This is a genomic window from Kribbella aluminosa (assembly GCF_017876295.1).
GTDB classification, from domain to species: Bacteria; Actinomycetota; Actinomycetes; order Propionibacteriales; family Kribbellaceae; genus Kribbella; species Kribbella aluminosa.
The window spans coordinates 4,160,548-4,274,487 of record NZ_JAGINT010000002.1; the positions used below are offsets into that span (position 1 = coordinate 4,160,548).

The 113,940-nt window shown below is 69.5% G+C and carries 105 protein-coding genes, 2 tRNA genes, 2 pseudogenes and 3 riboswitches (2 of these 112 cut by a window edge); of the genes and pseudogenes, 84 read left to right on the forward strand and 25 right to left on the reverse strand.

Annotation, left to right across the window (positions count from 1 at the left end):
- The 3 genes from JOF29_RS40860 to pyk all read left to right on the forward strand — a co-directional run.
- Nucleotides 1–734 carry the 3' portion of a glutamate synthase subunit beta gene (locus JOF29_RS40860; RefSeq protein WP_209699653.1) on the forward strand. Its footprint begins 733 nt before the window's first position, so 734 of the gene's 1,467 nt are visible here — the last part of the coding sequence; the start codon falls outside the window, past its left edge; it ends in the stop codon at nt 732–734.
- A gap of 91 nt (nt 735–825) precedes the next feature.
- Complete coding sequence (locus tag JOF29_RS40865; protein ID WP_307863956.1) at nt 826–2,373, forward strand: metallophosphoesterase family protein; 1,548 nt, start codon at nt 826–828, stop codon at nt 2,371–2,373.
- A gap of 99 nt (nt 2,374–2,472) precedes the next feature.
- Nucleotides 2,473–3,924 carry a pyruvate kinase gene (gene pyk, locus JOF29_RS40870; RefSeq protein WP_209699654.1) on the forward strand — a complete coding sequence of 484 codons (1,452 nt, stop codon included), beginning with the start codon at nt 2,473–2,475 and terminating at the stop codon, nt 3,922–3,924.
- Between the two features lie 532 nt (nt 3,925–4,456).
- On the opposite strand, the gene JOF29_RS40880 is transcribed toward pyk, so the two are convergent.
- Both JOF29_RS40880 and JOF29_RS40885 read right to left on the reverse strand, forming a co-directional pair.
- A complete protein-coding gene (locus tag JOF29_RS40880; RefSeq protein ID WP_209699655.1) occupies nt 4,457–4,600 on the reverse strand; it encodes a hypothetical protein in 144 nt (47 codons plus the stop codon).
- Nucleotides 4,601–4,634: 34 nt separating this feature from the next.
- Nucleotides 4,635–4,708 (reverse strand) — tRNA-Leu (locus JOF29_RS40885).
- A 291-nt stretch (nt 4,709–4,999) separates the two neighbouring features.
- Here JOF29_RS40885 and JOF29_RS40890 point away from each other — a divergent pair.
- The 8 genes and pseudogenes from JOF29_RS40890 to JOF29_RS46290 all read left to right on the forward strand — a co-directional run bounded on the left by JOF29_RS40890 (nt 5,000) and on the right by JOF29_RS46290 (nt 12,257).
- A complete protein-coding gene (locus JOF29_RS40890; RefSeq protein ID WP_209699656.1) occupies nt 5,000–5,290 on the forward strand; it encodes a hypothetical protein in 291 nt (96 codons plus the stop codon).
- Nucleotides 5,291–5,305: 15 nt separating this feature from the next.
- The gene (locus JOF29_RS40895) at nt 5,306–5,893 is read left to right on the forward strand and encodes an ANTAR domain-containing response regulator (RefSeq protein WP_141862072.1); all 588 of its coding nucleotides are present in this window, start codon (nt 5,306–5,308) and stop codon (nt 5,891–5,893) included.
- A 327-nt stretch (nt 5,894–6,220) separates the two neighbouring features.
- Nucleotides 6,221–7,450 carry a branched-chain amino acid ABC transporter substrate-binding protein gene (locus JOF29_RS40900; RefSeq protein WP_209699657.1) on the forward strand — a complete coding sequence of 410 codons (1,230 nt, stop codon included), beginning with the start codon at nt 6,221–6,223 and terminating at the stop codon, nt 7,448–7,450.
- Between the two features lie 84 nt (nt 7,451–7,534).
- Nucleotides 7,535–8,851, forward strand: coding sequence for a branched-chain amino acid ABC transporter permease (locus tag JOF29_RS40910; protein WP_307863957.1), 1,317 nt, complete (start codon nt 7,535–7,537; stop codon nt 8,849–8,851).
- Nucleotides 8,848–10,563 carry a branched-chain amino acid ABC transporter permease gene (locus JOF29_RS40915; RefSeq protein WP_209699658.1) on the forward strand — a complete coding sequence of 572 codons (1,716 nt, stop codon included), beginning with the start codon at nt 8,848–8,850 and terminating at the stop codon, nt 10,561–10,563. The genes JOF29_RS40910 and JOF29_RS40915 overlap by 4 nt, the downstream gene beginning before the upstream one ends.
- Nucleotides 10,560–11,543 carry an ABC transporter ATP-binding protein gene (locus JOF29_RS40920; protein WP_209699659.1) on the forward strand — a complete coding sequence of 328 codons (984 nt, stop codon included), beginning with the start codon at nt 10,560–10,562 and terminating at the stop codon, nt 11,541–11,543. The genes JOF29_RS40915 and JOF29_RS40920 overlap by 4 nt, the downstream gene beginning before the upstream one ends.
- A gap of 5 nt (nt 11,544–11,548) precedes the next feature.
- Nucleotides 11,549–11,695: pseudogene (locus JOF29_RS46285) on the forward strand (ATP-binding cassette domain-containing protein); the annotation flags it as partial.
- 112 nt (nt 11,696–11,807) lie between these two features.
- Nucleotides 11,808–12,257, forward strand: coding sequence for an ABC transporter ATP-binding protein (locus tag JOF29_RS46290; protein ID WP_443667607.1), 450 nt, complete (start codon nt 11,808–11,810; stop codon nt 12,255–12,257).
- A 16-nt stretch (nt 12,258–12,273) separates the two neighbouring features.
- Here JOF29_RS46290 and JOF29_RS40930 read toward each other — a convergent pair whose 3' ends face one another.
- On the reverse strand, nt 12,274–12,990 hold the full coding sequence (locus tag JOF29_RS40930; protein ID WP_307863958.1) for a DUF554 domain-containing protein: 717 nt from the start codon (nt 12,988–12,990) through the stop codon (nt 12,274–12,276).
- A 151-nt stretch (nt 12,991–13,141) separates the two neighbouring features.
- Between JOF29_RS40930 and JOF29_RS40935 the strand changes: the two genes are divergently transcribed.
- Nucleotides 13,142–13,732 (forward strand): GNAT family N-acetyltransferase, encoded by a 591-nt coding sequence (locus JOF29_RS40935; RefSeq protein WP_307863959.1) that lies wholly within the window; start codon nt 13,142–13,144, stop codon nt 13,730–13,732.
- Here the strand turns inward: JOF29_RS40935 and JOF29_RS40940 are convergent.
- Nucleotides 13,695–14,114 carry a hotdog fold thioesterase gene (locus JOF29_RS40940; RefSeq protein ID WP_307863960.1) on the reverse strand — a complete coding sequence of 140 codons (420 nt, stop codon included), beginning with the start codon at nt 14,112–14,114 and terminating at the stop codon, nt 13,695–13,697. The genes JOF29_RS40935 and JOF29_RS40940 overlap by 38 nt on opposite strands.
- Before the next feature lie 74 nt (nt 14,115–14,188).
- Here JOF29_RS40940 and polA point away from each other — a divergent pair, with 74 nt between their 5' ends.
- Complete coding sequence (gene polA, locus JOF29_RS40945; RefSeq protein ID WP_209700272.1) at nt 14,189–16,900, forward strand: DNA polymerase I; 2,712 nt, start codon at nt 14,189–14,191, stop codon at nt 16,898–16,900.
- 218 nt (nt 16,901–17,118) lie between these two features.
- On the opposite strand, the gene JOF29_RS40950 is transcribed toward polA, so the two are convergent.
- Nucleotides 17,119–17,922, reverse strand: a complete 804-nt coding sequence (locus tag JOF29_RS40950) for a nucleotidyltransferase domain-containing protein (protein WP_209699661.1) — start codon at nt 17,920–17,922, stop codon at nt 17,119–17,121.
- Nucleotides 17,903–18,397, reverse strand: a complete 495-nt coding sequence (locus JOF29_RS40955; RefSeq protein WP_209699662.1) for an NUDIX hydrolase — start codon at nt 18,395–18,397, stop codon at nt 17,903–17,905. The genes JOF29_RS40950 and JOF29_RS40955 overlap by 20 nt, the downstream gene beginning before the upstream one ends.
- Before the next feature lie 245 nt (nt 18,398–18,642).
- Between JOF29_RS40955 and JOF29_RS40960 the strand changes: the two genes are divergently transcribed.
- The 3 genes from JOF29_RS40960 to JOF29_RS40970 are packed head-to-tail and all read left to right on the forward strand — an operon-like array spanning nt 18,643 to nt 22,269.
- Complete coding sequence (locus JOF29_RS40960; RefSeq protein ID WP_209699663.1) at nt 18,643–20,394, forward strand: extracellular solute-binding protein; 1,752 nt, start codon at nt 18,643–18,645, stop codon at nt 20,392–20,394.
- Entirely contained in the window at nt 20,391–21,293 is a 903-nt protein-coding gene (locus JOF29_RS40965; protein ID WP_209699664.1) for a carbohydrate ABC transporter permease, read from the forward strand. Before JOF29_RS40960 ends, JOF29_RS40965 begins: the two co-directional genes overlap by 4 nt.
- Nucleotides 21,294–21,297: 4 nt before the next feature.
- Complete coding sequence (locus JOF29_RS40970) at nt 21,298–22,269, forward strand: ABC transporter permease (protein WP_209699665.1); 972 nt, start codon at nt 21,298–21,300, stop codon at nt 22,267–22,269.
- Between the two features lies 1 nt (nt 22,270).
- Here the strand turns inward: JOF29_RS40970 and JOF29_RS40975 are convergent, their stop codons facing one another.
- Nucleotides 22,271–23,527, reverse strand: coding sequence for an MATE family efflux transporter (locus tag JOF29_RS40975; protein WP_209699666.1), 1,257 nt, complete (start codon nt 23,525–23,527; stop codon nt 22,271–22,273).
- 115 nt (nt 23,528–23,642) lie between these two features.
- Here JOF29_RS40975 and JOF29_RS40980 point away from each other — a divergent pair, with 115 nt between their 5' ends.
- A complete protein-coding gene (locus JOF29_RS40980) occupies nt 23,643–26,324 on the forward strand; it encodes an alpha-(1->3)-arabinofuranosyltransferase domain-containing protein (RefSeq protein WP_209699667.1) in 2,682 nt (893 codons plus the stop codon).
- Here the strand turns inward: JOF29_RS40980 and JOF29_RS40985 are convergent.
- Both JOF29_RS40985 and JOF29_RS40990 read right to left on the reverse strand, forming a co-directional pair.
- Nucleotides 26,231–27,274 carry an acyltransferase family protein gene (locus JOF29_RS40985; RefSeq protein WP_209699668.1) on the reverse strand — a complete coding sequence of 348 codons (1,044 nt, stop codon included), beginning with the start codon at nt 27,272–27,274 and terminating at the stop codon, nt 26,231–26,233. The two genes, JOF29_RS40980 and JOF29_RS40985, sit on opposite strands and share 94 nt — an antisense overlap.
- Nucleotides 27,271–28,062, reverse strand: a complete 792-nt coding sequence (locus JOF29_RS40990) for a class I SAM-dependent methyltransferase (protein WP_307863961.1) — start codon at nt 28,060–28,062, stop codon at nt 27,271–27,273. The genes JOF29_RS40985 and JOF29_RS40990 overlap by 4 nt, the downstream gene beginning before the upstream one ends.
- A 43-nt stretch (nt 28,063–28,105) precedes the next feature.
- Here JOF29_RS40990 and JOF29_RS40995 point away from each other — a divergent pair, with 43 nt between their 5' ends.
- Nucleotides 28,106–28,978 (forward strand): phosphotransferase family protein, encoded by an 873-nt coding sequence (locus tag JOF29_RS40995; protein ID WP_209699670.1) that lies wholly within the window; start codon nt 28,106–28,108, stop codon nt 28,976–28,978.
- 251 nt (nt 28,979–29,229) lie between these two features.
- Nucleotides 29,230–30,708, forward strand: coding sequence for a 30S ribosomal protein S1 (gene rpsA, locus JOF29_RS41000; protein ID WP_209699671.1), 1,479 nt, complete (start codon nt 29,230–29,232; stop codon nt 30,706–30,708).
- Between the two features lie 55 nt (nt 30,709–30,763).
- On the opposite strand, the gene JOF29_RS41005 is transcribed toward rpsA, so the two are convergent.
- Nucleotides 30,764–31,408, reverse strand: coding sequence for a hypothetical protein (locus JOF29_RS41005; protein WP_209699672.1), 645 nt, complete (start codon nt 31,406–31,408; stop codon nt 30,764–30,766).
- Nucleotides 31,409–31,442: 34 nt separating this feature from the next.
- On the opposite strand from JOF29_RS41005, the gene coaE reads away from it, so the two are divergent.
- From coaE to JOF29_RS41050, 9 genes are all read left to right on the forward strand, one after another.
- Nucleotides 31,443–32,069, forward strand: coding sequence for a dephospho-CoA kinase (coaE, locus tag JOF29_RS41010; RefSeq protein ID WP_209699673.1), 627 nt, complete (start codon nt 31,443–31,445; stop codon nt 32,067–32,069).
- 201 nt (nt 32,070–32,270) lie between these two features.
- The gene (locus tag JOF29_RS41015) at nt 32,271–33,392 is read left to right on the forward strand and encodes a PrsW family glutamic-type intramembrane protease (RefSeq protein WP_245359912.1); all 1,122 of its coding nucleotides are present in this window, start codon (nt 32,271–32,273) and stop codon (nt 33,390–33,392) included.
- Nucleotides 33,389–34,498, forward strand: a complete 1,110-nt coding sequence (locus tag JOF29_RS41020; protein ID WP_209699675.1) for a hypothetical protein — start codon at nt 33,389–33,391, stop codon at nt 34,496–34,498. The genes JOF29_RS41015 and JOF29_RS41020 overlap by 4 nt, the downstream gene beginning before the upstream one ends.
- The gene (locus tag JOF29_RS41025; protein ID WP_209699676.1) at nt 34,495–35,436 is read left to right on the forward strand and encodes a hypothetical protein; all 942 of its coding nucleotides are present in this window, start codon (nt 34,495–34,497) and stop codon (nt 35,434–35,436) included. Before JOF29_RS41020 ends, JOF29_RS41025 begins: the two co-directional genes overlap by 4 nt.
- Before the next feature lie 43 nt (nt 35,437–35,479).
- Nucleotides 35,480–36,238, forward strand: coding sequence for a hypothetical protein (locus JOF29_RS41030; protein ID WP_209699677.1), 759 nt, complete (start codon nt 35,480–35,482; stop codon nt 36,236–36,238).
- Nucleotides 36,239–36,362: 124 nt separating this feature from the next.
- Nucleotides 36,363–38,468 carry an excinuclease ABC subunit UvrB gene (gene uvrB, locus JOF29_RS41035; RefSeq protein WP_209699678.1) on the forward strand — a complete coding sequence of 702 codons (2,106 nt, stop codon included), beginning with the start codon at nt 36,363–36,365 and terminating at the stop codon, nt 38,466–38,468.
- A 5-nt stretch (nt 38,469–38,473) separates the two neighbouring features.
- Complete coding sequence (locus JOF29_RS41040) at nt 38,474–38,842, forward strand: VOC family protein (RefSeq protein ID WP_209699679.1); 369 nt, start codon at nt 38,474–38,476, stop codon at nt 38,840–38,842.
- Entirely contained in the window at nt 38,835–39,194 is a 360-nt protein-coding gene (locus JOF29_RS41045) for an MmcQ/YjbR family DNA-binding protein (protein ID WP_209699680.1), read from the forward strand. The genes JOF29_RS41040 and JOF29_RS41045 overlap by 8 nt, the downstream gene beginning before the upstream one ends.
- A 256-nt stretch (nt 39,195–39,450) precedes the next feature.
- On the forward strand, nt 39,451–40,455 hold the full coding sequence (locus JOF29_RS41050) for a TerC family protein (protein WP_209699681.1): 1,005 nt from the start codon (nt 39,451–39,453) through the stop codon (nt 40,453–40,455).
- Nucleotides 40,456–40,662: 207 nt separating this feature from the next.
- On the opposite strand, the gene JOF29_RS41055 is transcribed toward JOF29_RS41050, so the two are convergent.
- From JOF29_RS41055 to JOF29_RS41065, 3 genes are read right to left on the reverse strand one after another with little or no spacing between them, the layout of a single operon-like run.
- Nucleotides 40,663–41,529, reverse strand: coding sequence for a C40 family peptidase (locus JOF29_RS41055; RefSeq protein WP_209699682.1), 867 nt, complete (start codon nt 41,527–41,529; stop codon nt 40,663–40,665).
- Nucleotides 41,526–42,605, reverse strand: a complete 1,080-nt coding sequence (locus tag JOF29_RS41060) for a mandelate racemase/muconate lactonizing enzyme family protein (protein ID WP_209699683.1) — start codon at nt 42,603–42,605, stop codon at nt 41,526–41,528. Before JOF29_RS41060 ends, JOF29_RS41055 begins: the two co-directional genes overlap by 4 nt.
- The gene (locus JOF29_RS41065) at nt 42,602–43,465 is read right to left on the reverse strand and encodes a serine hydrolase (RefSeq protein WP_209699684.1); all 864 of its coding nucleotides are present in this window, start codon (nt 43,463–43,465) and stop codon (nt 42,602–42,604) included. The genes JOF29_RS41060 and JOF29_RS41065 overlap by 4 nt, the downstream gene beginning before the upstream one ends.
- A gap of 43 nt (nt 43,466–43,508) precedes the next feature.
- Here JOF29_RS41065 and JOF29_RS41070 point away from each other — a divergent pair, with 43 nt between their 5' ends.
- The 14 genes and pseudogenes from JOF29_RS41070 to JOF29_RS41130 all read left to right on the forward strand — a co-directional run bounded on the left by JOF29_RS41070 (nt 43,509) and on the right by JOF29_RS41130 (nt 60,281).
- Nucleotides 43,509–44,441 carry a cobalamin biosynthesis protein gene (locus JOF29_RS41070; protein ID WP_307863962.1) on the forward strand — a complete coding sequence of 311 codons (933 nt, stop codon included), beginning with the start codon at nt 43,509–43,511 and terminating at the stop codon, nt 44,439–44,441.
- Nucleotides 44,432–45,112: a phosphoglycerate mutase family protein gene (locus JOF29_RS41075; protein ID WP_209699686.1), complete on the forward strand. Its 681-nt coding sequence runs from the start codon at nt 44,432–44,434 to the stop codon at nt 45,110–45,112. Before JOF29_RS41070 ends, JOF29_RS41075 begins: the two co-directional genes overlap by 10 nt.
- Entirely contained in the window at nt 45,103–46,071 is a 969-nt protein-coding gene (locus tag JOF29_RS41080; protein ID WP_209699687.1) for a DUF3500 domain-containing protein, read from the forward strand. Before JOF29_RS41075 ends, JOF29_RS41080 begins: the two co-directional genes overlap by 10 nt.
- A 2-nt stretch (nt 46,072–46,073) precedes the next feature.
- A riboswitch (cobalamin riboswitch) is annotated at nt 46,074–46,187 on the forward strand.
- A 33-nt stretch (nt 46,188–46,220) separates the two neighbouring features.
- Nucleotides 46,221–49,967, forward strand: coding sequence for a cobaltochelatase subunit CobN (gene cobN, locus JOF29_RS41085; RefSeq protein WP_307863963.1), 3,747 nt, complete (start codon nt 46,221–46,223; stop codon nt 49,965–49,967).
- Between the two features lie 12 nt (nt 49,968–49,979).
- Entirely contained in the window at nt 49,980–50,744 is a 765-nt protein-coding gene (gene surE / locus JOF29_RS41090) for a 5'/3'-nucleotidase SurE (protein ID WP_209699689.1), read from the forward strand.
- A 125-nt stretch (nt 50,745–50,869) separates the two neighbouring features.
- Nucleotides 50,870–50,993, forward strand: a riboswitch (cobalamin riboswitch).
- A 64-nt stretch (nt 50,994–51,057) separates the two neighbouring features.
- Nucleotides 51,058–52,032, forward strand: a pseudogene (locus JOF29_RS44215) (magnesium chelatase ATPase subunit I); the annotation flags it as partial.
- 370 nt (nt 52,033–52,402) lie between these two features.
- Nucleotides 52,403–53,059, forward strand: a complete 657-nt coding sequence (locus JOF29_RS44220; RefSeq protein WP_307863964.1) for a vWA domain-containing protein — start codon at nt 52,403–52,405, stop codon at nt 53,057–53,059.
- Between the two features lies 1 nt (nt 53,060).
- On the forward strand, nt 53,061–53,675 hold the full coding sequence (gene cobO / locus JOF29_RS41100; RefSeq protein ID WP_209699690.1) for a cob(I)yrinic acid a,c-diamide adenosyltransferase: 615 nt from the start codon (nt 53,061–53,063) through the stop codon (nt 53,673–53,675).
- Nucleotides 53,669–55,015 carry a cobyrinic acid a,c-diamide synthase CobB gene (locus tag JOF29_RS41105; RefSeq protein WP_307863965.1) on the forward strand — a complete coding sequence of 449 codons (1,347 nt, stop codon included), beginning with the start codon at nt 53,669–53,671 and terminating at the stop codon, nt 55,013–55,015. The genes cobO and JOF29_RS41105 overlap by 7 nt, the downstream gene beginning before the upstream one ends.
- The gene (gene bluB / locus JOF29_RS41110) at nt 55,012–56,367 is read left to right on the forward strand and encodes a 5,6-dimethylbenzimidazole synthase (protein WP_209699691.1); all 1,356 of its coding nucleotides are present in this window, start codon (nt 55,012–55,014) and stop codon (nt 56,365–56,367) included. The genes JOF29_RS41105 and bluB overlap by 4 nt, the downstream gene beginning before the upstream one ends.
- 168 nt (nt 56,368–56,535) lie before the next feature.
- Nucleotides 56,536–57,618: a LolA family protein gene (locus JOF29_RS41115; protein ID WP_307863966.1), complete on the forward strand. Its 1,083-nt coding sequence runs from the start codon at nt 56,536–56,538 to the stop codon at nt 57,616–57,618.
- A 23-nt stretch (nt 57,619–57,641) separates the two neighbouring features.
- A complete protein-coding gene (locus JOF29_RS41120) occupies nt 57,642–58,577 on the forward strand; it encodes an ABC transporter ATP-binding protein (RefSeq protein ID WP_209699692.1) in 936 nt (311 codons plus the stop codon).
- The gene (locus JOF29_RS41125) at nt 58,564–59,445 is read left to right on the forward strand and encodes an ABC transporter permease (RefSeq protein ID WP_209699693.1); all 882 of its coding nucleotides are present in this window, start codon (nt 58,564–58,566) and stop codon (nt 59,443–59,445) included. The genes JOF29_RS41120 and JOF29_RS41125 overlap by 14 nt, the downstream gene beginning before the upstream one ends.
- A gap of 5 nt (nt 59,446–59,450) precedes the next feature.
- Nucleotides 59,451–60,281: a putative RNA methyltransferase gene (locus tag JOF29_RS41130; protein WP_209699694.1), complete on the forward strand. Its 831-nt coding sequence runs from the start codon at nt 59,451–59,453 to the stop codon at nt 60,279–60,281.
- A 49-nt stretch (nt 60,282–60,330) separates the two neighbouring features.
- Here the strand turns inward: JOF29_RS41130 and JOF29_RS41135 are convergent, their stop codons facing one another.
- Nucleotides 60,331–60,999 (reverse strand): FMN-dependent NADH-azoreductase, encoded by a 669-nt coding sequence (locus JOF29_RS41135; protein WP_209699695.1) that lies wholly within the window; start codon nt 60,997–60,999, stop codon nt 60,331–60,333.
- Between the two features lie 123 nt (nt 61,000–61,122).
- Here JOF29_RS41135 and JOF29_RS41140 point away from each other — a divergent pair, with 123 nt between their 5' ends.
- The gene (locus JOF29_RS41140) at nt 61,123–61,671 is read left to right on the forward strand and encodes a MarR family winged helix-turn-helix transcriptional regulator (protein WP_209699696.1); all 549 of its coding nucleotides are present in this window, start codon (nt 61,123–61,125) and stop codon (nt 61,669–61,671) included.
- Between the two features lie 8 nt (nt 61,672–61,679).
- Here the strand turns inward: JOF29_RS41140 and JOF29_RS41145 are convergent, their stop codons facing one another.
- Both JOF29_RS41145 and JOF29_RS41150 read right to left on the reverse strand, forming a co-directional pair.
- Nucleotides 61,680–62,330, reverse strand: coding sequence for a response regulator (locus tag JOF29_RS41145; RefSeq protein ID WP_209699697.1), 651 nt, complete (start codon nt 62,328–62,330; stop codon nt 61,680–61,682).
- A 1-nt stretch (nt 62,331) separates the two neighbouring features.
- Nucleotides 62,332–63,624, reverse strand: coding sequence for a sensor histidine kinase (locus tag JOF29_RS41150; RefSeq protein ID WP_307863967.1), 1,293 nt, complete (start codon nt 63,622–63,624; stop codon nt 62,332–62,334).
- Nucleotides 63,625–63,995: 371 nt separating this feature from the next.
- Here JOF29_RS41150 and JOF29_RS41155 point away from each other — a divergent pair, with 371 nt between their 5' ends.
- The 13 genes from JOF29_RS41155 (at nt 63,996) to JOF29_RS41215 (ending at nt 75,377) form a co-directional block, all read left to right on the forward strand.
- Entirely contained in the window at nt 63,996–65,021 is a 1,026-nt protein-coding gene (locus tag JOF29_RS41155; RefSeq protein ID WP_209699698.1) for an ABC transporter substrate-binding protein, read from the forward strand.
- A gap of 32 nt (nt 65,022–65,053) precedes the next feature.
- Nucleotides 65,054–65,887, forward strand: a complete 834-nt coding sequence (locus JOF29_RS41160; RefSeq protein ID WP_209699699.1) for an ABC transporter ATP-binding protein — start codon at nt 65,054–65,056, stop codon at nt 65,885–65,887.
- Complete coding sequence (locus JOF29_RS41165) at nt 65,884–66,666, forward strand: ABC transporter permease (RefSeq protein ID WP_307863968.1); 783 nt, start codon at nt 65,884–65,886, stop codon at nt 66,664–66,666. The genes JOF29_RS41160 and JOF29_RS41165 overlap by 4 nt, the downstream gene beginning before the upstream one ends.
- 115 nt (nt 66,667–66,781) lie before the next feature.
- Nucleotides 66,782–67,870 (forward strand): Ldh family oxidoreductase, encoded by a 1,089-nt coding sequence (locus tag JOF29_RS41170; protein ID WP_209699700.1) that lies wholly within the window; start codon nt 66,782–66,784, stop codon nt 67,868–67,870.
- A complete protein-coding gene (locus tag JOF29_RS41175) occupies nt 67,870–68,265 on the forward strand; it encodes a RidA family protein (RefSeq protein WP_209699701.1) in 396 nt (131 codons plus the stop codon). Before JOF29_RS41170 ends, JOF29_RS41175 begins: the two co-directional genes overlap by 1 nt.
- A 39-nt stretch (nt 68,266–68,304) precedes the next feature.
- The gene (locus tag JOF29_RS41180; protein ID WP_209699702.1) at nt 68,305–69,138 is read left to right on the forward strand and encodes a fumarylacetoacetate hydrolase family protein; all 834 of its coding nucleotides are present in this window, start codon (nt 68,305–68,307) and stop codon (nt 69,136–69,138) included.
- On the forward strand, nt 69,135–69,860 hold the full coding sequence (locus tag JOF29_RS41185; protein ID WP_209699703.1) for a GntR family transcriptional regulator: 726 nt from the start codon (nt 69,135–69,137) through the stop codon (nt 69,858–69,860). Before JOF29_RS41180 ends, JOF29_RS41185 begins: the two co-directional genes overlap by 4 nt.
- Entirely contained in the window at nt 69,857–70,579 is a 723-nt protein-coding gene (locus JOF29_RS41190; RefSeq protein WP_209699704.1) for an SDR family NAD(P)-dependent oxidoreductase, read from the forward strand. Before JOF29_RS41185 ends, JOF29_RS41190 begins: the two co-directional genes overlap by 4 nt.
- A gap of 17 nt (nt 70,580–70,596) precedes the next feature.
- Nucleotides 70,597–72,156 (forward strand): FAD-dependent monooxygenase, encoded by a 1,560-nt coding sequence (locus tag JOF29_RS41195; RefSeq protein WP_209699705.1) that lies wholly within the window; start codon nt 70,597–70,599, stop codon nt 72,154–72,156.
- Between the two features lie 115 nt (nt 72,157–72,271).
- Nucleotides 72,272–72,661, forward strand: a complete 390-nt coding sequence (locus JOF29_RS41200; protein ID WP_209699706.1) for a cupin domain-containing protein — start codon at nt 72,272–72,274, stop codon at nt 72,659–72,661.
- A 1-nt stretch (nt 72,662) separates the two neighbouring features.
- The gene (locus JOF29_RS41205; RefSeq protein ID WP_209699707.1) at nt 72,663–73,574 is read left to right on the forward strand and encodes an amidohydrolase family protein; all 912 of its coding nucleotides are present in this window, start codon (nt 72,663–72,665) and stop codon (nt 73,572–73,574) included.
- Between the two features lie 64 nt (nt 73,575–73,638).
- The gene (locus JOF29_RS41210) at nt 73,639–74,583 is read left to right on the forward strand and encodes a zinc-binding dehydrogenase (RefSeq protein ID WP_307863969.1); all 945 of its coding nucleotides are present in this window, start codon (nt 73,639–73,641) and stop codon (nt 74,581–74,583) included.
- A 104-nt stretch (nt 74,584–74,687) separates the two neighbouring features.
- Nucleotides 74,688–75,377 carry a GntR family transcriptional regulator gene (locus JOF29_RS41215; RefSeq protein ID WP_209699708.1) on the forward strand — a complete coding sequence of 230 codons (690 nt, stop codon included), beginning with the start codon at nt 74,688–74,690 and terminating at the stop codon, nt 75,375–75,377.
- Here JOF29_RS41215 and JOF29_RS41220 read toward each other — a convergent pair.
- Genes JOF29_RS41220 through JOF29_RS41230 form a run of 3 tightly spaced genes read right to left on the reverse strand, consistent with a single transcriptional unit; the run spans nt 75,343 to nt 77,059 of the window.
- On the reverse strand, nt 75,343–76,068 hold the full coding sequence (locus tag JOF29_RS41220) for a PIG-L deacetylase family protein (RefSeq protein WP_209699709.1): 726 nt from the start codon (nt 76,066–76,068) through the stop codon (nt 75,343–75,345). The two genes, JOF29_RS41215 and JOF29_RS41220, sit on opposite strands and share 35 nt — an antisense overlap.
- On the reverse strand, nt 76,068–76,532 hold the full coding sequence (locus tag JOF29_RS41225; protein WP_209699710.1) for a PPOX class F420-dependent oxidoreductase: 465 nt from the start codon (nt 76,530–76,532) through the stop codon (nt 76,068–76,070). Before JOF29_RS41225 ends, JOF29_RS41220 begins: the two co-directional genes overlap by 1 nt.
- A gap of 5 nt (nt 76,533–76,537) precedes the next feature.
- Nucleotides 76,538–77,059 carry a hypothetical protein gene (locus JOF29_RS41230; protein WP_209699711.1) on the reverse strand — a complete coding sequence of 174 codons (522 nt, stop codon included), beginning with the start codon at nt 77,057–77,059 and terminating at the stop codon, nt 76,538–76,540.
- A 76-nt stretch (nt 77,060–77,135) separates the two neighbouring features.
- Here JOF29_RS41230 and imuA' point away from each other — a divergent pair, with 76 nt between their 5' ends.
- The 4 genes from imuA' (at nt 77,136) to JOF29_RS41250 (ending at nt 84,476) form a co-directional block, all read left to right on the forward strand.
- Nucleotides 77,136–78,374, forward strand: a complete 1,239-nt coding sequence (gene imuA' / locus JOF29_RS44225) for a DnaE2-dependent mutagenesis accessory factor ImuA' (protein ID WP_245359916.1) — start codon at nt 77,136–77,138, stop codon at nt 78,372–78,374.
- 43 nt (nt 78,375–78,417) lie between these two features.
- Nucleotides 78,418–80,157: a DNA polymerase Y family protein gene (locus JOF29_RS41240; RefSeq protein WP_245359918.1), complete on the forward strand. Its 1,740-nt coding sequence runs from the start codon at nt 78,418–78,420 to the stop codon at nt 80,155–80,157.
- Nucleotides 80,158–80,372: 215 nt separating this feature from the next.
- Nucleotides 80,373–81,520, forward strand: a protein-coding gene (locus JOF29_RS41245; RefSeq protein WP_209699712.1) for an IS3 family transposase whose coding sequence is annotated in 2 segments (ribosomal slippage) — nt 80,373–80,643 and nt 80,643–81,520 — 1,149 coding nt in all. Because the reading frame shifts where the segments join, the coding sequence is not laid out codon by codon here.
- 397 nt (nt 81,521–81,917) lie between these two features.
- On the forward strand, nt 81,918–84,476 hold the full coding sequence (locus tag JOF29_RS41250; RefSeq protein ID WP_209699713.1) for an HNH endonuclease signature motif containing protein: 2,559 nt from the start codon (nt 81,918–81,920) through the stop codon (nt 84,474–84,476).
- A 511-nt stretch (nt 84,477–84,987) separates the two neighbouring features.
- Here JOF29_RS41250 and JOF29_RS41255 read toward each other — a convergent pair.
- Nucleotides 84,988–85,437 (reverse strand): GNAT family N-acetyltransferase, encoded by a 450-nt coding sequence (locus JOF29_RS41255; protein ID WP_209699714.1) that lies wholly within the window; start codon nt 85,435–85,437, stop codon nt 84,988–84,990.
- Between the two features lie 229 nt (nt 85,438–85,666).
- On the opposite strand from JOF29_RS41255, the gene JOF29_RS41260 reads away from it, so the two are divergent.
- Nucleotides 85,667–86,053, forward strand: coding sequence for a VOC family protein (locus JOF29_RS41260; RefSeq protein WP_209699715.1), 387 nt, complete (start codon nt 85,667–85,669; stop codon nt 86,051–86,053).
- A gap of 10 nt (nt 86,054–86,063) precedes the next feature.
- Here the strand turns inward: JOF29_RS41260 and JOF29_RS41265 are convergent, their stop codons facing one another.
- Together JOF29_RS41265 and JOF29_RS41270 are read right to left on the reverse strand one after the other, a co-directional pair.
- A complete protein-coding gene (locus JOF29_RS41265) occupies nt 86,064–87,365 on the reverse strand; it encodes a glycosyltransferase (protein ID WP_209699716.1) in 1,302 nt (433 codons plus the stop codon).
- Nucleotides 87,362–89,581: a glycoside hydrolase domain-containing protein gene (locus JOF29_RS41270; RefSeq protein ID WP_209699717.1), complete on the reverse strand. Its 2,220-nt coding sequence runs from the start codon at nt 89,579–89,581 to the stop codon at nt 87,362–87,364. Before JOF29_RS41270 ends, JOF29_RS41265 begins: the two co-directional genes overlap by 4 nt.
- 147 nt (nt 89,582–89,728) lie before the next feature.
- On the opposite strand from JOF29_RS41270, the gene JOF29_RS41275 reads away from it, so the two are divergent.
- Both JOF29_RS41275 and JOF29_RS41280 read left to right on the forward strand, forming a co-directional pair.
- Nucleotides 89,729–90,175, forward strand: a complete 447-nt coding sequence (locus JOF29_RS41275; RefSeq protein WP_209699718.1) for a class I SAM-dependent methyltransferase — start codon at nt 89,729–89,731, stop codon at nt 90,173–90,175.
- The gene (locus JOF29_RS41280) at nt 90,168–90,503 is read left to right on the forward strand and encodes a hypothetical protein (RefSeq protein WP_209699719.1); all 336 of its coding nucleotides are present in this window, start codon (nt 90,168–90,170) and stop codon (nt 90,501–90,503) included. The genes JOF29_RS41275 and JOF29_RS41280 overlap by 8 nt, the downstream gene beginning before the upstream one ends.
- On the opposite strand, the gene JOF29_RS41285 is transcribed toward JOF29_RS41280, so the two are convergent.
- On the reverse strand, nt 90,469–91,701 hold the full coding sequence (locus JOF29_RS41285) for an RNA polymerase sigma factor (RefSeq protein ID WP_209699720.1): 1,233 nt from the start codon (nt 91,699–91,701) through the stop codon (nt 90,469–90,471). The genes JOF29_RS41280 and JOF29_RS41285 overlap by 35 nt on opposite strands.
- Nucleotides 91,701–92,069 carry a YciI family protein gene (locus tag JOF29_RS41290; protein WP_209699721.1) on the reverse strand — a complete coding sequence of 123 codons (369 nt, stop codon included), beginning with the start codon at nt 92,067–92,069 and terminating at the stop codon, nt 91,701–91,703. The genes JOF29_RS41285 and JOF29_RS41290 overlap by 1 nt, the downstream gene beginning before the upstream one ends.
- Before the next feature lie 150 nt (nt 92,070–92,219).
- On the opposite strand from JOF29_RS41290, the gene clsA reads away from it, so the two are divergent.
- From clsA to JOF29_RS41395, 21 genes are all read left to right on the forward strand, one after another.
- Nucleotides 92,220–92,816, forward strand: coding sequence for a cardiolipin synthase ClsA (clsA, locus tag JOF29_RS41295; RefSeq protein ID WP_209699722.1), 597 nt, complete (start codon nt 92,220–92,222; stop codon nt 92,814–92,816).
- Nucleotides 92,813–93,667: a DUF881 domain-containing protein gene (locus JOF29_RS41300; RefSeq protein ID WP_209699723.1), complete on the forward strand. Its 855-nt coding sequence runs from the start codon at nt 92,813–92,815 to the stop codon at nt 93,665–93,667. Before clsA ends, JOF29_RS41300 begins: the two co-directional genes overlap by 4 nt.
- Complete coding sequence (locus tag JOF29_RS41305; RefSeq protein WP_209699724.1) at nt 93,664–93,996, forward strand: small basic family protein; 333 nt, start codon at nt 93,664–93,666, stop codon at nt 93,994–93,996. Before JOF29_RS41300 ends, JOF29_RS41305 begins: the two co-directional genes overlap by 4 nt.
- A gap of 2 nt (nt 93,997–93,998) precedes the next feature.
- Complete coding sequence (locus JOF29_RS41310; protein WP_209699725.1) at nt 93,999–94,907, forward strand: DUF881 domain-containing protein; 909 nt, start codon at nt 93,999–94,001, stop codon at nt 94,905–94,907.
- Nucleotides 94,908–94,921: 14 nt separating this feature from the next.
- On the forward strand, nt 94,922–95,305 hold the full coding sequence (gene gcvH / locus JOF29_RS41315) for a glycine cleavage system protein GcvH (protein ID WP_209699726.1): 384 nt from the start codon (nt 94,922–94,924) through the stop codon (nt 95,303–95,305).
- Nucleotides 95,306–95,443: 138 nt separating this feature from the next.
- Entirely contained in the window at nt 95,444–95,980 is a 537-nt protein-coding gene (locus JOF29_RS41320; RefSeq protein WP_209699727.1) for a zinc-ribbon and FHA domain-containing protein, read from the forward strand.
- Nucleotides 95,967–96,653: a transcriptional regulator FtsR gene (gene ftsR / locus JOF29_RS41325; protein ID WP_209699728.1), complete on the forward strand. Its 687-nt coding sequence runs from the start codon at nt 95,967–95,969 to the stop codon at nt 96,651–96,653. The genes JOF29_RS41320 and ftsR overlap by 14 nt, the downstream gene beginning before the upstream one ends.
- A gap of 72 nt (nt 96,654–96,725) precedes the next feature.
- Entirely contained in the window at nt 96,726–97,220 is a 495-nt protein-coding gene (locus tag JOF29_RS41330) for a bifunctional nuclease family protein (protein ID WP_209699729.1), read from the forward strand.
- Between the two features lie 181 nt (nt 97,221–97,401).
- A complete protein-coding gene (locus JOF29_RS41335) occupies nt 97,402–98,019 on the forward strand; it encodes a MerR family transcriptional regulator (RefSeq protein WP_209699730.1) in 618 nt (205 codons plus the stop codon).
- Nucleotides 98,020–98,066: 47 nt separating this feature from the next.
- The gene (locus JOF29_RS41340; RefSeq protein WP_307863970.1) at nt 98,067–98,945 is read left to right on the forward strand and encodes a dihydrodipicolinate synthase family protein; all 879 of its coding nucleotides are present in this window, start codon (nt 98,067–98,069) and stop codon (nt 98,943–98,945) included.
- A 37-nt stretch (nt 98,946–98,982) separates the two neighbouring features.
- Nucleotides 98,983–99,072: riboswitch (glycine riboswitch) on the forward strand.
- Between the two features lie 86 nt (nt 99,073–99,158).
- Complete coding sequence (gene gcvP / locus JOF29_RS41345) at nt 99,159–101,999, forward strand: aminomethyl-transferring glycine dehydrogenase (RefSeq protein WP_209699732.1); 2,841 nt, start codon at nt 99,159–99,161, stop codon at nt 101,997–101,999.
- A gap of 416 nt (nt 102,000–102,415) precedes the next feature.
- The gene (locus JOF29_RS41350; RefSeq protein ID WP_209699733.1) at nt 102,416–103,717 is read left to right on the forward strand and encodes a serine hydrolase domain-containing protein; all 1,302 of its coding nucleotides are present in this window, start codon (nt 102,416–102,418) and stop codon (nt 103,715–103,717) included.
- Nucleotides 103,718–103,731: 14 nt separating this feature from the next.
- Nucleotides 103,732–103,803 (forward strand) — tRNA-OTHER (locus tag JOF29_RS41355).
- Between the two features lie 31 nt (nt 103,804–103,834).
- Nucleotides 103,835–105,814, forward strand: a complete 1,980-nt coding sequence (locus tag JOF29_RS41360; RefSeq protein ID WP_209699734.1) for a hypothetical protein — start codon at nt 103,835–103,837, stop codon at nt 105,812–105,814.
- A gap of 83 nt (nt 105,815–105,897) precedes the next feature.
- Entirely contained in the window at nt 105,898–107,391 is a 1,494-nt protein-coding gene (locus JOF29_RS41365; RefSeq protein WP_209699735.1) for a pyridoxal phosphate-dependent decarboxylase family protein, read from the forward strand.
- Nucleotides 107,388–109,004, forward strand: coding sequence for an IucA/IucC family protein (locus JOF29_RS41370; protein ID WP_209699736.1), 1,617 nt, complete (start codon nt 107,388–107,390; stop codon nt 109,002–109,004). The genes JOF29_RS41365 and JOF29_RS41370 overlap by 4 nt, the downstream gene beginning before the upstream one ends.
- The gene (locus JOF29_RS41375) at nt 109,001–109,516 is read left to right on the forward strand and encodes a GNAT family N-acetyltransferase (protein ID WP_209699737.1); all 516 of its coding nucleotides are present in this window, start codon (nt 109,001–109,003) and stop codon (nt 109,514–109,516) included. The genes JOF29_RS41370 and JOF29_RS41375 overlap by 4 nt, the downstream gene beginning before the upstream one ends.
- Before the next feature lies 1 nt (nt 109,517).
- Nucleotides 109,518–110,765, forward strand: a complete 1,248-nt coding sequence (locus JOF29_RS41380) for a lysine N(6)-hydroxylase/L-ornithine N(5)-oxygenase family protein (protein WP_209699738.1) — start codon at nt 109,518–109,520, stop codon at nt 110,763–110,765.
- Complete coding sequence (locus JOF29_RS41385) at nt 110,762–112,471, forward strand: IucA/IucC family protein (protein ID WP_209699739.1); 1,710 nt, start codon at nt 110,762–110,764, stop codon at nt 112,469–112,471. The genes JOF29_RS41380 and JOF29_RS41385 overlap by 4 nt, the downstream gene beginning before the upstream one ends.
- A gap of 73 nt (nt 112,472–112,544) precedes the next feature.
- The gene (locus JOF29_RS41390) at nt 112,545–113,231 is read left to right on the forward strand and encodes a class I SAM-dependent methyltransferase (protein WP_209699740.1); all 687 of its coding nucleotides are present in this window, start codon (nt 112,545–112,547) and stop codon (nt 113,229–113,231) included.
- A gap of 119 nt (nt 113,232–113,350) precedes the next feature.
- Nucleotides 113,351–113,773 (forward strand): DUF805 domain-containing protein, encoded by a 423-nt coding sequence (locus tag JOF29_RS41395; RefSeq protein WP_209699741.1) that lies wholly within the window; start codon nt 113,351–113,353, stop codon nt 113,771–113,773.
- Between the two features lie 88 nt (nt 113,774–113,861).
- Here the strand turns inward: JOF29_RS41395 and JOF29_RS41400 are convergent, their stop codons facing one another.
- Nucleotides 113,862–113,940 carry the final stretch of a metallopeptidase TldD-related protein gene (locus tag JOF29_RS41400; protein WP_209699742.1) on the reverse strand. Its footprint extends 1,322 nt past the window's final position, so the window shows 79 of its 1,401 coding nt (coding positions 1,323–1,401); its start codon lies off the right edge, out of view; its stop codon occupies nt 113,862–113,864.

Here is a 113,940-nt window from a genome sequence, read left to right on the forward strand (position 1 = left end):
CGCGCGACCTGCCGGTGCCGGGCCGCGAGTACGGCGGTATCCACCAGGCGATGGAGTACCTGCCGCAGTCCAACCGGGCCTCGCTCGGGCAGACCGTCGCGAACCAGATCGTTGCGACCGGCAAGGACGTGGTGATCATCGGCGGCGGCGACACCGGCGCCGACTGCCTGGGTACGGCGCACCGCCAGGGTGCCCGGTCGGTCACCCAGCTCGAGATCATGCCGCGGCCGTCGGACGAGCGCCCGGCGGGACAGCCCTGGCCGACGTACCCGATGACCTACCGGGTCGCGTCCGCGCACGAGGAGGGCGGCGACCGGGTGTACGCCGTCTCCACGGTGAACTTCGAGGCCGATGCCGACGGCAACGTGTCCGGGCTGAACCTGGTCGAGGTCGAGTTCAAGGACGGGAAGTTCACCCCGGTCGAGGGCTCCGAGCGGACCATCCCGGCGCAGCTGGTGCTGCTCGCGATGGGCTTCCTCGGGCCGGAGCGCGAGGGCTTCCTCGAGCAGCTGGGCGTCGAGCTCGACGAGCGCGGCAACGTCAAGCGGGACAAGCACTACCAGACCTCGGTCGAAGGCGTGTTCGCCTGCGGTGACGCCGGCCGCGGTCAGTCGCTGATCGTCTGGGCGATCGCCGAGGGCAGGTCCTGCGCGGGCGGCGTGGACGCGCACCTGACCGGGTCGTCGACGCTGCCGACCCCGATCCCGCCGACCGCGCGCCCGCTGGCGGTTTGACGAGGTCCGCCTTGGGCACGGGCCAACCGAAAGTCGCGGACCGTGACGGTTGGACCGTGCCCAAGGCGGCCCGGCTGGATAGGTTGGACGTGTGGCGACACGGTTGGTGACGAAAGGACGGCTCCGGGCGATCGCGCCGTGGGCCGCGCTGAGCTTGCTCTTCGTGGCGACCTCGGTGCTGGTCGGCCTGCTCGGATTCGTGAAGGACTCCGAACGCGTCACGATCGGCGCCCACGCGGCGACCGTGTCCCCGACGTTCGACGGGCACGCGACCCTCGACTTCGGGGCTGTGCTGCCGCGGCTGCGGATCGCCAGCAACGAGCCGTTCGGTCTCGGCGTCAACATCGACGTACAGGAGACCAACGCCACCAACCTCGGCGACCTGATCAACCGCGACGCCCTGATCGCCGCCCAGCCAGAGGGCGAGACCGCGCGAATCCGGCAAGCCGTGCAGGAGATGGTGGTCGGCGATGCGGTGGCCGGCGCCGCGACCGGCTTCCTCGTGGTCGTCGTGGTGGCGACGCTGTGGGCGATGATCGGGTACCGGCGCCGCCGTGAGCTGTGGCACCTGGTCCACCGCCACGAACGCCGCGTCGAGCACCGGGCGGTCGTCGTACTGGTCGCGATGGTGGTCACCGTCGCCGCGATCTTCGGCCCCGCCCGGATGCGGCGCGTCGATGCACCACCGACCGAATGGACATCGCTGGCTCAGCTGCTGCCGGAACTCCATCTGGACAATCAGCTCCAGGGGGTGGAAGTGGCGTCCGGTTTCTCCACCACTGGTGGCGTCGGTTTGATCAAGACCGCCGTGGAGACGTACCAGCGATCGTCCCAGTTCTACGGTCAGCTCAAGGAGAAGGCCCGCGGCATCGGCGACCGGATCCACCAGCCGGGCAAGGACGAGACGGTCGCGATCCAGGTCAACGACCGGCACGACAACATCGGCATGGACCCGGTCGCGGCCGAGGTCGCCAAGGTGGCCGGCGCGAAGCTCCTGATCGATGCCGGCGACGACACCTCGTCAGGGGCGCCTTGGGAAGACTTCAGCATCAACTCGCTGCGCCAGCACTTCAAGGACTTCAAGGTGGTGGCGACGCCCGGCAACCACGACGCCGGCGGACACGTGGCGGACGTGATGCGGAAGAGCGGCTTCACCGTGCTGGACAGCAAGCCGGTGGAGATCGACGGAATCCGGTTCCTCGGCGACGCCGATCCGAACTGGACCGGGCTCGGCGTCGAAGGCCCGGGCAACGAGACCATCGGTCACCAGTCCAAGCGGCTCGCGGACATCGCCTGTGCCCAGCCCGCCGACAAGCGGATCTCCACATTCGTCGTCCACGACCCGGCGGAGTTCGTGGACACCGCCGCCCGGGGTTGCGCGCCGCTGCTGCTGTCCGGGCACCTGCACCGGCAGGTCGGGCCGGAGACCAAGGTGGTCGACGGGCGGCCGGTGACGACGTACACGAACGGGACGACCGGGGGAGCGGGGTACTCGTTCGCCCTCGGCTACACGCTCCGCCGGCCGGGCGAGGTCACGCTGATCACCTACCTGAAAGGCCAGCCGGTCGGCCTCCAGACCGTCACCGCCGAACTCACCGGCGACATCACCGTCGGCGCCTACACCCCGTTGTCTTCTTGACGATTCAGGCTCCGGCGGAGGAGTTCGACCGTTGTTAACTGTCCAGTAAGGGGGGTGGACCAGCGGGGGCAGTGGTTTGCAGGAGTAGGGTTTTGTGACGTGCGTCGCGCAAAGATCGTTTGTACGCTCGGCCCGGCTACGGCCGCCCCGGAGCGCATCATGGAACTCGTCCAAGCCGGCATGGACGTCGCCAGGCTCAACCTGAGTCACGGTGCTCATGCCGAGCACGAACGGATCTACCAGCGGATCCGTACCGCCGCTGCGGAGACCGGGAACAACGTCGGCATCCTCGTCGACCTCCAAGGCCCGAAGATCCGGCTGGCCGAGTTCGCCGAGGGCAAGGCAACCCTGACCTACGGTGAGCGCTTCACGATCACCACCCGGGAGGTGCCGGGCGACCAGACCATCTGCGGGACGACGTACGACGGCCTGCCGGGGGACGTGAACCCCGGTGACCAGCTGCTGATCGACGACGGCCGGATCGCGCTGGTCGCCGAGGAGGTCACCGAGACCGACGTGATCTGCCGGGTCACCGTCGGCGGGCCGGTCTCGAACCACAAGGGCATCAACCTGCCCGGTGTCGCGGTGAGCGTGCCGGCGATGTCGGAGAAGGACATCGAGGACCTGCGCTGGGCCCTGCACCTGCCGGCCGACATGATCGCGCTGTCGTTCGTCCGCGATGCCGCCGACATCCAGCTGGTGCACAAGATCATGGACGAGGAGGGGCTACGGCTCCCGGTCGTCGCGAAGATCGAGAAGCCGCAGGCGGTCGCCAACCTGGACGAGATCATCGAGGCCTTCGACGGGTTCATGGTGGCCCGCGGCGACCTCGGCGTGGAGCTTCCGCTCGAGGAGGTCCCGCTCGTCCAGAAGCTGATCATCGACCAGGCCCGGCTGAACGCGAAGCCGGTGATCGTCGCCACCCAGATGCTGGAGTCGATGATCTCCGCGCCGCGGCCGACCCGGGCGGAGGCGTCCGACGTCGCGAACGCCGTCCTCGACGGCGCCGACGCGGTGATGCTGTCCGGTGAGACCAGCGTCGGCCGGTTCCCGATCGAGACCGTCCGGACGATGGCCCGGATCGTGGAGTCCACCGAGGAGCACGGTCTCAGCCGGGTCCAGGAGATCGAGTGGGAGCCCAAGACCAAGGGCGGCGTGATCGCCCGCGCGGCCGCGGACGTGGCCGAGCGGCTGGACGCGAAGTACCTGATCGCGTTCACCCAGTCCGGCGACACCGCCCTCCGGCTGGCGCGCTACCGCACCGAGGTCCCGCTGCTCGCCTTCACCCCGGTCCCGTCGGTCAGCGCCTGGCTGAGCGTCGTCTGGGGCATCACCACCCACATCGTGCCGACGGTGGAGCACACCGACGAGATGGTCCGCCAGGTCGACCAGCGTCTCCTCGAGCTCGGCATCCTCCAGAAGGGCGACCTGGTCGTCATCGTCGCCGGCTCCCCACCCAGCATCCCCGGCTCCACCAACGCCCTCCGAGTCCACCGCATGGGCGACGCCATCGACGGCACCGCCCCCGCCTACCGCAGCCAAAACCCGTAGACCGAACAGAAACGAGGCGGGTCCGTCACCAGTCGGCCCCGCCTCATCTACGTTCAGATCAAGAATCAAACAGAGATTTGAGAAGTGCCGGGTTGGGCGGTCGGGTGACGGGGCAGCCCCTGCGACCGATGAACGAGATAGGCAACGGCTGCGGCCGGGCAGCGGTGGGCCACCGCGAGTATGCGCGGCAAGCAACGGTGGCTCGCCATGCGGGCAGAACCGCCCCGAACAGACTGATTGTGGACCGCGCACGGAGGTTGTGCCTGCGTACAGGTCTACTCGCCCGGTCCGTCCTGTCCGCCGTTGCCCTCGCCTGATCGAGCCTCCCACGAACCGGCCAAGTGAACATCTCGGCGACCGCGACCATCACGGACTCGGCATCGTCGATCAGCCGCGGGTAGGCGTCATCGCAAGCGATCCGCAACGCATACATGTGGCGCCGGCGCTGCGACAGGCAGCCGTCCCCGAGACACAGCCGAGAAGATGCGCGTACGCCGACGTGTCGAGCGACCCGCTGCCACAGCGAGGGCATTCACTCGGCCGGGCCGGCCGCTCCGGACGATCCTGCCAGTCCCGAAGCGCCGCCGGCTGATCCGGAGCCGTTGCTGATCGAGTTCAGACTCTCGCCGGAACCCATCGCGGCGAATGCGATCGCCCGCGTCCGCTCGTCGTACATGCAGCGAGTTTCGCGGGCGCCGCCGACAGTTTTGTGCCCTGGGTGGGATTCGAACCCACACTGTATGGTGTTTGAGACCATCTTCTCTGCCGGTTGGAATACCAGGGCATCTGGCGCGTTGGCGCTGGATGATCGTAGCCCATTCGACGGCCTCATCCGAAACTGTCGGTGAGGGGCGCGAGTATGAGGCATGGGGCACATCAGGTCGCAGGAGACGGTGGACTCCGCGCTGCGGATGTCGGACACCGGCGTCAGTTGCTGCTGGGGTGGTATCTGGGGGCGGCTCGATCGCGCGGGCGCGGCGGGAGTGGTGCCGTCCGGGTCGAAGCGCGGTGGAAGCACTGGCCCTGTGTGTTCCCGCAGCACGGGCCGGGGCGCAGGCATCCGCGGAAGATCGAGTTGAGGGAGTGGCAGCGGGAGATCGTTGCCAAGTACCCCGAACAGCTCCTGCGCGGGCTGTTCCACTCCGACGGGTGCCGGTTCGTGAACTGGGCGAGCAAGCCGGACGGGAAGCGGTACTTCTACGTGCGGTACATGTACTCCAACGAGTCCGATGACATCCGCAACACACTGACCTCGACGTTGGACCTGCTGGGCATCAAGTGGCGGCAGCCGAGGCGGAACGCGATCGCGGTCAGTCGGAAGGAGGCTGTCGACGCACTCGACCGGTTTGTGGGGCCCAAGTCGTGAGGTGGGGTCGATAAGGTGTCGGGTGTGACTGCTAAGCGTGTGGTGATCGCTGAGGACGAGGCTTTGATTCGGATGGATCTGGCCGAGATGCTCGCGGAAGAGGGGTATGACGTCGTCGGGCAGGCGGGGGACGGGGAGGAGGCCATTCGGCTGGCGATCGAGCAGCGGCCGGATCTGGTGATCCTCGACGTGAAGATGCCGAAGCTGGACGGGCTCAGTGCGGCGGAGAAGATCGCCGGGGAGCGGATCGCGCCGGTGCTGATGCTGACCGCGTTCTCGCAGCGGGAGCTGGTCGAGCGGGCCCGGGACGCGGGCGCGATGGCGTACCTGGTGAAGCCGTTCTCCAAGGCCGACCTGCTGCCCGCGATCGAGATCGCCGCGTCCCGGTACGTCGAGCTCGCCGAGCTGGAGCGCGAGGTCGCGGACCTGGCCGAGCGGCTGGAGACCCGGAAGCTGGTGGACCGGGCGAAGTCGATCCTGCAGACCAAGTTCGGGCTGTCCGAACCGGACTCGTTCCGGTGGATCCAGAAGACCGCGATGGACAAGCGGGTCTCGATGCGGCAGGTGGCCGAACTGGTCGTGAACGAGGCCGGCGACGCCTGAGTGCACGACTCTCCGTCATCTGCCCGCAACACCGGCGTGTCGTGACCGTGAGGTGAACCTGGCGGCGCAATCGTGACGAACCGTGGCGGTCGCCCCGATTGACGGGCACCGAATCTCACCGAGGTAGTCCGCGTGCTGACCCTATGTCACTGACACACCTGCGGGGTCAGTATCCAGGTGATCGGACGATGCTTACCGGGGTAACGACCTCACAACACAGCCTGTGCGCTGTTCGCTTGGAACCATCGCCGGGTCTAACCTGCGGATGCTCGCGGCAAATGCGCGAGAGTCCCGGCTCGCTGGGACTATCCAGACATTGGAGGAACAGTGCACCAGCGTTCCGTAGTACGGGTCGGCGCGACGCTGATCGTTGCGTCGTTGGCCCTGACTGCCTGCGGCTCACGCAGTGGCAACAGCTCCGGGGGGTCCTCCGGAGGATCGACGAAGACCGCCAAGATCGGCGTCATCGCGCCGCTGTCCGGAGATTTGTCCGCCCTGGGTCTGGGTATCCAGCACTCCGTCGAGCTGGCCGTGAAGCAGGCCAACGACTCCAACGCGATCCCGGGCTGGAAGCTCGAGGTCGTGCCGAAGGACGACGAGGCGAAGCCGGACCCCGGCAAGAACGCGGCCACCGCGCTCTCCAGCGACAAGGACGTCATCGGCGTCGTCGGCACGCTCAACACGAGCGTCAGCCAGCAGGTCCAGCCGGTCCTCGCCTCGGCGAAGATCGTCCAGGTGTCGCCGGCCAACACCGGCCCCGGCCTGACCCAGGGCGCCAACTGGCAGACCTCTCCGAAGCGGCCGTACCCGACGTACTTCCGGACCTGTACGACGGACGCGGTCCAGGGCCCGTTCGCGGCCCGGTACCTGTACGAGACCGCGAAGATCACCAAGGTCGCCACGATCCACGACAAGAAGGCCTACGGTCAGGGCCTGGTCGGCACCTTCACCGAGGAGTTCAAGAAGCTGGGCGGCACGATCGTCGCGGCCCAGACGATCAACCCGGACGACTCGAACTACCAGGCCGCGCTGACCGCGATCAAGCCGTCGAACCCGCAGGCCATCTACTACGGCGGCGAGTACCCGCAGGCCGGTCCGCTGTCGCAGCAGGCGAAGGCCGCCGGCCTGAACGTCCCGCTGATGGGCGGCGACGGTATCTACGACCCGAAGTACATCACCCTGGCCGGTAAGACCAGCGGCAACGACCTGGCCACCTCGGTCGGTGCTCCGGTGGACTCGCTGGACTCGGCGAAGAAGTTCGTCTCGGACTACAACGCGGCCGGCTTCAAGGAGCCGTACGCGGCGTACGGCGGCTACTCCTACGACGCGGCGAACGCGATCATCGACGCCCTGAAGGTCTCCCTGAAGGACGCCAAGGACGTCGAGTCCGCGCGCCAGGCGACGGTCGACGCCATGAGCAAGGTCGCCTTCGACGGCGTGACCGGAAAGGTGGCGTTCGACCAGTACGGCGACACCACCTCGAAGGTGCTGACCGTCTACAAGGTTGCCGGTGGCAAGTGGGCCACCGTCGAGACCAAGGCGTTCGAAGCCAAGTAAGCAGGGTCGACCTCATGTCTCGGGGGTGGGAGTGATCCTCCCACCCCCCTGGCATGTCACAACCGAGGCAGAGGGGAGGTCGACGTGGACCAGTTCTTCCAGCAGCTCGTCAACGGGCTGACCTTGGGCTCGCTGTACGCCCTGATCGCGGTCGGATACACGGTCGTGTACGGCATCGTGCAGCTCATCAACTTCGCCCACGGCGAGGTGTTCATGATCGGCGCGTTCGGCGCGCTGACGACGTACCTGTTGTTCTTCAACGGCCAGACCAGCGTGTGGATCCTGCCGGTGATGATCGTCGGCGCGATGATCGCGTCGGTCAGCACCGCGGTGCTGATGGAACGTATCGCGTACCGTCCCCTGCGGAACGCGCCACGTCTCGCACCGCTGATCACGGCGATCGGTATCTCCGTGTTCCTGCAGGAGTTCGTCCGGCTGTTCTACGAGCGTCCGGCCTGGACCGTGGTCGTGTTCGCCGGGCTCGCGATCGCGGCCGGCTACGCGGTCGGCAGCCGGCAGTCCGGGGCGAACCTCGACAACCCCGTCACCAAGTGGTACGACCGGGCCCCGCTGCTCGGCGGCGCGGCCGGTGCGGTGGCGCTGTGGATCGTCGTCCTGCTGATCAGCACCGACGTCTCCGCGGTGTACGTCGTGGCGGCGGTCGTCGGCGGCGCGGTTGTCGGCACCCTGGTCGGCATGGCCGCCGGTCAGGCCGCGAAGCCGCACGCCCGGGTCAGCATCAACGTTCGCAGCGTGGCCGTCAGCGCCGCGGTGGCAGCGGTCGCCGCGGAGCTCGGATGGGTCCTGTTCAAGGAGCTCATCAACAAGGTCGCGTGGCCGAGCGCGAAGGCCCGGATCCCGTTCCCGCAGCTCGACGGGGTGACCGGCAAGGCGCTGCAGGTCGGCGGCGTGACCATCCAGCGGTCTGCGATCTTCACGGTCGCGGCGCTCGTCGTGTGCGCCGTACTGCTCTGGTTCTTCATCAACCGGACCCGGCTCGGCCGCGGTATGCAGGCCGTGTCGCAGGACCCGGACACCGCGCGGCTGATGGGTATCAACGTCGACCGGATCATCGTGGTCGCGTTCGCCCTCGGTGCGGTACTGGCGGCGATCGCGGGTGTCTCGCAGGGTCTGCAGAACAACAACATCGACTTCCGGATGGGCTTCCTGGCCGGTCTGAAGGCGTTCACCGCCGCGGTCCTGGGCGGTATCGGCAACGTGTACGGCGCGGTCGTCGGTGGTCTGGTGCTCGGAGTGGTCGAAGCGATGGCCACGCAGTACATCCCGGGCCAGTTCGGCGGTAGCACCTGGAAGGATGTCTGGGCGTTCGTGATCCTGATTCTGGTTCTGGTCTTCAGGCCGCAGGGCCTGCTCGGCGCGAGGGTGGTGGACCGGGCATGACCGACGTCAAGACTCCTGTGGGTGAGGCCGCGGAGGCGCCGGTGTCGAAGCCGGGCAAGCCGATCGCGTGGCCGCTCGGCATTGCCGGCGTGGCGCTGCTCGTCGTCGGCTCGTTCCTGTCCTGGAGCTACAACAGCCAGATCCTGAACGACCTGTCGATCAACTTCTACCCGGGCGGCCTGCAGCTCCTCGCGATCTTCGGCGCGGTGCTGTCGCTCGTACTGCTGCTGGCCGAGAAGGGCCCGCTGGTCAAGCTCGGCTCCTGGCTGGACGCCACGCTCGGTCTGCGGATGCTCGGTACCGGTCTGGCGGTCTACATGGTGCTGATCGTGATCGCGATCACCACCCAGGCCGGCGGCCTGATCAACGTCAACCCCGGCGGGTACGTGTCGCTGGTCGGCGCCCTGCTGCTCGCGGCGTCGGCGTGGATGCTGCCGTTGCGGCAGCTGCGGGACATGAGCGAGGCCCGGCTGCCGGGCTGGGCCGAGATCCTGGCGATCGCCGTCCTGATGGGCTCGATCCTGTACGCCGCGGCGTACGCGCTCGGCCTGCAGGACGCGTGGTCGTTCATCCTCTGCCTCTTGTTCATCGCCGTGGTCGCCACGGCGTTGTTCCGGACCGGTGCGCTGTCGTGGATCGGTCACGTCGCGCAGCGCCGCAAGCGGGTGCTGACGCTGGCCGCGTTCGTGGTCGCGTTCCTGTTCCCGTTCACCCAGAACGGGTCGGACGCGAACATGTCGATCGCGAACCAGGTGCTGATCTTCAGCGCCACCGCGATGGGCCTGAACATCGTGGTCGGCCTGGCCGGCCTGCTGGACCTGGGGTACATCGCGTTCCTCGGCGCCGGCTCGTACACGGCCGCGGTGCTGTCGCAGTCCGCGTTCGCGACGGTCAACTGGAAGCCGCCGTTCCTGCTCGTGGTGCTGCTCGGTGCCTGTGTCTCGATGGTGCTGGGCCTGATCATCGGTACGCCGACCCTCCGGGTCTCCGGCGACTACCTGGCGATCGTCACGCTCGGCTTCGGTGAGATCTTCCGGTTCACGATGGGCAACCTGGACGGCAACAACGGCCCGAACCTGACCAACGGGCCGAACGGCGTACCGGGTATTCCCGACCTGAAGATCGGCAACTTCAACTTCGGCGACAGCCACATCGTGGCCGGGATCGACCTCGGCCGGTTCTCGAACTACTACTTCCTGCTGCTGGTGCTGATCGGGTTCGTGATCCTGGTCTTCGCCCGGCTGAACAACAGCCGGATCGGCCGCGGCTGGGTGGCGATCCGGGAGGACGAGAAGGCCGCCGAGGCGATGGGCGTGAACGTCTTCGGGCTGAAGCTGCTCGCGTTCGCGGTCGGCGCCTTCCTGGCCGGTCTGGCCGGCACCATCAAGGCCCACCAGGACGCCGCGGTGAGCCCGGACCAGTACCAGTTCATCGAGTCGGCGTTCCTGCTCGCGGCGATCGTGCTCGGCGGTATGGGTACCATCGCCGGGGTGTTGCTGGGAGCAACGATCCTGAAGCTGCTGCCGGAGAAGCTGCGGTTCTTCTCGGAGTACCGGCTGCTGATGTTCGGTCTGCTGCTGGTGCTGATGATGCGGTTCCGGCCGGAAGGCCTGGTCGCGAGCAGACGAAGGCAGCTGGAGTTCCACGAAGAGGACGAGGAGCTGGCCGTCGCGGTCGAGGAAGAACACCTGATCGTCGAGGAGGCCAAATGACCACCGTGCAGGACGTGGAGCGGTCGGCGGTGACCGGCGAAACGGTGCTCGAGGCAACCGGTGTGACGATGCGGTTCGGCGGTCTGCTGGCCGTGAACGACGTGAACCTGAGTGTCCGGCAGGGCGAGATCGTCGGTCTGATCGGCCCGAACGGTGCCGGCAAGACGACGTTCTTCAACTGCCTGACCGGTCTCTACAAGCCGACCAGCGGCCAGGTCCGGTTCGCGCCGTCGCCGCAGCAGAAGGTGCGGCCGCCGTACCGGCGGGCCTGGATCAACGGCAAGCGGGCGCGAATCCTGATCGAGGAGGAGCCGGACGCCGCGGAATCGGCCGGCCTGACGCCTCCGGTGCCGAGCAGCCTGGCACCGCTCCCGCCGAAGCCGCGGGCCGTGGTGCGGGCCGGGATGGCGCGCACGTTCCAGAACATCCGCCTGTTCGCGAACATGACGGCGCTGGAGAACGTGATGGTGGGCCGGTACTGCCGGACCTCCTCGGGTGCGCTCACCTCGGTGCTGCGCGGCCCGAAGTTCCGGTGGGAGGAGGCGGCCACCCGGAAGCGGGCGCAGGAGCTGCTGGACTTCGTCGGTCTCGGCCGCTCCACCGAGCACCTGGCCCGGAACATGCCGTACGGCGACCAGCGCCGGCTCGAGATCGCGCGGGCGCTGGCCACCGACCCGAAGCTCATCCTGCTGGACGAGCCGACGGCCGGTATGAACCCGCAGGAGACCCGCCAGGCCAGTGACCTGATCTTCAAGATCCGGGACTCGGGCCTCGCGGTGGTGGTGATCGAGCACGACATGCGGTTCATCTTCAACCTCTGCGACCGGGTGCTCTGCCTGGTCCAGGGCGAGGCCCTGATCGAGGGCACGCCGGACGAGGTGCAGTCCGACCCGCGGGTGATCGAGGCCTACATCGGCACCGGCGAGGACGACGAGGACGAGCGCTCGCAGGACGACGTACCGGGAGAGGTGCAGCCATGAGCGCGATGCTCGAGGTCAAGGACCTGGAAGTTGCCTACGGCAAGATCGTCGCGGTGAAGAAGATCAGCTTCAGCGTGGAGCAGGGGCAGGTGGTGTCGCTGATCGGCACCAACGGCGCCGGCAAGACCACCACGCTGAAGACGATCTCCGGGCTGCTCCGGCCGACGTCGGGGGAGATCTGGTTCCAGGGCGAGCGGATCGACCACGTGGCGGCGCACGACATCGTCAGCCGCGGCCCTGGCGCACTCGCCCGAGGGACGGCGGATCTTCCCGCGGCTCTCGGTCGAGGAGAACCTGATGCTCGGCGCGTTCTCCCGCAAGGATCCGGCGGGGGTGCGCACCGATCTGCAGGCGGCGTACGACCTGTTCCCGATCCTCGGGGAGCGGCGCAAGCAGCCGGCCGGTACCTTCTCCGGTGGTGAGCAGCAGATGCTGGCGATGGGCCGGGCGATGATGAGCCGTCCTAAGCTGCTGATGCTGGACGAGCCGTCGATGGGCCTGTCCCCGCTGATGATGAAGCGGATCATGTCCACGGTGACCGAGCTGCAGAAGCAGGGTACGACGATCCTGCTGGTCGAGCAGAACGCGCAGGCGGCACTGAAGCGCGCCGACTTCGGCTACGTGCTCGAGGTCGGCAAGATCGTCCTGTCCGGCAGCGGACGGGACCTGCTGGTGAACGACTCGGTCCGGAAGGCCTATCTGGGCGAGGACTGACGCTCTCGCTGCTGGTTCAGTTGCGGATCACGACGAGCAACTGGACCAGCAGCGGGGCGACGATCAGCGCGGGGAGCAGGTCGGCGACCGCTACCTGCTTGAGTTTCAGCAGTCTCAACGCCACACCGATGAGCATCACGCCGCCGGTGGCGCCGAGCGCGGTGACATGAGCGTCCGGTAGTACGTCGCCCAGTACCGCACCTACTGCAGTCATCGAGCCTTGCACCACGAGTACGACGAGAGCGGACGCAGCGACGCCCCAGCCGAACGAGGCTGCGAAGGCGATGCTGGTGAATCCGTCCAGCACGGACTTCAGGAACAACTGGTCGGCGCCGCGGCCGAGGCCGTCGGAGAGGGCGCCGAGGAACGTCAGCGGGCCGACGCAGAACACCATCGACGCGGACACGAACCCGTCGACGAACTTGCCCTCGCCCTCGCCGCGGTCGAAGCGGCGCTGGATCCAGGCGCCGAAGCCCTCCAGGCGCTGCTCGATCCGCAGCAGCGAGCCGATGATCCCGCCGATCAGCATCGCGCCGAGCACGATCAGCACCGGCGCGCTGGTACCGACGGCGTCGCTGAGTGCCTGGTCGCCGACGGTGAGTGCCGAGGAGATCGCGATCAGCAGCGTGACCAGGCCGATCGCGTCGGTGACCAAGTCTCTGGTCCGGTGACTCAGCCGGTGGCCGACGAGCACGCCGAGTACCGAACCGAGGAGGACTGTCGCTACATTCACGACGGTCCCGATTCCGATGAACAAGCTCGTCCCTCCGGACATCTGTGGTCAGCTTTGCATGTGACCCCCGAGGGCCTACTGTTGCGCGAAGACGAGCGTATCGGCCCGTCTGTTCACCTCGGGGGTGGACCCGGACCGGGAGGTCGCTGTGGTGGCAGCCGTCGAGGTGAGGGACGCGCAGCCGGGGGACGCGGATGCCCTGGTCACGCTGTGGCGCGAGCTCAGCACCGCCGCAGGGCTGCCGTCCCGGTTGCCCGCACCGCCGTCGGCCGCCGCCGCGGAGGTTGCCGTCAGCAAGCATCTTGACGATCCGCTCGGCCGGCTGCTGGTGGTCGAGCTGGACGGTGACGTGCACGGTATGGCGTACCTGCGACGGACCATGGTCAGCCCGCTGCACGACGACAGCACGGTCACCGTCGAGTACCTGCACGTCAGCGACGCGGCCCGCCGGCACGGTCTCGGCAAGGCGCTGATCGCCGAGGCGGTCGCCTGGGCCGAGTACGAGAACTGCGCCCACCTGGCAGTGGTCGCGCCCGCGATCGCCCGCGAGGCCAACCGGTTCCTGGCGCGCCTCGGTCTCGGCCAGGCCGGCGTACTGCGGTTCGCGAACACGCTGACCGTCCGGCGCCGGCTCGCCGCCGAGCACGCGCCGAACCTGCTGGCCCTGCTGTCCTCGCGACGCTCCGCGTTCGCCCGCCGCGCGGTCAGCTCCCGGGTGGCGCCTGAATCAGCTGGCAAGTGATCCGCGCGGTGCAGACCCGCTTGTCCCGGTCGTCGGTGATGACGACCTCGTACGACGTCGTCGTACGGCCGAGGTAGACCGGCGTCGCGACCCCGGTGACGGTCCCTTCGCGGACCGCGCGGTGGTGGGTGGCGTTGATGTCGACACCGACCGCGACCTTCCCGTACGTCGCCGCGTGCAGGGCGGACCCGATCGAGCCGAGGCTCTCGGCCAGCACGCAGGACGCGCCGCCGTGCAGCAGGCCGTACGGCTGCGTGTTGCCCTTGACCGGCATGGTCGCCACCACCCGGTCCGCCGTCGCCTCGCTGACAACGATTCCCATCGTCTGGAGGAGCGTGCCCTCCAGGCTCATCCCCGGTCCGAGGTTCGATTCATCTGTCACGGAAGCAGTGTGTCAGAACTGTCCGTAGGACCCACTAGAGTCGGTGTGTGGCTCCAGAAACAGATACGACGACGATGACTGCGCAACCCACCGGCACGGACCCCGCGGCGACCGGCCGACCGCGGATCCTGCTGCTGGACGGGCACTCGCTGGCGTACCGGGCGTTCTACGCGCTCCCGGTGGAGAACTTCTCCACCACCACCGGGCAGCACACCAACGCGGTGTACGGGTTCACCTCGATGCTGATCAACATGCTCCGCGACGAGCAGCCCACGCACATCTGCGTCGCGTTCGACGTGTCCCGCAAGACCTTCCGCTCCGAGCAGTACACGGAGTACAAGGCCGGCCGGTCGAAGTCGCCGGACGAGTTCAAGGGGCAGATCTCGCTGGTCAAGGAGGTGCTGGAGGCGCTCCGGATCCCGACCACGGAGATCGACGGCTGGGAGGCCGACGACATCATCGCGACGCTCGCCACGCAGGCCGACGAGCAGGGTTTCGAGGTGCTGATCAGCAGCGGCGACCGGGACTCGTTCCAGCTGATCAACGAGAACGTCACCGTGCTGTACCCGAAGCGCGGCGTGTCCGAGATCGCCCGGATGGACCCCGCCGCGATCGAGGAGAAGTACGGCGTCGGCCCCCGGATGTACCCGGACCTCGCTGCGCTGGTGGGGGAGCAGAGCGACAACCTGCCCGGCGTCCCGGGCGTCGGCCCGAAGACCGCGGCCAAGTGGCTGAACCAGTTCGGTTCGCTGAACGACGTGGTCGACCGGGTGAACGAGATCAAGGGCAAGGCCGGCGAGTCGCTGCGCGAGCACCTCGCCGACGTGATCCGGAACCGGCAGCTCAACGAGCTGGTCCGCGACCTGACCTTGGACGTCTCGGTCGACGACCTGGCCCGCACGCCGTGGGACCGGGACAAGGTGCACACGCTGTTCGACAGCCTGGAGTTCCGGGTGCTGCGCGAGCGGCTGGTCGCCGAGCACGAAGAGGTCGACGCGACCGTCGACCACGGCTTCGAGCTGGACGGCGCGCAGCTGAAGCCGGGCGAGCTGGCGGCCTGGCTGAAGGAGCACGTCAGCGGCGGCGAGCGGGTCGGCGTCGCGGTGCAGGGCAGCTGGGGCGGCGGCACCGGGCAGATCACCGGGCTGGCCCTGGCGAACGCGTCCGGCGCGGCCTGCTGGTTCGATCCGGAGGTCCTGACGCCGGACGACGAGGAGGCGTGGAAGGCCTGGCTCGGAGACCCGGCCATGCCGAAGGCGCTGCACGACGTGAACGGTCCGCTGCTCGGGTTCCTCGAGCGCGGCTGGACGCTCGGCGGGCTGAGCTCGGACACCCAGCTGAGTGCGTACCTCGTTCGCCCGGATCAGCGGGCGTACGACCTCGCCGACCTCACCGTGCGGTACCTGAAGCGCGAGCTGCGCAACGAGGAGGCCGACAACGGGCAGCTGAGCTTCGACGACGTCGAGGGCGGCCCGGCCGCGGACCACACGATGCTGCGCGCCCGCGCGATCGCGGACCTCGCCGACACCCTGGACGCCGAGCTCGAGAAGCAGGCCGGTACGGCGCTGCTCGCGGACGTCGAGCTGCCGCTGATCCAGGTGATCGCGGCGATGGAGCGGGACGGGATCGCGGTCGACCGGCCGTACCTCGAGCAGCTCGAGGAGCGGTTCGCGACCGGCGTCCGGGAGGCGGCCACGTCGGCGTACGAGGTGATCGGCAAGGAGATCAACCTCGGGTCGCCGAAGCAGCTGCAGGTGGTGCTGTTCGACGAGCTGCAGATGCCGAAGACCAAGCGCACCAAGACCGGGTACACCACGGACGCGGACTCGCTGCAGGCGCTGTTCGAGAAGACCGAGCACCCGTTCCTGGCGTACCTGCTGGCGCACCGGGACGCGACCCGGCTGCGGCAGACGGTCGAGGGCCTGCTGAAGACGATCAGCCCGCGCGACGGCCGGATCCACACCACGTTCAACCAGACGATCGCGGCGACCGGGCGGCTCAGCTCGACCGAGCCGAACCTGCAGAACATCCCGATCCGGACCGAGGAGGGCCGGCGGATCCGGCAGGCGTTCGTGGTCGGCGACGGCAACGAGTCGCTGATGTCGGCGGACTACAGCCAGATCGAGATGCGGATCATGGCGCACGTGTCGCAGGACCAGGGCCTGATCGACGCGTTCAACTCCGGGATGGACTTCCATTCGGTGACCGCGTCCCGGGTGTTCTCGGTCGAGCCGTCCGAGGTCACGCAGGAGCAGCGCGCGAAGATCAAGGCGATGAACTACGGGCTCGCGTACGGGCTGTCGGCGTACGGGCTGAGTCAGCAGCTGAAGATCGGCGTCGACGAGGCCAAGGGCCTGATGGACGAGTACTTCGAGGGCTTCGGCGGCGTCCGGGACTACCTGCGGTCGATCGTGATCGACGCCGGCAAGACCGGGTACACCGAGACGATCCTGGGCCGCCGGCGGTACCTGCCGGACCTGACCAGCGACAACCGGCAGCGCCGCGAGATGGCGGAGCGGATGGCGCTGAACGCACCGATCCAGGGCTCGGCCGCGGACGTCATCAAGATGGCGATGCTGAAGGTCGACGCGTCGCTGCGGGAGTCCGGCCTGAAGTCCCGGATGCTCCTCCAGGTCCACGACGAGCTCGTCTTCGAGATCGCCCCCGGCGAACGCGAGGCCCTGGAGCAGCTGGTCCGCCACGACATGGGCCACGCCGTCGACATGGCCGTCCCGCTCGACGTCTCGGTAGGCGTCGGCCGCACCTGGCACGAGGCCGCCCACTAGCGCCAATGCCGTTCAGTCTCCGGGGGAGTGCTCCCCGGTCGCGGTTCGGCTGGTTCGGGCCCGGGGACGGGGTCTGCGGCCCGCTCGGGGCTGTCGTCAACTCCTGGGTTGGGGTGCGCGGCGTACGTGATGGCCGGCAGGGAAACAAATGTGCAGATCGTGCCAGTTTCTATCCCCGCCGATTGACAACCGCCTGCTCCCTTCGCTGAACGGCATTGTCACGAGCCCGAGCGGAGAATCGCGTATTCGTCGGGCGACCATCCGTCGAACACGGCGCGCAGAGCCTCGCGATCGTCGGCGTCGCCGAACTCTGAGCTGATCTGCCGGACCCGCTCCAGGGCGTACCGCATCGCGGTCGGCTCACCGGCTCCCAGACGCGGCAGCAGGGACAGCACTTTGTCGGAGGGCCATGCGGTGAGCGGGTGCTGCTGCAGTGCCCAACGCAGGTACTTGTTGTACGGACGCACCAGTCCTTCCAGCGCGAAGACGACATCGAGGAACAGCGGGATCGACTCGGAACCGTCCAAGCCGGCTTCGAAGGCATTCCCGTCGCGATCTGACTTCAGAGCGCGGTACACCAGATTGATCCAGCCATCGAGACGATCGTGCGCAACGAGAATCGACATGGTCTCGGCGTGGGCCAGTCCGGTTTGGCGCTCGACCGCCGCGGAGATCCGGCCGCCGGTGCGATCCAGGACGGTCGGCGCCCACGCATACGACCACCGGTAGCCGTACTGCGGGTGACCGAAGTCAGCGACGGTCTCGAGGTGGTCCAGACTCAGCGGGATCAGCTCGAGTCCGGCCGTATGCAGCCGGGGCGCTCGCGGACCGTCGGCCACCTGCGGCGTCAGGATGACCAGCAGGTCGAGGTCTGATCTGTCCGTGTCCAGCCCGCGCCCGGCCGATCCGGACAGGATCAACCCCAGGAAGTCGTCGTCGTACTCCGAGGCCATCCGTGCGGTCGCGCCGGCGATGAGTCGCCGCCTTCCGGAGGATAGCGACTCAGGAAGATCGAGGTCCATGCTCGATTCCCTCCACGATCGGCGCCGGGTCGGGGGAGAGGGCGCGCTGGATGGAGAGGCGCTCTCGGTCCGTCAGTTCGGGGAGGTTGTCGAGTGGCCACCAGCGGACGTCGGTGGACTCGTCGTCGTTGACGCGAGCCTCGCCGCCGAGCGGGCGGCAGCTGAAGCAGAGGTCGAGGAACTGGACCCGGTCACCGTTCGGGTAGGCGGCCGGGGGCGTGGCCTCGATGCTGAGCAGCCGGTCGACCTGGGCCTCGACCGCGGTCTCCTCTTGGATCTCGCGGACGACGGCGACCGCGGGCTGCTCGCCGGGCTCCAGGATGCCGCCGATCAGACTCCATCGTCCGTTGTCGGCGCGCTCGACCAGCAGCACCTCGCCCGCGCCGTTGAGCACCACCGCGCTCAGCCCGGTCAGCCAGAGCAGGTCGTGCCCGATCTTCTCGCGGAGGTCGAGGATGAACTTCGGAGTCGGCATGCCCCGACCCTATCGACCCCCCACGGGAGGGGTTTCTTGACGCAAGAAAGTTGATCCGGGAACGCCAGACAGTAAACGCTTGCACGCAAGATACCGACGGTGATCACCCGATCCCGGTCAGTGCTCGGCGACCTCTTCCGTCAACTCACGTTCTATGTCATTCTCCCGGGCAAGATCCGAGATCCTATTGGATATTGCTATCGGATATTTCGTCTCTGTTCCGACCCAGCCGCCTTGGAGGAACCATGTCGAACGATCACGCACGCCCGGGAGTCAGCCGTCGGTCATTGCTCTCCGGCGCGCTCGGGCTCACCGCGGCCACAGCCGCCGGCGGTCTGCTCAGCGCCTGCAGCGGCGGTGGCAACCCCGGCAGCGCGGCCGCGGGTGCCGGTGACGTGGTCCCGAGCGTCACGCTCGGTCCGAAGCTGGCCACGGTGCAGTACCCGGAGGGGTACGTCGGCCCGGTCGCCCGCGAGCTGAAGCCGCTGACCAGCGAGAAGGTGACGTTCAAGATCGTCGTACCGCAGGACGTGACGGTCGGGGACTGGAAGACCAACGCCTTCACCAAGTGGCTGGAGCAGAAGACGAACGTCCACATCGAGTGGAACCAGGTCGGCGGTACGCCCGACGACCTGATGACCAAGGTGAACGCGATGATCGCGGCCGGCGACATCCCGGACGCGTTCATGGGCGTCGGCTTCACCCGCTCGCAGCTGTTCCTGTACGGCCAGCAGGGCCTGTTCACCGACGTCGGCCAGCACATCGGCGCGTACGCGCTGAACCTGCAGCAGGCGATGAAGGACTACCCGGACACCCGCAAGCTCGTACAGGCGCCGGACAAGAAGATCTACTCGTTCCCGAGCATCAACGACTGCTACCACTGCCGGGCCAGCAACGGCCGGACGTTCCTGAACACCGACTGGCTGCAGCAGGTCGGCCTGGGCGTCCCGAAGACCACCGACGAGTTCCGCGAGGTACTGCGCGCGTTCAAGAAGGCCGACCCCGGCGGCCACGGCAAGACGATCCCGTTCGCCGGCTACAAGGACGCGGCGCTCGACTCGTACTTCATGAACGCCTTCCTCTACAACCCGGGCGAGCCCTGGCTGGTCGTGCACGACGGCAAGGTCGACGTCACGTTCGACAAGGACGAGTGGCGCGAGGGCCTCAAGTACCTGCACGGCCTGTACGGCGAGGGCCTGATCAACAAGGACGTGTTCACCGCCGACCAGGACCAGATGGACCGCTACGGGAACTCCCCGGGCAAGCCGATCATCGGCGGCGCCCGGTCGTACTACTGGGGCGGCTTCGTCGACATCGACCAGAAGGACCCGAACGCCCGCTGGCGCAAGTACCAGGCGATCCCGCCGCTCGAAGGCCCGAACAAGGTCCGGTACGCCGCCTGGAACTACCTCGGCGTGGGCGTCGACGTGGCGAAGCTGGTAATCACGAAGAAGTGCGCGAAGCCGGAGCTGCTGGTGATGTGGGCGGACGCGCAGATGGAGCTCGAGGCGATCCTGCGCGGGTACGGCGGGCCGGAGTTCGCGTGGGCGAAGAAAGGTGAGCTGGGGATCAACGGCAAGCAGGCGATCTACGGCTTCGACGCCACCTGGAACACCGCGAAGAACCTGAGCTGGAGCCAGGACAACGCGATGTACCGGTCCCAGGACTTCCGGCTCGGTGAGCGGGTGAACCCGAAGGACCTGACGTTCGAGAAGCCGCTCTACCAGCAGACCGTCGACAGCTACTTCCCGTACAAGCAGCCGCAGGAGATGCAGTTCCCGCCGGTCACGCTCGACCAGGACCAGGCGGCGCAGGAGTCGGAGCTGAAGACCAACCTGAAGAACGAGGTCTCCCAGTCGATGTCGCGGTTCGTCACCGGCCAGCTCGACCCGAACGACGACGGCGCGTGGAACGACTACAAGGACCGGGTCGCGAAGATCGGCGTGAAGCCTTACCTCGACCTGCAGCAGGCCGCGTACGAGACGTACAACTCATGAGCACCGCAGGCGCGCCGGTCCAGGACACTCGCTCGGACAAGATCGTCTCGGCCTGCATCTACACCGCGCTCGGGCTGTTCTGCCTCGCCGTCCTCTACCCGCTGGTGTACGTCGTCAGCGCGTCGGTCAGCAACACCAAGAAGGTCGCCGCGGGTGAGGTGTGGCTGTGGCCCGTCGGCTTCACGCTGGACGCGTACAAGGCGGTCTTCGACTACAAGTCGATCGTCAGCGGCTTCGGCAACTCCGTGTACTACGCGGTCGTCGGAGCGGTGGTGGCGACGGTGCTCACGCTGCTCGCGGCGTACCCGCTGTCCAGGAAGGGCCTGCCGGGCAAGGGCCTGATCATGGCGGCGTTCGTGTTCACGATGATGTTCAGCGGCGGACTGATCCCGACGTACCTGGTGGTCGACAAGCTCGGGCTGCTGAACACCCGCTGGGCGATCATCCTGCCGGCCGCGCTCGCGGTCTGGAACGTGATCATCACCCGGACGTACTTGATGGTGACGATCCCCGAGGAGCTGGTGGAGGCCGGAAAGGTCGACGGCTGCAGCGACTTCGGGTTCTTCTGGCGGATCGTGCTGCCGCTGAGCAAGCCGATCATCGCGGTGAACCTGCTGTTCTACGCGGTCGGGCAGTGGAACTCGTTCTTCAACGCGCTGATCTACCTGACCAACGAGCACCTGTTCCCGCTGCAGGTGATCCTCCGGCAGATCCTGATCCAGTCGAAAATCGACCCGTCGCAGATGCCGGACACCAGCAAGCTGATCCAGCTGAAGGAACTGCAGCAGCAGCTGAAGTACTCGCTGATCGTGATCGGGATGATCCCGCCGCTGCTCGTCTACCCGTTCGTCCAGAAGCACTTCGTCAAGGGAGCCATGATCGGCTCGCTGAAGGGATGACCGCATGACTGTGCTGAACGCCGCCCGTACGGCGACCCACAGGCGGGACCGGACGGCGAAGTCGTCCGTCGGCCTCGGACTGCGGATCCGCCGGAACTGGCAGTTGTACGCGATGCTCGCCGTGCCGCTGGTCTGGCTGGCGGTCTTCGCCTACTGGCCGATGTACGGCGTGATCATCGCGTTCAAGGACTACAACGTGGTGTCGGGGATCTGGGGCAGCCCGTGGGTCGGCCTCAAGCACTTCGAGCGCTTCGTGGAGTCGTACCAGTTCTGGCGGCTGATCCGGAACACGGTGTTCCTGCACGTGTACGAGCTGCTCGCGACGTTCCCGTTGCCGATCGTCCTCGCGCTCTGCCTGAACACCGTCCGGAAGAAGTGGTTCAGCCGGTCGGCGCAGCTGATCACGTACGCGCCGCACTTCATCTCGACGGTGGTCGTCGTCGGGCTGCTGGTCGTCCTGACCAACCCGAACACCGGCGTGGCGAACCAGCTGCTCGGGCTCTTCGGGCTGGGGCCGGTCGACTTCATGGGCGATTCCGGAGTGTTCCGGCACCTGTACGTCTGGTCCGGCGCGTGGCAGACGATGGGGTTCTCGGCGATCATCTACCTGGCCGCGCTGACCAGCGTTCCGCCGGAGCTGCACGAGGCGGCGATCGTGGACGGGGCATCCCGGATCCGGCGGATGTGGCACATCGACCTGCCGGCGATCGTGCCGGTCGCGGTGATCCTGCTGATCCTGAACATCGGCTCGATCCTGTCGGTCGGGTTCGAGAAGGTGCTGCTGATGCAGAACAACCTGAACCTGGACGTGGCCGAGGTGATCGACACGTACGTGTACAAGATCGGTCTGGCCTCGGCCGTGCCGCAGTTCAGTTATGCGACGGCGATCGGGCTGTTCAGATCGGTGATCGGGCTGGTGCTGCTGGTGGTGGCGAACACCTTCGCCCGGCGGTTCGCGCGGAGCAGTCTTTGGTGAGCTAGCTCGATTGGCGGTGCAGGCCGGTTGCCAGGCCGGCCGAGAGCAGGAGCGCGCAGGTGCTGGTCATACCGGCCAGCACCTGCACGCCGTTCAGGCCGGTGGCGGCGCCGGTGCCGAGCACGATCCCGGCGGCGACCGCGAGCACGATCAGGCCGAGCCAGATGACCAGCGCGGCGCGCTTCTCCTGCTGGGCGATCGCGGCGTACACGACGAGTTGCAGTACGGCGTACGCCGAGCCGGCGACCGCGAACAGCCAGGTGTACGGGCCGAGCGGGGCGTACTTCTCCTTGCCGCCGATCACCTCGACCACGATCCCGGGCAGGATCAGCGTCCCGGCGACCGCACAGACGCCGAGGCCCGCGACCGCGAAGATCGCCCGCCGGAGCCGGACCGTGTCGCCGGGGGAGTTCGCCAGCGACGGGAACACCAGCACGATCACGAACTGCGGGAGGAACAGGCAGGCCTTCGCGATGATCAGCCCGGCGGCGTAGTACCCGCTGTCCTTCTCGTCGAGCAGCGCCCGGGCGAACAGTACGTCGGCGTTCGCGAGTGCGAAGAACGCGAGCAGCGTGTGCGTGCCGTGCACCGTCTCCCGCAGGACCGCCTTGACGTCCTTGCCGGTCGCGCCGGTCGAGCCGCGGAGGAAGAACTGGCCGAGCAGCGCAGGCACCGCGGCGCCGACGGCGAGGCCGGCCATGGCCCAGTCGAGCGACGGGTGGATCAGCAGCGCGCCGCCGCCGAGGACCAGCCGGCCGACGCCTGTTGAGGTGTAGATGGCGGCCAGCTCGGTCCAGCGGTGGCTGCCCTGGAGGACGCCGAGCTGGGAGCCCATCAGCGTGAGGCCGCCGAGCGTCGGGGCGAGCAGCAGGATCGAGATGACCGAGTCGATGTGCAGCAGCCACATGAACACCGGCGTCAGCACCAGGCACAGCACCGTCAGCCCGAGCGCGGACCGGCGGCCGGCCTTCAGCATCGCGTCGGCGAGCGTCGCGGCGCCGTCGCCGGTGTGGATGGCGAGCTGACGCGCGCCGGTGGCCTGCAGGCCGAGCGACGCGACGTTGCCGATCAGCAGCAGGCCGAGCAACGCGGTGATCGCGCCGAACTGTTCCGGCATCAGCCGCCGGGACCCGATCAGTGTGAAGCCGTACGCCGCCACGTTCATGATCGCCATGGCGACGGCGACGACCGTGGCACTGCGCAGGAAGCTCTTGCGGGGAGCCTGCGGTTGTGGCGCCGGGGTGGTGCCAGAAGTCATGCGTGCTGCCTCGGCTCGATCGGTAGTGAAAACGGTACGGATGTGAGATTTGCCGGACCTCACGGTACGGCAACGATGCCACTGCGGAGCCGCCGGATCCGTTAATGTCCCGCCGGTGAGGAGGCTGACGGCAGGGAGCTCGGAGCAGGTGGTCTGGCGAGCGCGGCTCGTTCTGGGCTGTCTGGCGCTGATCGCCCTCTGCTTCCAGCACGCTCCCGGCCTGGTCGTCCCGGACCGCAAGCTCGAACTGACCGCCGGACCGGGCGGCTTCCTCGCACGGGCGCTGCACCTGTGGGACCCGCACACCGCCTTCGGCCAGTTGCAGAGCGACGCCTACGGCTACCTGATCCCGATGGGACCGTTCCACTGGTTGCTGAACGCGCTCTCCGCGCCGGACTGGATCATCCAGCGCCTCTGGTGGTCGTTAGTCCTGTGTGTCGCCTTCCTCGGTATCTGGAAGCTCTGCAACGTCCTGCAGTACGGCGTGCCCTGGACACGCTTCGCCGTCGGGCTGCTGTACGCGCTGGTGCCACGGGGGTTCGGCGAACTCCCGATCGAGGTATGGCCGATGGCCATGGCCCCGTGGGTCCTGCTGCCGCTGGTCTCACCACGTGCCCGCTCCGGCTGGTGGCGGGCCAGTTGGTCGGCCGTCGCGTTCGCGCTGATCGGTGGGGCCAGCCCGGCCGGGAGCGCGGCCGTGCTCGTGCTGCCGGCGGTGTGGTTGGTACTGCGAGCACGGGTGAAGCTCACGCTCGTCTGGCTCGCTTTCGTGGTTGCCGCGTCGATCTGGTGGCTCATACCGCTGCTGATGCTCATCCGGTACGGCGCTGCGCCGACAGGACCGCGCTGGATGCCGGTTGCGGGTGCTGTCGTCGGCCTGCCGCTCGCACTCGCTGCAGCGCAGTACCTGCCGCGGCTGACCACCCTGTCCGTGTCACGCGGCCTCAACCGCCGCGTCGTACCTGTCCTGGTCACCAGCTTCGCAGCGGCTGCCGCTCTGCCGGTGCTCCTGATGCAGCCTGCTGGCGCCTTCGCCGCGATCCCGAAGCACTGGGAGCAGGCAGCGGACTGGCTCGACGGCCGGTCCGCACCGGGCAGTGTGCTCGTACTCTCGACCTCGACCGAGCCGCTGGCCGCCCTGGTGAAGCGGCCGATGGCTGCGCTCACCGACGACCTGTGGAGTCGCGTGGACTCCGGCGTCGGCGACCAGACCCTGCGGCAGGAGCTGACCCGGGACGGCATCCGCTACGTTGTCGTGCGCAACGATCTGCCGGACGGTACTCCGGCGCTTGCGATCCACGAGAGCCTGGCCGACGCAGGCATCGGGAGAGTCGCGTACTTCGGTCCCGCCGGGGAGACCCGGTTGCCGTACCCGAGCGTCGAGATCTACGACGTTGGCGCCACCACCCCCGGCCGGCTCGTTCCGCAGTCGAGGCTGGTCGCGGTCGGTGGCAGCGCGGACGACGTACCGGCGGTGGTGACCGCGCTCGGCGGCGAAGGGGCCGCCGTACTGCGGGACGACGCGCGCGGCAAGGTCGACGGGCTGCCGCTGGTCGAGACCGACGGCCAGCAGGTCGACCAGGAGCTGAGTGCGGTCGTACTGCGGAACAAGCAGATCGGGCGCTCCGGATGTCTGCACCTGGGCACGCGGGCGCTGTGCAGCCCGGACCAGGCGCAGAACTCCGCCGAGCCGAACGGGCTGTCCCGGGCCATCCGCATCCCGGAGGCCGCGTCGTACCAGTTGCGGGGGACCGCGCTGGCGAAGGACGGCGAGACACTCGAGCAGCTGCTCACCGTGCCGGGCGCGATCACGGCGACGGCCTCGTCGCGGGCGATCGCCGCGCCGGAGGGCCGGCCCGGTGCGGCGGTCGACCGCTCCACCGGTACGGGCTGGCTGGCCGCCTCGGACGACCCGACGCCGAGCCTGACGCTGACGTTGCCGTCCGCGAGGGACCTGCACGGGCTGCGGTTCCAGGCGGACGCCTACCTGAACGGGTCACGGCCCGCTGCGGTGACGCTGCACTTCGACAACAGCGCGCCGGTGAGCGCCGCGGTCGACGACGGCGGGTACGTCCGGTTCGCGACCCGGCGTACGCGGACCGTCAAGATCGACTTCACCGCGACCAAGCCGCTGCAGGACGCCCGGACCAGTCCGGTCGGCGTCTCCGAGGTCGAGGTACTCGGCGCCGACGAGCTGCGCAAGGCGGTCGATCCGCGGCGGCAGGTCCCGGCGTACTGCGGTAACGGGCCGGCGGTCCGCGTGGACGGTGTACCGATGCGGACACAGGTCGCGGCCACGATGCAGCAGCTGCTCCTGCGGCAGCCGGTGTCGTTCAGCCTGTGCGGCCCGCTGTCGGCGGTCCCGCTGCGTTCCGGGCAGCACCAGGTGGAGGTGCAGTCGAACGGCGGGCTGGTGCCGATCGAGACCACGCTGGCGAAGGCCGGGCTCGGTGACGTGACTGCTCCGCCGATACTGGGCGTGGACGTGTGGCGTCCGAACCCAACGGAGCTCACCGTCGAGGTCCCGGGTGCGGCCGAGCGGTCCGTGCTGGTGGTGGCGCAGAACTACAACGAGGGCTGGGAGGCGTACGACGGCAGCGGCCAGAAGCTGACGCCGATCCGCATCGGCGGCTGGCAACAGGGCTGGCTGCTACCGGCCGGGCAGGAACAGGTCGTCACGGCACGGTTCATGCCGGACAGGACCTACCGTGCGGCGCTGCTGCTCGGACTGGTCGCGCTGCTCTCCGTCTTGGCCGTCGGCCTCTTCTTTCCGAGGGGACGTTCGAGCAGGCGGTAGCTGATAGCTGCGAGAGTTCCGGCGGCCAGCAACGTCAGCGGGAGCTGTACGGCGAACGGGCCGTCCAGCAGTCCTAGTACGACGAACTGGTACACGACAACGCCGTACGCGAGGGGCGCGGCCACCTGCGCCGGTCGACCGCCCAGTACGCGCACCGTGCTCGCTGTTGGTGTCAGAACCGGGAAGAGCGCGCAAGCGACGGCCAGTGTGTACAGCAGGCTCTTGACCAGCGCCTGTGCCGGTGTGGGCGTCGAGTGGTCGTACGGGCCGGCGATTGGGGTGGCTGCGATCAGCAGGAGTGCTATGGCGATACCCCAGAGCGTGCCGGGGATCCTGGTCAGTGTGTCGAGCGTGGACGGGCCTAGCCGCCCGGTGGCGCGGGCGACCTGCCATAGCGCCATACCCATGCCGACGGCGTACCAGCCGAGGTACCCGGGCAGCCAAAGGCCTGCGGCCGGGTTGTCGGTGGCTGTCACTACGGCCATCCACACCGGTCCAAGTACGGTCAGGGCGACCAGGACGAGGAGTCGCCAGCGCACGCTGCGCCGGGTGGGGCGCTCGTACCCGGTCAGCAGCCGGCCGAGGCCAGGAAGTAGCAGGTAGAACGGGAGCGGTGTCAGCGCGGCCCAGCGGAGGTATGTCGTAGCGGGGTGGGGGACGAAGGCTATGGACAGCAGTACTGCGACCAGGAGCGTCGGGAGGATACGCAGGGCACGGCTGCGGAGGTACGGCAGTGTCAGCGGTGGCAGGGTGCCCGAGAACCACGCCAGCACGTGCGGCCGGTACAAGAGGAAGCCGGACAGCGCGCAGAAAATCGCCCAGCCGACGTCCAGCCGCGACACGACGCCGGCGAACGGTGCGTGCGTGTGCAGCCCGACCTGCGAGATCACCACCGCGACAGCGGCGATCACCCGCAGCCCGTCGACTGCCGGGAAACGGGTGCCCTTCATGGTTTGTGTGCCGTCCAGATCGCGGTGCCGGGGACAAGCGGGCCGCGGATCGGGCCCCAGCCGCCCCAGGTCAGCTCGTGACCGGCCGGCCATTCCGGTTCGAGCAGGTCGTCGACGACGAAGCCGGCGCCGGTGAGCTCGCGGATCCAGTCGCCGGTGGTGCGGTGATGCTCGGCGTACACCGGCGTACCGGCGTCGTCGACCTCGACGTACGGCCTGCGGTCGAAGTACGAGTGGATGATGCGGAGTCCGGCCTCCGACGGGTCGTCGGGCATCGTCCAGCGGAACGGGTGCGTCACCGAGAACACCAGCAGCCCGCCCGGCTTCAGCACCCGGGCGATCTCGCGGAACGCCGTACCGACGTCGGCCACGAACGGGAGCGCGCCGAACGCCGAGCAGACGAGGTCGAACGCGACGTCGCGGTAGGGGAGCGCGACGGCGTCCGCGGCGACCGTCCGGACCGCCGTGCCGGTGCGCTCGTCGAGCGTCCTGGCGATCCGCAACTGCTCGACCGAGATGTCGAACGCCACCACGTCGGCGCCCTGCGTGACCAGCCAGCGCGCGCACTGCGCGGCACCGCAGCCGACCTCCAGGACCCGCCGGCCGCGCACCGGCCCGAGCAACCGCGCGTCCGCCTCGTCGACCCCCTCCGGCGACCAGACGAACCGGTCCTCCCCGAGGAACTCACCGTGCTCCGCCAGGTACTCGTCGGCGACCTCGTCCCAGTAGGTACGACTGGCCCGCGAGGCCTCCGCCTCGGACAGCTCGACCCGCACCGGCCTGTTCACGCCGCACACTCTAGTGTCGGGAGCATGACCTAGTGTCGGGAACATGACCGACTTCGCAGCCAGTGCCGTTCCGCTGACAGGTGGGTACGGCGGGGAGACGTTCGCGGTGAGCGCGGGCGGTGAGGACGCGGTCATCAAGTTCTACGCGAAGGACCCGGGACGGGCCGCCGTGGACGCCGCGCTGCTCGAGCTTGTCCGCGGGCTGCTGCCGGTGCCGCGGGTGCTGGACCTAAAGCGCGACGGGCCGTACGAGGAGCCGTCGTACCTGCTGACCGAGCGGCTGCCGGGCGTCAACCTGCAGGTGTTCCTGGAGTCGGCGCCGGACGAGCAGCGCCGGACGGTCGGGACGCAGCTGGGGGAGCTGCTCGCGCGGCTGAGCGGCATGCCGTTCCTGCGACCGGGGATGTTCCGCGACGACGAGCTCGGGGTCGAACCGTTCGGGACGGGCGACCTGACGGAGTACGTCGCGGGGCTGCACCTCGGCCTCGGCGACGGGTTCGCCTCGGTCATCGACGAGGCGGAGGAACTGCTGGCCGGCGGTGCGGACCGGTTCTGCCTGGTGCACAGCGACTTCAACCCGAAGAACCTCCTGGTCGACCCGGGCACCGCGCGGATCACCGGCCTGGTCGACTGGGAGTTCAGCCACGTGGGATCGCCGTACGCCGATCTCGGCAACCTGCTGCGGTTCTCGGAGGACGAGGTGCTCGCGGGTGCGGTGCTGGCCGCGCTGCGCCCGATGGGGCTCGGCGAGCGGCTGGCCGACCTGGGCCGGGCCGCCGACCTGTGGGCGCTGCTGGACCTCGCCGCACGGGCCGCCGAGCACGAGATCGCTGCCCGCGCGCACCGGCTGGTCTCCCGAATGGCGGACACGGGCACGCTCGCGGGCGGCCGTCCGGACCTGGACGCCGTACATTGAGAGGAACGGCACGTCGGGGTACCTCGGCGGGGGCCCGCTGACGACGGGTGCCCCAGCTTGTGCTGTCCGAGTCAAGACCGGTATTCTGTGAGATGCGCTATGGGCCCGCGCGACCTCGGACGGAGCAGGCTCGTGACTCGCAGCAGCTCGGTGGTGAATCTGTCGTCTTCTGGCAATCCCGCGGTTTGGTGCGATCCAAAGGAACATGGCGCAACCGCACGACACCACCAGTCCACGGAGCAACCCACCACATGACGGCCAGCATCGAGGCACCTCTCGACCCCGCAGTACGCACCACCCCGCAGGTAGCGGTCAATGACATCGGGTCGGAGGAAGACTTCCTCGCGGCGATCGATCTGACCATCAAGTACTTCAACGACGGCGACATCGTCGAGGGCACCATCGTCAAGGTCGACCGGGACGAGGTCCTGCTCGACATCGGTTACAAGACCGAAGGCGTGATCCCCTCCCGCGAGCTGTCGATCAAGCACGACGTCGACCCGAACGAGGTCGTCAACGTCGGCGATCACGTCGAGGCCCTGGTTCTCCAGAAGGAGGACAAGGAAGGCCGTCTGATCCTCTCGAAGAAGCGCGCCCAGTACGAGAAGGCCTGGGGCACGATCGAGAAGATCAAGGAAGAGGACGGCGTCGTCACCGGTACCGTCATCGAGGTCGTCAAGGGTGGACTCATCCTGGACATCGGCCTCCGCGGCTTCCTCCCGGCCTCGCTCGTCGAGATGCGCCGGGTCCGCGACCTCCAGCCGTACGTCGGCCAGGAGATCGAGGCGAAGATCATCGAGCTGGACAAGAACCGCAACAACGTGGTCCTGTCCCGCCGCGCCTGGCTGGAGCAGACCCAGTCCGAGGTGCGGATGAACTTCCTGACCCAGCTGCAGAAGGGCCAGATCCGCAAGGGTGTCGTCTCCTCGATCGTCAACTTCGGTGCGTTCGTGGACCTCGGCGGCGTCGACGGTCTGGTGCACGTCTCGGAGCTGTCCTGGAAGCACATCGACCACCCGACCGAGGTCGTCGAGGTCGGCCAGGAGGTCACCGTCGAGGTGCTGGACGTCGACATGGACCGCGAGCGCGTCTCGCTGTCGCTGAAGGCGACCCAGGAAGACCCGTGGCAGCAGTTCGCCCGGACCCACCAGATGGGCCAGATCGTGCCCGGCAAGGTCACCAAGCTGGTTCCGTTCGGTGCGTTCGTCCGCGTGGAGGAGGGCATCGAGGGTCTGGTGCACATCTCCGAGCTGGCCGAGCGGCACGTCGAGATCCCGGAGCAGGTCGTCCAGGTCAACGACGACGTCATGGTCAAGATCATCGACATCGACCTGGAGCGGCGCCGGATCTCGCTGTCGCTCAAGCAGGCGAACGAGGGTGTGGACCCGGTCTCGGACGACTTCGACCCGACGCTCTACGGCATGACGGCGACGTACGACGACCAGGGCAACTACATCTACCCGGATGGCTTCGACCCGGAGACGGGCGAGTGGCTCGAGGGCTTCGACGCGCAGCGCGAGGAGTGGGAGCGGCAGTACGCCGAGGCCCACACGCGCTGGGAGGCCCACAAGAAGCAGATCGAGGACGCCAAGACGGCGGACGTCGAGGCCGGCGAGGCGTCGACGTACTCCTCTGCCGCTGCCCCGCAGGACGACGCGCCCGTCGAGGGTGCGCTCGCTTCCGACGAGGCGCTGCAGGCGCTCCGCGAGAAGCTGACCGGCCAGGGCTGATCAGTTCGACCCTTCGAGACCCCCGCATCCACCCGGATGCGGGGGTCTCGTGCGTTCAGTCGTAGGGCCGGCGGATCCGCGGCTTGCCGAGGTCGGTGCCCCACTGACCGCGGCCCTCGCCCCGCATCCGCAGCTTGAGCTCCAGTACGTGGGCGCGGGCGGCGCTCGCCGAGAAGAAGCCGATCCGGTAGGGCTCGTTGGGTGCGCCGGCCTCCCATGCCGGTACGTCGTGCTCGCCGTACCGGACCGTCCGGACCGGTGGGTCCTCGCCGGCCTGGACCCGGGCCGCGTCCTGCGCGCAGGCGGGCACCCTGCGGGTCGGGCCGGAGCTCGGCGTCCACACCACGTCGACAGCGGCCGGTCCGTGCTGCGGGTTGAAGAAGCACGGCGTACGGCGTTCCGGCAGCGGCTCGCCGCCGACCCGGGCACGGACGCACGCGAGCGAATACCGGCCGTCGGTCAGCGTGTCGACGACCGCACTGATCGCGTCGAACGAGTTGAGCCGGTCCACCAGACGCTCGGCAGACTCGTACGCGTCCAGCGCGGCCTGGTAGTCGTGCCGCGTCTCCGCATCCAGCTCACTGCTTTCCAGCAGTTCGCCGAGCCGCGTCAGCTCCTCCCCGAACCGAACCACGTCCTCCTCGGCCATCACCCGGACGTGCCTCAGCTCCTCCGCACGCCTGCGCTGCCACAACCCCATAAGTCATGGTAGGGGCTGTCGATAGGGTGCTGGCGTGCTGAGAGTGGGACTGACCGGCGGGATCGGGTCCGGGAAGAGTGCGGTGTCGGAGCGGCTGGCCGCTCGTGGGGCTGTCGTGATCGACGCCGACGTCCTGGCGCGCGAGGTCGTGGCGCGCGGTACCGACGGTCTTGCCGAGGTGGTCGCGGCGTTCGGGCCCGGCGTACTGACGGCCGACGGCGACCTGGATCGGCCGGCGCTGGGGAAGCTCGTGTTCGGCGACGAGACTGCCCGGCGCACGCTCGAGGCGATCATCCATCCCCGGGTCCGGCTCCGTTCCGCGCAGCTGGAAGCGGCCGCGGCGGACAGGTCGCCCAGCGCGATCGTCGTACACGACATCCCCCTGCTGGTGGAGACCGGCCAGGCCGACCGGTTCGACCTGGTGCTGGTGGTCGACGTACCGGTCGAGGTCCAGCTCGAGCGGCTCACCGCGCAGCGCGGGATGGCCGCCGCGGAGGCCGAGCAGCGGATCGCCAGCCAGGCGTCCCGGGCGGACCGGCTGGCCGCGGCGGACGTCGTACTCGACAACTCGGGCAGCCTCGAGGAGCTGGATCGCCGGGTGGCCGAGGTCTGGGCAACATTCGAGCACCGGCTGAGCCACGGTCCGGACACGAAAAGGTGACCCCTGCGCGGGAAATGATGCTCCCGGGACCCCCTGTACGAGAATCTGTCCCGGTCCGGCCCGAACTGTTCGGGGCCGGGCACGGCCGGCGCGCCCCGCGCCGGTCCGGACGTCCGAGGTTGGGAGGATGGCGTGGTCTGTCCGCGCTGCAGCTCTGACGTCCCCGAGGTGTCGAGTTTCTGCCATCACTGTGGCAACGACATGCGCACCGGGGACTCCGAGCGGAAGAACGCGTACGCCGCCAGGCCGGATGAGCCGGTGGCGTCCTTCAAACTGGTCTCGACGATCATGCCGCAGGGATCCGGCAAACAGCCGTACACCTACAAGGTCGCGCTCGGCATTGCCCTGCTGCTGACCGTGGTGACGGCCGCGCTGGGCGCTCTCCCGGTGGCGATCATGGTCGCGGCCTTCGCCATCCCGATCGTCTACATCATCTACTTGTACGACGTGAACCTCTGGGAGGACGAGCCGATCCCGGTGGTCGCCGCGGCCTTCGTGCTGACCGGACTGCTCGCCTGGCTGTTCACCTGGATCTGGTCGGACAGGATCGGGCTTTCGCTCGACGCGATCGGCAACAACACCACCGGGCCGTCGCTGCGGGACCTGCTGATCCTGCTCCTGCTGGTACCGGTCGTGTCCGAGCTGATCCGGCAGATCGGCCCGCTCTACCTGGCCTCCCGGCCGCGGTACGACGACCTCATGGACGGGTTCACGTTCGGCGTCGTCGCCGGTGTCGGGTACGCCTGCTTCGAGACGCTGGTCCTGCACTGGGGCTGGATCAACGGCGGCTTCGCCGGCCCGGGCAGCAGCGCCGGGACGTGGATCTCGATCGTCCTGCTGCACGGCTTCATCAAGCCGCTGGTGTACGGCTCGGCGACCGGTCTCGCGGGTGCGGAGTTCTCCGGCCTGGGCGAGGGGTACGACGGCTTCACGCCGCGCTGGGTCGGCGGCCTGCTGCAGGCGATGGTGGTGAACGCGCTGTTCCAGGGCGGGATCTACCTGCTCGGGTTCGTCGGCGGCCGCGGCTCGACCATCGGCGCGGTCCTCGGCATCGTCTGGGGCCTGTTGCTGCTCGGCGCGCTGATCATCCGGGTCCGGACCGTGCTCCACAAGGGCCTCCTGGAGGCGGCACTGGAGTCGGCCGCGCGCGGCGGTTCCAACCACGCGTCCGGTGAGCTGGCGTTCTGCTCGCGCTGCGAGATGCCGCTGCTCCCGCAGTCCGACTTCTGCTCCGCCTGTGGCAACTCGGTCCGTTCGGTACCGAAGTCCGCCCGTGGGGTGACCGCACCGACCGCTGCGACGAGTGGAGAGACGCAGGCATGAGCAACCAGCAGCAGCCGCCGTACGGTGGCCAGGGCGGACAGCCGCCGTACGGCGGTCAGCCGGGACAGCAGCCTGGTTACGGACAACAGCCTCCTCAACAGCCGGGACAGCAGCAGCCTGGATACGGTCAGCCCGGGCAGCAGCCTGGGCAGCAGCAGCCTGGGCAGTACCAGCAGCAGCCCGGGCAGCAGCAGCCCGGGTATGGCGGTCAGTACCCGCAGCAGGGCCAGCAGCCGGGGCAGCAGTCGTTCCCGGGTCAGCCTGGTCAGTCTGGTCAGCAGCAGTACCAGCAGCCGCAGCAGGGCTACCCCGGCCAGCAGCAGTACCAGCAGCAGGGGTTCCCGGGCCAGCAGCAGCAGTACGGCGGCCAGCAGTGGGGCGGCCAGCAACCCCCGCGGCGGGGTGGCAACAGCAAGACCCTGCTGATCGCCGGCGGTGCGTTCGCTGTGGTCGCGATCATCGGTGTCGTCCTCGCGCTGATCTTCAAGGGCAGCAACGACCAGGCCGACCCGACGCCGACGACCCAGACGTCCACACAGCCGACCGGCAACCCGACCGGGGAGCCGACTCCACAGCCGACTCCACAGCCGACGGGGCAGCCGACCGGTGAGCCGACTGCGCAGCCGACGAACCAGCCGAGCACCGGCGGCGACGAGGGCATCGCGGTTGCCGAGGGCATCTACGTGAAGCCGCAGCCGGGCTACGTCCGGAAGAGCCTCGACGGCTACAAGGGCGTGTTCCTGCTCAAGCAGGGCGAGGGCCTGTTCATGGTCGCGGCCGGCAAGGTCGCGGGCTCCAGCCAGTCGATCCTGGCCGAGGTGGTCAAGGCCAACACCAAGTCGCTGTCCTCGGTACAGACCAAGCAGGTCAAGACGGCGACGCCCGGCCCGGGGGACAAGACCCCGGTGAAGGTCCTGATGTCGCAGGCGTACTCCGGGGTCACGACCTCGCAGAGTGGCAGCTTCGCGGTGGTCGGGTTCGTCGCGGTGATCGAGCGGAACGACGGCGTGATCACGGTCGCGCAGGCGTACGGGCGGAAGGACAAGCTCGCCACCCTCGACCCGGACTCCACGGCGATGCTGAAGTCGGTGATCCAGAGTCAGTGAGCGGAAAGCGCGACAAGGGTCCTGCCGGTAACCCCTGGGTCAACGAGCCAGGACCGGACGAGGTCCAGGGCGACGAGCCGGCGGAGCAGCTTCCGCCGTCGCCCTGGAACCTCGAGGTGCAGCCGCCCCCGTCATCGTGGGGCGGCTCTGCCACGCCCGGACCCAACGGACCCAACGGACCCGACTCACCCAGCGGCCCCGGCGGTCCCGGCTCCGGGCCGGCGACGCAGACGTCGTCGTCCTGGGGCGACAAGGTGGGCCCGCCGTCGCTGCGCCGCCCGCTGCCGGAGAAGAAGCGCTTCCAGCTGCCGAAGATCCCGCCGCTGCTGATCCCGATCGGCGCCGGGCTGCTCGTGGTGGTGATCGTCGCGATCGTCCTGGTGGCGCTGTCCGGCGGTGACCACAAGGCCGGCCCGGACAACCCGCCGAGTACGCCGGTGAGTACGCCGACGGCGCCGAAGTCGTCGTACCAGCCGCCGTCGAACGCGATCCCGGTCGGCTTCGGGGTGTCGGTGGTACCGGCGCAGGGCTGGATCGTCTACACCAAGGAGAAGGCGGGCAAGGAGCTCGCCGTCTACCCGCCGAACGACACCGCGAACGCCCGGGCGTTCTTCTGGGTCCGGCAGAAGCGCGACGTGACCGCGAACGCGTACCTGCTCGGGATCGTCGAGGGGGAGACCGAGAACGAGGTCGCCCAGCTCGGCAACGTACGGAACCTGCCGTGCCCCAGGGACGTCTTGGTGGAGTGCGTTGCGATCGACTACAGCTCCACCTTCACGAAGAACGGTGCCGAGACGAAGATCAAGGGCTCGGTCGAGGTGTACCGGCGCAAGGACGGTGTGGTCACCGCGCTGGACTTCCGGACCAACGCCGACTTCGCCCCGAAGGCCGAGGCGGACGCCGCGATCATGAAGAAGTCCGTGATCGACAGCCTGTGATGGTCAGTGTGACCGGTGCCCAGAACTACCGCGAGGAAGAACTATGAGTCAGCAGTACGGTCCACCGCCGGGCCCGCCGCCGGCCCCCGCCCCGGCTCCCGGCGGCTGGGGTCCCGGTCCGGCGCGGCCGAACCACCCGCAGAAGCCGAGCAAGCTGCCGTGGATCATCATGGCCGGCGCGATCGTCGCGGTGCTGCTGGTGGCGGTCGGCGTCGTACTGCTGGTGAACGGCATGGGCGCCGGCAAGACCGCCGCGGAGAAGTCGCCGGAGCCGCTCGGCACCATGTACACACCGTCACCGACGCCCACCCCGAACGACTCCAAGGGGCCGAACGACGTCGGCGTCGAGGTCGGGTACGGCGTCTGGTTCACGCCGTCCAAGGGCTGGCTGCCGGACTGGGACAAGACCAAGGCCGGAAAGAACTACATCCTGCAGCAGTTCAACGCCCGCGGCCTGATCGACGGGTACTACTGGGTCCGGCAGACCACGCTGTACGACGCGAAGGGCTTCGCCGAGCATCTGGTCGACGTCGAGTCGAACGGCATGCAGGGCGTCCGGATCGGCAAGGGCGCCGAGTGCAAACCGGCGAACCCGAACATCAAGGCCTGCTACGCGCTCACCTACACCGGTGACTGGGTGTCGAAGGACGGCAGGCATGTCGCGATGCAGGGCTTCGTGACGGCGTACCAGGACCAGTTCGACCGGGTCACGGCCACCGACGCCGCGCTCGAGACCCGGGTGTACAAGCGCCGGGTGAACGAGCTCCAGTACATGAACGGCAGCCTGATCAAAAGCTTCTGACAGTGCTCTGACCTGCGCTTTTAGAAACTGTCGGCGGGCCGGCCGACGCCAACCACCACCCGCCGAGCGGAGCGAGGCGGGTGTGTTTTAGAAACTGTCGGCGGGGCGCCGTACGGTGGTGGGCATGAGACAGGTGTCGGATCTGCAGCGGATGGTCGCCCCGCTGAAGGTGGTGTCGGACTTCGAGCCGGCAGGTGACCAGCCGGCCGCGATCGCGGACCTCGAGCGGCGGATCAACGCCGGTGAGCAGGACGTCGTCCTGCTGGGCGCCACCGGAACCGGTAAGACCGCGACAGTGGCGTGGCTGGCCGAGAAGATCCAGCGCCCGATGCTGATCCTGCAGCCGAACAAGACGCTCGCCGCCCAGTTCGCGACCGAGCTGCGCAACTTCTTCCCGGAGAACGCGGTCGAGTACTTCGTCTCGTACTACGACTACTACCAGCCCGAGGCGTATGTCCCGCAGACGGACACCTACATCGAGAAGGACTCCTCGATCAACGAGGAGGTCGAGCGGCTCCGGCACTCCGCGACCTGGTCCCTGCTGACCCGGCGCGATGTGGTCGTGGTCGCGACCGTGTCCTGCATCTACGGCCTGGGCTCCGCGGACGAGTACCTGAACCGCATGATCCACGTGAAGGTCGGCGACGAGATGGATCGCGACGGCCTGCTCCGGAAGCTGGTCGGCGTGCAGTACGCGCGCAACGACCTGGCCGGCACCCGCGGCACGTTCCGGGTCCGCGGCGACACGCTCGAGGTCTTCCCGGTGTACCAGGAGCTCGCCGTCCGGGTGGAGTTCTTCGGCGACGAGATCGAGCGGGTGATGACGCTGCACCCGCTGACCGGCGAGGTGCTGAGCGAGGAGGACGAGCTCTACATCGGCGCCGCCACGCACTACGTGACCGCGCCGGAGCGGATGGAGCGCGCGATCACCTCGATCGAGGCCGAGCTCGCGGAGCGGCTGGCCGAGCTGGAACGCGGCGGTCAGTTGCTGGAAGCACAGCGGCTCCGGATGCGCACGACGTACGACATCGAGATGATGCGCCAGATCGGCACCTGTTCAGGGATCGAGAACTACTCGCGGCACACCGACGGCCGGGAGCCGGGGACCGCGCCGCACTGCCTGCTCGACTACTTCCCCGAGGACTTCGTGCTGGTCATCGACGAGTCGCACGTGACGGTCCCGCAGATCGGCGGGATGTACGAGGGCGACATGTCCCGGAAGCGGACGCTGGTCGAGCACGGGTTCCGGCTGCCGTCGGCGATGGACAACCGGCCGCTGCGCTGGGAGGAGTTCCTGGAGCGGATCGGCCAGACCGTCTACCTGTCCGCGACGCCGGGGCAGTACGAGCAGGACAAGTCCGACGGGTACGTCGAGCAGCTCATCCGGCCGACCGGTCTGGTCGACCCCGAGGTGATCGTGAAGCCGACCAAGGGGCAGATCGACGACCTGATCCACGAGATCCGGCTCCGGGTCGAGCGGGACGAGCGGGTGCTGGTCACCACGCTGACCAAGAAGATGTCCGAGGACCTGACCGACTACCTGCTGGAGATGGGGATCCGGACCAGGTACCTGCACAGCGAGGTGGACACGCTGCGCCGGGTCGAGCTGCTGCGTGAGTTGCGGATGGGCGAGTACGACGTGCTCGTCGGCATCAACCTGCTGCGCGAGGGGCTCGACCTGCCGGAGGTGTCGCTGGTCGCGATCCTCGACGCGGACAAGGAAGGGTTCCTGCGGTCGGGCCGGTCGCTGATCCAGACCATCGGCCGTGCGGCCCGAAACGTGTCCGGCCAGGTGTTCATGTACGCCGACAAGATCACCCCGTCGATGGAGCACGCGATCGACGAGACGAACCGGCGGCGCGCGAAACAGATCGCGTACAACGAGGAGCACGGCGTCGACCCGCAGCCGCTGCGGAAGAAGATCGCCGACATCACCGACATGCTGGCCCGCGAGGACGCCGACACCGCCGAGCTGCTCGGCTCCGGCCGGAACCAGTCCCGCGGCAAGGCCCCGGTCCCGGGTGGCGGCAAGCCGAAGGCGGGCGAGAAGGCGAAGGAGCTGGCCGGCGGCCTCCCGTCGTCCGACCTGGCCGACCTCATCCAGCAACTCACCGACCAGATGCACAACGCGGCCGCCGAGCTCCAGTTCGAGGTGGCCGCCCGCTACCGAGACGAAATCTCCGAACTCAAGAAGGAGCTCCGCCAGATGACCAACGCCGGCGCGAAGTAGCAGCCGTGTTCGATCACCTGTCGCTGCAGTGCGATGACCTGGACGCCAGCCGGCGCTTCTACGAGGCGGTGCTCGGCCCACTCGCGATCACGGTCAGCATGGACTTCGGTGACGTGCTCGGGCTGTCCGGGAGCGACGGTGTCCCGAAGTTCTGGCTCGGGCTCCAGACGACCGGCGGGACGCAGCGCGAGATTCATGTCGCATTCACCGCGCGGGACCGGGCGACCGTGGACAGTGCGCACCGAGCCGGCGCCGACCTCGGTGCGGAGGTGCTGCATGCGCCGAAGGAGTGGCCGGAGTACCACCCCGGGTACTACGCCGTGTTCCTCCGGGATCCGGACGGCAACAACGTCGAGGTCGTCGCCCATGCCTGAGCGGCTGACCGGGGACGACCTGCGCGAGTACTGCCTGGGCAAGGCGGGAGCCTGGCCGGACGAGCCGTGGGACGGGGACACGGTGGCGAAGGTCGGCGACAAGATCTTCGCGTTCCTCGGCGGCAGCAGTGTCGGCCTGAAGTGCGGGGCGAACCGGGACGAGGCCGACGAACTGGTGGCGACCTACCCGGAGGACGTCGGCAAGATGGCCTACATCGGGCGGGCCGGGTGGAACACCGTGCAGCTCGGCGGAGCGGTGCCGGACGACGAGATCCGGGAGCTGATCGACACGTCGTACGAGACGGTGGTCGCCAAACTGCCGAAGCGGCAACGACCTACGCCGGCCGAATGATCGGCCGCCAATAGATCACGCGCTGCAACCGCTCCCAGATCGGCTTGTGACGAACGACCCGGAGCGTCGATTTGGAAACTTGGACGTCGAACCGTCAGAATGGTTTCTGAGAAGGGGAGTATTCCTTTCGCGGCGGCATCGTCATCACGGTCTGGGTTCGTCCCACGGCCCGGTGCCCCCGGTCTCACCGATCACACACGGTGAGGCGGAAGAGACCTTCGGAGTGGATGTTTTCGTCTGAGCTCCGGAGGATTCTGTGCACGTAGCTGACTATGTCTGGTACATCACCGTCGGCCTGCTGCTCGCGCTGCTGGCATTCGACGTGTTCGTCATCGGCCGTCGGCCACACGAGCCGAGCACCCGCGAGTCCGCGACCGCGATCGCGTTCTACGTCGGCCTCGCGGCGGTCTTCGGGCTCGGCGTGTGGTGGTTCTCCGGCGGGCAGTACGCCGGGGAGTTCTTCGCCGGGTGGCTGACGGAGTACAGCCTGAGCGTCGACAACCTGTTCATCTTCCTGATCATCATGGCCAGGTTCCAGGTGCCGCGGCAGTACCAGCAGACCGCGCTGCTGGTCGGGATCATCCTGGCGCTGCTGTTCCGCGGGGTGTTCATCGCGGTCGGGGCGGCGGCGATCAACCAGTTCTCGTGGGTCTTCTACATCTTCGGCGCGTTCCTGGTCTACACGGCGATCCACCTCGCGAAGCAGGGGGAGAACGACGATGACGACTTCAAGGAGAACGCGGTCATCCGGTTCGCGAAGAAGCGGCTGAAGGCGACGGACGAGTACAACGGCGTGAAGCTGACGCTGGTGCAGAACGGCAAGCGGCTGGTCACTCCGATGGCGCTGGTGATCATCGCGCTCGGGACGACGGACCTGCTGTTCGCGCTGGACTCGATTCCGGCGATCTACGGGCTGACGCAGGAGCCGTTCCTCGTGTTCACCGCGAACGTGTTCGCGCTGATGGGGTTGCGGCAGTTGTACTTCCTGCTCGGCGACCTGCTCAAGCGGCTGATCTACCTGTCGCTGGGGCTGTCGGTGGTGCTGGCGTTCATCGGGGTCAAGCTGGTCCTGCACGCGATGCACGTGAACGAACTGCCGTTCGTCAACGGCGGCCACCACATCAGCTGGGCGCCGGAGATCCCGATCTGGTTCTCCCTCGGGTTCATCATCATCACGCTCGGCATCACCACAGTCGCCAGCCTGGCGAAGTCCCGCAAGACAGCCGCCGAGCACCCGGAGCTACACCCCAAAGACTCCTGACCAACCCCACCCCTCGCTCCGCTCGGGGCGGGGAGAGTAGAAGGCGCCCCACGCCCGGCGGCGGGGCGCGACCTGCGGCGGGCGGGGGAGCTGCGGTGGGCGCCGGCGGGGCGCGAGCTGCGGTGGGCGCGGGCGGGGGAGCTGCGGTGGGCGCGGGCGGGGGAGCTCGGGCGGGGGAGCTCGGTCGGGGTGCGGGCGGGGGTGGGTTCAGAAGCGGGCGGCGGTTACCAGGGTGGTGCGGCGGTCGGGGGTTAGGGGCGCGTTTTCGAGGCGTTTGCCGGTTTCGGAGGCGTGGAGCATGCCGGTGGGGGAGACGAAGCCGACGTGGTGGATCGGTTTGTCGTCGCGGGCGAAGAAGTACAGGTCGCCGGGGCGGACCTCGCCGAGGGGGACGTTCGGCAGGTCGGCGGCCTGGTCGTGGGCGTCTCGCGGGGTGCGGATGCCGAGTACCCGGCTCACGGTGTGGACCAGCCCGGAGCAGTCCAGCCCGTACGCCGACGTACCGCCCCACAGGTACTCCAGCCCGAGGAACTGCTCGCCCAGGCGCAACCGCTCGTCCGTGTCCGACGGCTCCGACACGGACCGCAGTACCGCGTCCTGCAACCAGCCGGACCCACCGCCGGGCGTCGCCACCCGCGTGTGACCGTCCGCGTGCTCGACCGACGCGAGCACCGTGGCGAACGACAGCTCCGTCAGCGGCTGACCACCAGGCTCGACCAGCAGCTCAGCTGTTGGTACGGCGATCGCGACCGGGTCGGAGGCACTCGTTGGCAGCTCGCCCAGGTGGCTCGACGGCACCCAGCCCGGGTACCCGAGCTCGTCCTGCGACGACGGCTGCCACGGCGCGAGGATCTCCGACCAGCCGTCGTGTTCCGACCGCACCAGCACGGGCTCGGCGAACAGCAGCTGGGTCAGCGTCCGGCCGTGCAGGCCGAGGCGGGTCTCGGTGTCCATCGACTTCGCCCACGCGGCGACGTCGGGGTGTTCGGCGATTGCCGGCGCGTCGATGTCACGCGGCGCGTCCGGCGAGGTCCAGACCGTGCTGACCGGGACCGTGGTGGCGGCTAATTTCATGACCTCAAGCCTGTCACGCCCAGTCCGGGAGCAGAAGGCAGGTGGATCAGCGAGCCGTCGTACCGGATGCCGCCGGTCACCGCCGGCTCGCGCAGCCACCAGGCGGCGTCCAGGTCGTTCACCGCGGTCGTCGGGTACGCCGACACCAGCGCGGCCGCCGCGCCGACGCCGACGTGGCCCTCCATCATGCAGCCGACGATCGCGCCGAGCCCGTGCTCGCGAGCCAGTTCGAGCAGCGTGCGCGCGGGAGCCAGCCCACCGCACTTCGCCAGCTTCACGTTCACCAGATCGGCCGCTCCCTGGCGGATCACCGCGACCAGGTCGCGAACCCCGTACACCGACTCGTCGGCGAGGATCGGCGTACCGACCCGGTCGGTCACCCACGCCATACCGTCCAGGTCGGCCGCGGCGACAGGCTGTTCGACCAGCTCGATCGCGCAGCCTGCGTCCTCCAGCGCGCGAATCACGGTGACCGCGTCGCGCCGCGTCCAGCCCTGGTTGGCGTCCAGCCGCAGCCGGGGCTCCGGCCCGATCGCGTCCCGCACCCGGCGGACCCGCTCGATGTCGCCGGTCGCGTCCGTACCGACCTTGAGCTTGAGTACGTCGAACCCGTCCGCGACCCGCGCCTTCGCGGTGTCGGCGAGCGCGTCCGGATCGCCGACCGACAGCGTCATGTCGGTACGGACCACGTCGACGGTCGAGCCCAGGAACCCGTGCAGGGTCTGCCCGCGGCGCCGGGCCGCGAGGTCGTGCAGCGCGACGTCGACCGCGTCCTTCGCGCCGAAGTTGCCGACCGCGGCGCCCTGCACCCGGCGGAGCGCCTCGGTGAGGTCGTCCGGGCCGAGCCCGTCGAGCGCGGCGGTGATCGGCCCTTCGATACAGGCCTTCGAACCGGCGAGCGAATCACCGGTCACCTTCCAGACCTGCGGCGCCTCGCCCCAGCCGCTCAGCTCGCCGTCGCCCAGTTCGCCATCGCTCAGCTCGACCAGCAGGGATTCGGCGTGGGTGGCGGTCCGGAGCGCGGTGACGAACGGTGTGTGCAGTGGCGCGGAGACCAGGTGTGTCGTGAGCTTCACCGGACGGCCTTCAGGTCGTGCCGGTGGTTCCACGCCTCGAGCGCGATCGACGCGATCAGCTGCTGCGCCTCGCTGTCCGGCAGGTCGGACGTCGTACACACCACGAGCACGAACGGGTCCGCGTCGGCCGGGCGGACGATGCCGCCGTCGTGCCGGATCCGGGTGTCCCAGCCGTTCTTGTGCTCGACCCGGGTCCCGGCCGGCAGCTCGGCGGGGATCTCTCCGTTCCACTGGTTGCCGGCCAGCAGGTCGCGCAGGTAGTCGCCGGAGGCACCTTCCTGGTTGCCCACCGCAACAAGTACGCCGGCCAGTCCGGCCGGGCTCATCAGGTTGCTGATCCCGGCCCGCTGCGCGGCGCTGTCGTCGATTCCACGCTGGATCTTGGAGGCGCCGCTGGGGGAGCGGTCGTCGGCCGGGTCGAGGTCCGGCTGCCGGGACGACCTCAGGGTGGACTCGGCGAGCGCGCGGTGCGCTGCGTCGACGCCGACCTGTTCGAGGACGAGGTCGGTCGCGAGGTTGCTGGAGCGGGTGATCATCTCGGTCGCCAGCCAGCCGAGCGGCACCTGCGCACCCAGCCTGGTCCAGGTCGCGGGCGCCTCGTCCTCGTCCGGGTTCACCCCGAAGCGGCCGCCGGCGGCGGACTCGAAGTCGTTGTGCACGGTCACCGGCCGGTCGAGCGCCAACTCACCGGCCTCCACCTTGCGCATCATCGCCATCGCCACCGGCAGCTTCATCGTGCTCGCGGAGTAATGCGGCCGCTCCGCCTCGTGCACGAACACCGGTACGCCGTCCAACCGGCCCAGCCAGACCCCGAACTCCCCGCTCCCGTCCACCTGCGAGAGCAGCTCCGCGATTCCCATGCGGTCACCCAATCACAGCCGTTCACCTGGCAGACTTCCCAGGGTGTCCCGTGCCAGCAGTAGGGCCTTCGGCATCCTGATCGGCTTTGCCGCCGACCGTGTCCTCGGCGATCCCGGCCGCTACCACCCGGTCGCCGGCTTCGGCCGTACGGCGTCTCGCCTGGAGCAGACCATGTGCGCCGACTCCCGCCCGGCCGGCGCGGCGTACACGGCAGCTCTCGTTGGTACTACCGCAGTCGTGGGACTCGCGGCCGAGCGACTGACCCGAAAGCATCCGCTCCTCCACATCGCGGCCACCGCCGCCGCTACCTGGACCGTGCTCGGCGCCCGCAGCCTGGAACGCGAGGCCGAAATCATGGCGACCCTGCTGGAGGAAAAGGACATCCCCGCCGCTCGCGATCGCCTCAGCCACCTGTGCGCCCGCGACGCGACGGACCTGGAGGCCGACGAGTTGGCCCGCGCCACGGTGGAGTCGATCGCCGAGAACACCTCGGACGCGTGCGTTGGCCCGCTGGTGTGGGGCGGGCTGTTCGGCGTACCGGGTCTGCTCGCGTACCGTGCGGCGAACACGTTGGACGCGATGGTCGGGTACCGCTCGCCGAAGTACGAGAACTTCGGATGGGCGGCGGCGCGGCTGGACGACGTACTCAATCTGCTGCCCGCGCGGGTGTGCGCCCTGCTGACCGGGCTGACGTCCGGGCAGCCGGCGGAGACCGTGCGGATCTGGCGCCGGGACGCCCCGAAGCACCCGAGCCCGAACGCCGGCCCGGTCGAGGCGGCGTTCGCCGGCGCCCTCGGCCTGACGCTGGGCGGGACGAACAACTACGGCAGCTACGTCGAGAACCGCGGCACGCTCGGCGACGGCCCGCCGCCGACGTTCCCGGACATCCGCCGTACGGCGGAACTTGCTGGCCGGGTCGGGCTGGCGGCGGCAGTCGCAGCAGCTCTGGTGGCTTGGGGGAAGAGGTGGGGCTGAGTCATCGGCCGTTGCGGATTGTGCTGGTTCGGCACGGGGAGTCCGAGGCGAATCTGGACAAGACCGTGTACGAGCGGACGCCGGACCACGCGGTGCCGTTGACCGCGTTGGGGCACGAACAGGCCGCCAAGACGGGGCGGGAGCTGCGGGAGCTGTTCGAGAACGAGCCGGTGCGTGTGTACGTGTCGCCGTACCTGCGGACGCGGCAAACCCTGGAGTCGCTCGGGCTGGACGATCTGATCGGCGTACCGCGGGAGGAGCCGCGGTTGCGAGAGCAGGACTGGGCCAACCTGCAGGACACTGCGGACATCGAACAGCAGGAGCAGCTGCGGAACTCGTTCGGGCACTTCTTCTACCGGTTCACCCACGGCGAGTCCGGCGCCGACGTGTACGACCGGGTGTCCACCTTGCTGGAGACGATGCACCGGGACTTCGAGAGTGCGGACGCGCCGAAGAACGTGCTGCTGGTCTCGCACGGGCTCACCATGCGGCTGTTCTGCATGCGGTGGTTCCATTGGTCGGTGCGGTTCTTCGAGACGCTGCGGAACCCGGGTAACGCGGAAACACGCGTCCTGCTGCGGCAGCCCGATTTCCGGTACAAGCTGGATCGGCCGTTCGAACAATGGACCAAGTGCGAACCGACGGAACAGGAGCGATCGGCATGGTTGTAGAGCAGACGCGGGACGCCGTACTCGATCTACTGAAGAGCCTGTCGCCCGCACAGCTCGACAAGGTCAGGGCACCGTTCGACACGCCGGACCACAAGGAGTGGACGTACCTGCCGGCTGACCGGGCCGGGCTGCCGCTGTCGGAGCTCACACCGGCTCAGCAGTTGCTGGCCACGCGCCTGGTCGAGCTCGGCTGCAGTGAGCGCGGTGCCGCCGACTCCTGGGCAGTGCTGGACGCAGAGGTCATCCTGCGCGGCATCCCGGCGCTGCCGGCGTCAGGAGACTGGGAGGGCTCGGTCCTTGGCGACCGCTTCTTCCTACGCGTCCTCGGTGACCCGTCCGGGACCGGTCCGTGGGCGTGGCGTCTCAACGGGCACCACCTGGCGCTGCACGTGGCTGTCGTGGACGGTGCGATCGCGTTCACCCCACAGTTCATCGGGTCGAACCCGGCGCAGGTGCTGACCGGCCCTGAGACCGGACGCCGGTTCCTGGCCGCCGAACAGGACCTGGGCTTCGAGCTGCTGCACGCACTGGAGCCGGGGCAGCTGGAGGTCGCGCTTGTCTCTCCTGATGCGCCGGACGACCTCCTGACCCGCCACGACCCGGTGGCCGACGCGTCGCTGCTGTACCGCGGCCTGCCGTACGGCGACATGAACGAGCAGCAGCGTCAGCTCCTGAGCCTTCTGATCGGCCAGTACGTCGGACGCGCCGCCGGGCCGATCGGTCTCCAGACGTGGCAGGACATCACCGAGCAGGGCATCGAGCACCTGACGTTCGCGTGGGCCGGCGAGACGACTCCGGGCGTCGGGCACCGGCACTACTACTCGATCGCCGGACCGACGTTCCTGGCGGAGTACGACAACACCCAGGACAACGCGAACCACATCCACTCGGTATGGCGCGACCTCCGCAACGACTGGGCCACCGACCTGCTGGCCGCCCACTACGCGATGCACAGATAGAGTCAGCAGCGTCAACCGACGGCATCAGCAGGAACCCGGTGTGAGTCCGGGGCGGTCCCGCCACTGTGACCCTGTGTTCTGGGGGAGTCAGGAACTGCCGCCGTCGTACCTGTAGCTGGGGCGTGGATACCCCGGGAAGGACTGTGCGCGTGGCTGCGAATCTTCTGCTGCTGTCTACTGCTGATACCGACCTGCTGGCTGCGGCTGAGGCAGGTGCCGGCTGGAAGGTCGCCAACCCGGCGAGGCTGGCGCTGACCGAGCTGGGTGTGTTGCTCGACGCGGCTGAGGTCGTTGTGGTGCGGCTGCTCGGTGGGCGGCGGGCCTGGGAGGACGGGCTCGACGCGGTGCTCGCCTCCGGGAAGCCCGCCGTCGTCGTCAGTGGTGAGGCGGCGCCGGACGCCGAGCTGATGTCGCTGTCGACTGTGCCGGCCGGTGCGGTGACCGAGGCGCTCGCGTACCTCCGCGAGGGCGGTGCGGACAACCTCCGCAACCTGGCCGGGTTCCTGCGCGACACGCTGCTGCTGACCGGCGACGAGTTCGAGCCGCCCCGCGCGCTCCCGGCGTACGGCGTCCGTGGGACGTACGTCGAGGACGGCCGGCCCGTGGTCGGCATCGTGTACTACCGCGCGCACGAGATCTCCGGGAACACCGCGTTCGTGGACACCCTGGCCGCCGCGGTCGCGGACGCCGGGGCACAGCCGTTGCCCGTGTACTGCGGGACGCTGCGCGGGCTCGATGCGACGAGCGACGAGAACGCCGGGCTGTTCGACGTGCTCCGGAAGTGCGACGTACTCGTGACCACGCTGCTCGCCGCGGGCGGATCGGTGGCGGCGAACGCGAGCGCCGGCGGTGCGGACGACGCGTGGGACGCGGGTGCGCTCGCGTCGCTCGACATCCCGTTGATCCAGGGGCTCGCGCTGACCTCGACCCGTGAGCAGTGGCTGGACAGCGACGCGGCGGTGAGTCCGCTGGACGCGGCGACGCAGGTCGCGATCCCGGAGTTCGACGGGCGGCTGATCTCGGTGCCGTTCTCGTTCAAGTCGTACGACGCCGACGGGCTCGCGCGGTACGCGCCGGACGCGGAGCGGTGTGCGCGGCTCGCGGGGATCGCGGTCGCGCATGCGCGGTTGCGGCACGTACCGCCGGCCGGGAAGCGGCTCGCGCTGGTGCTCTCGTCGTACCCGACGAAGCATGCGCGGATCGGGAACGCGGTCGGGCTCGACACCCCGGCCTCGGCGGTCGTGCTGCTCGGCGAGCTCGAGGCAGCCGGGTACGACCTCGGCGGGCTCGATCTGAGCGAGCTCCAGGGTGCTGACGGGGCGGACGGGTTGATCCACCGGCTGATCGCCGCGGGCGGGCACGACGTCGACTGGCTGACCGACGAGCAGTTGGAGACCGCGGTCGCGAAGGTGCCGCTCTCGACCTATGCGCAATGGTTCGGGCGGACGCCGGAATCGTTGCAGGCGGCAATGATCGGGGCCTGGGGTGCGGCGCCCGGTGAGCTGTACGTCGACCGGTCGGGCGCCGAGCCGGCGATCGCGCTGGCCGCGTTGCGGTTCGGGAACGTGGTGCTGATGATCCAGCCGCCGCGGGGGTTCGGGGAGAATCCGGTGGCGATCTACCACGACCCGGACATGGCGCCGTCGCACCACTACCTGGCGGCGTACCGGTGGCTGGAGGCTTCGCCGGAGGAGGGCGGCTTCGGGGCACACGCCGTCGTACACCTCGGCAAGCACGGGACGCTGGAATGGCTGCCGGGCAAGGGGATCGGGATGGCCGCCGACTGTGCTCCGGACGCGGTGCTCGGGAACCTGCCGATGGTGTACCCGTTCATCGTCAACGATCCCGGCGAGGGGACACAGGCGAAGCGGCGGGCGCATGCGACGGTCGTCGATCACCTGGTGCCACCGATGGCGCGGGCCGAGACGTACGGCGACATGGCGAAGCTGGAGTACCTGCTGGACGAGTACGCGACGGTGTCGGCGCTCGACCCGGAGAAGGTGCCGACGTTGCGGGCGCAGATCTGGACGCTGATCCAGGCGGCGCAGTTGCACCACGACCTGCACACGTCGGACAAGCCGGCGGACGACGAGTTCGACGAGTTCGTCCTGCATCTGGACGGGTACCTGTGCGAGATCAAGGATGTGCAGATCCGGGACGGGTTGCACATCCTCGGCGGTGCACCGGCCGGCGAGGCGCGGGTGAACCTGGTGCTCGCGATACTGCGGGCACGGCAGCTGTGGGGCGGTTCGTACTCCATTCCGGGGCTGCGGGCGGCGCTCGGGGAAGCCTTCGGAGTCGATGAGGCTGCTTTGCTCGACAACCCGGGAGCGGCAGCTGAGCTTGCCGATCTCGCGGCTCTTGCCGACCTGCCTGCTGTGAGCGGGGCCGACGGGGTCGACCTGCTGGAGGCGCTGGCGCGGAAGCTGGTCGTCGGGATGGAGACGGTCGGCTGGGACGCGACGAAGGTTCCAGTTGTCGTCAGCGAGGTGTTGGCCCGCGACTGGGAGGAAGAAAACACGGGAGAGTCTCGCGCGGGTGGGTTGGGCGGGGTGGTGGCGTCCTTGCGGTTTGCTGCTGAGGAGGTTGTGCCGCGGTTGGCGCGGACGGGGGACGAGGTGGCCAACGTGTTGCGGGCGCTGGACGGGCGGTTCGTGGAGGCTGGGCCGTCGGGGTCGCCTACCCGCGGGCTGGTGAATGTGCTGCCTACCGGGCGGAACTTCTACGCGGTCGACCCGAAGGCGATTCCCAGCCGGAACGCCTGGGACGTGGGCGTGGCGCTCGCTGACTCGTTGCTTGCCCGGCACCAGGCGGAGACGGGGGAGTACCCCCGGTCCGTCGGCCTGACCATCTGGGGTACGTCGGCCATGCGGACGCAGGGTGACGACCTCGCCGAGGTGTTGTGGCTGCTCGGCTGCCGGCCGGTGTGGGACGAGGCGTCGCGGCGGGTGACCAGCTTCGAGGTGGTGAGCCTGGAAGAGCTCGGGCGGCCGCGGATCGACGTGACGATCCGGATCTCCGGGTTCTTCCGGGACGCGTTCCCGCACGTCGTCGCACTCCTCGACGAAGCGGTCCGGACGGTGGCGGCGCTGGACGAGCCGGCGGACGGCAACTTCCTGAAGGCACACGTCGCCGAAGATGTTGCTGCGGGCAACGACGTACGGCAGGCGACGGCTCGCGTGTTCGGCTCCAGGCCGGGCTCGTACGGCGCCGGTCTGCTGCCGCTCGTCGACGCCCGGAACTGGCGGACCGACGCGGAGCTCGCCGAGGTGTACGCCGTCTGGGGCGGGTACGCGTACGGCAAGGACCTCGACGGCGCCGAGGCCCGCGGCTCGATGGAGCGCGCGTACGCCCGGATCCAGGTCGCGGCCAAGAACGCCGACACCCGCGAGCACGACATCATGGACTCCGACGACTACTTCCAGTACCACGGCGGCATGATCGCGATGGTCCGGCACCTGACCGGCGCGAACCCGAAGGCGTACGTCGGCGACTCGGCCGTCCCCGCGCAGGTGCGGACGCGGACGCTGGAGGAAGAGGCGAAGCGGGTGTTCCGCGCGCGGGTGGTGAACCCGCGGTGGATGGCGGCGATGCGCCGGCACGGGTACAAGGGCGCGTTCGAGATGGCGGCGACCGTGGACTACCTGTTCGGGTACGACGCGACCGCGGGCGTGGTGGACGACTGGATGTACGAGTCGCTGACCACCGAGTACGTCGCGGACCCGGAGATGGCGGAGTTCTTCCGGAAGTCGAACCCGTGGGCCCGGCACGGCATCGCGGAACGGCTGCTGGAGGCGGCGCAGCGGGGGCTGTGGGCGGAACCGTCGGACGAAGCGCTGGAGACGCTGCGGAACGCGGTACTTGAGACGGAGGGTGACATCGAGGACCGCGGCTGATTGGGTCGACGCATGGCACGGGTATTGATCACCAACGACGACGGTTACCTCGCACCCGGGATCCGGGCTCTCGCGCCGGCGATCGCCGAGCTCGGGTACGACGTACTCGTGGTCGCGCCGCTGCTCGACGAGAGCGGGGTCGGCTCGGCCCGTGCCCGGATGGTCGGGCGGCCGATCCGGACGGTGTCCGACGAGGAGCACGGCGTCACGTTCACCGGTATCGAGGGGACGCCGGCGCTCGCGGTCACGCTGGCCTGCGTCGGCGCGTTCGGCCCGGCGCCGGACCTGGTGCTGTCCGGGATCAACCGCGGGCTGAACATCGGCGTACCGATCTTCCACTCCGGCACCGTCGCGGCGGCGCTGACCGCGGCCGGGATGGGACTGTCGGCGGTTGCCGTCAGCATCGACTCCGACGACCCGGCGCACTGGCCGACCGCGGCGACGGTCGCCGGTGAGGCCCTCGGCTGGATCGCCGAGGAGCCCGTCGGCACGGTCCTGACGATCAACGTGCCCGACCGCCCGCTGGACCAGCTGGCCGGTGTCCGGCACGCGTCCCTCGCCGTCCCGCAGCGCACCCGGCTGGTCGGCACCAAGGCCCCGACCGGTGAGCCGATGGTCGCGATCGAACGCCCCGGCACCCCGCCCGTCCCCGGCACCGACGAGGCCCTGCTGGCCGAGGGATTCGTCACAGTCACCCCGATCGTCGGCATCCGCGAGGTCCCCGACGACGCCGCCGCCACCGCCCTCGCGAAGCGGATGACCGGGCGGTCGTCCTAGGCGGATCCCCACGCAGGCAGAACCCGCCCCGGGACAGCGGGAAATCGTCCTCCAGTTGAGTTGTGTCTGCGTGTGGATCCGTGGCGACAGCTGGGCGGGGTGCGCTGTGGGGTGGACGGGTGTGCCATGATCGGGCCGACGGTTGTGGTGGAACCCGGTGAGAGTCCGGGGCGGTCCCGCCACTGTGACCAGGGCCTGCGTGAAGAAGGTCCCGGAAGCCAGGGCATCCGCGGCCGTCCGCCGGGTCGCGGTCTCGCGGTACGGCGTACCAGCCGTAGCGGGCGTGGACACCCGCTCGACGAAAGGGCCGCCGATGCGGGCTGCAGTTGCGAACTCCTTTCCTTTCACCGCGGTCGTCGGGATGGACGAGCTCCAGCTCGCCCTGGCCCTGGCCGCGATCTCGCCGGCGATCGGCGGGGTGCTGATCCGCGGCGAGAAGGGTACGGCGAAATCGACCGCGGTCCGGGCGCTGACCGAGATCCTGCCGCCGGTGGACGTCGTACCTGGCTGCCGCTTCTCCTGTGACCCCGGCCGTCCCGACCCGACCTGCCCGGACGGGCCGCACACCGGGGACGGGGAGCCGCGGGCGGCGCGGTTGGTGGAGTTGCCGGTCGGGGCGACCGAGGACCGGGTGCTCGGGTCGCTGCACCTGGAGAAGGCGCTCGCGGAGGGCATCACGGCGTACGAGCCGGGGCTGCTGGCGGCCGCGCATCGCGGGTTGCTGTACGTCGACGAGGTGAACCTGCTGCACGACCACCTGGTCGACGTACTGCTGGACGCCGCCGCGATGGGCCGGGCGACCGTGGAGCGGGACGGGGTGTCGGTCACGCATCCGGCGCGGTTCGTGCTGGTCGGCACGATGAACCCGGAGGAGGGGGAGCTGCGGCCGCAGCTGCTGGACCGGTTCGGGCTGACCGTCGACGTGGTCGCCAGCCGGGATCCTGCGGTGCGGGTCGAGGTGATGCGGGCGCGGCTCGGGTACGAGGCGGATCCCGACGCGTTCGTGGCGCGGTACGACGGCCCGCAGCGGGAGCTGGCCGAACGCATCGTGAAGGCGCGCGACCTGCTGACCGAGGTGATCCTGACCGACGCGGCACTGCGACAGATCGCGGAGATCTGCGCGTCGTTCGACGTGGACGGGATGCGCGCGGACCTGGTCACCGCTCGTACGGCGGTGGCGCACGCCGCCTGGTCGGGGCGTACGGTCGTCGAGGTCGAGGACGTCCGGGCCGCCGCCAAGCTGGCCCTCCCGCACCGCCGCCGCCGGAACCCGTTCGACGCTCCCGGCCTCGACCAGGATCAGCTGGAAGAAGCCATCAACAACAGCACCCCACCGGAAGACCCGGACGACGACCCAACCCCAGGTGGCCCGGACGGATCCGGAGGAGGTGACGCGCCGGCGGAGAGCCCCGAAACGGATGAATCGGCCGCTTCCACTCCATCGTCCCCTGATGGGGAGGACGCAGTCCCAGGTCCCGCGCCCAGCGGTAACGTCGCGGGCAGTTCCGAGCCCTACAAGGCGCGGTTGTTGAGTGTGCAGACTGCCGGGGCCGGAGTGGCTGGGCGGCGGTCGAGGGCGCTGACCGAGGTGGGGCGGGTTGTGGGGGAGCGGGGCCCGGGTCGGGCGTGAGGCGGGGCGGCCGCATGTGTTGGGGACGGTGCGGAGTGCGGCGCCGTACCAGAAAGTTCGAGGGCGCAGTGGCCCCGGGCTGGTGGTGCGGGCGGACGACGTACGGCTGGCGGTCCGCGAAGGACGCGAAGGGAACCTCGTCCTGTTCTGCGTCGACGCGTCCGGCTCGATGGGGACCAAGAAGCGGATGGGCGAGGTGAAGACCGCGATCGTCTCGCTCCTGCTCGACGCGTACCAGCGCCGCGACACCGTCGGCCTCGTCACCTTCGCCGGCCCCGCCGCGACCGTCGCGCTCCCGCCGACGGGCAGCGTCGAGACCGCCGTACGGCGGCTCGAATCCCTCCCCACCGGCGGTCGTACCCCACTCGCCGAAGGCCTCCTGCAGGCCGCCGACGTACTGCGGATCGCCGCCGTCCGGGACCCGCGCCGGCGCCCGCTCCTGGTCCTCGTCACCGACGGCCGCGCGACGTACGGCGACAACGCGTTCGGCCGTGCCCGGCAGGCGGCCGGCCACCTCGCGCAGCGCGGGATCGCCACCGTCGTGGTCGACTGCGAACCGCGCCGCGGCATCCGGCTCGGCCTCGCCGCGGAGCTCGCCGGGGATCTCGGAGCGGAGTACCTCGACCTCGGAGACGTTGCCGCCGGCAACCTCATCCGGACGGTCACCGAACGGAAGGTGGCCTGAGATGCCGAAGGGGCAACCGGCCGCGGTACCGGACGACGGCCTGACCACCCGGCAGCGCCGCAACCGCCCGCTGCTGATGGTGCACACCGGCGAGATGAAGGGGAAGTCGACCGCCGCGTTCGGGATGGCGCTCCGGGCCTGGAACCAGGGCTGGAACCTCGGGGTCTTCCAGTTCGTCAAGAGCGCCAAGTGGAAGGTCGGCGAGGAGACCGCGTTCAAGGCGCTCGGCGAACTGCACGCGTCGACCGGGCAGGGCGGGCCGGTCGAGTGGCACAAGATGGGCGAGGGCTGGAGCTGGTCCCGCAAGGCCGGCACCGAGGAGGACCACGCCGCCGACGCGCTCGAGGGCTGGCGCGAGATCCAGCGCCGGCTGGCCGCGGAGACGCACGACCTCTACGTGCTGGACGAGTTCACGTACCCGATGAAGTGGGGCTGGGTCGACGTCGACGAGGTGGTCGAGACACTGACCGGGCGGCCGGGGCATCAGTACGTCGTGATCACCGGCCGGGACGCGGATCCGAAACTGCTGGCGGCCGCGGACCTCGCCGCCGAGATGACCAAGCTCAAGCACCCGATGGACACCGGCCAGAAGGGTCAGAAGGGCATCGAGTGGTGATCCCGCGGGTGGTGGTGGCCGCGCCGTCGTCCGGTGCCGGGAAGACGACGGTCGCGGTCGGGCTGATGGCCGCGCTGCGGCGGGCCGGGCATACGGTCGCCGGGTTCAAGGTCGGGCCGGACTACATCGATCCCGGGTTCCACGCGATCGCTACCGGTCGGCCGGGCCGCAACCTCGACCCGATGCTGTCCGGGGAGGAACGCGTCGCGCCGCTGTTCGCCCACGGCTCCGCCGGCGCGGACCTGGCCGTCGTCGAGGGCGTCATGGGCCTGTACGACGGTGCGCTCGGGACGGACGGTTTCTCGTCCACCGCCCACGTCGCGAAACTTCTCGAGGCACCCGTGATCCTCGTGGTGGACGCGTCTGCGGCCGGACGCAGCGTCGGCGCCGTCGTCCAGGGTTTCGTTGCCTACGACACCGCCGTACGCATCGTCGGCGTCATCCTGAACAAGGTCGGCTCCGACCGTCACGATGCCGAAGTACGAGCCGGTGTCGCTCCCACCGGGGTACCGGTCCTGGGTGTCCTCCGCCGGGACACCCGTCTGACAGTCCCCAGCCGCCACCTCGGCCTCGTACCTGCCAACGAACAGCAAACCCAAGCGGAGAAAGCAGTAGCCGCCGCAGCGGAACTCGTCCACCAAGGCGTAGACCTCCAGGCAGTCGTAGCGGCAGCTCACGCCGCCCAACCCACGGAAACAACCCCCTGGACCCCAAGCACCGAGACCACGTCGTCGGCAGGACGGCGGCCGGTGGTTGCCGTTGCAGGTGGTCCGGTCTTCTCCTTCCACTACACGGAGACGACCGAGCTGCTGACTGCTGCCGGTGCCGAGGTGGTGACCTTCGACCCACTGACAGACAAGTTGCCTGAAGCAACTGCTGGACTGTACCTCGGTGGTGGTTTCCCCGAGCTGCACGCCGAGGGCCTGTCCGCGAATGCCGAGCTGCGCCGCCAGGTAGCAGCCGCGGTGGCGAGCGGACTGCCGGTGATTGCCGAATGCGCCGGGTTGTTGTACCTGTGCCGCGAGTTGGACGGTCACACAATGACCGGCGTACTCCCCGCCACCGCCACCATGACGCCCCGTCTGACGCTCGGCTACCGTACGGCGGTCGCCGCCACCACGACCGCGTTCTTCGACGAGGGCCGCCGGGTCCGCGGCCACGAGTTCCACCGCACCACGGTCGAGCTCGACCACGACATACGTCCCGCCTGGCACCTCCCCGGCGGTGTCGAAGGCGTCACGCTCCCGCAGGTGCACGCGTCGTACCTGCACCTGCACTGGACCGCCACTCCCGACGTGCCGGCCAGGTTCGTCGCTGCCGCCCGCGAGTACGCCGGATGAGCCTCGTCGTCGGAGTGGGCCTCCGATCCGGTACGCCGTACGCCGAACTCGCCGACGCCGTCGCGGCCGCCGTGAAGGACCTGCCCGGCGAGATCCGCCTACTCGTCACGCTCGCAGGCCGCGAGTCCGAGCCCGCCCTGCGACAACTGGCCGACCACCTCGACGTGGAGCTGCGTACCTTCACCAAAGACGAGCTGGCCGATCAGCCCGCCCCGACCCCGAGCGACCAGGTCGCCCACCTGAAGGGCACCCCCAGCGTGGCCGAAGCCGCAGTACAGGCAACCGGTGCCGAACTCCTCGTCCCGAAGCACAAAACCTCCAACACAACCGTCGCCGTCGGCCGCGGGCGTGGTGCGCCTGGTTATGGGGCGCGGGATCGCGGCGCCGTGCATCGGGTGATCGCGGAGCGGCGGGATGTTCGGCGGGGGTTCCTGGAGGTGCCGATCGACGGCACGGTGCTGACGCGGGTGCTGGAGGCGGCGCACCGGGCGCCGAGTGTTGGGCTCAGTCAGCCGTGGGACTTTCTGCTGATCCGGGACGTCGCGACCCGGCGGAAGGTGCACGACCTGGCGACGCGGCAGCGGGACGCGTTCGCGCGATCGCTTCCGGAGCAGCGGCGGCAGGCGTTCGACGGGCTGAAGATCGAGGCGATCCTCGACACCCCGTTGAACATCGCGGTGACCTGCGACCCGGGTCGCGGCGGCCGGCACGTCCTCGGCCGGCACGCGGATCCGCGCACCACCTGGTTCTCGGCCGCGATCGCGATCCAGAACCTCTGGCTCGCCGCCCGCGCCGAAGGACTCGGCGTCGGCTGGGTCTCGTTCTTCGGTCCGCAGGAGGTCGCGGAAGTACTCGGCCTCCCGCCCCACCTCGAGCTGATCGGCTACCTCTGCGTCGGGTACGTCGACGAGTTCGCCCCGGCCCCCGAGCTCGTCCGCTCCGGCTGGGCCGAACGCCGCCCGCTGTCCTGGGCGATCCACCACGAACAATGGGGCCGCCGCGACACCTCGATCGTCGACGACGCCCTGCACGCCGCACAGAACGCAGTACGCACAACCGGCCAACGCATCCACGTCATCGTCGGCGGGAACGTAGCCCACCTCGAGCAGCCCGAGTCCTTGGTCGTCGATCTCGGCACCACCAAGCCGGACCACAACTTCGGCGTACTGTGGCGCCCGGCGCGCACCCCCGCGGAAGCCGAGGAGTACGGCGTGGAAATCGCCCGCGACCTCGCTCTCCAGGGCGCCGGCCACCTCGACGTACACCTGGCAACCGACTCGGCGACGGCGAAGGCCCTGGCGGAAGGGCTCACGCTCGGCGCGTCCGCGTGTGGCCTGAAAGTGTCCCGCTGAGACGTTTCTGAGTCCCACGTACTACCAGGGTCGTACGTGGGACTCACTCTTTCGGGTGAACCTGCCCGGAGGGGCCTTGGTTCCGTCGGCACACGGTGCGAGGCTGTATGCATGGGCGTAGCGCAGCGCAACAGACGATGGTTGGTTCCGGTCACGGCGGTTGCAGTGGTGGCAGCGGTAGGGGCACTCGGTCCGGTGGTCGCGGACGCCTCGCCGAAGCTGCCGAGTATCACCGCACAGGATCTGCTCACCAAGGTGCAGTCCGCGAAGGTGGACGGCTTGAGCGGCATGGTCAGCTCGACCGCGGATCTCGGGCTGCCGGCGATCCCGGGGATGGGCGACCGCGGCGGCAACAGCACCACCAGCCAGATCACCCAGATGCTCAGCGGCCAGCACACCGCGCGGGTCGCGTTCGCGAGCCCGGACAAGGCCCGGGTGTCGGTGCTCGACAACCAGGCCGAGCGGGTCTGGACGACCGACGGCACGTCCGCGTGGGCGTACGACTCGGGCAACCGCGAGGCGACCAAGCTGACGCTGCCCGCGCACCAGAGCGCCAAGCCTGAGAAGACGGCACCGGAGAACTACAACCCGCAGACCGTGGCCAAGCAGTTCCTGGCCGCGATCGACCCGACCACCACGGTCCAGGTCAGCGGCACCGAGAAGGTCGCCGGCCGGGACGCGTACAAGCTCCGCCTGGTGCCGAAGACCGACAAGACGACGGTCGGTTCGGTGACGCTGGCGATCGACTCGAAGACCTGGGTCCCGCTGGACGTGACCGTGATGCCGCGCAGCGGCGGCAGCCCGGCGGTCGAGCTCGGCTTCACCTCGGTGTCGTTCGCCGTACCGTCCGCGAGCACCTTCACGTTCACCCCGCCGAAGGGTGTCAAGGTCACCGACCAGAAGGTGCCGTCCAAGGTCACCCCGAAGCAGATCGCGCCGAAGCAGGTCGAGCCGCCGAGCGGCGTCCTTCCCCGCAAGTCCGGTACGCCGGCCGACAAGCCGACCGTGATCGGTACGGGCTGGGACAGCGTCGTGATGTTCAAGGGTGGCGCGCAGACCGCCGGCCTGACCGGGAACGGCCAGCTCGCGCAGTTGCTCGCGAAGGCGCCGACCGTGCAGGGCTCGTGGGGTAAGGGCAAGGTGCTGACCAGCAAGATGGTGAGTGTGCTGATCACCGACGACGGCCGGGTCTTCGCCGGTCTGGTCACTCCGGACACCCTGCAGGCCGCCGCGGCCAAGGCCCCGCGCTGAACGACGAGACGCTGAGCAGCGAGATGGCGAGCGCGCCGGTCGTCACCCACGGGTTGACCAAACGGTTCCGCAGCGGACAGATCGCGGTCGACGCGGTCGACCTGGAGGTGCCGGCCGGTAGCGTGTACGGCTTCCTCGGCCCGAACGGGTCGGGGAAGACCACCACGATCCGGATGCTGCTCGGCCTGATCGCCCCGACGTCCGGGTCGGTCGAGCTGCTCGGCGAGCCGATGCCGAAGGCGCACCTGCGGGTGCTGCCGCGGGTCGGCGCGCTGGTCGAAGGCCCGGCGTTCTACCCGTTCTGGACCGGTCAGGCGAACCTGCTGCGCTTCGACGCCGCGGACCGGACGGCAGACCCGAAGACCCGCAAGGCGCGCGCAGGGGAGGCGCTGGAGCGGGTCGGTCTGTCGAACGCGTCCGGCAAGAAGGTCCGCGCGTACTCGCTCGGTATGCGGCAGCGGCTCGCGATCGCGGTCGCGCTGATGCAGCGCCGCGAGCTGCTGGTGCTGGACGAGCCGACGAACGGCCTGGACCCGCAGGGCACCCGTGAGGTCCGGCACCTGATCCGTGAGCTGGCCAACGACGGTACGACGGTGTTCACGTCGACGCACCTGCTGGACGAGGTCCAGCAGGTCTGTACGCACGCCGCGGTGATGAGCCGCGGCAAGCTGGTCCGGCAGTCCACCGTCGCGGATCTGCGCGCCGAGCTCCGTCCCCGGCTGGTCGTCCGTACTCCGGATCTCACCCAGGCGGCCGACACGCTGCAGGGTCTCGGTGTCACGGACCTGAAGACCACCGAGGAGACCGTCGAGGGCGACCCCGGCGAGCTCCCGATCGAGAAGTTCGCGGCCGCCCTGGTCGCCGCCGACGTCCGGATCCACGGCTTCGGCCTGGAACGCCCGAGCCTGGAGGACGCGTTCGTGGCACTCACCGGGGAGGGTTTCGATGTCGCCGAGTGAAGCGACCGCCGACGTCAAGGCTGCTGAGGCAGCTGAGGCTGCCGTGGTGCCCAGCGCCGGGCGGCACACGCTGGCGTTGTTCGGGTCCGAGCTGCGGCTGGTGTTCGGCCGGGCGCGGACCCTGGTCGGGCTCGGTGTGCTGGCCGCGGTCCCGTTGCTGATCGGGATCGCGATCAAGGTCTCCGGCACCGACGGCGGCACCGACGGGTTCCTCGGGCAGATCGCCGGCAACGGGCTGTTCCTGATCGTCGGCAGCCTCGGCCTGTCGATGCCGTTCTTCCTGCCGACCGCGGTGACCGTGGTCTCCGGCGAGTCGCTGGCCGGCGAGGCCAGCCTCGGCACCCTCCGCACCATGCTCACCGCGCCGGCCGGGCGGTCCCGGCTGCTCGCCGCCAAGATGGTCGCGCTCTCGGTGTTCTGCCTGGTCGCGACGATGGTGATCTGGATCTCCGGCCTGATCGTCGGGTTCGTGCTGTTCCCGGTCGGTGACGTGCTGCTGCTGTCCGGTTCGACCGTCTCGCTCGGCGACGGCCTGGTCCGCGCGCTGGGGATTGCCGTGCTGGTCGCGCTGTCGCTGCTCGGGCTGGCCGCGATCGGTCTGTTCGTGTCGTCGCTGACCTCGACGCCGCTGGCCGCGATGGCGGCGACGTTCGGCGCGTTCGTCATCCTTGGGATCCTGACCGCGATCCCGCAGCTGCACGCGATCCACCCGTGGCTGCTGATCTACCACTGGCAGTCGTTCGCCGACCTGCTCCGAGATCCGCCGTACTACCACGACATCATCCGCAACCTGCTGCTCCAGGCCGGGTACGTCGTGGTCTTCTACGCGGCCGCCTGGGCACGCATCACGAGCCGCGACATAACCTAAGCCGGGTGGAAGCCGACCTCGTCGCCGTACTTCGCTGCCCGGTCTGTGCGGATTCGCTCGCCCTGTCTGACCGTACGGCGCGGTGCTCGCACGGGCACACATACGACCTGGCCAAGCAGGGGTACCTGAACCTGCTGCCCGCGGCGTCGAACGGTATCGAGGGCGACTCGGCCGCGATGGTCGGCGCCCGTACGGTCTTCCTCGGCACCGGCCACTACGCACCGATCCGGGACGCACTGATCCTCGCGGCCGACCTGGGCGACGACGACCTGGTGGTCGAGGTCGGCGCCGGTACGGCGTACTACCTGTCCGGCGTCCTCGGCCTGTCGGAGCATCGGCGCGGTGTCGCCCTGGACGTGTCGAAGTACGCCGCCCGCCGGGCCTCGAAGGTCGATCCGCGGATCGCCTCCGTGGTGTGCGACGCGTGGCGCGAATTGCCGCTCGTCGACGGCTCCGCGCAGCTGCTGCTGAACGTGTTCGCGCCCCGCAACGCCCGGGAGATGGCGCGCGTACTCGCGCCGGGCGGCCGGCTGCTCGTCGTCACGCCGAACCAGCAGCATCTCGCCGAACTGGTCGACGTACTCGGAATGGTCAGCGTCGACGAGGACAAGGAACGCCGCCTCGAGGACTCGCTGAACGGGGAGTTCACGCGGACCGGCAGCGAGGTGGTCGAGGAGGTCATGCCCCTGGACCGGACGGCCGTGGAGCAGTTGGTGCTGATGACGCCGAGCGCCCGGCACCTGAACTACCGCGAGCTCCTGCAGCGGATCGCGCTGCTGCCGGAGCCGAGCATCGTCACGCTGTCGGTCACGCTGTCGACGTGGGAGCCGTACTGACAGCAGAGTGATGCCGGCTCGAGCTCGGCACCACTGAGCGAGTCCCGGATCAGGCCGCGTTGCCGATCAGTTCGCGGGCGACGACCGTGCCGTGGTTGCCGGCGTCGACGTGGGCCTCGGACTCCGAGACCTTGGAGGCGTCGATCAGCTCCTCCATGCCCGGGGTGACCGGGGCCAGGGTGAGTTCGGCGGCCGCGGTCCGGATGTTCATGCCGAACACGTCACCGAAGATCCGCTCCAGGTACGGCGTCGCGTGGTCCCAGCCGTGCTTCGGGGAGCCGGGACCGTAGCCGCCGCCCCGGGCGAGGGCGAAGATCGCCGGCTTGTCGGCGAGCGGGCGCGAACCGAAGGCGAGGTCCTTGTCGATCACCAGCACGTCGATCCAGGTCTTCACGTTCTGCGCGATGCCGTAGTTGTACATCGGGACGGCGAGCAGGACCGCGTCGGCGGTCACGATCTCGGCCTTCAGCTCGTCGGCGATCGCCTGTGCGTCCGCGAGCGGCATCCGGTCGGCGCCGGCGGCCGGCTCCTGGCCCAGCTGGGCGGCGACCAGCGTCGGCCACACGGTCGAGGGGAGCGGGTGCTGACCGAGGTCACGCCGTACGACGACACCGTCCGGGTGCTCCGCCTTCCAGGCGGCCTCGGCGCTGTCCGCCAGCGCGCGGGACACCGAACCGTCCAGCCGGACGCTGGCGTCGACGCGTAGCAGGGTGCTCATATGTTCTGTCTCCATCGAGTTGAGAGGGCGAGCTCGTTTGAGCTGTTCCGAAGATAATCTGTAAGGCAGAACATATTCAAGTCAGATCGTATTCCAGGTGGCGTACGCACGTAGGATGGACGCATGTCCAGTACTCCGGCCGACGTCGCCGCCCGTGGAGCGCGCGGGATCGAGCCCCAGAGCGCCGGTGGTGCGCCGGTGGAGGCCGATCTCGGCTGGGCCCTGGGCGTTGTCTTCCGGCAGTACGCGAAGGCGTCAGCGGCGGCCCTGGAGGGCCTTCCCGGTGGGCCGCGCGGGTATCAGGTGCTGGCGACGACCAGCTCCGAAGGCCCGAAGCGGCAGCTGGACCTGGCCGCGCAGCTCGGCGTCGACCGGACCGTGATGACGTACCTGCTGGACGACCTGGAGAAGGCCGGCCTCGTGCAGCGCCGCCCGGACCCGGCCGACCGCCGGGCGCGGCTGATCGCGCCGACCGAGCAGGGCCACGAGGTGATGTGCGACCTGGAGCGGCGGCTGCGCGCGACCGAGGACCACATGCTCGGCATCCTCGACGACTCGGAGCGCGCCAGCTTCCGGATGCTGCTGCAGCGGCTGGCGATGAAGGCCAACGCGATCGACCCACTGCACAACGCCTGCACCCTCGCCGAGGCCGACGACCCCGCACAGACCTGACCGCAGACCTAACGCAGCGGGACGAAGCCGGATTCGTAGGCGCGGATCACGGCCTGGGTGCGGTCCCGGGCGTTCAGCTTGGAGAGCACGTTCGCGACGTGCGTCTTGACGGTCTGCAGGCCGAGGATCAGCTCGGCCGCGATCTCGGCGTTCGACAGCCCGCGCGCCATCAGCCGCAGCACCTCCTGCTCGCGCTCGGTGAGCTGGTACTCGTCGAGCCCGGTCGGCGCCGGCGCGCCCGCGTGGGCGAGTGCCAGCGCGCGGATCGCCTCCGGAAACAGCAGCGACTCGCTGCGCGCGACCGTCCGGATCGCCGCGACGATGTCGTCCGGCGGCGTCCGCTTGAGCAGGAATCCGGACGCGCCCGCGCGGAGTGCGTCGTACACGTAGTCGTCGTTCTCGAACGTGGTGACGACCAGCACCCGCGGCGCCGGGTCGAGGCTGTCCAGCAGCAGCCGGGTCGCCTGGATGCCGTCCACCGCGGGCATCCGGACGTCCATCAGTACGACGTCGGCACCGGTACGGCGGACCAGCGGGAGCACCTCCGCGCCGTCGCCCGCCTCGCCGACGACCGTGAGGTCCTCCTCGGCGTTGATGATGGCGCGCAGTCCGCTACGGATCAGCGGCTCGTCGTCGACCACGACCACGGACAGGTTCATCTCATCCCTTCGTCACGTTCACCGGCAGCCGTACGGCGAGTCTCCAGCCCGGGCCGTCCGGGCGGCTGACCGGCCCGGCGTCGACGGTGCCGCGCAGTACGGCGACTCTTTCACGGATCCCGGCCAGGCCGCGGCCGCCGCCCGTGTGATCGGATCTGCCGCTGACCGGGTTGGCCACGATCAGCTCGAGGCCGGAGGCGTCCAGGCGGATGGATATTCCTACGGCGAGTTCGCCGGCCGGGCGGCCCGCGTGCCGGATCGCGTTGGTGAGGCCCTCCTGGATGATCCGGTACGCCTCCCGGGAGACCGCCGCGGGCAGCTGCGCCAGCTCGCCCCGGTGCTCGACCTCGACCGTGATGCCGCCCGCACGGGTCGCCTCGACCAGGCGGTCCAGCCCGCCGAGCGTGGTCTGTGGCGCCGTACGGGAACCCGGACGCCGGTCGTCGCGGAGCAGCCCGAGGACGTGGTCGAGGTCCGCCAGCGCCGCCCGCGCGGAGGTCTCCATCGCGGCCAGCGCGGTCTTGGCGAACTCCGGGTCGCTGGCCAGCACCCGACGGGCCGCGGCCGCCTGGATCGTGACCAGGCTGAGTGCGTGCCCGACGCTGTCGTGCAGCTCGCGGGCCAGACGGTTGCGCTCGGCAAGCGTCGCGGTCTGCTGCTCGAGCAGCTCGATGCGCTCCGCGGCGGTCGGGCCGAGGACCTGCGGCGCCAGGTACGCCAGCAGGGCGCCGACCGCGGCCGAGAGCAGGAACAAGGAGGCGAGCCCGCCGATCGCGGCGGCCGGCATCCACAGGTCGGTCCAGTTGCCGCGCACGGCGTACGACAGTCCCGGTACGGCGTCGTGCGTGCCGGCGGAGCGGAACGGGGCGGCCAGCCAGATCGCGCCGAGGCCGAACACGACGGTACTGAGGACGCCGACCACGCCGCCGCCCAGCAGGTGCAGGCAGAACCACGCCGTCGTCCGGCGGCGTTGTGCCCAGGTCCGCGCCGGGCCGAGTGGCCGCTCCTCGAAGCGCACCGCGAGCAGCGACTCGACCGCGATGCCCTCGACCTCGCGGACCGCGGGCAGCAGCCCGAGCACGAGCGGCGGCACCAGCCCGAGCACCACGTAGAGGGTGCCGGTGGCAACCTTCGGCAGTCCGAGGCCGGAGACCACCGCGCCCAGCGCGCTGTCGACCAGGATGAACGCCAGCACCAGCGCGGCGCCGAGCAGCAGGTACACCCAGCGCAGGTACGTCGACGGACGCCACAGGCAACCGATCGCCTGCCACACCCACCGCGCCGTCGTTCTCACGGTGACATCGTGTCAAAGCCGGGGGAGCGCCACCTCCCTCCCCGGAGTGAGCGCAGGGAAACCCGTGCCGACCGGACCCGTGACGTGGGCTCGGTCACCAGAAAGTTGAGGGTTTACGTAAATTTGACGCAATGCCGCCGGGTTCGGTCCTCGCGGGCGTCGCGATCTGCTGCCCAGGCAGGTACGGTCTGTGGTCGGGGCGGGTGCCCGTCTGGCTACGGACAGGCATGGGGGAGCTCCAGGAACGGGTGGCCGGCAGGATGCGAGGACCCGGTGCGGCGGACGTTAAGTCCCCGTGAAGTCCGCGCGGACCGATTGACCACCTTTCTGCATTTGATGTTTGATCAAATATCGGGACGAGAGAGGTCGATATGAGGTTGAGGCGTTCCGTCATCGCCCTGATGGCGGTCCTGGGGCTCGCCGTGGTGAGTGCGTGTGGCGGCGGTGACAACAAGGCGTCGAGCGGCGGCGACAGTGGCCTGCAGAAGGTCAGCTACCTGACGTCGTTCAACACCTTCGGTCGCGAGGCGTACGCGTATGTCGCGCTCGAGAAGGGTTACTTCAAGGACGCCGGTTTCGACGTCAAGATCAGCCCTGGCAGCGGGACCGTGGACGTGATGAAGCTGGTGGCCGGCGGTCAGGCCGACTACGGCATCGGCGACTTCACCGCGTTCGCGATCACCCTCGCCAAGCAGAAGCTCCCGGTGACGTCGGTGGGCATGATCCACCAGCGGTCGATGGCCGCGATCATGTCGCTGGACGGCCTGGGCATCAGCGGCCCGCAGGACCTGCCGGGCAAGACGATCGGCGACCAGCCGGGTTCCACCAACACGGTGATGTTCCCGGTCTACGCGAAGGCGGTCGGGATCGACCCGAAGTCGGTCACCTTCCTGCCGTCGCCGCCACCCGGCCTGCCGGCCCTGCTGGCGTCCGGCAAGGTGCAGGGCATCGGCCAGTTCGTGGTCGGTGAACCGCTGATCGCGAAGGCCGACAGCAAGCACCGCAAGGTGATCACGCTGCCGTACGGCGACAAGGTGCCGGACCTGTACGGCAACACGATCATCACCCGGTCGGACCTGGCCAAGGACCATCCGGACCAGGTGAAGAAGTTCACCAACGCCCTGCTCAAGGGTCTGCAGGACACCGTGAACGACCCGGCCGGGGCCGCCGCGATCATGAAGAAGTACGTGCCGAACGTCGATCTGGACGTTGCCACCAAGGAACTCCAGATCATGCAGAAGTATGTGAAGCCGGACGGCTTCAACGGCCCGCTCGGCGATGTCACGCAGGCGCGGGTGCAGAAGATCATCTCGCTGCTCGAGGAGTCGCAGGCGATCGGCAAGGGCTCGATCACGCCCGACGACATCGTGACGATGAGCCTCGCCCCGAAGAGCTGACGAAGAGCTGCGGTTAGGAGTACTGGAACCGGATGATTCGCCTGGACGGTGTAGGGCAGGTCTTCGACGGACGTGAGGGCCGGGTGACCGCCCTGGAGGAGATCGACCTGCACGTTCGTGGCGGCGAGTTCGTCACGCTGATCGGCCGGTCCGGCTGTGGCAAGTCCACGCTGCTCCGGCTGATCGCGGGACTGCTGCCGCCGACGTCCGGTGCGGTCCGGGTGGCGGGGGAACCCGTCACCGGACCCCGCCGGGACGTCTCGTTCATGTTCCAGCGGCCGGCCCTGCTGCCGTGGCGGTCCGTGCTGTCGAACGTGATGCTGCCGGTCGAGATCGACAAGGGCGCCGGCAGCAAGGCGTCGTACCGGGATCGGGCCCACGAGCTGATCGAGCTGGTCGGGCTGCAGGGGTTCGAGCGGCGGCTGCCGCACGAGTTGTCCGGCGGTATGCAGCAACGGGTGTCGCTGTGCCGGTCGCTGATCCGGGACCCGCAGGTGATGCTGATGGACGAGCCGTTCTCCGCGCTCGACGCGCTCACCCGGACCGAGCTGTCCGAGGAGCTGCAGCGGATCAAGATGGAGCTGTCCACCACGATCGTGTTCGTCACGCACTCGATCGAGGAGGCCGTGGTGCTGGCCGACCGGGTGGTGGTGCTGACTCCGCGGCCCGGCCGGATGCGGGAGGTCGTCGAGATCGGCATCCCGCGGCCGCGCAGCCTCGGCCAGAACGCGCACCTCACCGAGGTCGCGGAGATCAGCGGCCGGCTGCACGCGCTGCTCGCTCAAAAAGACAGCGCCGAAAAAGACAGCGCCCGAAAGGACAGCGCCGAGACGGACGTCCGGGCGGTACAGGACGTGCGGCCGTGACGAACAGGCGATCCTGGCTGACCTCGTCCCCGGTCTCGGCCGTCGTCCTGCCGATCGTCGGCCTGCTGGCCGTGATGGGGCTGTGGTGGGGCGCGACGGTCGTGTTCGCGATCGAGCCGTTCCTGCTGCCGAGTCCGTGGGCCGTGCTGCAGAAGTTCTTCGAGCAGCCCGGACAGCTGCTGTCCGAGACCGGTACGTCGCTGCTGGAGACGATCGAGGGTTTCCTGCTGGCGATCGTGATCGGCGTACCGATCGCGCTGGTGATCGTCCGCTCGGTGATCCTCGAGCGGCTGGTGTACCCGCTGCTGCTGATGGTGAACGCGATCCCGAAGGTGGCGGTGGCGCCGCTGCTGGTGATCTGGATGGGCTTCGGGCAGTGGCCGAAGGTCGTGATGGTGCTGCTGCTGTGCTTCTTCCCGATCGTGATCTCGACCGCGGAGGGGATGAAGTCGACCCCGACCGAGCTGGTCGAGCTGATGCGGTCGCTGAAGGCGAGCCGGGCGCAGGAGTTCTTCAAGCTCCGGCTGCGGTACGCGATGCCGCAGATCTTCACCGGGTTCAAGGTCGCGATCTCGCTCGCGGTGATCGGTTCGGTGATCTCCGAGTTCGTTGGTGCCACCAAGGGCCTCGGGTACGTCATCCAGCAGTCCGGCGCGAGCGCCGACACCACGCTGGCCTTCGCCGCGATCATGCTCCTGAGCGTGATGAGCGTCGTCCTGTTCTACGGCCTCGCCCTGCTGGAGCACCTGCTCCTTCCCTGGGCACAGGAGAAGCGATGACTGTACTGATGCCGCGCCTCCGGCGCGGCGGGTCATCGGGCCCTGGCTCCCGGTCTTCCCTCGTGGCTCCGGTCGCTTCGCTCTCTGCGCTCCTCAGTCCAGACCGGGAGGCCCGATGACCGCACAAGCTTCGGATGCGGATCGTCGTGTCCTGGTTCGGCCGGAGTGGCTCGAGGCCACGGTGGCGGCCGTGTTCACCGCGGTCGGGTTCGAGTCCGCCGACGCCGGCGAGATCGCGTCGGCGCTCGTCGAGGCGGACCTGCGCGGCGTCAGTTCGCACGGCGTGATGCTGGTCCCGATGTACGTCGAACGGCTGAACGCCGGCGGTGTCACCCGGGAGCGCGAGCTCGACGTACTGTTCGACGCCGGGGCCGCGATGGCGGTGGACGCCCGCGGCGGGATGGGGCAGCTGACCAGCCCGCAGGCGATGGGCCACGCGGTCGAGCGTGCCGGGCGGTACGGGATCGGCATCGTGTCGGTGCGGAACGCGCACCATTTCGGGGCCGCGAGCCGCTGGGCGATGCAGGCAGGCGAAGCTGGGTGTATCGGTATCGCAATGTCGAACACGACACCGCTGATGCCCGCTCCGGGCGGTGCGGAACGGCTGGTCGGCAACAACCCATTGGCGATCGCGGTACCGACCACGGCCGGCGTCGAGATCGTGCTGGACATGGCGTTGTCGGCGGTTGCCCTGGGCAAGATCCGGCTGGCCGCGTCGGCCGGGCGGACGATCCCGGACAGCTGGGCCACGGACCGCGACGGTACGCCGACCACCGACCCGGACGAGGCCGTCCTGGGCATGCTGCTGCCGGCCGCGGGCCACAAGGGCTTCGGGCTGGCGCTGATGATCGACGTGCTCACCGGCGTGCTCAGCGGCGGCGGCTGGGGCGACCAGGTCCGGCCGCTGTACCGCGAGCCGGACCGGCCGAACGACTGCGCGCACCTGTTCCTGGCCATCGACCCGGAGCTGATGGGCGGCGTCGAGGACTTCAAGCGCCGGTCGTCCGGGCTGGCGGCCCGGGTCCGCGGCAGTGCGACCGCGCCCGGAGTGAACCGGCTGTACCTGCCGGGGGAGATAGAGGCCGAGCGCGCCGGGCAGCAACAGCGCAACGGCGTACTGATCGAGAGGTCGGGACTCGACGGGCTGCTGGCCGCCGCGCGTGCGGTCGGTGCCGTCGTACCGGCGGGAGGGGTGCTGAACTGATGCCGAAGACACAGGTTTCCACCGCGGCGCTGCGGAGCCCGAACGGGGTGTTCTCGCAGGCCACGACGGTCGAGGCGACCGGGCGGCTGGTGTTCGTCTCCGGGATGACCGCACGGACGCCGGACGGCAGCATCGCCGGCGTTGGAGACGTCCGGGAGCAGACCCGCCAGGTGTGCGAGAACGTGAAGGCGGCCGTCGAGGCGGCCGGCGGCACGCTCGCGGACGTCTGCCGGGTCGACGTGTATGTCCGCAACATGGAGGACTTCGCGAAGATCCACGAGGTCCGGGCGCAGTACTTCCAGGAACCCTTGCCGGCCTCGACCATGGTCGAGGTCAGCAAGCTCGCCAATCCTGACTATCTCATCGAGATCAACGCGATCGCGGTGGTCTCATAACCGGGGGTGATGTTGTGCGCGGCGTCGAGTGGACCTGAGATGAGATACGTGATGGTGGAGCACGCCGGGGCTGTCGTCCCCGGCGTGCTCTCCGGTGAATCGGTGCAGTTGCTCGCAGCAACAGATTTGACCGAGGCGATCACCGAGGGCGCTTCGGTAGTAGGTGAGATCCCTTATCGGGAAGAGATTCTGCGGGCGCCGCTGCGGCGCTTCCGGCGGGACATCCTGTGCACCGGGTGGAACTACTGGGACCACTTCGAGGAGAGCAAGGGCAAGCGCGAGGGCCAGGACGTGGACCGGCCGGAGCACCCGACGTTCTTCACCAAGGGACCGGACGTGGTGATCGGGCCGTACGACGACATCGCCTGGGACCCGGCGATCTCCGCCAAGTGGGACTACGAGGCCGAGGTCGCGCTGGTGATCGGCAAGACCGGCAAGAACATCCCCGTTGCAGAGGCCCTCGACCACGTCTGGGGCTACCTGCTCGCGAACGACGTGTCGCAGCGGGACCTGCAGCGTGCGCACGGCGGGCAGTGGCTGAAGGGCAAGAGCATCGACGACACGATGCCGCTCGGCCCGTGGATCGTCACCGCCGACGAGGTGGGCGACCCGCAGGACATCCACCTGCAGTGCCTGGTGAACGACGAAGTACGCCAGGACGCGTCGACGCGGCAGATGGCGTTCGACGTGGCCACACTGATCAGTGAGCTGTCCTTCGGTATGACGCTGCGCCCGGGTGACCTGCTGCTGACGGGCACGCCCGCAGGCATCGGCAACGCCCGCGAGCCGCAGGTGTTCCTGCAGGACGGCGACGTGGTCGTCACGCGTTCCGACAAGCTGGGGGAGTTGCGCAACAAGGTGACCCGCGGATGAGCGGGCCGTTGGAGCTGCTGCCGGGTGGCGGCAAGGGCGGTCGCCGTACGCTCGCCGAGCACGCGGCCGCGGAGCTGCACCAGCTGATCCTGTCCGGGGAGCTGCCCAGCGGTACGCCGTTGCGTCTGGTGGAGCTGGCCAGCCGGCTGGAGATGAGCCAGATGCCCGTACGTGAAGGCCTACGCCGGCTGGAAGCACTGGGGCTGGTGGAGATCATCCCGCACCGCGGCGCCTGGGTCCGTGACCTGTCGCTGTCGGATCTGCGGGACACGCACGAGACCCGGCTGGCGTTGGAGAGCCTCGCCGTACGGGCTGCTGCTGCTCACTTCACCGAAGAGGACCTGTCGAAGGCGGCTGCTGCACTGGCCGAGCACTTGCGGCTGTCGCGCGCCGAGGACTCGGCAGGTGCCCGTGACGCGCATGCGGACTTCCACTTCACGATCTACCGTGCCAGCGGCTCCCAGTGGTTGCCGCGGGCAATCGAGCCGGTGTGGCAGAACAGCGAGCGCTACCGGTTCGGGAGCCGCCAGACCGCGTTCCTGATCGAGCGGAACCGGCAGGAACACCAGGCGATCCTGGACGCTTGCGAAGCCCGCGATCCGGACGCGGCCGAGCAGGCGCTGCGCAGTCACCTGACCGGCGCGTTCCAGCGGATCACCGAGACCATGACATCAGGGACATCAGGGACATCAGGGACGTCCAAGCAGAAGGAAACGCCATGAGGGCGAGCTTCGACGCGACCGGTGAGGTCGTGATGATCACAGGCGGCGCCCAGGGCATCGGTGCGGCGCTCGCCGCGGCCGTGAACGCTGCCGGCGGTACGGCGGTGGTCCTGGACGTGGCTGCACCCCCTGAGGGCGTCGCGCACATCCAGGTCGATGTCGCGGACCGGGCCAAGGTCTTCGAGGCCGTCGCTCAGGTGCAGGCGCAGTACGGACGGATCGACGGGCTGGTGGCCGGTGCGGCGGTGCAGCCGAGGTCGACAGTGCTGGAGCTGGACGCGGCCGAGTGGACCCGGACGTTGCAGGTGAACCTGGATGGTGTGGTCTGGGCGTGCCAGGCCGTCGTACCGCACCTGGTCGCCCGGCGGACGGGCTCGGTGGTGGTCTTCACCTCCGGGATGGCGTCCAGCGGGTACCCGGGCGCTGCGGCGTACGCGGCGAGCAAGGCGGCGCTGGTGGCGTTCGCGAAGACGCTCGCGGCGGAGGTGGCCGCGGACCGGGTCCGGGTGAACGTGGTCGCACCGGGGGTGATCGACACCGAGCAGTTCCGGGGAGCGAACGCCGGTGCGGACCGGGAGCACTGGCAGGACACCATAGGTATCGGCGACCCCGACGACGTGGTCGGCCCGTTGTTGTTCCTGCTGTCGGACGCGGCCGCGATGACCGGGTCGGTGCTGGCGAGGGAACGTGCCTTTGCCAAGCTGACGAGCTTTATCTAGTTGTACGGAGTGAATCTGTGACTGAACAGCTTCCTGTTGCGGTAGTAGGAGCCGGACCGATCGGTCTGACCACCGCACTCGGTCTGCAGCACTACGGCATCCCGTACGTGCTGCTGGAGGAGGACGCCACGCTCTCCTCCGACACCAAGGCCGGTACGACGCTCAGCCGGACGCTGGAGATCTGGAACCGGTACGGCGCGGTGGACCGCATCCTCGGTGCGGCCCTGCGGATCGACGAGATCGGCGACATCGACCGGGCCACCAACACGCCGCGCGCCTCGGTGCAGCTGGCGGAGCTGGTCAACGACACCCAGTTCCCGTACGTGATCAACCTGCCGCAGCAGAAGATGGAGCCGCTGCTCGCGGCGGCGCTCACCGAGCCGGTACGGACGCAGCACCGGATGACGTCGTTCGAGATCCGCGCCGACCGCGTCGTACTGCAACTGGAGACGCCGGACGGCCCGCAGGAGCTGGAGGCGTCGTACCTGCTGGCCTGTGACGGCGGGCGGTCGCGGATCCGCGACGCGCTGGGTGTGAAGGTCGTGGGGGAGACCCTGCCCGAGCGGTACATGCTGATCGACGTAGTGGTGGACCTGGACGTCGACAACGCCCGGGACTACCCGTACCTCGCGTACTTCGCGGACAAGTCCGAGTGGATGGTGCTGATCCGGCAGCCGGACAACTGGCGGTTCCTGTTCCCGCTGGCGCCGGGTGCCGACGTGCCGGGCGACGAGGACCTGCTGGTGAAGGTGAAGCAGTTCATCGGCGAGGTGGACCGGATCGAGCTGCTGGGCTCGGTCGTGTACAACGTGCACCACCGGGTCGCGGAGCAGTGGACCGCCGATCGCAGGGTCTTCCTGATGGGCGACGCGGCGCACCTGATCACGCCGATGTGGGCGCTCGGGCTGAACACCGGTGCGCTGGACGCGTCCAACCTGCCGTGGCGGCTGGCCTGGGTGCTGCGCGGCTGGGCTTCTCCCGAGCTGCTGGACGGGTACGAGCAGGAGCAGCGGCCTGTCGCGATCGAAGGCTCGGGCGAGATGGCCGAGGCGGCTCGGAAGTACATGTCCTTCCAGCGCGGTGCTGTCACGGAGAACACCGGCGCTTGGGCCACGGCGTACAACCGGACGCTGCTGAGCGTGCGGCTCGACGTGGAGGGTGTGGGCGACTGGTCGATGGTGGCCACGTCCGCTGCGCCGCCTGCTGTCCGTGCGGGTGACAGGGCTCCGGACCTGGTGCTGCAGAGCCCGACGGGGCGTACGACGATCCACGACCTGTGCCGGGACTCGTTCGTGGCGCTGTACTTCACCGACGTACGCCGGCGGCCGGAGATCCCGGTGAACGGGTCGCCCGCACTGCAGCACTACGCGGTGTCCCGGTGGGACGCGCCGCACGACTCCGGTCTGCGTGACCGGGCGCTGTTCGACCCGGGAAGCGTTGCCACCAACAGGTACGGCGTACCGGCCGAGAGCGTCGTGCTGATCCGGCCGGACGGTCACATCGCCGGGGTGTCTCCGATGGGTACCGGTGTGGCCGAGGAGCTGTACAAGCACGTAACCGGCCGGGAGGCGCCATGAACTGTATTGAATGCGCGCCTCCGGCGTGCGGGTCATGGGGCTCTTGCTCCTGGTCTTCCCTCGTCGCTCTGGTCGCTTCGCTCCCGCCGCTCCTCAGTCCAGACCAGGAGGCCCCATGACCGTCGACGAGCCGTTGCGGGAGATCCTGCTGCAGACGGACGACCTCGAGTGGGTGGAGAAGTCGCTGGCCGGCCTGTCCCACAAGATGCTCTGGCGGGACCCGGAGACCGAGGCGTCGATCGCCCTGGTGCGTTTCGAGAAGGGCTCCGGCATCCCGTCGGAGCACAAGCACGCCTCGAACCAGTTCATGTTCTGCCTGTCCGGCCGGTACGTGTACCTGCCGACCGGGACAACCCTCACCAAGGGCAGCTTCTACTGGAACCCGAAGGGCGTGGTGCACGGGCCGACGCGGGCGGAGGAGACCTCGGTCCTGCTGGAGGTGTACGACGGTCCGCACTACCCGGAGCGTCCGGACTTCTACGACAACGACGAGGACGCCCGCTGACATGGCCGGCTGGGACGTCCACACCCATCTGATCCCGCCGACGGTGCTGGCGGCAGCGCATCGGGGCGAGTTCGGGCTGTCCGTCGACAGCGGCTCGCTGATCGTCGACGGTAGCCGCGTGCCGCTCCGGCGCCTCGCCGACCCGGCGGCCCTGCTGCACTGGATCGCCGAGCAGGACCTGGACGGCGCTGTGGTGTCGGTGCCGCCGCCCTTGTTCCGGTACGACGCAGGCGCCGAGTGGGCCGAGCTGGTGAACCAGGGGCTCCGGGAGCTCGCCACACCGCAGTTGCGCGTGCTGGCGCACCTGCCACTGCTCGACCCGGCCGCCCCGTCGGTGGCAGCGCGTCTTGCCGGTGAGGGCGTCTTCAGCGGCTTCGCACTCGGCACGCTGAGCTATGCGGGGCTGGATCCGCTCTGGCGGGTGCTGGACACCGCCGGGGCCTTCACGCTGATTCACCCGGGTGCCAGTGACGACAAGCGGCTTGATTCGTTTTACCTGTCGAACCTGTTGGGGAATCCGTACGAGACCGGAGTGGCGGCGGCTTCGCTCGTCTTCGCGGACGTGCCGGGGCGGTTTCCGGGGATCCGGTTCTGTCTGTGTCATGGGGGTGGTGTGACGGCGGCCGTCGCCGGCCGATGGCAGCGCGGGATCGACCAGGCCCGGCCGGGGATCGAGCCGGTGTCCCTGCCGGTGGCCGAGGCGCTGCGCCGGTTCTACGTGGACGATCTGGTGCACGACGACGCCGTACTGGAACTGCTGACCAAGACGTTCGGTGCCGAGCGGGTGCTGGCCGGAAGTGACTGGCCGTTCCCGATGGGCAGCGACGAGGTGTCCACTGCGCGGGCCACCGAGCTGTCCGCGGCGGTCGAGGTGCTGACCCGGCCGCTGGCGACGGAGGTCTCCGCGGAGTGAGATGGGTTTTCGGTCTGGTCGTGGTTGTGATCAGATATCAAATCGTGGGGAACGGGGTAGCGGCGTGATCACACGGGGGACTGTGCTGCACAGTCACGGACCGGGGGAGCAGTTGAAGGCCGACGAGGTCGAGCTGACCGTCGGTCCGGACGAGACGTTGGTGGAGATGCGGCTGGCCGCGGTGACTCCGCTGGACCGGTCGACGCTGGCGGGCAAGCAGCCGTGCGCGCCGTTCGTCCCGGGCTCCGAAGGCGCCGGTGTGGTGCTGAGCTCGGACGTGGCGGCAGCCGGTGCGGCCGTCGTCGTTCGCGGCGCGGGCGTCGGCGTGACGCGACAGGGCGTGTGGGGACGGTTCGCCGTCGTACCGAACGCCGCCGTACACGCACTGCCGCCGTCGCTGGAGCCTGCTGCGGCGTTGGCGCTGCTGACGCCTGCCTTGACTGCGCACACCGCTGTACGCCGGGTGGCCGACGTACAGCCGGGTGAGACCGTAGTGGTCACCGGTGTGACCGGGCTGATCGGGCGGATGTGTGCTGCTATCGCACGGGCGGCCGGAGCAGCCAGGGTGATCGGGCTGGTGTCGCTGGACGATTCTGCGGCCAGTGCCGGCGGACTTGTCGACCAGGTCGTCCGTGTGGACGGGCTGGGGCAGGTGGGCCGGGAGCTGCCGTGGTGCGACGCGGTCATCGACACCATGGGCGGTCCGGTGACCGGTGGGGTGCTCGGACACGTCTCGCCCGGCGGACGGATCGCCGTACTCGGCTACAGGGCCGGCGAGTTCACCACGATCGACCTGCACCAGCTGATCGGCCGGGACCTGCGGCTGCTGCCGGTGAACCTGCAGCGCACGACGCTGGCTCCGGATGCGGTCGGTCAGGCGCTGGCGGACATCGCGTCGGTGCCCTGGCGAGCGGACTACGACGTCGTACCTGCGGACCGGGTCAGCGACGTACTGGAGCGGCCGGCGGGCCGGGTGCTGCTGGACCTGACAGCCCTCTCGGTGGGCTAGACCACTTGCGTTTACTGGGCAATCTGTCGTCGAAGGCCGCCAGATACCCGGTCGGCGGCTACCGTACCTCCAGAAGTGAACAGGAGAGAGGCAGCCCGCTACTGATGATCCGACGACTCGAGCTCACGCCTGGGGGACCGACCGGACGCCGTACGCTCGCCGAGGAAGCCGCCGCCGAGCTGCACGAGCTCATCCTGTCCGGCGAGCTGCCCAGCGGTACGGCGCTCCGGCTCGAGGAGCTCGCCAAGCGCCTGGACATGAGCCAGATGCCGATCCGGGAAGGGCTGCGGCGGATGGCGGCGCTCGGGCTGGTCGAGATCGTCCCGCACAAGGGCGCCTGGGTTCGCGAGCTGTCGATGGAGGACCTGCGCGACACCCACGAGACCCGGCTGTCGCTGGAGTCGCTGGCGGTCCGGGCGGCCGCCACCCGGTTCTCCGACGCGGACGCGACCGCGGCCAAGAAGGCGCTGGCCGAGCACGTCCGGCTGTCGAAGCTCGGCGACAACATCGCCTCCCGGCAGGCGCACACCGAGTTCCACTTCTCGATCTACCGGGCCGGCGGCTCGCGCTGGCTGCCGCGAGCGATCGAGCCGGTCTGGCAGAACAGCGAGCGCTACCGGTTCGGCTCCCGGCAGACCAAGGCCCGGATCGAGCAGACCCGGCGCGAGCACCAGGCCATCCTCGACGCGTGCCTGGCCCACGACGAGGAAGGCGCCGAGGCGGCGCTGCGGCAGCACCTCGAAGGGGCCATGCAGCGCATCACCGAGACGATGGAGCGTCGCTCGAAGCAGTGAGCTCCTCGAACCGGTCCTGCTGCCAGCCGGTCGCGTCGAACACCGCACGCAGCAGCAGGCCGTCACTGCTCGGCCGGTGGGTCGTGATGAGCTCCGCGAGCGGTCTGCTGCCGAGGCCGTCGTAGTACGCGTCCAGTGCCTGCCTTCTTAGTTGCTCGGAGGCTCCACCGATCTGCTGTAGCGGCACGTCGCAGCCTTTGACGTGCCCTGAGCCCACTTGCTCACCTGGAGCGAACTGCTGCACCAGGTGCTCACCTGCACGCACGTCCTCCGCTCTGAGGCGTGCTCCCAGCGCGCGGCACTGGATGCGCTGGACCGCTTGTGCGATGGCGATGTGGTCCGGGTGGCCTGTCAGCCCGTCACTGCCCACAGTGAGGATGAGCTCCGGCTGGAGCTTGTCGATCGCTGTTTTGACTGCTGCTGTGATGGCTTCCGGCTGCGCGGCTGTCAGCGTGCGGGGACCGTTGCGGGCGCCGTCGTCGATCCACTGGTCCGGTGCGCCCAGCCAGTCCCACTCGGCGATGCCCAGCAGTGCACAGGACGCGCTGAGGTGGTCGGACGCTTCGTGCATACCGGCGGTGGCAACACGCAGTACGACGTTCCAGCCCTGCTGGCTCAGGACCGAGGTGGCCGCGCCGGTGGCGAACACCTCGTCGTCGGGGTGCGCATGGACGACCAGAGCGGTACGCATCAATCAGCGAGGTGCGCCGGGAACCCGCCGGTGGCGATCGGGCTCCAGCGCTCCGGGGTGATCCGGATGAGGCACTTGCCCTGCTTCACCATCGCGTCGCGGTACTCGTCCCAGTCCGGGTGCTCGCCGGAGATCGCCCGGAAGTAGTCGACCAGCGGCTCGACCGCGGCCGGCAGCTCGATGACCTCACCGCTGCCGTCCACCTGCGCCCAGGCGCCGTTCCACTCGTCCGACAGCACGACCACACTGGCCTTGCCGGCCCGCTTCACGTTCGTACTCTTGGCCCGCTCCGGGTACGACGAGATGACGATCCGCCCCTGCTCGTCCACCCCACCGGACACCGGCGACGCCTGCACCGTCCCGTCCGCTCTCGTTGTCAGCAGCAACATATGGTGACGCGGCCGCACGAACTCCAGCAGCCCGTCCAGCTCGACCTTCGTGTTGGTGGCAATAGTCCTAGGCATGTCTCTTACCCTAAGTCCGCCGGGGTGAGAAGGCACTCCAGCTGGTCGTCAGTGAGTTGGTTGATGAGGTGCTTGGCGTGCTGAGCCTGTGCCGTGCTCGGGAGCTGTCCGGCGAGCAGGTCGGGGAGCAGCAACTCGTAGCCGGCGCGGGCGCGCGGGGTGTAGCGGTGGCGGGTGCGGGCCACGGCCGAGGACACCCGGATCGCGTGCTCGTTCCCGGGCGGTACAGCGGGGCGGTCGGTCTCCCGTGCCGCGAACCGGAAGCCGTTCGCCAGGTCGCAGCTCCGGCAACCGAGGTTGCCCGCCCCGAGCTGGGCGCCGCAGTCCGGGCAGGTCAGCTGCTTCAGTGCGCCGTCGACGACCCGCCAGTCGAACTCGGACGTGTCCTGCAGTACGACCTCGGCCAGCTCGCGTGCTTCCTCCGGGGCCACTCCGGAGGCGACGCGGAAACTGTCCCAGGCGGCGTCGATACTGTCCTCGACCTGCTGTACGGCGGCGGTGAACCGAGAGTGATCGACGCGTCGCATGCCCCGGACTCTAGTCAGCTTCGGGGTTGTGGACGACCGGATTGACATGTTCGAACAGGTGTTCGAACATGGGGTTATGACGGGGAATGCGGCGCCGGAGAGTCGAGTCACAGCACTCGACCAGGCGCGCGCGCTCCTCGCCAGGGCAAAGGCCCGGAAGGCAGCTCACAGTCCGCCCGCACATCTCTCCACGGACCACCCCAACCACCCCGACCACCCCGACCACCCCGACCACCCCGACCACCCCGACCACTCCGACCACCCCAACCACTCCGACCACCCCAACCACTCCGACCACTCCGACCACCCCAACCACTCCGCCGCTTGGCCGGAGACCGACCGGGGCGCCGCCCGGCTGGCGGCGGTTACGAGCTTCGATCCGGATCTCGCCCACCTGGATCCCACCCACGCGGATCTCGCCCACGTGGACGGTCACCCTTCCGGCCTCGGCACCTCCGCCTCCGCCTCCGCCTCCGCGGGGCACGCTCGCCCGATCACCCTGCGTCCTGGCGCTTCCCGCCTGGAGCCGGTGGAGGGTGGACGGGCGTCGGTGGCGCGGGTGCAGCAGGCGTTGGACACGGCGGGCGTGGAGCGGGAGCTGCCCACGCATCCGGCGGTGCGGGAGCTGCTGGCGGGGGCGGCGCTGCGGGGCGGCTCGGCGTACTCGGTGCGTGGGAGCGCCGCGCTGGTGATGGCGTTGATGGCGGGGCCGTCCGCGGACGGGGCCTGGTGCGGTGTCGTCGGGGTGCCGTCGTTCGGGGCCGAGGCGGCGCGTGGGCTCGGGGTGGACCTGGAGCGGCTGGTCCTGGTCCCGGATCCGGGACGCGAGTGGCTCAGCGTGGTCGCCGCGCTCGTCGACGCGCTGACCGTGGTGGTGGTGCGGCCGCCCGGTGAGGTGACGCCGGGGGAGGCGTCCCGGCTGGCGGCGCGACTCCGGACCCGCGGCGCGATGCTGATCGCGTACGGGTCCTGGCCGGGGAGCGCGGCCCGCTTCGAGATCGAGAGCAGCGCGTGGGCCGGCCTGGGTGAAGGAGAAGGTCTGCTCACCGCGCGCCGGGCGACGGTCGCGGTCTCCGGCCGCCGCGCCGCCGTCCACGCCCGCAAACACCACCTCTGGCTGCCCGCACCGGACGGCGAGATCCGCTCCGCTGAGCTGGTGGGGAGCCAGACGGACGACCGCCCCGGAACCGCCGCTGCGGATGGGCGGGGTGAAGCAGCCCGTGCGGGGTCGTGGGTGGAAGTGTGCCGCACAGGGCGGTGGGAGGAGCCGGTCCTCGTGGACGAGTGGGCCGAGCAGGTCGGGGCGGCGGGTTGATGGTGAGCCGGGGCGGTTGGTTGATGGCGGGAGTGGCGGGGCGATGGGCAATCGGGGACTGACCCGGTCGATGGTGATCTGGGTGCCGGACTGGCCGGTGGCGGCGGCTGCGGTGGCGGTGGGGCGGGCGCCGGACGAGCCGATCGCGGTGCTTGAGAAGGGCAAGGTGCTCGCCACGTCCGCGGCCGCGCGCGCCGAGGGGGTGCGCCGCGGCCAGCGCGCCCGGGACGCGCAGTCGCGGTGCCCGGAGCTGGTCGTGCTGAAGTACGACCCGGTGCTCGACGCCCGCGCGTTCGACCCGGTGATCTCCTGCCTGGAGGCGATCACGCCCGGCGTACAGGTGATCCGCCCGGGGATGTGCGCGCTGAAGGCCCGCGGCCCGGCGCGGTTCTACGGCAGCGAGGAGGCGGCCGCGGAGAAACTCCTCGACCGGCTGGAGACGTACGACGTACACGGCGGCCGGATCGGGATCGCCGACGGCCCGTTCGCTGCGGAGCAGGCGGCCCGGGTGAGCTCGGCGCGGACCCGGGTGCGGGTGGTGCCGCCGGGCGGTTCGCCGGAGTTCCTCGCGCCGCTGTCGGTCGACGTACTCGAGCAGCCGGCGCTCACCGATCTGCTGCGCAGGCTGGGGCTGCGGTCGCTGGGCGCGTTCGCGGGGCTGTCCGGCACCGAGGTGCTGACCCGCTTCGGTCCGGACGGCGCGTTCGCGCACCGGCTGGCCCGCGGGGCCGACGACCGCCCGGTGACCGGCCGGGAGATCCCGCCGGAGCTCACCCGGACGCTCGACTTCGAGCCGGCCGTGGACCGCGTCGACCAGGTCGCGTTCGCGGTCCGGTCGATCGCCGACGAGCTGGTCGTCCGGCTGACCGAGCTCGGGCTGGTGTGTACGACGCTGCGGGTCGAGGTCGGCACCGAGTCCGGGCGGGTCCACGAGCGGGAGTGGCTGCACCCGCGCTGGTTCACCGCGGCGGACGTCGTGGACCGGGTGCGTTGGCAACTGCAGGGGAGCGGTACGGCGACCAGCGAGCTGACCTCATCCGTGGTCCGGGTGCGACTGATCCCGGGCCAGGCCGACCCGGTCGGTACGCATGCCGACGGGCTGTGGGGCGGCGGCCCGGACGAGCGGATCCACCGGGCGCTGTCGCGGGTGCAGAGCATGCTCGGGCACGGCGCGGTGGTATCGGTGGTGATCGGCGGCGGCCGCGGATTCGCCGAGCGGCAGACGCTGGTGCCGTGGGGTGACCCGGCGGTGCCCGCCCGGCCGCCGGACCAGCCGTGGCCGGGCGCGATCACCGGCACGGACCCGAAGCGCTGGCCGACCCTGGCCCCGACCACGATCTTCCCGGACCCGATCCCCGCAAAGGTGTTCGCCGCCGACGGCACCCAGGTCTCGGTAACCGCCCGCGGCAAACTATCCGGCACCCCCACCGCCTTCACCCTGCACCCATCCAACGACCCAGGCGACCCAGACGCCACCGGCCGCACCGACGCCACCGGCCTCACCGGCCTTACTGACGCCACCGGCCGCACCGGCAGCCCAGCCAGCGGTGCGCCGTACGGAAGGCGAGGCCCAGCCGGTCAGCGCGCCCGCGTTCAAGTTGCCGACAGCAACAAGATCCACCCGATCACCGCCTGGGCCGGCCCCTGGCTGACCACCGAACGCTGGTGGGACCCGTCCACAGAATCCCGCCATGCCCGCTTCCAGTTCCAGACCGCCGACACCCGGGCCTGGCTCTTCACCCTCCACAACAACACCTGGCAAGCCCAGGCCACCTACGACTGAGCAGTTGACCCCGTCCCGCCTGAACTTCCACGACCGCTGCTGGACAGGCGAACGAGAGCCTCCTGAACGGGCGCCCGAAGAAGCCGAACACCTCTACAAACTCAGCCAACCTCCCAGACCAACCCGAGCCAACCCACCGAGCTCAAGGGACTGCCCCCGGTTCGGTTGACTCCTGACCTGTGAGGACTTCGGTCCTTGCTGGAAGGATGTCTGTCATGCCGAAAGCGTTCCCCGAGGAGTTCCGTCGTGACGTGGTCGCAGTCGCCCACAAGGGCGAGGCACCGATCACACAGATCGCGAAGGACTTCGGGATCTCCCAGTCGTGTCTGACGCGGTGGCTGAAACTGGCCGACATCGAAGACGGCAACCGCCCGGGCGCGACCCAGCAGGAGTCGGCCGAGCTGCGCGAACTGAAGAAACGAAACCGGCAGTTGGAGCAGGAGAACGAGATCCTGCGCCGGGCCGCGGCCTACTTCGCCCGTGACATCAACCCAAAATGACTTACCCGCTGGTCCTTGACCTTGCCGCCGACGGTATCGCTGTCGCGGTGACCTGCCGGGTGCTCGGCTTCAGCAGGCAAGCCTTCTGCAAATGGCGTGCAAACCCTGTCACACCACGAGACTACGACGATGCCCACCTGATCAACGCCGCTCGCGAGATCCACGGCGACGACCCCGGCTTCGGCTACCGGTTCATCGCCGACGAACTCCCGGGCAAGGGCATCACCGCGAGCGAGAACCGGGTCGCCCGACTGTGCTCACAAGAACGGCTCTGGTCGATCCACTCCAAGAAACGCGGCCTGAACCGCAAAGCCGGTCCGCCCGTGCACGACGATCTCGTGCAGAAGGTGTTCACCGCGCCGGCGCCGAACCTGGTCTGGCTGACCGATATCACCGAGCATGCCACCGCCGAGGGCAAGCTCTATCTGTGCGCGATCAAGGACGTCTACTCCAACCGGATCGTCGGCTATTCCATCGACTCGCGCATGAAGGCGTCCCTGGCCGTCGCGGCCCTGCGTAACGCGGTCGCACTGCGAACGCCTGCAGCTGGGCTGATCGTTCACAGCGACCGCGGCAGCCAGTTCCGGTCCAAGAAGTACGTCCGGGTCCTCAAAGCCCACCAACTACGCGGCTCGATGGGCCGGGTCGGAGCCTGCGGCGACAACGCCGCCATGGAGTCCTTCTTCGCGCTGCTTCAGAAGAACGTCCTGGACCGGCAACGCTGGACCAGCCGGCACCAACTACGGCTGGCGATCGTCTCCTGGATCGAAACCAGCTACCACCGAAGGCGCCGACAACGCCGCCTCGGCAGACTCACACCCATCGAGTTTGAGACAATTCAACCCGTCGCACTCGCGGCCTGAACCACCAAACCCCGCGAGTCAACTAAACCCGGGGCAGTCCCCAACCCGAGGCAACCTGCCCAGCTCACTCGGGCCAACCCACCGGCCCAACCCACCGGCCCAACCCACCGGCCCAACCCACCGGCCCAACCCACTGGGCCAACGCACTGGGCCAACCCACTGGACCAAACCGGAGCTGCGCACCGAGTCAGCATGCCCATGCCTCGCACTCCTGCTTCCTGTCCCGTGGCCCCACTGCCTATTCACGCACCAGTGACCGAATGGTTGCCTTAGGCAAGATCCACAGGGTTCATGCATCAGTTCGGGCTTGTGGATAACCTCAGATCCCAAATGTCCCTTGAAAACAAGGCGATTCCGGTTTTGAAAACTGTCGGAGGCCGCGGGTACCGTTGTGGGCATGGATGTTCTCGACGGGCGATCGGTGGTGTCGCTGAGCGACGGCGAGGTGCTGCCTGCCCTCGACACGGTCGACGCCACGATCACCTATCTCGAAGAGGTCCGGCTACAGCTGATCGCCCGCGTCGAGGACACCGGCCAGGCCCAGGAACTCGGCGCCCGCGACGCCGTCGAACTGGTCTCCAAACGCCACCGCCGAGACCGCGCCGAAGTCTGGCGCGACGTCCGCCTGGCCAAAGCCCTCCCCAAATACAACGCGATAGCCACCGCACTCACCAACGGCATCCAACTCCCCACCAACCCCGACACCGACCTCGACACCGACCCCGATACCAACACCGACGCCAACACCGACGCCAACACCGACACGAACACCGACGCCGGCGAGGGCAATGGCGCCGGCGAGGGCAGCCGCACCGGCGAGGCTGACGGCACCGTCACCCCGGACACCGGGGACGCTGCGGGCACCGGGAACGACGCCCGGGCCGACGGGCCCGATGGCGTGCCGCCCGATGGCGTGCCGCCCGGTGGCGTGCCACGTGGTGTGCGTGGTGTGCGTGGTGTAGGGGGTGTGCGGCTGTTGCGGACCGCGCAGGCGGCCGCGATCGTGTCCGAGCTCGAACGGGTCCGTCCCCGGGTACCGGTCAAGGACCTGGACGTCGTCGAGGAACAGTTCGTCGCCCTCGCAGCCCACCTGTCACCCGCAGAACTCCGCGCCGCCGCCCGAGACGTCTGCGACCTGCTCGACTCCGACGGCCCCGAGCCCGAAGAACACAAAGCCGCCGCCCGCGAGTCACTGACACTGACCTCAGCCGACCGCGGCGTGAAGTTCAAAGGCTACCTGGCCAACGACAACGCCGAACTCCTCCGCGCCATCGTCCACGCCGGCGCCCGCCCCCACAAAACCATCGACGGCGAACCAGACCCACGCTCCCGCGACAAACGCCAAGCCGACGCCCTGTCCACCGCCCTAACCATCGCCGCCACCACCTGGGACACCAACACAGCAACCCCACCAGCCACTCCGCCGACCAGCACACCGCCCACCCCACCGGGCAGCGCACCGCCCACCCCACCAACAACCCCACCGGCCAGCTCGCCGGCCGACGTACGGGCGAGCCTGCCGGGCAGCTCGCCCGCCGACCCAGCGGGCAACGCCCCGACCATCCCACCGGCCACCCGACCGGTCGGCGCACCGAGCAACTGGCCGGCCGACGTACCGACGAGCCTGCCGGGCAGCTCGGCGCCCGGCCCACGAGGCGCCGCCCCGGCCACCGGCCCGGCCACCGGCCCGGCTGCGGACGTCGCACCACGCGGGCAGACTCGTACGGCCGGAGGCTCCGGACGGGGTGCACCGGTACCGGGGTACGGGGCGAAGGCGAACATCACCGTCACCATCGACCTGCAGGACCTCAAAGCCGCCACCGCCGACACCATCGGCCACACCGTCTACAGCAACGGCCTGTCCGCCGCCACCATCCGCCGCCTCGCCTGCGACGCGAACATCCTCCCGATCGTCCTCGGCTCGAACTCCGAACCCCTCGACGTCGGCCGCTCCGAACGCCTCGTCACCAAACCCATCCGCCGCGCCCTGAACACCCGCGACCGCGGCTGCGTCGTCTGCGCCGCCCCGCCCATCATGTGCGACGCACACCATCTGGCCTCCTGGATCGACGGCGGTCCGACAGCCCTGAACAATCTCGTGCTGCTCTGTCGCCGGCACCACACCGACCTGCACAAAGGCCGCTGGACCATCACCATCACCCACGGCCAAGTCCACGTCGCCCGCCCCACCTGGGCCAACCCACCACCCCTCCACCAGCAACCACCCAGTCCAACCAGACCAGCCCGTGCGGCCCGCGCAGCCGGTTCGCCCGGTTCGCCCGGTTCGCCCGGTTCACCCGGTTCACCCGGTTCACCCGGTCCAGCCGGTCCAGCCGGTCCAGCCGGTCGAGACGGTCGAGACGGCCAACCCGGCCCAGCCGGTCCAGCCGGTCCACCCAGTGCAGCTGGTGCAGCCGGTGCAGCCCAACCGCCCGGAACATCCGAAGTACCGGGTGCGAGTCCCGCACGGCCTGACGGCTCGACCCAGCAGCCTGCGCGTTCCGCGTCTCCGGCAGGTGATCCGCGGGGCGAGCGTCCTGCGGCGGATAGGTCTTCGCGAACCACGCACCCGAAGGCCGATCCATGGGGTGAACCGTTCGCAGCGGCAAGCCCACCACGAACGACAACCCCAGCAGACGCCGTGGGGAACGAACCAGCTCAACCAGGCGTGGCTCTCTCCCGGACGGCCACGCCCGGGACGGGTGCGTCTGGGACGGGTATGCCCGGGACAGGTATGCCCGGGACAGGTATGCCCGGGACGGGTACGTCCGGCACGGCCATGAGCGGGGCGGGTATGGCTGGGACGGATGCGTCCGGGACTGTTGTGGTGGGTGGGGCGGCGAGTCGCTGGCGTGCGGATGCCGCTACCTATGCCGAAGCTGCTCGATTCGCGGTCTGGGACGGAAGCCCGGCTGACGAGCCCGGCGTCGGACCGCCGTTCTTCGTCATGACGTGACCGCGTACAGATCAGGGACCCAACAGCCGCGCTCGCGACGAGGAACGCGCCGCGCTCGAGCGCGCCGAAGAGGGCGCTGGCCAACGGGGAGGCAGTGGCGCCTAACGCCTCGCCAGGCCACGCCTCCATGTCGTCCGGGCACCCCAGGCACCCCAGGCACCCCAGGTATCCCGGGTATCCCGGGTATCCGCTGGCTGCTGGCGCGCGCTGAATGCGGAGGTGGCTGGCCGCTGGCACGTGCTGGGCGCTGGCCGTGGGCGTCTGCTGTGTCGGCTGGCTATGGGTAGGTGCGGTGGTGCCGGGTGGTGTGTCGGCTGGTTATGGGTAGGTGCGGTGGTGCCGGGTGGTGTGTCGGCTGGTTATGGGCAGGTGCGGTGGTGCCGGGTGGTGTGTCCGTTGGTTATCGGTAGGTGTCGGGTGCCGGGCGGTCAGACAGGGTTACCGGCAACCGTGTACCTAGGCAGGTTTCGGCGCTCTGGTCGCCAGCCGGCACCCAGCCCTCCTTCAGTGACTACGCGAAGTCGATGCGCATGACCGTGCGGCGGAGGGTTGGGTGGGTTATCTGGTGGAAGCCGGCTTCTTCGAAGGCTTGGTGGGGGCCGACGTGGAGTTCGCCCCAGGTGATGGTTTTGCCGGGTTGGGTGAGCATGGGGTAGGCCTCCAGGGCGCGGGCGCCGCGGGTGCGGGCGTGGGGGATGGCGGCGCGGGCGAGGTGGTACGTGAGGCCACGGCTGCGGAAGTCTTTGCGGACGACCATGCAGGTGACGGCCCAGACGCTCTCGTCGTCCTTGTCCTCGGAGCGGTCCGTCCACGGCACCCGCGAGGTCCGCAGTTTCGGGTACGCCGTGCGTGGCTCGACCGCGGCCCACCCGGCCGGTTCGCCGTCGACGTACGCAATCAGGCCGCTCGTCGACGGGGCGTCCGGGGTGCCGCATGCGGTCTGGTCCTGCAGGCGGGTCATCCGCTCGTCCAGCGTCGAGTCCCGCCAGATCCACCCCGCGGATCTTGAACCGCTGGCATTGGCACTGCCCCGCGTCCGCCGTGCCGAACACGGCCTGCAGGTCGTCCCACGGAGCCTCGTTCGCCGGTACGGCGGTCACCTGCGACTCGTCGATCACCATGTCCAGCACGCTAACCCCGGTTCCGGATGAGCATCTTCCGGAACCCGCGAAGAAGTTAGGTTGATCCGTATGCATCGCAGCCGCGTGTCCACGTTCCTCATCGACACCCACAAGGACGATGTGGCCGCCGCCACCGCGTTCTGGTCGAAGGCCCTCGGCGTTCGTACGTCGTCGCCCGACGGCGAGCCGCAGTTCATAAGCCTGCACGACGCGGTCCCCGGCTACGTCACCGCGATCCAGTCCGTCGACGACGAGGCCCGGTACCACCTGGACATCGAGACCGACGACGTACCGGCCGAGGTCGCCCGGCTGACCGACCTCGGCGCGGTGGAGATCGCCAGCTGGCAGGGCTGCCACACTCTCAAAGCGCCCGGCGGTCATCTGTTCTGCGTCATCCCGGTGCACAGCGACCCGGCGTACTTCGAGCAGCACGCGACCGTCTGGGGCGGCGAGTAAGCCATCGAGCTCAGGCGACGTGGACGGTGGGAGGCTCGGCGAGGGTGAAGAGGCGGTCGAACACCGCGACTCGGTCGAACTGCAACGCGTGCGCCCGGGCGCGCCGCTCGGCCGACGCCCGTTGCTCGTAGGTCCAGTCGCACACGACTTCGTCGAGCACGGTCCGTAGCGCGGCCGGGTCACGTTGCGGCACCAGTTGGGCCGTGTCTCCGACCGCCTCGGGTACGCCGCCGGTCGCACAGGTGATGATCGGCCCGCCGCCGGCGAGGGCCTTCTCGACCAGCGCGATCCCGAACGTCTCGACGAACTCCGGCTGCTCGCGGGTCGGCAGCACGAACGCCGCGCTCCCGGCCATCAGCGCCGGCTTCTCCGCGTCTTCCACGTCGGTCAGCACCCGTACCCGCTCGCCCAGGCCCGCTGCCGTGACCCTCGCCACCACCTCGTCCTCCTGCGGCCCGCGTCCGGCCAGGACCAGCTGCACCCGCTCGGCCGACCGCGACCCGGCGTACGCGTCGATCAGGTCGTCGACCCCTTTAGCCGAGGCGATCCGTGACAGGAACAGCACGTACCCGTCCCGCGACAGGCCACGCCGGGCAAGAGTCTCGGCGATCCTGTCATCGGTGAGCGACACGTAGGACCAGGAGTCGACGGCCGGGTAGGAGATGGCGATCCGCTCGCGGCACTGCTGCGCGAACGTCGTGCCGTGCATGTCGTCGAGGGTCGCCGCGGAGGCCACGATCAGGTCCCGGGTGTACTGCGACACCGCCACGCAGTGGTCGGCCGCCAGGTAGACCGACAGGATGTGCGCGGCCGCCCCGAACCGGCCGGTGGTCACGCACTCGCGCACCACGTTGGTGATGTCGGAGCCCACCGCCTCAGCCACCGTGACGACCCGCGCGGGCCCGATCCGGCGCGCCACCTCGACGGCATCCTGTACGGCGATCGCGTGCGGGCTCAGGTACAGCGACATCGCCACCGTCGGTACCCCGTCGCTGAACAGCTCGACCAGCCGCCCGGTCAGCCCGGACAGGTAGCGCCCGTCCGGAACCCGGTAGTCACCGACGGGATCGGGCCGCTCCACGGTGATGCCAGGGCTGTACGGCAGCACGCGATCGACTGGTTTCAAGGGCAGCCCGGCCGCCTCCAGCGCATCCAGCGGCCAGGTCACGATCCGTACGTCGTCGAACCCGCGGGTGAGCGCCACCTCCGCGAGGCACCGTGCCTCACCGGAGTGCCCGCAGATCACCGGGTCGGCGCGGACAACGAGGACCAGGCGGCGGCTGGGCGCGAGCGTGTCGTCGGTGATGTTCATGCCTCACCTCCAGTGGCGTGCAGCGGGTCGGATGTGGATGGTGGCCTGATCCGGGTGCCCCAGCCCGAGGGGCGAGGGCCGAGCTCGATGTGCAGGTTGCGGATGTGCCGCAGTTCCCGGCCGGAGATCCAGGGGCGTTCGAGTGTCTTGCCGTTCACCGCGATGGACTGGACGTAGGACACCGGTCCGCCCGCCTCGACGGGCTCGAATCCTGTAGTGGTGATGGACAGGTCGCCCTCCGGAAGCCGGGTCGTGGACTCCGCCACGGCCGGCGCACTCACCAGGAACAGGTTCTGCCCAGCCACCGGGAACAGCCCGAGCGTCGCCCACACGTACCAAGCGGACAGCCCACCCGAGTCGTCGTTGCCTGGCAGCCCGCCGCGGCCGGTGCCGAACTGGTTGGCGACCGCGGCATGCACCACCTCGGCGGTCCGGTCCGGCCGTCCGGCGTAGTGGTAGGACCACGGCGCCTCGTAGTCCGGTTCGTTGTTCAGTCCCTCGAACCGGCACAGGTCGTACCCGGCGTTCATCTCGGCCACGCCCGGCGCCACCCCCGGCTGGGTGACCGGCCCGGCGTCGTACCCGAAGAACCGGTCGAGCAGCCCCACGAACGCCTCGTCGCCGCCGGCGAGCGCGATCCGGGCGCGCATGTCGTGCAGCAGCCGGAAGGAGTAGTTCCACCGGCCGCCCTCGTAGAACGTCGAGTCGCGCAGCAGGCCGGTGCCCGGGTCGTACGCCGCCTGCCAGCCTTGGGCGAGGTCGCGCATCTGCCTGGCCAGCGGCCGGTCGCGAACCTTGTGGGCGATCGCCGCGGTGCAGTGATAGGCGTACGCCAGGTCGAGGGTATGACTGATCGGATGCGCGACACCGTGCACCAGGTAGTCCTCGCCGTACGTGCGGCGCAGGTCCATCTCCAGGTGCACCATGGCCCAGTCCCAGTCGATACCGGGCAGATCCAGTTGGCACAGGTCGGCCAGGAAGGTGTGCGCGAGCGCGCTGCCCTGCCGGGAGAACCGGTCGGCGCCCTTGGCCATCCGGTAGCCGATCGGCAGGTTGCCCTCCTGCTCGCAGATCGACAGCAGCGAGTTGGCCAGCGCGACCGAACGCTCTGGGAACAGCGTGGTCATCAGCGGCAGCTGGGTGCGGTAGATGTCCCACATGGTGCAGATGTCGAACGCGTAGGGGCCCTCGGTCGTCGACGACGGGCTCTCGTCCGGGGCGAAGCACGGCTTGACCAGCGAGTGGTAGAGCGCGGTGCCGAAAACCGTTGCCTGGTCAGCGGACCCGGCCTGGATCTCGACCTTGCCGAGGTCGTCGCGCCAGGTAGCTGCCGTACGGTCGCGCCGCCCCGGAAAGGCGGCCTGGGTACGCCCGACGTCCGTGTGCAGGTTGTCGCGGGCTGCCTCACACCCGCGCAGCGAGAACCCCAGCCGCACCTCGACGGTCTGCTCGGCGCGCGAGGGGCCCATGAACATCAGCCCGAACGGCCGCAAGGTGGTCGGCCGGATGTAGTCGAAGTCGAGGCGGGTGCCGCCGGGCATCAGGCGCCGGTCGTACCACAGCAGCTGCCGCCAGCCGGGCGCGTCGACCTCCAGGTGTACGGCGAGCGGCACCCCCTCGACGTGGATCTCCCCCTGAGCCACGCCCGGCTCCAGCATCGCCAGGTGCGCCTTCAGCGGCACCGTCCGGCTGTGCGGGATCGCCAGGCCGCCGGTCGAGGCGTCGATGACGATCCGGGCGGCGTCATGCGCCGGGAAGGTGTACCGGTGGACGGCCGACTTGGGGCCGACCGTCAGCTCGCAGCGCACCCCCGAGCTCAGCGTCGCCGCGTAGTAGCCGGGCTCGGCCACCTCCTCCAGCAGGTCCCACGTGGTGCCCAGGTCGTCCAGCGGGCCGAGCATCGGGGTGACCCGGAAGTAGTTGTAGTACTTGCGGATCGCGCCCGTACCGGACTGCTGGAAGTGGGTGAAGCCGGAGGCGACCGGGCGGTCGTACAACAGGTCGGGCACGCCCTCGGTGTTGAAGTCGTACAGCCCGTAACCGGTCGGGTAGGCCCCGGAGTACGGGCAGGCCGACACCATCCCGAACGGGTGCATGGCGCCCGGGTGGGTGTTGCCGACCTGCGGCTTGGGCCACCACCACGTCGCGGCCAGGCCCTTGGGCGTGGGCAGCTCGGTGGCGCCGGTACCGATGAACGGGTCGACGTGCTCGTACATGGGGCTCACCGCCTCACGCGGCTGAAGTGGACTCTCAACGTAAGAACAGTGTGTTTCAGGCGCGTGACCGAAGGAGACGGGCAGGTTACGTCGGCCGGCAGCAGAAATCCGTGATCGGGTGGCTCACCCCGGTCTACGCTCCGACGCATGACGGAACTCGCGGCGACGTTCAAGCAGCAGGCGGTGGCGGAGGCCTACCGGCATCGGCCGCCGTACCCGGACGAGGTGTTCGACCGGCTCGTGGACCTGATCGCCGACGCGCCGCGCCGGGTGCTCGACATCGGTGCCGGCGAGGGCGCGATCGCCCGCCCGCTGGCGCCGCGGGTCGAGCACGTCGACGCGATCGACTTCTCGCAGCCGATGGTCGACGCCGGCCGGCAGCGTCCCGGCGGCGACCACCCGAACCTCAGCTGGCAGGTGAACCCGATCGAGACCGCCGACCTCGACGGCCAGTACGCGCTGGTGACCGCCGGCGCGAGCATCCACTGGATGCCGTGGGAGGAGACGTTCGCCCGGATCGTCCCGCACCTGACACCGAACGCCCAGCTCGTCGTGGTCGAGCACGGGCCCGGTCGACCAGCCGTGGATGGATGAGCTGGTCCCGGTGATCCTGCGGCACTCGCGCAAACCGAACCACGACCCGGAGTTCAACGTCGTCGACGCGATCGTGGAACGCGGCCTGCTCGACCTCACCGGTACGGCGCGCACCACGCGCGTCGGCTACCGGCAGACGGTCGCCGACTACATCGAGCGGCTGCACTCGACGTCCAGCCTGGCCCGCGACCTGATGCCCGCTGACGAGGCTGCCGCGTTCGACGCCGGTGTCGCGGAAGCGCTCCGTCCGTACGCGAAGGACGGCGTACTGGACCTGACGATCGAGGCCGAGCTCAGCTGGGGGCGGCCGAAGATCCCAAGCCAGTAGATCCCAAGCCAGAAGATCCAGCACTAGCCGCACGGCCCAGCAGATAGGCCTGCTCGGGAGTGCTCTGGGTCAGCCGTGCGGCCAGCTCGTACGCCTCCCGGGCTGCCGCACCGTCGCCGGCCAGCTCGAGCAGGTGCGCGCGGACGGCGGCCAGCCGGTGGTGGTCGCGGAGCGCCGGATCCACGTCGGCGAGCAACGTCAGCCCGGCGTCCGGCCCGTGCACCATCGCGACCGCGACGATCCGGTTCAGCGTCACCATCGGCCCGGGCGCCGTCGACTCCAGGAGTTCGTACAGCATCAGGATCTCCCGCCAGTCGGTCTCGTCGGCGTCCGCGGCCGCGTCGTGCACCGCCGCGATCGCCGCCTGCAACTGGTACGGCCCGACCGGCGCCGAGCGCAACGTCGCCTCGACCAGTTCGGTGCCCTCGGCAATCGACGCCGTGTCCCACGACGACCGGTCCTGCTCCGGCAACGGCACCAACGCACCCTCGGCCGTGGTCCGCGCCGGCCGGCGGGCGTCCGTCAGCAGCATCAACGCCAGCAACCCGGCCACCTCGCCCTCGGCCGGCAGCTGTTCGCGCAGCAGCCGGGTCAACCGGATCGCCTCCGCGGACAGCTCGACCCGGTGCAGCGACGTACCGGACGACGCCGTGTAGCCCTCGTTGAAGATCAGATACAGCACATGCAGTACGGCGGCCAGCCGCTCGGGCTGCTCGGCCGCCGGCGGCAACGCGAACCGCGCGCCCTGGAGCTTCGCCTTCGCCCGGCTGATCCGCTGCCCGATGGTTGCCTCCGGCACCAGAAACGCGCGGGCGATCTCGCCGGTCGTCAACCCGCCGACCGCGCGCAGCGTGAGCGCCACCTGCGACTGCGGCGTCAGCGCCGGGTGACAGCACAGCATCAGCAACGTCAGCGAGTCGTCGTCCGGCGACGCCGGCTCCGGGGGAGTCCACAACGACACGGTCTCCTCGCGCCGCGTGCGCGCCGCTTCACTCCGCAGCACCTCGATCCGCCGCCGCGACGCGACCGTGATCAGCCAGCTCCGCGGATTCTCCGGTACGCCGTCACCCGGCCACTGCAGCGACGCCGCGAGCAGTGCCTCCTGTACGGCGTCCTCGCACGCGTCGAAGTCGCCGTACCGCCGGACGAGCGCGCCCAGCACCTGCGGCGCCTGCTCCCGGAGCAGCTCCTCGAGCATCAGCTGTACGCGCCGAGGTCACGCACCGGCCGGACCTCGACGACGCTGAACGGCGCCTCCGGGATCTGCGCGACGATCTCCACCGCCCGGTCCATCGAGTCGCAGTCCAGCAGGTAGAAACCCGCCAGCTGTTCCTTCACCTCGGCGAACGGCCCATCGGTGGTCAGCGGCTTGCCATCGCGCACCAGCACCTGCTTGGTGAGGGCCGGGTCGTCGAGCGACTCCGACGCGACCAGCTCCTGACGGACGCCGAGCTCTTCGTGCAGAGCGGCGTACCCCGCCATGCCTTCCTTCTTCTGTTCATCCGTCAACGAGTCCCAGACCGCGCGGGACTCCGGGTTGCCGTAGATCAGTACCAGGAACTTCATTTGCCCAGAGTAAGCATCACCGGTGGTATCGATTGGGAAAGTATCGATTGGAGAAAGGCGGGCATGCCCCGGCATGGCCGGGCGTAAACCTGTCGGGACACCCCAGTAGAGTTACGACGGGTATCCAGGGTGGAGAGAGGGAGGGGTCGCGTGCCGGACTTGGAAGTGTCCGACCGGGTGTGGACGATCCCGAACGCGCTCAGCTTCCTGCGGTTGCTGGGGGTGCCGCTCTTCCTGTGGCTGATTCTCGGGCCGAAGGCGGACGGCTGGGCGCTGCTGGTGCTGGCGGTGTCCGGGTTCACCGACTGGGCGGACGGCCAGATCGCCCGCCGGATGAACCAGACCAGCCGGCTCGGGCAGATGCTCGACCCGGTCGCGGACCGGCTGTACATCTTCGCCACCGTGATCGGCCTGGCGCTGCGCGACATCATCCCGTGGTGGCTGGCGATCGCGCTGCCGCTGCGGGACGTGCTGCTGACACTGACCCTGCCGGCGCTGCACCGCCGCGGCTTCAACGCGCTGCCGGTGCACTTCCTCGGCAAGTCCGCCACGTTCTGCCTGCTGTACGCGTTCCCGCTGCTCCTGCTCGGCGACGGCGACACCACGCTGAACCTGCTGGCGCGCGTGATCGGCTGGGCGTTCGCGATCTGGGGGACCGGCCTCTACTACTGGGCCGGTGCGCTGTACTTCGCCCAGCTGCGGCACCTGGTCCAGACGGTGAAACCGATCAAGGACTCGGCCGGGTGACCCAGCAAGCCCCTGAGCAGCCTCCTGGGCAGACGACCCCTCGGCGCGTCGACGCGTCGATGTCACTGCTGAACAACCTGATGGCGCACCCGATCGACGAGGGGTACGCCGTCGCCGCCAGGACCCGCTCGAAGCAGGGCGGCAAGGACACCCGGTCCCGGCACCGGATCCTGCTCGTGGTCGCCGCTGCGGTCCTCGGCTTCCTGCTCGCGATCGCCGCCGCGCAGAACTACCGCGGCGCACCCGCGGCGGAGAAGCAGCGCAAGGAACTGATCGACCGGATCAACCAGGCCGGCAACCGGCAGACCGATCTGCGCAACCACCAGTCCCAGCTGTCCGACGAGGTCCGCGGCCTGCAGGCCGGCGGGCTGAGCAACGACAGTACGGGTACGGCGCTGCAGCAGAAGCTCGACGACCTGGAGCTGCAGACCGGCGCGATCGCGGTCACCGGCCCCGGGATCAAGGCGGTCATCGACGACGCGAAGAACGCCGACGCCAAGGAGGGCCGGCTGCTCGACGTCGACCTGCAGCAGCTGGTCAACGGCTTGTGGACGGCCGACGCGGAGGCGATCTCGGTGAACGGTCACCGGCTCACGGCGCTGACCGCGATCCGCGGTGCCGGCAGTGCCATCACGGTTGACTACAGTTCGCTGACCCCGCCGTACACGGTGCTCGCGATCGGCGACACCGCGACGATGCCGGCCCGGTTCGCGCAGAGTTCCGGAGGGCAGTGGGTGCAGTACCTGGTCAGCAACTTCGGTGTCCGCAGCACGATCACGACGGAGGATTCCTTGCTGGTGCCGGCCGATGCGACGATCGCGTTGCGCTACGCGAAGGTGAGGCCGAGATGATCGCTGTCATCGGCCTCGTGATCGGGGTCGTGGTCGGCCTGCTGGTCGCACCCGACGTCCCGGAGTGGGCGCAGCCGTACCTGCCGATCGCGGTGGTGGCCGCGCTGGACGCGGTGTTTGGCGCGCTCCGGGCGTTCCTGGACGGGATCTTCGACGACAAGGTGTTCGTCGTCTCGTTCGTGTCCAACGTGCTGATCGCGGCGCTGATCGTCTACCTGGGCGACCAGCTCGGCGTCGGCTCGCAGCTGTCGACCGGCGTGGTCGTCGTGCTCGGGATCCGGATCTTCACCAACATGGCCGCGATCCGCCGGCACATCTTCCGGGCCTGATCATGAGCGACGACACACCGGACCCCAAGCCGGACCCCAAGCCGGACGCCAAGCCGGACGCCAAGCCGGACGCCAAGCCCGACACCAAGCCCGACACCAAGCCCGACACCAAGCCGGACGCGAAGCCGGACGCGAAGCCCGAGCCGGACGTGCCCACGCCGATGCCGAAGCCGAAGACGCCGAACCTGGCGCTGCGCCGGCTGCGGGCCGGGTTCAAGCCGTCCCGCGGGCAGGCGATCGTGGCGATCGTACTGGCGCTGGTCGGCTGCGTCGCGGTCGTCCAGGTCCGGGTCAACCGGGCCGACGCCGGGTACCAGAACGCCCGCCGCGAGGACCTGATCGCGATCCTCGACGGCCTCGGCCAGAACACCCGCCGGCTGGAGAGCGAGATCGCCGACCTGGAGGCGCGGAAGAACACGCTGTCCTCCAGCGCCGACAAGGCGCAGACCGCCCGCGACCAGGCCGAGGCCCAGATCCGTACCCTCGGCATCCTGGCCGGCACGATGGCCGCGGTCGGGCAGGGGGTCCGGATCACGCTCAACGACCCGCAGGGCAAGATGACCTCGAGCAACCTGCTGGACGCGATCGAGGAACTGCGCGACGCCGGTGCCGAGGCGATCCAGATCAACGGGTCGGTCCGCGTGGTGGCCAGTACGGACTTCGTGGACGACGCCCCGGGGATCCGGGTCGACGGCCAGAAGCTGACCTCGCCGTACGTCATCGAGGCGATCGGGGAGTCCCACAACCTGGCCGAGGCGGCCAACTTCCCGGGCGGACTGGTGAGTGAGGTGACCGGTCCGCAGATCGGCGGCACCGCCGAGGTGAACGAGTTGAGCAGCCTGTCGATCACCGCCTTGCACGCGCCGCAGGAGCATCGTTACGCTCGCCCGGCGCCCAGCCCGACGAAGTAGAAACGAGGACAAAGGTGTACCCCGAAGACCTGAAGTACACGGCCGAGCACGAGTGGCTGAAGGCCGGCGAGGAAGGACCCGTGCGGGTCGGCATCACCGACTTCGCGCAGGATCAGCTCGGTGACATCGTGTACGTGCAGCTGCCGGAGGTCGGCACCACGGTGCGGGCCGGCGACGCCTGTGGGGAACTGGAGTCGACGAAGAGCGTCAGCGACCTGTTCGCCCCGGTGAACGGCACCGTGACCGCCGTCAACGAGGCGCTGGCCGACCAGCCGGACCTGGTGAACACCGACCCGTACGGCGAGGGCTGGCTGCTCGACATCGACGTCGAGGACGCCGCCGAGGTGGCCGCGCTGATGGACGCCGCCGCGTACCAGGGCCAGCTCGACCAAGGCTGACCGTCGACTGATAGCGTTACCGGACCTCAACTGCTGGTCGAGGGTTGAGGTCCCTCATCTTGTTCCAGCACGTCACACTGTCAATACGGGGTCTATCGAAAACGTCGCCGGACCACCGGCGATCGGGAGGATCACAGCATGCCGTTCTGCAACCAGTGCGGGCACGAGAACTCCGAGGGCAGCCGGTTCTGCTCGCAGTGCGGAGCGATGCTGCCTGGCGCGGACCGCCCGGCGGCAGCACCGGCGCCCCAGCCTGTCCAGCCGGGTGTCACCGACACCGCGATGCTGACCCCGATCGGCGCCGAGCCGGAGCCGGAGCAGACCGGTGAGCCGCTGACCGCCGACGACCAGGCCGCCGTCGGCGCGCTGCCGGCCGGGTCCGCCCTGCTGATCGTCCAGCGCGGGCCGAACGCGGGCAGCCGGTTCCTGCTCGACGTCGACGTGGTCACCGCCGGCCGGCACCCGGACAGCGACATCTTCCTGGACGACGTGACGGTGTCCCGCCGGCACGCCGAGTTCCGCCGCGACCCGCACGGCGTGAAGGTCCGCGACGTCGGCAGCCTGAACGGCACGTACGTGAACCGGGACCGGATCGACGAGGTCCAGCTGAACAACGGGGACGAGGTCCAGATCGGCAAGTACCGGCTGGTGTACTACGCCAGTGGCCAGGCCTGAGCCGTCCGGCGGCAGTAGCGGCATCGGTGCGGTGCTGCAGCTTCTGCAGGCCGAGTTCGCCGACGTCACGATCTCCAAGATCCGCTTCCTGGAGGCCGAGGGGCTGGTGACGCCGGCCCGGACGGCGTCCGGCTACCGGAAGTTCAGTGCCGCGGACGTCGACCGGCTGCGGTACGTGCTGACCGCGCAACGCGACCAGTACCTGCCGCTCAAGGTGATCAAGGAACACCTCGGCGCGATCGACCGCGGCCTGCAGCCGGCCGCGGCGGGTCCACCGGTCGCACCCACGTCGTTGCCGCAGACCCCGGGGCAACCGGTCGCCGACGACTTCGATGCCACCGGCACCGAACTGCGGCTGACCCGGGACGAGCTGCGCACCGCCGCCGGCGTACCGGCCGGGCTGCTCGACGAGCTGGAGGGTCACGGCCTGGTGGTGGCCGTCGGCAACCACTACGGCGGCGACGCGATCGTGATCGCGAAGGTCGCGGCCGAGCTGGCGGCGTACGGCCTGGAGCCGCGGCACCTGCGGGCGTTCCGGACCGCGGCGGACCGCGAGGTCGGCCTGATCGAACAGGTCACCGGCCCGCGCCGTACCGAACAGACCGCCGAGCTGGCTGCGCTTACTGTGCGTCTGCACACTGCGCTGGTCCGTTCCCGCCTGCCCCGTCCGTAGCTCGTCCGTAGCTCGTCCACAGGCCGAACCCGCGGGCCTGCCTGGGGCTTCGGCTCGGAGTAGGCTGGAGTAGTGCGCGAAGTCGATGTGGTCGGAGTCCGGGTGGAGATGCCCTCGAGTCAGCCGATCGTGCTGCTCCGGGAGGTCGGAGGTGAGCGGTACCTGCCGATCTGGATCGGCGCGGCCGAGGCGAGTGCGATCGCTTTCGCCCAGCAGGGCATGGAGCCGCCCCGGCCACTGACCCACGACCTGTTCGCGGAGACCATCCGGGTCCTCGGGCACACCCTCAGCCAGGTCCGGATCGTGAACCTGACCGACGGGATCTTCGAGGCGATTCTCGTGTTCGACGACCAGACCGAGATCTCGGCGCGGCCGTCGGACTCGATCGCGATCGCGCTGCGGACCGGTACGCCGGTGTTCTGCACCGAGGAGATCCTCGCGGAGGCCGGCATCCCGGTTCCGGAGAGTGAGGCGAACGGCACCGACGAGGTGCAGGAGGAAGAGGAGGTCGAGCGGTTCCGGGAGTTCCTGGATCAGGTCACCCCGGAGGACTTCGACAAGAGCTGAGCGCCCGCTCCGCCGGACAAGAGACACTAGGTAACGATTCGTACGGCGGTCGCGACACGCTCCCGGCTCGGTGCGGTTGTCGTTGACCCGGTTCGGGCGGCGGCTTACCGTGAAGGAGTCGTGGGGTGCTGTCACTCCACGGAGATGGCTCGTTCCAGTCGGTATCCAGGGAGGCTCAGGCGTGACACGCACCGGGGACACGGATCTGACGCAGTCGGCTTCCGACGCGCACGCCGCGGCAGCTGAGACTGCCGGCGTCCAGGGTCTGCTGTTCGACGACGACCTGCGGCCGATGCCGGAGGACGTCGGGTTCCGGGGTCCGACGGCCTGCGCCGCGGCCGGGATCACCTACCGGCAGCTCGACTACTGGGCCCGGACCGGGCTGGTCTCTCCGTCGGTCCGCCCGGCGACCGGCTCCGGGACGCAACGGCTGTACGGGTTCCGCGACGTCCTGTTGCTGAAAGTGATCAAGCGGCTGCTGGACGCCGGGATCTCGCTGCAGCAGATCCGGACCGCGATCGCGCATCTGAGCAAGCGCGGCTTCGACGACCTGACCCAGATCACGCTGATGAGCGACGGCGCGTCGGTGTACATGTGCAGCTCGCCCGACGAGGTCATCGACCTACTGGCCGGCGGCCAGGGCGTGTTCGGGATCGCGCTCGGCGGCGTCTGGCGGGAAGTCGAGGGCTCGCTGTCCGAGCTGCCGACCGAGCGCGCCGACGGCCACGACGACGAGGGCTCCGGCGGCCACGCGGGCGACGAGCTCGCCGCCCGGCGCCGCGCCCGCATGACCGGCTGACATAGTTCTTCTCTGTGCGCCCACTCACTGCTGATTCGCTCCGCGGTGTGTGGGCGACTTTGTTGTTACCGCTGAACGCCGACGACTCGATCTCGTTCGACCGCCTCGAGTCTCAGGCTCAGGCTTTGGGTGAGACCTCCGTCGCCGGCTTGTACGCCCATGGGACGGCCGGGGAGTTCCAGACGCTGACCGAGGGCGAGTACGACCGGATCAACCACATCCTCGCCGCCGCCGGAAAACCGTTCCAGATCGGAGCGAGCCATCCGTCGGCCCAGGTCCAACTGTCGCGGGTGGAGCGGGCCGCGGAACTCGCGCCCGGAGCGATCCAGGTGATAGCCCCGGACTGGTTGCCGCTGAACCCCACCGAGCTGCTGGACTTCCTGCGGCGTATCGCCGAGGCGGCGGGGGACGTGCCGCTCGTGTTGTACAACCCGCCGCATGCGAAGACGGCTGTCACGACACAGCAGCTGTGCCAGTTGGCCGAGGCTGTGCCGAGTCTCATCGGGTTGAAGACGGCCGGTGGTGACAAGGCGTGGTTCGACGAGGCGACGCGGTCGGGGCTGGCGATCTTCGTGCCGGGGCACTTCCTGGCGAGTATGTCGTTACTCGGCGCACACGGCAGCTACTCGAACGTGGCAGCGCTCTCCCCGAACGGTGCGGTCGCCACCGCGCAGGATCTCGACGTCGAGCGGCGGATCGCCGAGTTCTTCGCGGCCCACGTCGTACCGCTGCAGCAGGCCGGGCTGTCGAACCCGGCGCTGGACAAGTTCCTGGCCGCGGTCGGCGGCTCGGCGGTCGGTGGCTGGGCGGTCGGTGGCTGGGCGGACGCCGGTACGCGCGTCCGCTGGCCGATGCAGGCGGCGACCGACGAGCAGGTGGCGGCGGCGCGGCCGGTCGCCCGGAGGCTGCTGCCCGAACTGTTCTGAACTGTTCCCGGATTCCTGGTAGCCTCGACTCAGCCGTTCACAGCACTCGGGAGAGACCCGCGTCAGCGGGCGCCGAAGGGGCAATTCCTCCCCGGAACCTCTCAGGCCCACGGACCGAGTGTCACAGGCGACTCTGAAGCGCACGTTGCTGAAATCGGCACGGCGTGACAGAGGGGGAGGCCACCGGCAGCGACATCAGCATCGGAGCCTCTAGTGAACGACACCCCTCGACTTTCGGCGACGTTCGCCGACCGGCACATCGGTCCGCGTCCGGACGAGATCACCCGGATGGTCAACCTCCTCGGGTACGACGACGTCGACGCGCTCGTGGACGCCGCCGTCCCGGCGTCGATCCGCTCGACCGAGGCGATGCGGCTGCCGGAGCCCGCGTCCGAGGTGGACGCGCTGACCGAGCTCCGCCAGCTGGCCGGCCGGAACACGATCGCCACCTCGATGATCGGCCAGGGGTACTACGGCACGTTCACGCCGTCGGTGATCGTCCGCCGCCTGGTCGAGAACCCGGCCTGGTACACCGCCTACACGCCGTACCAGCCGGAGATCTCCCAGGGCCGGCTCGAAGCCCTGCTGAACTTCCAGACCGTGGTCTCCGACCTGACCGGGCTGCCGACCGCGAACGCGTCGCTGCTCGACGAGGGCACCGCGGCCGCCGAGGCGATGACGCTCGCCCACCGCTCCAACAAGAAGAGTGCCTCCGACCGGTTCCTGGTAGACGCCGACACCTTCGCCCAGACGATCGCCGTGGTGAAGACCCGGGCCGAGGCGCTCGGGATCGAGGTCGTCGTCGCGGACACCACCGACGGCCTGCCCGAGGGCGACTTCTTCGGCTTCCTGGTGCAGTATCCGGGCTCGAACGGTCTGGTCCGCGACCTGAAGCCGCTCGTCGAGTCCGCGCACGAGCGCGGCACCCTGGTCGCCGTCGCCTCCGACCTGCTCGCGCTGACGGTGCTGGAGGCGCCGGGTGAGGCCGGCGCCGACATCGTCATCGGTTCCTCGCAGCGCTTCGGCGTACCGCTGTTCTACGGCGGCCCGCACGCCGGCTTCATGTCCGTACGGTCCGGTCTCGAGCGGTCGCTGCCCGGTCGCCTGGTCGGCGTGTCCGTCGATGCCGACGGCTCCCCGGCGTACCGGCTGGCGCTGCAGACGCGGGAGCAGCACATCCGCCGCGAGAAGGCGACGTCGAACATCTGTACCGCGCAGGTCCTGCTCGCGGTCGTCGCGTCGATGTACGCCGTCTACCACGGGCCGGAGGGGCTGCGCGCGATCGCCGAGCGGGTCCACGACTACGCCGGCAAACTCGCCGCCTCGCTGCGCACCGCCGGGGTCGAGGTCGTGCACGACGAGTTCTTCGACACCGTGCTCGCCCGCGTGCCCGGTCAGGCCGCCGATGTGGTGGACGCCGCCCGGCAGAACGGGATCTGGCTGCGGCTCGTCGACGCGGACCACGTCGGCATCTCCTGCGACGAGAAGACCGACGTCGCCACGCTCACCCGGGTCTGCCAGTCCTTCGGTGTGCAGTACGACGACACGCTCGGCGCGGCCGCGATCGCGGTGCCGCGGACGACGGAGTACCTGACGCATCCGGTCTTCAACACGCACCGGTCCGAGACGGCGATGCTGCGGTACCTGCGCAAGCTGTCCGACTACGACTACGCGCTGGACCGCGGGATGATCCCGCTCGGGTCCTGCACGATGAAGCTCAACGCGACCACCGAGATGGAGCCGGTCACCTGGCCGGAGTTCGCGGACCTGCACCCGTTCGCGCCGGTCGAGGACGCGGCCGGGTACGTGACGCTGATCGGGCAGCTGGAGCGCTGGCTGGCCGAGGTGACCGGGTACGCGAAGGTCTCGATCCAGCCGAACGCGGGCTCGCAGGGTGAGCTGGCCGGTCTGCTCGCGATCCGCGGGTACCACCGCGCTCAGGGCGACCTGGAACGCAACGTGTGCCTGATCCCGGCGTCGGCGCACGGCACCAACGCCGCGTCCGCGGTGATGGCCGGGATGAAGGTCGTCGTTGTCAAGGGCAACGACGACGGCACGATCAACCTCGACGACCTGCGCGCGAAGGCCGCCGAGCACGCTTCGCGGCTTGCGGCGATCATGATCACGTACCCGTCGACGCACGGCGTGTACGAGGAGAGCGTGCGCGAGGTCTGCCAGGTCGTCCACGACCACGGCGGCCAGGTGTACGTCGACGGCGCGAACCTGAACGCCCTGCTCGGGCTCGCGAAGCCGGGGGAGTTCGGCGGCGACGTCAGCCACCTGAACCTGCACAAGACGTTCTGCATCCCGCACGGCGGCGGCGGTCCGGGCGTCGGCCCGGTCGCGGTCGCGGCGCACCTGGCGCCGTACCTGCCGAACCACCCGCTGCTCGACCAGGCCGGCCCGGAGTCCGGCGTCGGCCCGATCAGCGCGGCGCCGTTCGGCTCCGCGGGCGTGCTCGCGATCTCGTGGGCGTACATCCGGATGATGGGCGCTTCCGGTCTGACCAACGCGACCAAGGCCGCCGTACTGACCGCGAACTACGTGGCCAAGCGGCTCGAGGGCGCGTTCCCGGTGCTCTACACCGGAGAGAACGGCCTGGTCGCGCACGAGTGCATCCTGGACCTGCGCCCGATGACCAAGGAGACCGGCATCACCGTCGACGACGTCGCGAAGCGGCTGATCGACTACGGTTTCCACGCACCGACGATGTCGTTCCCGGTGGCCGGCACGCTGATGGTGGAGCCGACGGAATCCGAAGATCTGGGGGAACTCGACCGTTTCTGCGACGCGATGATCGCGATCCGCCACGAGATCGACCGGGTCGTCGCCGGCGAGTGGCCCGCGACCGACAACCCGCTGGTGAACGCCCCGCACACCGCCGAGTCGGTGATCAACGACAAGTGGGACCACGCCTACACGCGCGAGGAGGCCGCGTTCCCGCGCTCGGTGGACCGCACCTCGAAGTACTGGCCACCGGTCCGCCGCATCGACGGCGCCTACGGCGACCGCAACCTGATCTGCTCCTGCCCATCCCCGGAGGCCTTCGAGTAAAGGCAAGCGGGAAGTGGTTTGTCCAGTAAGGCAGCCGGACTCCCGCGGCCGGTCCGGACACCTGTGGTTGAGCCGTCTCGCCGCGCAGATCCGGTAGGCCGATCGCGAGGCCTGACCGTGCCGACGGGGACGTCCAGCGCGACGGCGGCCGCCTGCTGGTCGGGGCCGGACCAGTCCACGTTCCTGCCGCCCCGGGCATCTTTGAGAACCCACCAACCGCTTTTCGCGACGCGATACGGCTGGTGGGTTCTCAAAGCGTAAAGCTCCCCAAACTGGGTTGGGGAGGCCTACAACACTCCCGGACCACCGCGATTGCCTCACTGGGGTACCGCCTCCAGCGAACTGATGGCCCGACCTCGGAAGCAGGACACTAATATGTCTGGAACTTGTCCACCTGCTGCTCTGGAGGCCGTCGAGTGACTTCCGTACGTCCTGATACTGCTGCTGCTCTGTTCGCCGAGGTCGCGGCGGCGCAGGGGGACAGCAAGTTGCCGTCGGTGAATGCCGGGGTGGTTCGGGGCGGCGACCTGGTGTGGACCGGGGCGCGTGGGCTGTTTGCCACGGTGGATGGTGGGTTGCCGGGGGCGGATGTGCAGTACCGGATCGGGTCGATCACCAAGACGTTGACGGCGGTGCTGGTGATGCAGTGCCGGGACGACGGGTTGCTGTCGCTGAACGATGCTGTCGGCAAGCATCTGCCGGGCGTCGCGTTCGGGGACCTGGCGATCCGGCACCTGCTCGCGCACAGCGGCGGGATGAACGCGGAGCCCGAGGGGCCCTGGTGGGAGCGGAATCCGGGGGTGTCGTTCGACGAGCTGACCGCGGCGATGAACGACGCGCAGGCGGTCGGGCCGGCGGATCGGCGGCACCACTACTCGAACCTCGGGTACGGGCTGCTCGGCGAGATCGTCGCGCGGCTGCGCGGTACTGCCTGGCGGGACCTGGTCCAGGAGCGGATTCTCGGGCCGTTGGAGATGCGGCGTACGACGTACTTCCCGGAGGCGCCGGCGGCGCAGGGGTTCTCGGTGCACCCGTTCAGCGGGCAGCTGGACCCGGAGCCGGTGTACGACTCGGGCGCGATGGCGCCGGCGGGGCAGTTGTGGAGCACGCTCGAGGACCTGGCCCGGTACGCGGCGTTCTGGATCGACCCGGTGCACGAGATCCTCAGCCGGGACACGGTCGAGGAGATGGCGACGCCGGTCGCGGCCGATCCGCGCGAGGGGCTGACCGCGTCGTACGGCCTCGGGCTGCGGCTGATCGCGGACGATCCGCGGCTGCTGATCGGGCACACCGGGTCGATGCCGGGATTCCTCGCCGGGCTGTTCGTGGACCGGGTCCGCCGGATCGGTGCGGTCACGCTCGGCAACGCGACGTACGGCCGGGTGGCGTCGCTGGCGCCGGACCTGATCCGGATCCTGGCGAAGTACGAGCCGCCGGTCACGCAGGAGTGGGTGCCCGAGCCGCCGCTTGCCCAGGGCACCGATCTGCTCGGCCACTGGTACTGGGGCAACACGCCGCTCACGATCACGGTCTGCGGCGGCATCCTGCAGCTCTCCGGCGGCCTCACCACCCGGCTCGCACCGCTCGGCCCGGACCGCTACGAGGGCCGCGACGGCTACCTGGCCGGCGAGACCCTGCACGTGCTCCGCGACAGCGACAGGATCGATCACCTCAACATCGCCACGTTCGTCCTCACCAGAACGCCTTACGGACGGTAGTCTGTAGCGGACCGCATGGAGTAGATCAGGGGTAGATCGCCCGGCTACTACCGGGAGGGCGCAGGTTTCGAATCCTGCCTCCATGTCTGAGCGCTGTCCGACGGACGGGGGTTCGGGATGGGGTACGCGACGGGTCGGCTGCAGCGCGCGCTGGAGCGGGCGCTGGTGGCCGAGGACCCTGCGGTACGACGGCGCGCGGCGGCGCGGGTGGATGCGTGGCGCGAGGCGCTCGACGCGATGACCTCCGGCCGGACCGCGCCGGGGGAGACCGAGCGGCTGAACCTCCGGTATCTCGGCGACGAGGGGCTCGCGGAGCTCGGGCAGGCTTTGCGCACCGGTCGCTACCGCGTCGACGTACCGGAGGACTCGGCGTTGCTCGTGGTCGCCTGGCTGCTCGAGCACGGGCACGACGCCGCGGCCCTCGACCTGGTGGCGGAGCTCCGTCCGCTGATGCACCGGCTGCGGTTCACGCCCGCGTGGAGCACCACGCCGTCAGGGGCGGTGGTACGGCGGAACACGGTGGACGAGGTACGCGCTCAGTTGCGGCAGGCAACGGTACGGCCGCAGATCGCCGCGACGCGGGAGACGCTCCAGGTGTGGAACCCACTGTACGACCGGCTGGTCGCGCTCTGGTGCGACACGGTCGACGGGGATCTGCCCTACCTGACCGATGGCGCGGTCGAGGGCGGCTGGCCGTGCCGGGTGTGGCCGGACGACTGGGTGGAACGGCGGCGCCGGTGGCTGGAGGACTACAAGCTCGCGGCCGAGCTGCACCAGCCCCGGCCTTGGAGGAGCAACTTCACCCGGCTGCGAATGGCGCTGGAGCTCTGCCCCGACGACAGCTCGGCGCTCGACGGGCGAGCGGTCGGCTGGATCCGCCGCGCCCTGGCGAACACGATCAGCGCCCGCGGTACGCCGGGATCCGCCGACCGCGAGGCCTTACGCAGGAGTCAGCGTGAGGCGGCGGCGCAACCGGCGTACGCGACCTTGGCGCACGTCCTGAGCGCGCGGCTCGACGCGTTTCCGCGTGCGGGCGGGCTGCCGGAGCTCGCGCCGATCGCGGGTCCCGTCGACTGCACGGAGGCGCCGGCGGCGGCCGGTGCGGCGATCCCGGCACACCTGCTGGCAAAGGCGGCGCGGGCACTCGAGGCGCCGATCGGTGAGCTGGTCGAGCGCGGCGTCATCGGCTCCGGCGAGGTGCTCGCCGAGGTGATCCCGCAGGTCACGGCACAGTTGCTGGCGGCAAACATCGGGGATCCGGCGCTGGCCTTGGTGTACGCACAGACCTGCGCGGCGTTCCGGCGGCGGCTCGACCTGGGGTATGCGGGGCCGCAGTTCGGGGAGCTGCCGTGGGTCGATGCGATCGTGCCGTACCGCGATCACAGCCCGCACGCGACGCGGGCCGCCGTGCAGACGTTGCGCGAGACAACGACCGTGGCGCTCGGGGCGTTCCCGGAGCGGGTCCTGCCGAATCAGCTGGTCCGGGAGTTCGGCGAGCTGGCGGCGACGGCGGGACTCCAGTTGCCGTTGGTGGAGGACGTTGCCGGGTTCACCGGGACGTGGCGTGCGGCGGCAGTCGTCACGAGCCGGGTGCTGGCCGGGTCGTTGTACGCCCGGTACTACGACCTCCCGGCCGACTGGCCGACGACGCGGATCCGTTGGCGCCGGGCCGACGACTTCGTGGAGGCCTGCAACCGCCGGGCCGCTGGAGCGAACGGGGCCATGCTGGAGCAGAGCCACATCCTCACCACGCGCAACCTCGCCGTCCTGGTCGACGCACTCGACCTGACCGACTGGCTCCGGGAGGCCGCGCCGGAGCTGGCGGATCGAGCGTTCGCGTGGGCGCTCCGGCAACCGGCCTCGTCCAAGGGGCTGAAGGGCGCGGCGTCCGCGTGGCGCCAAGGAATCTTCTACCTCAGTTACTGCGATCCCGGCCGGACGCTGGGCGGACTGCGCCGGCCCGCGCACCTCGAAGCGGCCGTGACCGGTCTGCTCGAGGTGGCGTCCGGGAAGCGCTTCGACGCCGCCGGCCGCACCTCCAACGGCGGTCGCAGGCTGCTGGGCAGCGTGAGGATCGCCACTCCCGCGGGTGCGTGAGTTGACACGGTGTGTGCTCCCGGCGAAAGTTAGGGCTGCCTTAGTAAGGGTTGCCTTACTCGACAACTTCCCGGGAGAACTGGATGTCGCAGCCCGCGCGGCTCACCGCCGTGACAGCTACGCATGTACCGCCCGCACCCGTCCGCGATCCGTTCGCCGCCCGCTGGCCGCTGGCCTCGACGGTAGCGGATCGTGAGCGGGGACCGTTGCCGCACGGTTCGCCGGGAACGGTACTGCGGCGTGCCGCCGAGGTGCTCGGTGAGCCGCGGGTGCCGTCGACCGGCGTAGGGGAGTCGGCCGCGCTCGACCTGATCGCGGGACTGCTCGACGAGCACGGGATCGACCTGAGCCACCCGCACGCGGCAGCGCACCTGCAACCGCCGGTACTGCAGGTCGCGGTCGACGCCGACGCGCTGGCGTCCGCGAGCAACGCGTCGCTGGACACGTACGATTCCGGTCCTGCGACGCTCGCGATCGAGCAGTGGGTGGTTCGGGCACTGGCCACGCTGGCCGGCTTCGGCGCGCAGGCTGACGGTGTGCTGACGCCCGGCGGGTCGATCTCGAATCTGCTCGCGGTGCTGATCGCCCGCGACAGCGCCGCCGCCGCGGCCGGTGTCGACGTACGGCGGAACGGTCTGCAGGGTTTCGACCGCCCGGTCGTGTTCTGCTCCGAACTCGCCCACTTCTCCGTTCAGCGAGCCTGTGCCGCCCTCGGGCTCGGTGAGGAGGCCGCGATCACGATCGCCGCCGACGAGAACTTCCGGATGCGCACCGACGTCCTCACCGCCGAGCTGGCCAAGCCCGGCCGTACGCCGGTGGCGGTGATCGCGACCGCCGGTACGACGGACTTCGGATCGGTCGACCCGATCGCGCCGATCGCCGAACTGGCCCGGGAGTACGGCGCCTGGCTGCATGTGGATGCGGCGTACGGGTTCGGGGCGCTGTTTTCCGACCGGCTGGCGCCGCTGCTCGCGGACGTGGCGCTGGCGGACTCGGTGACGCTGGACCTGCACAAGATCGGCTGGCAGCCGGCTGCGACCAGCGTGCTGCTGGTCGCGGACCGGAACCGGTTCGCGGCGTTCGACCGTTCGGTGGACTACCTGAACCCGGCGGACGACATCGACTCCGGGCTGGACGGGCTGCTCGGTCGAAGCCTGCAGACCACGCGCCGGCCGGACGCGGTGAAGGTCGCGACCACGCTGACGGCGTACGGGCGGGCCGGGCTGGGAGCGATGCTGGACGTCTGCCACGAGCTGGCGCACGCGGCCGCGGCCCGGGTTGTTGCTGACAGCAACCTTGAGCTGCTGGCGCCGGTGACCTTGACGACGGTGGTGTTCCGCGTCGCCGGGCAGGGTACGTCGGACGAGCTTCAGGGCGAGGTGCGCCGCCGGCTGCTGACCTCCGGGCGAGTGCTGATCGGCCGGACCAAGTTGCCGGCTCGCGACGGTCGTCCGGCCGTGGTCGCGTTGAAGCTGACGTTGCTGAACCCGAACGCGACCGTGACGGACATCGAGGACCTGCTCGATCAGGTCGTGGCCACCGGCCTCGACGTCCTGACCGGCGAAGGAGCCGCGTGAGTACTGCAGTCGCCGCACATCTGAACGCGATCCTGCGGTGCTACACGCGGGAGTCGTCCGTACCGGTCGCCGTCGGATTGTTGACATTCGACATTGGACAGTCGACCGTGACGGCGCGCGTCGAGCACGCCTCGCGGACCGGGCTGCACCAGTTCACCGACGTACTGCTGGACGGCGTACCGCCCGCGCCCGCGGAACTCGTGCGGGTGCTGTCGGCGGACGCCGATCCGGCGGAGGTCGACGATCTGGCGGCGCGGACGGCGGAGTCGGTGCGGAACGTCGAGCTGTTCGTGGACCAGGCCGACGGTGAACGCGGACCGGGGCGCTTCCTCGAGACCGAGCAGGCGTTGCTGTTCGGTCACCTGAACCACCCGGCGCCGAAGAGCCGGGACGGCCTGAGCGGCGCCGAGCTGGCGGCGTACTCGCCGGAGCTCGGCGGCCGATTCGCAGTGCACTGGTTCGAGGCCGACGCCGAGCTGGTGTCGTCGGACCAGGTGGCCGGCGCGCCCTCGCTGCAGGGACTGGACGCTTTGCAGCTGATGGGCGCGCTGGCCGGTATCACCCCGTCGCCGGGCCGGGTGCTGATCCCGGCCCACCCGTGGCAAGCCGCGGCGGTGCTGCAGCGGCCCAGGGTCGCGGACCTGATCGCGGCCGGCCGGGTGCAGGCGCTCGGCCCGCACGGCGCGCAGTGGTACCCGACGTCGAGTCTGCGGACCGTGTTCCACCCGGATCTGCCGGTGATGCTGAAGCTCTCGCTCGGCCTGCGGATCACGAACTCGCGGCGCGAGTCGACGCCGACCGAGCTGCGCCGGGGCCTGGAGATCAACCGGCTGCTGGACGCGGCGTACAACGCGGGCACGGCGACCGCGCATCCGCGGTTCGGCATCGTCCGCGACCCGGCGTGGGTCGCGCTCGACGAAGGCGGGCCGACGCTGACCGGTCTCGACGTCGCGGTCCGAGAGGTGCCGGCGGACGTCAACAGCTACGCCTGTCTGGCGGGCCTGGTCGCGCCGCGTCCGGGCAGTGTCAGCCGGCTGAGCGCCTTCGCCGCCGAGGATCCGGCGGGCTGGACCTCGTCGTACATCGACAACGTTCTGGTGCCGATGCTGCACCTGTACGCCGAGACGGGCATCGGGCTGGAGGCGCATCAGCAGAACACACTGGTGCGGCTGGACGGCGCTGGGCGGATCAAGGGCGGCGCGTATCGCGACAACCAGGGGTACTACCTCGCCTCGTCGTACCTGCGTGGTCTGCTCGCCGTCACCGGGCTGCGTGACTCGACGCTGGCGGTTGTGGACGATCGGATTGTCGACGATCGACTGACGTACTACCTGCTGCACAACCAGGCGCTCGCCGTCGTCGGGTGCCTGGCCGCGGACGGGATCGCCGACGAGGCGGAGCTGCTCGCTGTCGTACGCGACCGGCTGACGTACGCGCTGCCGCTGCTGAAGGCCGCTGGACCGGACGGCGACCGGCTCGCGCGTCGGTGGCTCGAAGCGGAAACCCTGCCGTGCAAGGCGAACATGCTGACCCGGCTGCGCGGTATCGACGAGGTAGTCGCCCCGCTGGACGCGCAGTCGGTGTACCTCGACATCCCGAACCCGCTGCGGTGACGTCGTTTGTACTGCGCCCGGCCGACCCGTCCGACGCCCCGCGGATCGCGCTGTGGATGGCGCAGCCGCACGTACGGCGCTGGTGGCACCAGGGCTGGTCCGTGGAGCGCTGGGCCCAGGAGATCGAGCTGCAGGCGGCGGGGGAGCACTCCCGGCCGTGTGTGGTGACGCTGGACGCGGAGGAGTTCGCGTACGTCGAGCTGTACCGCGTCCGGCACGACCGGCTGGCTGAGTACTACCCGTACGACGAGGAGGACTGGGGCGTTCACCTCGCGATCGGCGACGGCACCCGGGTCGGCCGCGGGCTGGGGCGCCAATTGCTCCGGGAGGTCGCGGACACGGTGCTGCGGTCAGAGCCGGACTGCACCCGGGTCGTGGCGGAGCCGGACATCGAGAACACGCCCTCCGTCCGCGCGTTCGCGGCGGCGGGGTTCGTCCAGTACGGACAGCTACGGCTGCCCGAGAAGACAGCAGTACTGATGGTCCGTACCCGGGCCGTGCAGGAGGCATGAGATGTACGACGTGATCGCGATCGGCTGCGGGCCGTTCAACCTCGGGCTCGCAGCGCTGGCGGACGGCGTGGACGACGTACGGCTGGCCGTCCTCGACAGTCGGCCGGAGTTCACCTGGCACCGCGGGCTGATGTTCGAGGACGCGATGCTGCAGGTATCGTTCCTGGCGGATCTGGTCAGCCTGGTGGAGCCTGCGCACCACCTGTCGTTCCTGTCCTTCTTGAAGGACAACGACCGGCTGTATCAGTTCTACGTGCGGGAGAAGTTCCACCCGACGCGACGGGAGTACGAGGCGTACCTGCGGTGGTGTGCCGCGCAGTTGGACTCGCTGCACTTCGGGCACCACGTACGGTCGGCCGAGTGGAACGGGTCGGCGTTCGACCTGACCGTGGAGCGCGGGGACGCCGTCGAGCACTTCGAGGCGCGACACCTGGTGGTCGGTGTCGGCACCGAGCCCTTCGTGCCTGCGGCGCTGGCAGGGCTGCCTGCTGAGCGGTTCTCGCACTCGGCGGACTACCTGTTCCGCCGGGACGACCTGCTGCGTGCAGGGCGCGTAACGGTCGTCGGCTCCGGTCAGTCGGGTGCCGAGTGCGCGCTGGACCTGCTGCGCGCTGACGGTCCTGCCGTGTCGTGGCTGACTCGTACGCCGTCGTTCGCGCCGCTGGACTACTCCAAGCTGGTGCTGGAGATGACGACACCGTCGTACGTCGACTACTTCCATGCGCTGGACGAACCGGTACGGGACCGGCTGGTGAAGGAGCAGTGGCGGCACTACAAGGGCATCTCGTCGGAGACCCTGGACGACATCCACGACGTCTTGTACACAAGGGATCTGGCGGCGGAGCTCCTGTGTGGCGTGGCCGTCGTGTCGGCGGTGGCGCGTGCTGACGGGCTGGAGCTGACGATGCTGCACGCGGACAGCGGGAAGACGTTCCAGCACACCACGGATGCTGTTGTGGCAGCGACGGGCTACCGGAACCGTCCGCTGCCGTTCATGGATTCTTTGCAGGACAAGCTCGAACACGACGCTGCCGGCCGCTGGGTCATCAACCGCGACCACAGTGTGCGTGGTGCGTTGGAGGGGCGCGTCTTCTTGGCCAACGCAGACCTGCACAGCCACGGCGTTGCCGCACCGGACCTCGGCATCGGTGCTGTCCGTAACGCAGGCATCCTGAACAGTGTGGCCGGACGTGAGGTGTTCCGGCTGCCGAAGTCCACTGCCTACACGACGTTTGCGATCCCGGGATGAACGCCTGGACGCGTTGCTCGTCGGAGCTGCTGGCGAAGCTCATCTCCCAGTTCTGCACGGAGGGGTTGCTGGAACCGGTCGAGAATCGCCTGGAGTTCGGTGCGGTGTCCTACCTGTTCGAGGCGACCCGTGGCGGGTTCGGAAGCTGGCGGGTCGATCCGGCGTCCATCCGACGTACCACGGCCGGCATCCTCGGCAACGACGAGAGCGAGCCTGCTACCGACCCGATCCAGTTCTTCGTCGACGCCGCCGACGTACTGGGAGTCGACGGGTCCACTGTCGCCGGATACGTCGCTGAGCTCACCAGCACGCTCGCTGCCGACGTACGGATGGCCGAGACCGCAGTACCTGCTGCTGACCTGCTGGAGCTGCACCACAGCCGCCTGGAAGGGCACTTGACCGGCCACCCGCTCCTGGTCGCCAACAAGGGTCGCCTGGGCTTTTCCGCCGCCGACAGCGCGCAGTACGCCCCAGAGGCCCGTACGCCGCTGCACCTGGTGTGGCTCGCCGTACGCCGTGGTCTCGCCGAGTTCCGCGGTACGCCGGACCTCTCCGAGCACTCCGTTATCGCTCGGGAGCTCGACCGGGCCACCGTGTCGGCGTTCCGGACGCGGCTGGACGACCCGGACGCGTACGTCTGGCTACCGTGCCACCCGTGGCAGCTGGACCACGTCGTACGGACGCAGTGGGCGCGGGAGCTGGCGACGGGCGAGATCGTCGTACTGGGAGAGAGCCCGGACGAGTACCTGCCCACCCAGTCGATCCGCACCGTGGTCAACCTCAGCCGGCCGGACCGGTACCAGGTCAAGCTGCCGCTGAAGATCCTCAACACCGCCGTCTACCGCGGCACCCCGGAGCACTGCACACTCGCCGCCCCGATGATCACCCAGTGGCTCCGCGGCCTCTGGTCCCGCGACGACGTGTTCCGCACCCTCGGCACCGAACTCCTCGGCGAGGTCGCCTCCGTCACCGTCCCGCACCCGCAACTGTCCACCCACCCCGGCATCCCGTACCAGTGGACCGAAACCCTCGGCTGCATCTGGCGCGACCCCGTCGACCCCCGCCTCCGCGACGGCGAGACCGTCTGGCCCCTGGCCGCCGTACTGCACCCGGGCTTCACCGAAGCCGCGGTCGCCCGCTCCGGTGCCGACCCGCAAACGTGGCTCGCCCACCTGGTCGCCACCCTCCTCCGCCCCCTGCTCCACCTCCTCCACCACTACGGCATCACCGTCAACCCCCACGGCGAGAACCTCGCCGTCATCTGCACCCCTGAAGGCCTCCCCACCCGCCTGGTCATCAAGGACCTGGTCGACGACATCAACCTCTCCACCACCCCCATCGTTGCCCGCGGCCCCGAACCCGACTCCCATACCCGGGTCCTCCCCAGAAAACCCTGGCCGATCCTCCGTCAGTACATCGTCGACGCCCTCCTCCTCGGGGTCCTCAACCCCCTCACCGCCCAATCCCCGATCCCCGACAAGACCTTCTGGGGAATGGTCCGGGCGGAAGTGGACCTCTACAGCCGAACGAACCCACAGCACGCCGACCGGCTGAACGCCACTGCCCTCACCGGACCGTCCTTCCTCCGCTATCCCCTCAACGGCTACCGGCTGACGCTCGGGTACGCCGACCTGGACACCCGTCCGCCGATCCCCACCACGGGCACTGTGCCGAACCCGCTGCACACCGCACCCAGGCCCCACTGAGGCGGGTTGTGACGTAGGCTGGCGCGGTCTGTCGATCGTCCAGATCGGTGTGACGACCACGGGGAGCACCACAATGCATACTGGGCACACTGGGAATTCTGGGAATGTCGAGCTTGCGAGGGCTCAGCAGGAGCGTTGGGACTCGGCGTACGCGCGGCGGCCCGAGTTGCACGGGGTGGAGCCGTCGGCTGCGGTGCGGCGGGCGGTGGAGTTGTTCGGGGCGGCGGGGATCGTCGACGTGCTGGAGCTGGGGGCGGGGCACGGGCGGGACGCGCTTTTTCTGGCCAGGCACGGGTTCAGCGTGCATGCGACCGACTTCAGCGAGACGGCGCTCGACCAGTTGCGGCACGCGGCGCAGCGGGAGGGGCTCGACGACCGGGTGACGGCGGCGTTGCACGACGTACGGGATCCGCTGCCGCCGGCCGACGCGACGGTGAACGCGGTCTTCGCGAATCTGCTGCTGAACATGGCGTTCTCGCCGTCCGAGCTGCGGTCGCTGGTCGCCGAGATCCACCGGGTGCTCTGCCCGGGCGGGGTTTTCGTGTACGCCGTCTGGTCCGCGGACGACCCGCAGGCGGAGCACTGGCAGCAGTTGGAGGACGGGCTCGCGGGGCACGACGGGTTCGTCGGGCGCTTCTTCGACAAGGAGCTGGTCGGTGCGCTCGGCGAGGACTGGAGTCTCGACGAGGTCACGCCGTACCAGGAGGAGCAGCGCCTGATGCTGCGCGTGACGATGACGAAAGCGGCACCCGAAAGCTAAAGCTGGCTCTAGGTGTCAGATTGCAGTGTGATCACCAAAGCGAAGAGCCGGATTGACGTTCCCCGCAGGTTCCGACAGGCTTCTGAACCGCGTGTCACCTTCGACCATCGGAGATAGCAATGCAGTGGTACATCGACGTCCTCAAGAAGTACGCCGTGTTCGACGGGCGGGCGCGGCGCAAAGAGTACTGGATGTTCGTGCTCTTCAGCGTCGTCGCTTCGATCATCCTGTCGCTCATCGACCGGATCCTCGGGACGACCTACAACAACGGCACCAGCGGCGTCCTGCAGACCATCTACAGCCTGGCGGTGCTGCTGCCGACGATCGGCGTGGCGATCCGGCGGATGCACGACACCAAGCGTTCCGGCTGGTGGATCCTGATCAACCTCATTCCGTGTATCGGGTGGATCTGGTTCATCGTGCTGGCTGCTCAGGAAGGCACCGCGGGTCAGAACGAGTACGGACCGGACCCGAAGGCGGCCGAGCGGTTCGGCGGCCCGGGCCAGGCGGGTCCGGCCGAGCCGGGCTACCCGACGGTCTGACCGTACTGGCGCAGTACTGGCGCAGTACTGACGCAGTACTGGCGCAGTACGAACGAACGCCCCGCCGGTCGGCGGGGCGTTCGTCGTTCTAGCTGGCCTGGCTCACGCTGGACATGTTGTAGTCCGGGATCAGCAGCGGTGGGGTCGCGGTGCGGGAGAAGTAGTCG

What these genes read in the sequence shown, in the direction of transcription:
- JOF29_RS41250 (WP_209699713.1), top strand. Translation starts at nt 81,918, where the DNA reads ATGGATGTTCTCGACGGGCGATCGGTGGTGTCGCTGAGCGACGGCGAG.
- JOF29_RS40965 (WP_209699664.1), top strand. Translation starts at nt 20,391, where the DNA reads ATGAGCACCGCAGGCGCGCCGGTCCAGGACACTCGCTCGGACAAGATC.
- JOF29_RS41020 (WP_209699675.1), top strand. Translation starts at nt 33,389, where the DNA reads ATGAGCAACCAGCAGCAGCCGCCGTACGGTGGCCAGGGCGGACAGCCG.
- rpsA (WP_209699671.1), top strand. Translation starts at nt 29,230, where the DNA reads ATGACGGCCAGCATCGAGGCACCTCTCGACCCCGCAGTACGCACCACC.
- JOF29_RS41310 (WP_209699725.1), top strand. Translation starts at nt 93,999, where the DNA reads ATGAGCGACGACACACCGGACCCCAAGCCGGACCCCAAGCCGGACGCC.
- JOF29_RS40985 (WP_209699668.1), bottom strand. Translation starts at nt 27,274, where the DNA reads ATGAAGGGCACCCGTTTCCCGGCAGTCGACGGGCTGCGGGTGATCGCC.
- JOF29_RS41200 (WP_209699706.1), top strand. Translation starts at nt 72,272, where the DNA reads ATGACCGTCGACGAGCCGTTGCGGGAGATCCTGCTGCAGACGGACGAC.
- JOF29_RS41365 (WP_209699735.1), top strand. Translation starts at nt 105,898, where the DNA reads ATGTCGCAGCCCGCGCGGCTCACCGCCGTGACAGCTACGCATGTACCG.
- JOF29_RS41160 (WP_209699699.1), top strand. Translation starts at nt 65,054, where the DNA reads ATGATTCGCCTGGACGGTGTAGGGCAGGTCTTCGACGGACGTGAGGGC.
- JOF29_RS41265 (WP_209699716.1), bottom strand. Translation starts at nt 87,365, where the DNA reads ATGAACATCACCGACGACACGCTCGCGCCCAGCCGCCGCCTGGTCCTC.
- JOF29_RS41360 (WP_209699734.1), top strand. Translation starts at nt 103,835, where the DNA reads ATGGGGTACGCGACGGGTCGGCTGCAGCGCGCGCTGGAGCGGGCGCTG.
- JOF29_RS41080 (WP_209699687.1), top strand. Translation starts at nt 45,103, where the DNA reads ATGGTTGTAGAGCAGACGCGGGACGCCGTACTCGATCTACTGAAGAGC.
- JOF29_RS41120 (WP_209699692.1), top strand. Translation starts at nt 57,642, where the DNA reads ATGGCGAGCGCGCCGGTCGTCACCCACGGGTTGACCAAACGGTTCCGC.
- JOF29_RS41030 (WP_209699677.1), top strand. Translation starts at nt 35,480, where the DNA reads ATGAGTCAGCAGTACGGTCCACCGCCGGGCCCGCCGCCGGCCCCCGCC.
- JOF29_RS41015 (WP_245359912.1), top strand. Translation starts at nt 32,271, where the DNA reads ATGCGCACCGGGGACTCCGAGCGGAAGAACGCGTACGCCGCCAGGCCG.
- JOF29_RS40880 (WP_209699655.1), bottom strand. Translation starts at nt 4,600, where the DNA reads ATGTACGACGAGCGGACGCGGGCGATCGCATTCGCCGCGATGGGTTCC.
- imuA' (WP_245359916.1), top strand. Translation starts at nt 77,136, where the DNA reads ATGACGGGGAATGCGGCGCCGGAGAGTCGAGTCACAGCACTCGACCAG.
- JOF29_RS41180 (WP_209699702.1), top strand. Translation starts at nt 68,305, where the DNA reads ATGAGATACGTGATGGTGGAGCACGCCGGGGCTGTCGTCCCCGGCGTG.
- JOF29_RS41225 (WP_209699710.1), bottom strand. Translation starts at nt 76,532, where the DNA reads ATGCCTAGGACTATTGCCACCAACACGAAGGTCGAGCTGGACGGGCTG.
- JOF29_RS41385 (WP_209699739.1), top strand. Translation starts at nt 110,762, where the DNA reads ATGAACGCCTGGACGCGTTGCTCGTCGGAGCTGCTGGCGAAGCTCATC.
- uvrB (WP_209699678.1), top strand. Translation starts at nt 36,363, where the DNA reads ATGAGACAGGTGTCGGATCTGCAGCGGATGGTCGCCCCGCTGAAGGTG.
- JOF29_RS41305 (WP_209699724.1), top strand. Translation starts at nt 93,664, where the DNA reads ATGATCGCTGTCATCGGCCTCGTGATCGGGGTCGTGGTCGGCCTGCTG.
- JOF29_RS41145 (WP_209699697.1), bottom strand. Translation starts at nt 62,330, where the DNA reads ATGAACCTGTCCGTGGTCGTGGTCGACGACGAGCCGCTGATCCGTAGC.
- JOF29_RS40960 (WP_209699663.1), top strand. Translation starts at nt 18,643, where the DNA reads ATGTCGAACGATCACGCACGCCCGGGAGTCAGCCGTCGGTCATTGCTC.
- JOF29_RS41005 (WP_209699672.1), bottom strand. Translation starts at nt 31,408, where the DNA reads ATGGGGTTGTGGCAGCGCAGGCGTGCGGAGGAGCTGAGGCACGTCCGG.
- JOF29_RS41045 (WP_209699680.1), top strand. Translation starts at nt 38,835, where the DNA reads ATGCCTGAGCGGCTGACCGGGGACGACCTGCGCGAGTACTGCCTGGGC.
- JOF29_RS40995 (WP_209699670.1), top strand. Translation starts at nt 28,106, where the DNA reads ATGACCGACTTCGCAGCCAGTGCCGTTCCGCTGACAGGTGGGTACGGC.
- JOF29_RS41190 (WP_209699704.1), top strand. Translation starts at nt 69,857, where the DNA reads ATGAGGGCGAGCTTCGACGCGACCGGTGAGGTCGTGATGATCACAGGC.
- JOF29_RS41175 (WP_209699701.1), top strand. Translation starts at nt 67,870, where the DNA reads ATGCCGAAGACACAGGTTTCCACCGCGGCGCTGCGGAGCCCGAACGGG.
- JOF29_RS41270 (WP_209699717.1), bottom strand. Translation starts at nt 89,581, where the DNA reads ATGTACGAGCACGTCGACCCGTTCATCGGTACCGGCGCCACCGAGCTG.
- JOF29_RS41215 (WP_209699708.1), top strand. Translation starts at nt 74,688, where the DNA reads ATGATCCGACGACTCGAGCTCACGCCTGGGGGACCGACCGGACGCCGT.
- JOF29_RS40955 (WP_209699662.1), bottom strand. Translation starts at nt 18,397, where the DNA reads ATGCCGACTCCGAAGTTCATCCTCGACCTCCGCGAGAAGATCGGGCAC.
- JOF29_RS41135 (WP_209699695.1), bottom strand. Translation starts at nt 60,999, where the DNA reads ATGAGCACCCTGCTACGCGTCGACGCCAGCGTCCGGCTGGACGGTTCG.
- JOF29_RS41140 (WP_209699696.1), top strand. Translation starts at nt 61,123, where the DNA reads ATGTCCAGTACTCCGGCCGACGTCGCCGCCCGTGGAGCGCGCGGGATC.
- bluB (WP_209699691.1), top strand. Translation starts at nt 55,012, where the DNA reads ATGAGCCTCGTCGTCGGAGTGGGCCTCCGATCCGGTACGCCGTACGCC.
- JOF29_RS41065 (WP_209699684.1), bottom strand. Translation starts at nt 43,465, where the DNA reads ATGGGAATCGCGGAGCTGCTCTCGCAGGTGGACGGGAGCGGGGAGTTC.
- JOF29_RS41395 (WP_209699741.1), top strand. Translation starts at nt 113,351, where the DNA reads ATGCAGTGGTACATCGACGTCCTCAAGAAGTACGCCGTGTTCGACGGG.
- polA (WP_209700272.1), top strand. Translation starts at nt 14,189, where the DNA reads ATGACTGCGCAACCCACCGGCACGGACCCCGCGGCGACCGGCCGACCG.
- JOF29_RS41260 (WP_209699715.1), top strand. Translation starts at nt 85,667, where the DNA reads ATGCATCGCAGCCGCGTGTCCACGTTCCTCATCGACACCCACAAGGAC.
- JOF29_RS40975 (WP_209699666.1), bottom strand. Translation starts at nt 23,527, where the DNA reads ATGACTTCTGGCACCACCCCGGCGCCACAACCGCAGGCTCCCCGCAAG.
- JOF29_RS40970 (WP_209699665.1), top strand. Translation starts at nt 21,298, where the DNA reads ATGACTGTGCTGAACGCCGCCCGTACGGCGACCCACAGGCGGGACCGG.
- JOF29_RS41390 (WP_209699740.1), top strand. Translation starts at nt 112,545, where the DNA reads ATGCATACTGGGCACACTGGGAATTCTGGGAATGTCGAGCTTGCGAGG.
- JOF29_RS40920 (WP_209699659.1), top strand. Translation starts at nt 10,560, where the DNA reads ATGACCACCGTGCAGGACGTGGAGCGGTCGGCGGTGACCGGCGAAACG.
- JOF29_RS41205 (WP_209699707.1), top strand. Translation starts at nt 72,663, where the DNA reads ATGGCCGGCTGGGACGTCCACACCCATCTGATCCCGCCGACGGTGCTG.
- JOF29_RS41240 (WP_245359918.1), top strand. Translation starts at nt 78,418, where the DNA reads ATGGGCAATCGGGGACTGACCCGGTCGATGGTGATCTGGGTGCCGGAC.
- JOF29_RS41125 (WP_209699693.1), top strand. Translation starts at nt 58,564, where the DNA reads ATGTCGCCGAGTGAAGCGACCGCCGACGTCAAGGCTGCTGAGGCAGCT.
- JOF29_RS41155 (WP_209699698.1), top strand. Translation starts at nt 63,996, where the DNA reads ATGAGGTTGAGGCGTTCCGTCATCGCCCTGATGGCGGTCCTGGGGCTC.
- JOF29_RS41380 (WP_209699738.1), top strand. Translation starts at nt 109,518, where the DNA reads ATGTACGACGTGATCGCGATCGGCTGCGGGCCGTTCAACCTCGGGCTC.
- JOF29_RS41255 (WP_209699714.1), bottom strand. Translation starts at nt 85,437, where the DNA reads ATGACCCGCCTGCAGGACCAGACCGCATGCGGCACCCCGGACGCCCCG.
- JOF29_RS40915 (WP_209699658.1), top strand. Translation starts at nt 8,848, where the DNA reads ATGACCGACGTCAAGACTCCTGTGGGTGAGGCCGCGGAGGCGCCGGTG.
- JOF29_RS41220 (WP_209699709.1), bottom strand. Translation starts at nt 76,068, where the DNA reads ATGCGTACCGCTCTGGTCGTCCATGCGCACCCCGACGACGAGGTGTTC.
- JOF29_RS40950 (WP_209699661.1), bottom strand. Translation starts at nt 17,922, where the DNA reads ATGGACCTCGATCTTCCTGAGTCGCTATCCTCCGGAAGGCGGCGACTC.
- JOF29_RS41275 (WP_209699718.1), top strand. Translation starts at nt 89,729, where the DNA reads ATGACGGAACTCGCGGCGACGTTCAAGCAGCAGGCGGTGGCGGAGGCC.
- JOF29_RS41230 (WP_209699711.1), bottom strand. Translation starts at nt 77,059, where the DNA reads ATGCGACGCGTCGATCACTCTCGGTTCACCGCCGCCGTACAGCAGGTC.
- surE (WP_209699689.1), top strand. Translation starts at nt 49,980, where the DNA reads ATGGCACGGGTATTGATCACCAACGACGACGGTTACCTCGCACCCGGG.
- cobO (WP_209699690.1), top strand. Translation starts at nt 53,061, where the DNA reads ATGCCGAAGGGGCAACCGGCCGCGGTACCGGACGACGGCCTGACCACC.
- JOF29_RS41290 (WP_209699721.1), bottom strand. Translation starts at nt 92,069, where the DNA reads ATGAAGTTCCTGGTACTGATCTACGGCAACCCGGAGTCCCGCGCGGTC.
- JOF29_RS41170 (WP_209699700.1), top strand. Translation starts at nt 66,782, where the DNA reads ATGACCGCACAAGCTTCGGATGCGGATCGTCGTGTCCTGGTTCGGCCG.
- JOF29_RS41055 (WP_209699682.1), bottom strand. Translation starts at nt 41,529, where the DNA reads ATGAAATTAGCCGCCACCACGGTCCCGGTCAGCACGGTCTGGACCTCG.
- JOF29_RS41185 (WP_209699703.1), top strand. Translation starts at nt 69,135, where the DNA reads ATGAGCGGGCCGTTGGAGCTGCTGCCGGGTGGCGGCAAGGGCGGTCGC.
- JOF29_RS41320 (WP_209699727.1), top strand. Translation starts at nt 95,444, where the DNA reads ATGCCGTTCTGCAACCAGTGCGGGCACGAGAACTCCGAGGGCAGCCGG.
- JOF29_RS41285 (WP_209699720.1), bottom strand. Translation starts at nt 91,701, where the DNA reads ATGCTCGAGGAGCTGCTCCGGGAGCAGGCGCCGCAGGTGCTGGGCGCG.
- JOF29_RS41280 (WP_209699719.1), top strand. Translation starts at nt 90,168, where the DNA reads ATGGATGAGCTGGTCCCGGTGATCCTGCGGCACTCGCGCAAACCGAAC.